Origin of the sequence: Kribbella yunnanensis (assembly GCF_039529655.1) — a bacterium.
In the GTDB taxonomy this organism is placed as follows: domain Bacteria; phylum Actinomycetota; class Actinomycetes; order Propionibacteriales; family Kribbellaceae; genus Kribbella; species Kribbella yunnanensis.
Window position 1 is genome coordinate 213,525 of the sequence record NZ_BAAANF010000008.1, and the last position, 114,706, is coordinate 328,230.

A 114,706-nucleotide genomic window follows, 5' to 3' on the forward strand; every position below is an offset into this window, starting at 1 on the left:
GTGACGCGAATTTACGGCTTCGATCGTAACGACAACAGGCTCTCAAAGTTGACAGCGCAGGCCACCGCGGACGGATCCTGCGGAACAACTGCTTCAGTGACTGCGACGAGAGCCTTTGACACCGCCGATCGCCCAGTTACAGGGGCCGGGGGAACTGGCACCTATGCCTACGATGCGCTGGGTCGCACGACGAAAATCCCGGCGGCCGACGCGCCACGGTCGACGGACGGCGATGTAGCCCTCGCCTACTACAGCAATGATCTGGCACGCTCGATCACTCAGGCTGGAATCATCACAACGTTCGAGCTGGATGCCTTCGACCGTCGGTCCACGGAATCTGTAACCGATGGGGCGGGGAGCAGCCAGACCGTCCGGCACTACACCGACGCCTCAGATGATCCGACTTGGGTATCCTCTGGCGCATCGACCGAGCGCTACGCCAAACTCGTGGGCGGTGACCTGGCTCTGACGATCAATGGTCCCGCTGGAGCGTTGATGATCGCCAATCCGCACGGCGACCTGGTCGCTACAGTCGCTCTCCCGGCCTCATCTGCTGTAGGTACCACCATTGCTGGCTGGAACAACTACGATGAATATGGCATTGGGGTCGGCGTAACTGCGAACACGGGATCCCTCGACTATGGCTGGCTCGGCGCCAAGCAACGCGCTGTCACCGGGGCCGGGCTCACACTGATGGGCGTCAGGCTTTACAATCCGGCAACTGGACTATTCACTTCGATCGACCCGGTACGGGGCGGGAATGCTAACGCATACACCTACCCGAGCGATCCGATCAACAGCTTTGATCTTGATGGCAAGCGGCGCTATTACGAAGAGAGTGAAACGCCAAAGCGCCTTCGATTCAAGAAGTGGTGGTACAGTCCGCGCAGCGCCTTGTATGGAAAGGTATATTTTCCTCACTATCCGTACAAGTATGCGCCGCGCAAGTATTCCCCGAAGAAAGCGCACAAGAGTCGCCGGTACTTCCTGTCGAGGAAACAGTGGAAGAGGTTTGGGCATTGGTCGGCGCGCCGCCTCAAGGGCGGGTTCTTCTACGGGTTACGTGGAGGCGCGGCCGGCGGGTTCTTCGGTGCGCTCGGTGGCGGGATTTTCGGAGGTGGCCCGGGCGCGTTGACCGGTGGCGGGTACGGGCTTTGGTATGGCAGTCTGGCCGGAACCGGCTATGGTCTGATTAGGGGACACAAGTCGTGGTGGTAGCGGCGAGTCGCCAGCAATCCATTTGGAGTAGCGCATGTCAAATAGCTTGATCACACGCATATTTGTCCCTTCTATCTTCGTTCTGGTTATCATTATTCTCCGGATCGTTGATAGAAGTCTCCTCTCTTGGACCACGCTGTGGGCAATTCTCGCCGCTTTGCTGGCAGGATTCCTGTTTGCTGAGATTCAACTAAGGGTGTGGGGTCCTCTGAAAATTAGGAAGTAGCATATTCGGAGTCTGAATCGGGCATTGTCGGCTGAAAGCCCACTGGATCACCTATTCTGATCCAGTGGGCTTTGTAGGAATCTCTTCCGTTGGTGTGGGCGGGTGATCAGTGCGTTGCGTGCTCCCAGCACCGAGTTACGCCAACCACTTCGAGTAGCCAGCGTCGACAAGGATCTCGCTGCCGCGTGCCTGGTAGGTGATGGACGTGCGGTCGCTGTGTCTCGCGCCGGGCCGAACCGGATGCCGTACGCCGTTTCGTTCGGGAACGGCGTCGTGGATTCCCAGCCCTATCGGCCGAACGCGTAGCGTGCCGAGTTGACCTTGACCCGGTCCACGGTGGCAGTGCCTATCTTGCCTGGCGGGCCATCGGCGTACCGGCGATCCTGCTTCGTCTTCGGCCCCCGGCTTGACGTATCTGTTTCAGCCTGGTCTGCGGAGTGCCGGCATGGGTGATCCACGCCTCCAGGAGTTCCCGCCGGGTGCTGATGGTGGTTCCGGGATCGACGCCGCAGCCTTGCGGTGCCGGTGACCGTGCGGCTGACAACGACTAGCTGACTCGGGCATAGTCAATCGACTGCTTGTTGGCCGAGTCCTCCGGATCGATCGCCTTGCCTAGCCGGTCATGCGCGGTCAGCACGTAGTCTTGACGGTTCAGAGCGCATCCGACACAGAAAGAGAGAGTAATGCTCTCGTCGGTGCCGTGACTCCGACGTCCACGAATTACGTTTGGGGCCATAGATTGCTCACTGTGCATCGTCGGTAACAGGTGATCATCCCCCTTTGATCAGGACCTGCGGACCAGCGAACCGCCGCCGGTGATACCGAACGACGCCTTCACGCCGTCGATCGTGAGGTCCACGACGTACGTCGTACCGACCATCCGGGTCTTGTAGGTGACCTGGCCGTTGGCGCGGGTCGGGATGATCAGGGACAGGATCGAGACGGACTTGCCGGAGCGGGCGAAGATGACCGTGGAGGCTGCCTTGCGGGTGGTGATGTGCGGGAAGTGCCAGCCCTGGATCGGATTGGTCTGGCCGGTCTTGACCAGGGTGGAGCCGGCCGGGAGGGCGCCCTTGTAGGGGAGTTGGAGGAGGACGGTGCGGGTGTTCTCGCCCTTCTTGGTGGCTACGGCTGCGGAGCGGCCGGAGACGGTTGCGCGCTGGTCGGAGGGCAGGTGCCAGAGGGTCTGGAACTGCTGCGCGGTCTTCGCGGTGGCGCGGTCCAGGGTGACGACGACGTCCGGCTTGCGCAGGATCAGGACCCCGCGGGTGCGGGTGACTCCGGCGGCGGGGGCGTCGGTCATCTCGTAGAAGTCGGCGTTGTCCCGGACCGAGGAGCGGGTCAGCTTGGTGATCGGGTTCGTGTCGGCGAGCTTCGGTGTCGTCATCACGTTGTGGGCCGACGGGCCGACGATCCAGGCGCGCCAAGCCTTGTTCGAGTAGCCGGCGTAGCCGGTGTCACCGAGGATGTCGCGGCCGCGGGCCTGGTAGGTGATGGCGGTGTGGTCGCTGTGTCCGTGCAGGACCCGCTTCGGGCCGAACCGGATGCTGTACGCCGACTCTGCCGAGAACGGCGTGGTCGCGGAACCCCAGCCGGAGCGGCCGAACACGTAGCCGGCCGAGTAGATCTTGACGCGGTCGGCGGGGGCCTTGCCCGAGACGCCCTTGGTGGCGGCGTACTCGATCGGCGTACCGGGGACGTTCCCGGTCTTCACGTACTCGGTGTCGCCGATCTGCTGCAGCATGCCGAGCGGGCTGGTGGCGTGAGCGATGAAGGTCGCCAGGAGTGCGCGGCGGGTGGCGATCGTGGTGCCCGGGTTGACGCCGCAGTCCTGCATCGCCTTCGCGGCGCGGCCCCAGAGGGAGTAGTTGAACTGCGCGTAGCCGGTGGCCTGCTCGTTGGTCGCGCCCTGGGCGTCGATCGCGGTGGTGATTGCCTTACCCAACCGGTCCTGCGCGGTCTTCATGTAGTCGCTGCGGTTCAGAGTGCACCCGACACCGAAGAGAGCGATGCTCTCGTCCGTGCCGTGGTTGCCTTGGCCACCCCAGTTCGCGGTCATGAACTTGGCGTGGTTCACCAATGCCGTGTCCAGCCAGGCGTACTGGCTCGGCAGCTTGGTGACGTTGAGGTTCTTGAGCACGGCCAGGCGCAGGCAGATCAGCACGTTGGTGCGGTGCATGGTCGCCTCGTGCGCGGCCGGGTTCGCCTTCCAGGAGTACGGGTTGTCCTTGACCCAGTCCCGCGCGATCGCGGTCACGTGGGTGAGCGCGGCCTGGTCGCCGTTGCTCGCCGCGGTGATGCCCTGGCCGATCCAGCGCAGCGAGTGCAGCCACATCCACCAGCTCGGGTTGTTGTACGGGTTGGCCTTCCAGTTGATGTTGCCCTTCCCGTCACCGACCTTCGTGGCCTTGAACTTGCTCCAGATGAAGGTGTCGTTCATCACGGCGCTCAGCGGTACGGCGTCGTCGATGGTGCTGTAGCCAGGGCATGCGTAGTGCCCGTTGGCAGCAAGTGCAGTGCCTGCGGCCGCGGCGGTCGTCGCGGGGACGGACACGATGAGTCCGCCCGCGGTCGCCGTCACGAGGGCAAGCGAAAGTACACGTCTGAGCACTGGAATCCCCTAGGTACGAGCTGCTCCCCAGCAGCTGCAAAGTTCTTGACACCAGAGACGATGCTCAGTTCGCCGGATAAGTTGTGAGTTGCCTTAGGCAACTGGGGAGCGGATCGGGGACTCCGGGAATCAGGCGCTGCGCTCGGCCGCACTCCGCTCGACGCAGAACTCGTTCTGCTCGGGATCGAGCATGGTGACCCAGCCGGGTCCCTCGGGCTTGCGGTGGTCCTCGTGGATGCTCGCGCCGAGGCCGAGCAGCCGCTCGACCTCCTCGTCCCGGGTGCGCTCGGTCGGCACCCAGTCGATGTGCACCCGGTTCTTCACCGTCTTCGACTCCGGCACGCGGATGAACAGCAGCCCCGGCACCGGCGCCGGTGCCTCGACCAGGACCTCGTCGTCCCCGGGCTCGTCGCCCGCGCCCAGCGGCCAGCCGGTCGTGGTGCTCCAGAATTGCGCGAGCTCGTACGGGTTTTCGGCATCGATCGTGATGTGTCGCAGGATCATGCGCAGACCCTAACTCCCAACGGAGGGCGTCCGGCCGGTGACGCGATGGGGTCGGGGGTTCCGGAGGGTCGCGGACTGTCGGTGGCCGGGTCTACTGTGCGGCCAAGGGTGGTTTCACAGGAATCTTTGCAGGGGGAAAGGAAGATCTGATGGCGTCTCGACTCAACCCGTACATCCAGTTCGACGGAAGCGCGCGGGAGGCTCTGGAGTTCTACAAGGACGTGTTCGGCGGCGAGCTGACCACGAGCACGTTCGGCGAGTTCGGCGCCGGTCACGGGCCGGATGACGACAGCAAGCTGATGCACGGTCAGCTGGAGACCCCGAGCGGTTTCACGCTGATGGCCGCGGACACCCCGCAGGGGATGTCCTACAACCCCGGCGAGAACATCTCGGTCAGCCTCAGCGGTGACGACGGCGACGACCTGCGCGGCTACTTCACCCAGCTCTCCGACGGTGGCAAGGTCACCGTCCCGCTGGAGAAGCAGATGTGGGGCGACGAGTTCGGCCAGCTCACGGACCGGTTCGGCATCAACTGGATGCTCAACATCACCGGCAGCTGACCGCAGCTCGCGACAGGACCCGGCCCCTCGGCGACTCAGCCCCCGAGGGGCCGTTCTGTCGGCCTGTAGTGAGCCTGGCCTTTTTCAGGTCGGCAGGTAGGGGAGTGGACTTGGCGGTAGACGGCGTGCGGGTTCCGGACGGGCGCTGGGTCGAGCTCTGGGACGGCGGCGCGCCCGGCGGAACCCCGGTGATCTTCCTGGCCGGGTGCCCGGACACACGGCACGCGGCGTACTCGGGCGTTGAAGCCGCTCGCCGGCGCGATGTGCGGCTGGTGGGTGTCAACCGGCCCGGCTACGGCCGCTCGACGAGTCACGCCTCAACCCACCTGTCGGTGGCCGATGATGTCGTGGCCGTCGCGGATGCCCTGGGCATCGAGCGGTTCGCCGTGGCGGGCATGTCGATCGGCGGCCCGTACGCCGTCGCCTGCGCGGTGCGGCATCCCGACCGCGTGACCGCCTTGGGCGTCCTGGCGGGCCCGGCCAGCGTGCCTGAGCTGGATCCGCCGTACCACCGCGACAACCTCGAACCGGACGCCCAGTCGTTCTTCGAGCGGCTGGCGCAATCCACGCCCGAGGAGGCAGTCGAGCTGATGCGCCCCGACTTCCTGGCGTACGTGGCCCAACTCAACCCCGCCGACCCCGACGACGAGTCGCTGGTACGGCGGTTCCTGGCGGAGCTGGATCCGCACGACGCCGGCGTACTGCGGGGTGCGACCGGCGAGGTCGATGGCCTCCGCTTGGGATCGGACCGGGCGATCGCTGCTGCCGTCCGCGAGGCGTTGGCGAACCCGGACGGCTACCTTCGCGATGCCGCAATCTCCTTCCGTGCTTGGGATTTCCGCCCTGAAGAAGTTCGTTGCCCGACGCACCTTTGGTACGGCGAGCATGACGCGAACGCCTCGGCGCGGAACGGGCAGTGGCTGGCCGACCGCATTCCGGGTGCCGCGCTGGTCGTCCACCCGCAGACGACCCATCTCGCCGTACTGCATGAGCATTGGCCGGCGGTGCTGGCAGCCTTAAGCGGTCACGCGGAGAGCGGTCGCTGAACGGACGAGCGACGCGACCGCCTGGGAGCGGCTGCCCGGCCGCCAGGCGATGAGGGTGGTGACGTCCGGGGCGTCGACGACGGGCACCGCGACGTGTTCGGGCCACTGCCAGGCGCGGCTCGAGGCTGGGATGACGAGCAACGTCTTGCCGAGGGCCACGAGCTGAGCCAGCTGCGACTGTGTGCGGACCTCGGGACCGGGTCCATCCGGGTAGGAGCCGTCGAGCCGCGGCCACCGCGCAATCGGCAGGTCCGCCACGTTGCTGACCTCGGCCAGGGTGAGCTGATCGCGTGCCGCGAGCGGATGCTTCGCGGGCAGGATCGCGACCTGGCCCTCGACGTGGAGCTCCTCGGTGTCGAAGCCGGCGAGGTCGTCGTACGGGTGATGCAGGATCGCCACGTCGGCGCTTCCGTCGCGCAGGAGGCCGGCCTGTTCGGTCACCTCGCAGAGCAGGATCTCCACCGGCGTCGCACCGGGGTCCTCGGCAAGCGCGTCGAGGAGTCGCTGCAGGATCTGGTGGGAGGCGCCGGCCTTCGTCACGAGGACCAGGGATTGCTGCGGGTCCCCAGCACGCCGGGTACGACGAGCCGCGGCGGCGACCGCGTCGAGGGCTGTCCTGGCCTCGGTGAGCAGGACCCGGCCGGCTTCGGTGAGCGCCACACCTCGGCGGTCCCGGGCGAGTAGTTGCACGCCCAGCCGGTGCTCGACCTTCCGGATGGCCCGGGACAGCGGCGGTTGGGCGATCCCGAGCCGATCGGCGGCACGGCCGAAATGCAGCTCCTCCGCGACAGCGACGAAGTACCGGAGCTCGCGGGTCTCGAGATCGTCCACGCCGCCAGCCTACGTGCCGTGATACCGGTGAGGTATCACAGCGGAGCCGATCGGTCTTGGACGCGGAACCTGCGGTCGACCAACGATGGGTGCTGTGAATGACATGAAGACCGCGCTGGTCACCGGCGCGAACAAAGGAATCGGCTTCGCCATCGCCCAGGGTCTCGGGGCGCTCGGCTTCCGGGTCGCTATCGGTGCCCGCGATGACATCAGGCGAAAGGAAGCCGTCGAGCAGTTGCGTGCTGACGGTATCGACGCGTTCGGGGTGGCCCTCGATGTCACGTCCGACGAGAGCGTCGCCGCGGCTGCGGAGACCGTCGAGCAGACCGCGGCGGGGCTGGATGTGCTCGTCAACAACGCTGGTATCGCCGGCCGGATTGACGATGGCGCGCAGGATCCGACCACGCTCGACCTCGACGTGCTCCGCGAGGTGCTCGAGACGAACGTCTTCGGCGTGGTCCGGGTGACCAACGCAATGCTGCCGCTGCTCCGGCGTTCCGCAACACCGCGGATCGTCAACCTGTCGAGCACCATGGGATCGCTGACCCTGCAGACCGGCCCGATCCTGGCCGCCTACGCGCCCTCGAAGTCGATGCTCAACAGCATCACCGCCGTGTATGCCCGCCAGTTCGCCGACACGAACGTCATCGTGAACGCCGCCTGCCCCGGCTATGTCGCGACCGACTTCAATGGTTTCAACGGGCTGCGGACACCTCAGGAGGGTGCGGCGATCGCGATCAGGCTGGCGACCCTGTCGGACGACGGGCCGCGCGGCGGCTTCTTCAACGACGAGGGAACCGTCCCCTGGTAAGCGAAAACCAGGTTCGCCCGGACGGGGTCGCGGGCTAACTTGAGGTCATGGGAGAGAACGACGTACTGCGGGATCCGATCCGGCACAACAACTGGGCGACCAAGAGTCTGATCCGGTTCTGCCGGGATCAGGAACTGACGGCCGAACAGCTCGAGGTCACCGGCGTCGGCACGTACGGCGGGATCGTGGCGACCCTGGATCACATCGTCCGCTGCGACGGAAGCTACCTGCGCCGAATCGCGGACCGCCCACTCGACTTCGTGGACAGCGGAGTGACGCCGAACTTCGACCTCCTGGAACAGTGGAACGACGAAGCCGGTGTGCTGTGGGAGGAGTTCCTCGCCGGCCCGATCGATGTCGAGCGGGTCCTGATCGTCGACGACAACACCCGCGGAACCCGGGCCGGCATCTTCATCGCCCAGGCGATCAATCACGCCAACCACCACCGCGAGCAGGTGTGCGCCATCCTGACGGGTTTCGGCATCGAGCCTCCCGACATCCAGGCATGGGAGTACGCCTGGCAAACCGAACGAATCTGGGATCTCCCCACCCCCTGACCCCCTAGATCAGCCGAAGCCCCTCCCACGCCCCCACCGATCCCCGCCCCACCGATCCCCGTGCCACCGATCCCCGCGCCACCGATCCCCGCGCCACCGATCCCCGCGCCACCGATCCCCGCGCCACCGATCCCCGCGCCACCGATCCCCGCCCCACCGACCCCCGCGCCACCGATCCCCGCGCTTCCTCACTCCGTTTGGTGGGTGCACCCACGAGGTGGGAGGTTCCCCCACCGGATTTTCGGGCGGGAACCCCCCATTTGGTGGGTGAACCCCACCCCGGTCAGTTGGGGTGGTTCGGGCCGCACCACGAGCGGTGCTGTGGGACGGGGCTGGGGAGCGTTACCCCACCAAATCGGCAGGCAGGAGTCCCCGGTCTCGTGGGGACGTGATGGCGGATCCTCCCCGAACCGATTTGGGGAGGGTGGTGGTCGGTGTGGAGCGGTTTGGGGTGGATCGGGGACGTACTTGGGGGGTGGATCCGCCCCAGATCGCCCCGCGCGGAGCGCAGGTGCTCCCCGAACCGGTTTGGGGAGGTGGATCGAGGCGGGTTCGTTGAGACCACCCCGAACCCCACGCTTACCGTCGTAACCCATGCTCCTCACCAATCGCGAACCGACTTACGGCCAGCCGGGCGCGGAGGGGAGAACCTCTCCCGTTTGGCGGGCTCACCCCAATGCCGGCTAGACGAGAATGCCGGCTAGTCGATCCCGGCCAGCGCCGCCGCTGCGGCATCCCGGGGTCCCGCTGCCACAACGTCCGAAGAACCCGCAGCTCGGGTCTCCGGATCGTCGGACGTTACCGGCGGCGGAGGTTGCGTTGGTCGGTAACTTTGGGGCGTTATCCGCGAAAAAATTACCGGCCAACGCATCACCGCACTGCACGCACGACGAGGGGCGCGGCTTTTGGTGACGGCGCGGCGCGGGGTGGTTTGGCGCGGCGCGGGTGGTGAGGCGCGGCGCGGGTGGTGAGGCGCGGGGTGGTTTGGCGCGGCGCGGCGCGGGTGGTGAGGCGCGGCGCGGGTGGTGAGGGCGCGGCGCGGGGTGGTTTGGTGAGGTGCGGCGTGGTTGATGAGGTGGGGCGCGGCGCGGCGCTGGTGCGGCACCGGGGCGGTTTGTTGGCGCGGCGCGAACTGGATTGGTGAGGCGCGGGGTGGTGAGGTGCGGCGCGGTTTGGTGAGGCGCGGGGTGGGTCAACTGCCAGCAGGCCTCTGTCCCGCACGGCGACCACAGCCCGGCAACCTCAGGCGACGTGGAGCCGCGGTCGCCGGGCCTCGCCATCTACCTCAGCCACCGCGGCGCCCGGCCACGCTTTCTTTTGGGTCGGCCGGAAGCGGCGATCAGCCAGAGCGGACGTCGCCGGCCGAGTCCTTTCGGGCCTGTGCCCCGACTCGACCGCCAAAGGCGGCCGACAAAGCAAGAGGGCTGGCCACGCGGGTGGCTGGGCGGGATGGCGAGGTCGGCTACCGCGGCTTGCGCTGTGTGGGGCTGACGGGCTGTGGCTGAGGTGCGTGAGGCTCGAGGTCTTGCGTTAGGCGGAGGATCTTCGGGTCCAGGCGCGCCGAAGATGCTCCGACCAACGCGCCAGACGCCCCCGACGACCCGAGATCGCGGGTCGGCAACCACCTTGAGCGCCGCTCAACCACCGTCAGAGGTTTTGGGACTCTGGTACTGGGGTTAGGGCGGTGCCGTAGGTGAACCAGTTGAGGAGGTTCTCGACTACTAGGTTGCCCATGGCGATTCGGGTGGGGATGGTGGCTGAGCCGACGTGTGGCAGGAGCACTGCGTTCGGGAGGGTGAGTAGGTCGGGGTGGACCTTGGGCTCGTGCTCGTAGACGTCTAGCCCGGCCGCGTAGATCGTGCCGGAGCGGAGGGCGTCGACCAGTGCCTGCTCGTCGACGACTGAGCCGCGGGCGACATTGATCAGGATTCCGTCGGGTCCCAGGGCCTCGAGGACCTCGGCGTTCACCAGGTGACGGGTGGAGTCGCCGCCGGGGATCACCACCATCAAGGTGTCGACGTCGTGTGCCAGCTCGAGCAGGGTCGGGTAGTAGGGATAGTCGACGTCCTTCTGGCTGCGGTTGTGGTAGGCCACCGAGATTCCGAACGGTGTCACCCGGTCGGCGATCGCTTGGCCGATTCGACCCAGGCCGAGGATGCCCAGGCGGCGGCCGTTCATTGTTGCCTTGGTCAACGGATAGGCGCCGTCCTGCTGCCACTTGCCGGCCCTGAGGTAGCGTTCGGCCTGCGGTAGCTCGCGGACCGTCATCAGCAGCAGCCCGAGCGCGGTGTCCGCGACCTCGTCGTCCAGGACACCGGGGGTGTTGGTGACGACGACGCCGCGCGCGGCCGCGGCGGTGGCGTCGATCTGGTCGTAGCCGACGCCGAAGCTCGCCACGATTCGCACCGCAGGTAGTCGATCCAGGAACGCGTCGTCGATGCGGGTGCCACCGGTGGCGACGGCAACGATCTCGTCGCGGCGGTCGGCGAGGACCGCGTCGGGGTCGCTCTCCTCCCAGAGCCGGATCAACTCACAGTGACCGCTCAGCCCTTCGGCGACTGCGGTATGCATCGGTTTCGGCATCAGCACCACTGGTTGTCCCATGCGTCCCATCCTCATCGACCGATCCTGCCCGGACCAGGTACCCGGTTGCCCTTTCCCAGGAACTGGACAGGAACTGAACCGGAACCGGACCGAAGTTCACCTGTTCGCCCCTGTTTCCCGGCCACCCCATCGGCGACGATCGAGACCGGGGTGAGGTTCGGGAGAGGGAGGCAACCATGATCATCGACTGCGCCTACTACCAGGACGGCCGCCGTCAGCACGTCGAGACGATGTCGGTCCGCGAAGCCGCCGCGCAGTGTTCCAAGGGTGGATTCGTCTGGCTGGGGATGTTCGATCCGACCGCCGAGGAGCTCGCGCAGGTCAGCGAGAGTTTCGGCCTGCACGAGCTCGCCGTCGAGGACGCGCAGACCTTCCACCTGCGGCCGAAGGTCGAACCGTACGAGGGCGACATCCGGCTCGTCATCCTGCGCACCGCCCGGTACGACGAGGAGCGGGAGGAGGTCGAGTTCGGCGAGGTCAGCGTGTTCGTCGGGCCGGCGTTCGTGATCACGGTCCGCCAAGGTGTCGCGAGTGATCTGCACGGCGCCCGGATCCGGCTGGAGCAGCGGTCGGAGCTGTTGGAGGCTGGGACGAACTCGGTGCTCTGGGCGATCCTCGACCAGGTGGTCGACGGGTACGGTCCCGTCGTCGCGGAGCTGGAGCGTGACATCGAGGAGGTCGAGCGGACGGTGTTCGCGGGTGCGGTCGCACCGACTGAGCGGATCTACTTCCTGCGCCGCGAGGTGACCGACTTCTACCGCGCTGTGCATCCGCTGATCGCCGTACTGGCCACGATCGAGCGCGGTGCTCGCAACACTGAGCTGCTGCCGTACTTCCGCGATGTCCGCGATCACCTGGTGCTGGTGAACGAGGAGGTGGCCGCTCAACGGGACCTGCTGGCGACGGTGCTCGAGGCGAACATGGCCGTCATCTCGGTCGAGCAGACCAAGGTCGGTGTGCAGCAGAACGCGACCATCGAGCAGTTGACTATCTTGGCGACGATCTTCCTGCCGCTGACCTTCGTGACCGGCTTCTTCGGCCAGAACTTCGGGTGGTTGGTCGACCACATCGGTGCGGAGTGGGACTTCCTTGCACTCGGCATCGGTGGCTTGCTGGTGCCCTGTATCGCCTTGTTCATCTGGTTCCGCCGGCAGCGGGCAGCGCGACGGCCGAATCCGTTGGGGTAGCGGACGGCAGGTGTCCGCCATGGCGGTGATGCTGGGTGCATGAGTGAGCACAACGTCAGCACAGCGACCTTCCATGCGTACTTCGGCTACCGCGACGCGGTCGGCGCACTGCGATGGTTGGAGCGTGCCTTTGGATTCGAGACCACCATGGAGGTTCCGGACGAGCAGGGCGGGATCTCGCACGCGGAGATGCGGTACGGCGGCGTCGCGTTCACGCTGTTCAGTGACAGAGACGGGTATGACCGACCGGTGCGCAAGGGAGACACCGTTGGGCACGGTATGTACCTCGCTTTCGACAGTCGTGAGCAGGTGGATGAGGTGTATCGCTCTGCCCTAGCTGCGGGCGCGGAGTCGATCTGGGAAGCGGCCCTGAGCGAGTGGGGCAACTACCGCTGCCGGGTCGCCGACCCCGAGGGCTACGAGTGGACCTTCGGTACTCACCGACCAGGGAGCTAGCCGAGGTTTAGGTCGGCGACGGTTACTGGTTGGCCGGTGGTGAGGGACTGGTTGGCGGCGATGCCTACTGCTACTGCGTTGATGCCGTCGTTGATGTCGGCGGCGCGGGCGAGTGGGTCGTCGCCGGGGCCTTGGAAGAGGTCTGCGTAGAGGAGGCGGTCGCCGCCGCCGTGGCCGCCGGCGGCTCGGGGGATCTCGACCTGGACTGCGGCGGTCCAGTGCTTCTGGAGGACGAGGCGTTCGCCGTCGGAGCGGATGTCGCCGGTGATCAGGTTTCCGGCCGGGTAGCTCGGGTCGATGCTGGCGTCGATCACTGCGGCGCGTTCGACGACCTCCAGCTCCGCGCGGCCCTCGGTGCCGTTGACGGAGACCTTGTAGCCCTCCCAGGGGGAGTGGGCGTTCAGCGAGTAGCTGAGGCGGGCGCCGTTCGTGTACTCGGCTATGACGGCCAGGTTGTCCTCGATGGTGATGCCTGGTCCGAAGACGTCCTGGTCGCGGAGATAGCCGTCGTACTTCTCGCTCTCGAAGTAGAGGCGGCGGTTGGCTTCGTCGTGGCGGAGGTCGAGCAGCCAGGGGTCGTCGGACCAGTCGTCCACGGTGCCACGCGGTGGGCGGGGGCCTAGGCCGCGGGCTGCGGCGTTCTGGTCGCCGTAGAAGGAGAGTGCGCCGGACGCGAAGACGCGAGCGGGTTTGGAGGCGATCCACCAGTTGACGAGGTCGAAGTGGTGAGAGGCCTTGTGGACCAGCAGTCCGCCGGAGTTCTGCTTCTGGCGGTGCCAGCGGCGGAAGTAGTCCGCTCCGTGCCTGGTGTCGAGCACCCACTGGAACTCGACGCTGGTGACCGTGCCGATGGAGCCGTCTGCGATCAGCTTGCGTAGCGCGCTGTTGCGGGGTGAGTAGCGATAGTTGAAGGTCACGACGACGGACTTGCCGGACTCCGCCATCGCTGCGGCGATCTGACGGGTGCCGTCAGCGTCGATCGTGAGGGGCTTCTCGACGATCACGTCGGCGCCTGCGCGGAGGAGGCGGGAGACCACGGCTGCATGGGTGTAGTCGGGGCTGGTGACGATCACCCGGTCGACGGACTGCTCCTTGACCATGCGCTCCAGGTCGTCGGCGCCGTACTGCGGGAGCTGGTGGCCGCCGAGTCCTTCGACGTACTGCTGGTGGAAGGCGAGGCGACCGGGGTTCGGGTCGAGGAGGGCTACCAGTTCGGCGTCGGTGGGGTGGTCCTGGAAGATCGCCCGGACGTACTCACGGGCCCGGGAGCCGGTTCCGGCGACGGCATAGCGGCGGGCCATGGCGGCGGCCTCTCTACTCGTGGAGGAATCTACTCGTGTAGATCCCGAGGCTATCCCGGGGCTCGACGAGGGGTCAACGGTCGTACGATCGGGCTCATGTCGTCCCCAGTCACGCGTAACGACGTCGCGCGGTACGCCGGAGTCAGTACGGCGGTTGTGAGTTACGTGGTGAACGACGGGCCGCGGGCGGTGTCGCCGGCGGCGCGCGAGCGGGTGCTCGAGGCGATCCGGGTGCTTGGGTATCGGCCGAACGCTACGGCTCGGGCGCTGCGGACGGGGAGCACGCGGACCTTCGGGCTGATCACGCCGGACGGTGGGAACCCGTTGTTCGCCGAGCTGGCCAAGGCGATCGATAAGGCCGCTGACGAGCGTGGGTACGTCGTACTGCAGACGAGTGCTGATGGTGATCCGGAAACCGAGCGCACGAAGGTCGCGCAGCTACTGGCGCGACAGGTGAGCGGGCTGGTGCTCGTGACGCCAACCGAAGCCCCCGACCTGGCCGGCGCCGACGTGCCGGTGGTCGTCGTCAACCGCGTGCTGCCCGGGGTGAGCTCGGTCAGTCCCCGCTACCGCGAGGGTGCACGAGCCGCCGTCGAACACCTGGTCAGCCACGGTCACACCCACATTGCTCTGGTGATCGGAGGAAAGAGACAGTCCGAGCGGGAGCTGGGGTGGCGGGACGGGTTGCGGGGGGCGGGGTTGGCGGATGGGCCGCTAATCAGGGTGGGGTTTAGTCGGGAGGGTGGGTACGACGCGGGGCGGTGGTTGGTGGGGTTGGGGGAGCGGCCTACGGCTGTGTTTGCCAGTTCGGATTTGCAGGCGATTGGGCTGCTGCGGGCTGTGCGGGAGGCGGGGTTGCGGGTGCCGGAGGACTTGGCGGTGGTGGCGTTTGACGGGACGCCGGAGGCGGAGTGGTGTTGGCCGGGGTTGACGGTGGTTCGGCAGCCGGTGGAGCGGATGGCGGCTGAGGTGGTGAGGCAGTTGGTTGAGGGGACCGACGGTGAGGCGACTGCTTGTCCGACGGAGTTGGTGGTTCGGAAGTCTTGCGGGTGTTAGAGGGTTCCTAGGTCTTCGAAGATGAGGGCTGTGCGGGTGCCCAGGACTTCGGGGATGGCCTGGAGCTTCTCCAGGACTACGCGGCGGAGGCCCTCGTTGTCGGCGGCGCGGACCAGGAGGATGGCGTCGAAGTCGCCGCCTACCAGGGCCATGTGCTTGATTTCGGGGATGGCTTGGAGCTGTTCGCGCAGTGTGCGCCAGGAGCTTTGGCGGAGACTCAGCGTGACGTACGCCGAGGTGGCGAGGCCCAGTTTCAGGGGGTCCACGGTGACTGTGAAGCCCGTGATGGTGTCGGTGCTGGTGAGGCGTTCTACGCGGGCGTAGGCGTTCGCGCGGGAGATGTGCACCTGCTCGGCCAGGGCGCGGATCGAGAGCCTTCCGTCGCGTCCCAGGGCCTCGACGATCTGACGGTCGATCTCGTCGAGGGCCGGAGCGATGACCATCCGTCCAGGTCCGGCGTGATGCGGGATCTCGTCCTGGGACATTCGCACTCCAATTCCGACCGGCGATGACCAAATGTCTCGGCATTTTCCCAGGTCTGGATCCGAATGGCCAGAAGTACGACGATGTGGCCACCGTCCGTCTCCTGCGCCTGGAGGGCTCATGACGACCGTCGAGGAGCTCTTGCTCCCCTCCACAGAACCTGTCCGGTTGATCGACCAGGATGGGGTTCTGCACGAAAATTCGTCATACCAGCTGCCTGGTGAGCAGGCGCTGGTCGATGGCTACGTTGAGTTGATCAAGGGTCGTCGGATCAACGATCAAGCCAGTGCACTGGTCCGGCAGGGCCGGCTGGCTGTCTACCCGTCGTCGCACGGGCAGGAGGCCTGTCAGGTCGCCGCCTCGATGGTGTTGGCCGACGGGGACTGGCTGTTCCCGACCTACCGCGACACGGTCACGATCGTGAGCCGTGGTGTCGACCCGATCGAGACGCTGACGCTGCTGCGTGGCGACTGGCACTCGGGCTACGACCCGTACGCGCGCAACGTCGCGCCGCAGTCCACACCGCTGGCGACCCAGCTGACGCACGCGGTTGGGGTTGCGCACGCGGCGCGGTTGAAGGGCGAGGACACCGTGGTGATGGCGCTGTGCGGCGACGGTGCGACCAGTGAAGGTGACTTTCACGAGGCGCTGAACTTCGCGGCGGTCTTCAAGGCGCCGGTCGTCTTCTTCGTGCAGAACAACGAGTACGCGATCTCGGTGCCGCTGTCCAAGCAGACTGTCGCGCCGTCCATCGCTCACAAGGGCATCGGGTACGGCGTCCCGGGAGAACGGGCCGATGGCAACGATCTTGCCGGGCTGCTCGCCGTACTGGGGCAGGCTGTTGCGAAGGCGCGCGCGGGCGAGGGACCGCAGCTGGTCGAGGCGCACACGTATCGGGTGCAGGCGCACACGAACGCTGACGACGCGACGCGCTACCGGCAGGACGACGAAGTGACGCCGTGGCTGGCGAAGGACCCGATCAAGCGGCTCGAGGCCTATCTGAGCAGCGCTGGATTGCTGAGCGACGACATCAAGAAGCGGGCCGAGGACGCGGCGACGCAGGTGGCGCAGCAGTTGCGCGACGGGTTGATGCCGGAACCGAGTGTTGATCCGGAAGACCTGTTCGCCCACCTGTACGCCGTACCGACGCCGCAGTTGGCCGAGCAGGCTGCGTTCCTGCGGGACGAGCTGGCGCGAGAGGAGGCCTGATCATGACGCACCAGAAGATTTCGATGGCGCAGGCCTTGAACCAGGCGCTGCGGGACGCGATGGCCGCCGACGACTCGGTGTTGATGTTCGGTGAGGACGTCGGAGCGCTCGGCGGGGTCTTCCGGATCACCGATGGGCTGACCGCGGAGTTCGGCGAAGATCGTTGCTTCGACACCCCGTTGGCCGAGTCCGGGATCGTCGGGATGGCGATCGGGCTCGCGATGAACGGGATGCGGCCGGTGGTCGAGATGCAGTTCGACGCGTTCGGGTACCCGGCGTTCGAGCAGATCGTCTCGCATGTCGCGAAGATGCGGAACCGTACCCGCGGCCGGGTCGCGCTGCCGATGGTGATCCGGATGCCTTATGCCGGTGGGATCGGCGGGGTTGAGCATCACTGTGATTCTTCGGAGTCGTACTACGCGCATACGCCTGGGCTGACGGTTGTTGCCCCGAGCACCGTTGCGGACGCGTACACGTTGTTGCGTAGGGCAATCGAGTGGCCGGATCCGGTGGTGTTCATGGAGCCGAAGAAGCTCTACTGGGCCAAGGAGGAGGTCGATCTGACTGAATCTGTGCCGGGGATCGGGAAGGCTGTTGTACGGCGGGAAGGCGCGGACGCGACGCTGATTGCGTACGGGCCTTCGGTGCCGGTCGCTCTCGAGGCGGCGGAGGCTGCTGCGGCTGAGGGACGGCAGTTGACGGTCGTGGATCTGCGGTCGGTGGTGCCGTTTGACGACGAGACGGTTTGTGCTGCGGTACGGCGTACTGGGCGGGCTGTGGTTGTTGCCGAGGCGAGTGGTTTCGCGAGTGTGTCATCGGAGATCGTTGCTCGGGTCACCGAACGGTGTTTCCATTCGCTGGCCGCGCCGGTGCGGCGGGTGACCGGGTTCGACATCCCGTATCCGCCGCCGAAGCTGGAGAAGTTCCAGCTGCCGGGGGTCGACCGGATCCTTGACGCTGTTGATGATTTGCAGTGGGAGGACTCGTGAACACGTTCCTGCTCCCGGATCTCGGTGAGGGGTTGACCGAGGGCGAGATCGTGCGGTGGTTGGTGGCTGCTGGTGATGTCGTCGCTGTGGATACGCCGGTTGCTGAGGTCGAGACGGCGAAGTCTGTCGTGGAGCTGCCTTCGCCGTATGCGGGGGTGGTTGAGGAACTGCATGGTGAGGTTGGCACGGTGATCCCGGTGGGGAAGCCGCTGATCACCATCGGGGCTGAGGTCGGTGCGGCCTATCGCGAGGAGGAGCGCGCGGGGTCCGGGAATGTGCTGATCGGTTATGGGACTGGGGAAGCCGCCGGTGCCGGCCGTCGGCGGAAGCCACGTGGAGCTGCCGTTGCTGTTGAGTCGCGGGTTGTGCGGGTGATTTCACCGCTGGTACGACGGTTGGCTCGCGATGCCGGTGTGGATCTCAAGGGGTTGGTGGGGTCTGGGGCGGACGGACTGATTGTTCGGCGGGATGTGGAGCTGGCTATCGCACGCCGTGTCGGACCTGCGGCGGATGAGATTGTGCCTGTTGTCAGTCGAAGCCCGCAGCTTGTGGATGCCGTGACTGGAGTTGACTCTCGGACTGGGCTTGGGGAGTTGAAGCGGGAACAGATGAGTGGGTTCCGGAAGGTTGTGGCTGCGACTTTGAGTCGGAGTCGGCGGGAGATTCCGGAGGCTACTACTTGGGTTGATGTTGATGCGACCGCGTTGCTCGAGTTGCGGGAGTCGTTGCGGTCGGCAACTGATTCGGGGCCGGGGTTGCTGGCTTTGATGGGGCGGTTTGTGGTTGCTGGGTTGGTGAAGTATCCGGAGCTGAACGGGTTTGTGGATACTGAGCGGGACGAGCTTGTTCAGTTCGATGGGGTGAATCTCGGGCTGGCGGCGCAGACTGAGCGTGGGTTGGTGGTGCCGGCGGTTGCCAACGCTCACCAGTTGAGTGCGCGTGGGCTGGACGTGGAGATTCGGCGGTTGATGGAGACGGCCCGTGCTGGGCGGTTGACGCCGGAGGAACTCAACCGTGGGACGTTCACGTTGAACAACTACGGGAGTTTCGGGGTCGATGGCAGTGCGGCGATCATCAATCATCCGCAGGTGGCGATCCTGGGGGTCGGGCGGATCATTGATCGGCCGTGGGTGGTGGACGGTGAGCTGGCGGTGCGGAAGTTGACTCAGTTGTCGCTGGTGTTCGATCACCGGGTGTGTGACGGTGGGACGGCGGCAGGGTTCCTGCGGTTTGTGGCTGATGCGTTCGAGAATCCGGCATCTGCTTTCGCAGACTTGTGATGACTGGGAGCGACGCCACGGTGTAGGGCTCGGACACGATTCGGCTCGATACTTGCGCGTAGCAAGTTCCTGGCTCCAGAATGCGAGCTGAATCCGGCGCTCAGGGGTGAGGCGGAGCGCGAGCAACCTCGCGCCCAGCCTGGGGTTCCGGTCCAGAATCCAGCACCAGAGGAAGAGCCTTGAACACATCGGTGCAGTTGCGGGGAAAGAAGTCACGGCTGGCCACGGTGCTCGGCGGAGCGGGCGCGCTGGCGCTCGCGGCGGGCGGCCTGTCGCTGGCGACCGCTCCGGCGGCGTCGGCCGACGGAATCGTGAAGCCGGGTAATCCGAACTGCGCCGATCTGGTGCCGGGATCGACGGAGATCAAGTTCGACCCGCCGACGCCCGGGCCCAAGTCCGCGGACGGTGTCACGGTCACCTGGAGCAAGCGCGTGCTCCTGGTCGACGACCCGGAGCACGAGGGTGACCAGACCGGTGGCGACTTGGTCGACTTCACCGCCGTCGGCGGCAAGGTGCTGGGCGCCATCATCAAGGGCGGCCCGATGGCGAACTTCTACGACTACCGCCCAGGCGGGACCGTCGCCGGGACCAGCCTGCACACGCCGGTGAACGACAACAACAAGAAGTACTACGGCATCAGCCATGTCACGTTCTGCGTCGCCAAGCTGACGACCACGCCGACCCCGACGCCGACTCCCACGCCGACGCCGACCCCCACGCCGACTCCCACCCCGACGCCGACGCCCACTCCGACGGACACGCCGAGTGACACGCCGACGCCGACGGACACCCCGAGCCAGACCCCGACGCCGACGGACACGCCGAGCGACACCCCGACGCCGACGGACACCCCGAGCGAGACGCCGACCACGACCGCACCGACCACGGCTCCCAGCAGCCCGATCGGCGTACCGACCGAGGTCGACGCCGGTCTGAACGGCGGGACCCGGAACGCGTCCGCCGAGACGTCCGGCCGCAGCATCCTGGGCATCGGACTGCTCGGTCTCGGTGGTGTGCTCGTGTTCGCCGGTGTGCTGAAGGCTCGCCAGCGCAAGGGATACCACTCTGCCTGACCTCCGCGCGCAGCGCCGCCGTCCGGGGCGCGCCCGATCGTCGTGGTTGACGATCGGGGCCCTGGCGGCCGGCGTCGCGCTGGTCGGCGTCGGCGGATACGTCCAGCTGCGCAGCAATGATGCGCAGGGACGGCCCAGCTCGGCGCCGACTCAGGTCAGCCCAGAGGTCGAGGACCCGAAGCCGTCCGGTACGACGAAGCGCCCGCCCGCCGAGGCCCGCAGTACGGCGGCCGCGCGACCGGGGAACCCGACCAGGCTCGCCGTTCCCAGCTTGGGGATTTCCACCCAGGTGCTGGCGATCCGGGCTCAGGGCGGAACACTCGTGCCGCCGTCCAACCCACGTGTCGTCGGCTGGTGGGCGGATGGCGCTCAGCCCGGTGCGGCGAAAGGCTCGGCGGTGATCACCGGTCACACCGTCCATGACGGTGGTGGTGCGTTCGACGACCTGGAGAAGCTCAAGCGTGGCGAGTCGGTCCGCGTCACCACGAAGCAGGGGTCGACGGAATACACCGTCACGTCGGTCACGACGTACCGCAAGAAGGCGCTGGCCAAGAAGGCCGCGCAGTTGTTCGACCAGAGCGTCCCCGGGCGGCTGGTGCTGGTGACCTGCGAGGACTGGGACGGTACGGCGTACCTCAGCAACTCCGTGGTCGTCGCGGTACCGAAGCGGTGAGTGGCCGGCCCCCGTGGGCCGGCCACTCAAGTCACAGCTAGTTGTTGATCTGGGTGGTCAGTGCGCTGTAGTACGACGCGACCTCGGCGTACACGCCCGGGTTGCCGGCGTCGGCGCAGCCGATGCCCCAGGAGACGACGCCGAAGAGGCGGCCGTTCAGGACGAGCGGGCCACCGGAGTCGCCCTGGCAGGAGTCCTTGCCGCCTGCCTTGTAACCGGCGCAGATCTCGCCGTTGGCGACGTAGCCTTCGCTCGCGTACTGCTGCTGGCAGTAGGAGTCACCGAGGACCGGGGTGAGCACCTTCTGGAAGCGGTCCGAGGGGCCGGTGCCCTCGGTGTCGCCCCAGCCGTACACGGTCGATTGCGCGCCGACCGCGTCGGCAGCCCGGCTGGACTCCAGCGGCAGGGTGGCGATACCGGTGAACGGCGTGGTCAGGGTCAGTACGGCGACGTCGTGGCCGGACTGGACGCCGTACAGCGGGTCCTTCCAGATCTTGGAGATCTTCGAGGTCTTACCGACCGTGGTGCGCAGGTCGTCGCGACCCTGGACTGCGGTGTAGGTGCTGATCGGTTGCGTGACGCAGTGCGCCGCGGTGACGATCTTGTTCGCCTTCACGAGAGTGGCGCCGCAGTACTGGTCGTACGGGTCGGACGAGCGGGTGTTGTTCAGCGCGATCGCCCACGGGGTCTGTGCGGTGCTGGCCAGCGTTCCGCCGACGATCGGGGCCGGTGGCTTCGACTTGGCGGCCTGCGCCTGACCCACTGCTCCGGCTGATGCTGCCACCAGGATGACGGCGGCGAACGCGGCACGGGCGAGCTTGAGCTTTCCTGTCATGCCTCACACTCCAGGGTTTGTTTGGGACCGCAGGGCGGCGCGGTCCCATCACCGTGAAGAGTTGTACGACGACAGGGAGTAGCACAAGCGATTGACCGGGCACAGTGGTGACGGGTCATCCCTGTGTCACAAGCGTCAGGAAAGCTGCCGTGGTCGCAGGCCGACCAGAATCACCCGGAGTCCTGCGGAAAACCGTGCTTCCGGACCGGCGCGGTTGGCGCGGTTGAGGTACGCGGCCAGGCTCTCCGCTCCGACGCCGAGCTGGTCGCCGGCCTTGTTTGCCCACTGGCGCTCGGTCAGTCCGCTGCGGCGGACCATCGCGGACCAGGCGGAGTCCGTGACGGCCGAGCCGATCAGGTAGTGGAAGACCGCCGAGACGGCGGAGTCGAGGTGCTCGCCCTTGAAGCGGGCGCCGGCCAGGATCGAGACGAGCTGGTCGGTGAAGGCCTGGTAGTTCGGACCGAGACCGGCGTGGGTCGCGAGCAGCTGCGGCGCCCAGGGGTGTTCCCACAACGCCCGGTACGCCGCTGTGCACGCGAGGGTGAGGTGGTCCCGCCAATCGCCCGGGCCGGCGTCGGCGACCGCCGTACCGAGGATTTCGTCGACTGCCAGCTCCAGCAGGTCGTTCTTGTTGGCGATCCGCCAGTAGAGGGCGGAGGTCGCGGCGGTACCGAGCTCGGCGGCGATCTTGCGCATCGAGAAGCCGTCGAGGCCGTCGCGGTCGAGGAGCTCGATCGCGGTGCTGATGATCTGCTCGCGGGTGAGGGGTGCCCGGGTCGCCTCGGCCTCGGTCCGGAGCCATACCGAACCGAGTGCCGTCCGTTCGTCTGCTGCTCGCACTGAAACAGTGTGTCAGGTTTGAAGACAATGTGTTAGCAACCAAAGTCGCACGACCGGGGACGGAGGGTGGACGACTCGGTCGCGCCGTCGGCGAAGACTCGGGGTATGAGCGAATCGCGGATGGATCGGGCGCAGTTCCTTCGACGTGCGGCCGCTCTCGGGCTGGTCGCGGGGGCCGCGGGAGCTGTCGGTTCTGCACGTCCGGCTTCGGCTGCAGGAGGTGGTACTGCGGCGGGTGGGGCCCTGCCACGACCCGCCGCGGCCGCCGTGGGGAGTGAGACGCAAGCCCGGTCCCTGGGTGGAGGTGGGCGGCGGCTGGTGTTGAAGGGGGTGGCTTATGACGTGGGGACGGGGTTCCTGGGGGATGACAGCCGGGTGCGGTGGAGTCGCGGGTTGATGCGGGGGGAGGTTCGGGCGATTCACGATCGGCTGCACGCCAACTGGGTGAGCGTCTACGGCAGCAACGTCGAGCGGTTGGTGGAGACGGCGACCGAAGTACTGAAGCAGGGGATGGCGGTTTCGGTGCAGCCTCGGGCGTTCGACGAGCCGCAGGCGGATGCGTTGGCGAAGTTGCGCGAGGTGGCGATCGGGGCGGAGCGGTTGCGGCGGCGGTTCGGGGCGGAGGTGATCTTGGTGGTCGGGTGCGAGTTCATGTTGTTCACGCCGGGGATCGTGCCGGGGGCGGACTTCTTCGAGCGGGTCGCGTACCTGGAGAAGGGCGACTACGACATGACCGAGTTGCAGCGGAAGTTCCGGGTGTTCACGGCGCAGATGGTGAAGGTTGCCCGGCGCCACTTTCACGGGCGGATCACGTACGGCGCCGCGCACGACCTGGAGAACGTGGATTGGTCGTTGTTCGACATCGTGGGGCTGGACTTCTACGGAACTGATCCGAAGGAGCTGGCGCCGTTTCGGCGGTGGGGCAAGCCGATCATGGTGCTGGAGTTCGGGTGCTGCACGTTCACCGGGGCGCCGGAGCTGGGCGGGATGGGCTGGGACATCGTCGACACCAACGGCGAGATTCCGCCGCAGTACATCCGTGATGAGCAGACCCAGGCGGATCACCTGGTGAAGATGCTGAAGGTATTCACCGCTGAAGGCTTCCTCGGAGCCTCGATGTACACGTTCATCTCACCGGACGCGCCGCATCGGCCGGACGACCGCCCGCACGATGAGGACATCGCGGCGTACAGCCTGTGCAAGGTACTGCGGAAGGACCCCGACGACCCGGCGTCGCCGTACCGCTGGGAACCGAAGAAGTCCTTCCACGCTGTCGCGAACTACTACGCGAACTGCTAGACCGCGTTGAAGGTGTCCGGATGCGGGCCGGTGCGCTCGTCGCGGTCTAGTGGGGTGATCGTGGCGAGGTCCTCGTCGGACAGTTCGAAGTCGAAGACGTTGAGGTTCTCCTTGATCCGGGCCGGCGTGACGGACTTCGGGATGACGATGTTGCCGAGCTGGAGGTGCCAGCGCAGTACGACCTGCGCGGGAGTGCGCTCGTGCTTCGAAGCGAGCGCCTCGATGACCGGGTCGGTCAGCAGCGAACCGCCCTTGGCCAGCGGGCTCCACGCCTCGGTACGGATGCCGAAGTCGGCGCCGTACGCGCGCACCTCGTCCTGCTGAAGGAACGGGTGCAGCTCGACCTGGTTGACCGCGGGCGTGATGCCGGCGAGTTCGTTGAGCCGATCCAGGTGGTGCGGCTGGAAGTTGGACACGCCGATCGCGCGAACCCGACCGTCGGCCAGCAGTTGCGAGAGCGCGCGCCAGGTGTCGACGTACAGGTCGAGGTCTGGGGCCGGCCAGTGGATCAGGTACAGGTCGAGATAGTCGAGGCCGAGCAGGCCGAGGCTCTGGTCGAAGGCTTGCAAGGCTTTGTCGTAGCCCTGGTCGGCGTTCCACAGCTTGGTCGTGACGAACAGCTCGTCACGGTCGATGCCGGAGGCAACCAGTGCCTTCCCGACACCGGCCTCGTTCTGGTACGCCGTCGCGGTATCGATACTGCGGTAGCCCGCCTCGAGAGCCGCCGTCACGGCCGCGGTGGTCTCGTCGTCCGGGACCTGGAACACGCCGTACCCGAGCTGGGGCATCTCGACGCCGTTGTTGAGCTTCACGGTGGGAATCATCGGTGGATCAAATCCTTCAGACAGTTGTGAGAACAGGTTCGGTGGCGGCGCGGCGGCGGTGGTCCAGTGCCCCGGAGAGCACGGCGACACTCAGGCCGGCGAGGGCGAGTCCGGCGCCGACCCAGTTGGGGGCGGTGTAGCCGAGACCGTGCGAGATGGTCAGGCCGCCGAGGTACGCGCCGATCGCGTTGCCGAGGTTGAAGGCGGCGATGTTGGCCGCGGAGGCGAGTGCCGGAGCGCCGGCCGCCTTGTCCATCACCCGCTTCTGCAGCGGAGCAACGGTCATGAACCCGGCTGCGCCGAAGAGCGCGATGGTGATCGCGGCCGGCAGTTTGGCGTGCGCGGTGAACACGAACACGACCAGTACGGCGGCCATCAGCGCGAGGGCCAGGTACAGACTCGGCATCAATGAGCGGTCCGCCGCCTTGCCGCCGAGCAGGTTGCCGACGACCAGGCCGCCGCCGAAGAGCACGAGCAGCCAGGTGACCGCGCCGGCCGAGAAACCCGCGACCTCGGTCATCATCGGCGCGATGTAGGTGAACGACGCGAACACCCCGGCGAACCCGAGCGCGGTCATCGCGAGAGCCAGCCACACCTGCACGTTCTTGAACACGGCCAGTTCGACCCGCAGCCCGGGACCTTCGGCGGTGTCCTGCCGCGGGACCAAGAAGACGATCCCGAGCAGGCCGATCACGCCGAGCGCGGTCACCGCCCAGAACGTCGACCGCCAGCCGAACTGCTGACCGAGCGCCGTACCGCCGGGGACGCCGAGCACGTTGGCCACGGTCAGCCCGGTGAACATCAGCGCGATCGCGCTGGCCTGCTTGGCCTTCGGGACCAGCGAGGCCGCGACCACCGAGCCGACACCGAAGAACGCGCCGTGCGCCAGGGCGGCGACGATCCGGCCGGTCATCAGTACGCCGTACGTCGGGGCGAGCGCGGCGAGCAGGTTGCCGGCGATGAAGACACCCATCAGCGCGATCAGCACGGTCTTGCGGGACACCTTGGACCCGATCGCGGTCAGCAGCGGGGCGCCGACCACCACGCCGAGCGCATAGCCGGAGATGAGCAGCCCGGCCGACGGGATGCTGACCCCGAAGTCGGTCGCGACCTCGGGCAGCAGGCCCATGATCACGAACTCGGTGGTGCCGATCCCGAACGCACCGATCGCCAGAGCGAGTAACGCCGCAGGCATAGTTTCTGGTCTCCCTCGAATGTAGTCTTGTGACTGTTACCAGCGTCCGCGATAGTTGCAGACGCCGACTATTGCACAAGCGCTATGATGGCGTACGCAATCGTGGATTTCAAGTGGAGGAGTCATGGGACTACCGGACGACGCTGCCGAGGCGCGGGCGCAGGGCTGGCGGACCCTGGCTGCTCTGCACGCCCGGATCGAGGACGAGCTGGAGCGCGCGCTGCAGAAGCAGCACGGTCTGTCCGTGAGTGAGTACGGCGTGCTCGACGTGCTGGCCCGCCAGGACGAGCACCACCTGCGGATGAACCAGCTGTCGAACGCAGTCGTGCTCAGTCAGTCCGCGACCACGCGTCTGGTGAGCCGGCTGGAGGACCGCAAGCTCCTCGAGCGCTACCTCTGCCCGACCGATCGCCGCGGTATCTACACCGAGGTCACGCAGGCCGGTCGCGATCTACTCGACCAGGCTCAGCCGACGCATGACGCCGTACTGACTTCCGCTCTGGAGAAGGCTGCCGAGCTGCCGGAGCTGTCTCCGCTGGTCAACGCTTTGGACAGGCTGACGGTCAGCTGAGGAGGTTGATGAAGGCGGCGGCCAGTGGGTCCGGGCGGCCGCGTGTGTACGCCGTCAGTGCGCGGCTGATCGGGGGATTCGGGCGGAGGATGTGACCGTCGAAGCTCGCCGGGAGGATGTTCTCGGGGACCAGTGCGGGCCCGAGGCCGGCCGCGGCGAGGGCTGGGGCGGCAGCTGTCTGTTCGGTACGGATGGCGATGCGAGGCTCGAAACCTGCTTGTGTACAAGCGATATCGAGTACGTCGGACAGTCCGTGGCTCGGCGTGTAGTGGACCCACGAACGGTCGGCCAGGTCGGCCAGGCTGACGGTGTCGCCGATCGCCGCTGGGTCGTCGGCGGCGACCACGACCATGAAATCCTCGGTGCCGAGTGGTTGCAGCGTTCCCAACCAACCGGTTGGTTGCGGTCCGATTGCGAGGTCGGCCTGACCGGCGTACATGGCCTCGGTGAGCTCGTCGGTGTGCCGGTGCTCGAAGAGGCGGATGCCGACATCGGGGTACGACTGGCGCCAGCGGCGTAGTGCGGCCGGAAGGACGCCCAAGGTGATCGAGTAGAGGGTGGCGATCTGCAGCTCGCCGACTTCGAGACCGGCTGCTTGGCGGGCGGCGCATTGGGCGCGGTAGGCGTCGGCCAGGGCGGCTCGGGCGTGCGGGATCATCGCGCGGCCGGTCGAGGTGAGGCGGACATTGCGCGGCAGTCGCTCGAGCAGCGGGCCGCCGGCCGAGCGTTCGAGGGCGCGGATCTGGTGGGACAGCGCCGGCTGGGTCACGTGCAGCTGCTCGGCCGCCTTCGTGAATGAGCCGGTGTCCACGACGGTGACCAGGTACTCGAGCTGCCGCAACGTCGTCATTACTTCAGCTTATGCGACCGGTGACAACTATGCCTTGGCTTTATCTGCGCAGGTCAGGAAGGCTGTGAGGCATGGAGAACGTGGCGTTGGTGGTCGGTGCACGAGGTGTGATCGGGACGAATCTGGTCGATCACCTGGCCTCGCTGGAGGATTGGCGAGTGATCGGGTTGTCGCGGCGCGGGGGCGTCGACGTACCGGGGAAGGTTCGGCACCTCGCGGTGGATCTGCTCGATCCAAACGACACCCGGGACAAGCTCGCCGGGCTCTCCGAGGTGACGCACGTGTTCTACGTGGCCTATCAGGATCGGCCGACCTGGGCCGAGCTGGTTCCGCCGAACCTGGCGATGCTGGTCAATGTCGTGGATGCGATCGAGCCGGTGGCGAAGGGGTTGCGGCACGTCAGTTTGATGCAGGGATACAAGGTGTACGGCGCTCACCTTGGCCCGTTCAAGACGCCGGCCCGGGAGGACGATCCGCCGCATCTGCCGCCGGAGTTCAACGTCGATCAGCAGCAGTTCCTTGAGGCACGACAGGTCGGCAAGGGGTGGAGCTGGTCGGCGTTGCGGCCGTCGGTGGTTGGTGGTGTTGCCTTGGGCAACCCGATGAACCTCGCGGTCGCGATCGCCGTCTATGCCTCGCTGTCGAAGGAGCTCGGCGTACCGCTGCGGTTCCCGGGTAAGCCGGGCGCGTACGACACGTTGCTGGAGGTGACCGACTCCGGGCTGCTCGCGAAGGCCGCGGTATGGGCGGCGACCGCGCCGGCCGCGGCGAACCAGGCGTTCAACATCGTGAACGGCGATCTGTTCCGGTGGAACGAGTTGTGGCCGAAGATCGCGCGCTGGTTCGAGATGGACGTTGCGCCGCCGCTGCAGATGTCGTTGCAGGACGTGATGGCCGACAAAGCGTCGGCCTGGAAGCAGTTGCAGGCGACCCACGGGCTGGCAGAGACGTCGTACGACGAGGTGTCGTCCTGGCCGTTCGCGGACTTCGTGTTCGGGTGGGACTACGACTTCTTCGCCGACGGGTCGAAGGCGCGGCGGGCGGGCTTCCACGAGTACGTCGCCACCGACGAGATGTTCTTCCGCATCTTCGCGGAGCTTCGGCAGCGGCGGGTGATTCCGTGAATGGCGTACCGACGAACTGTTAGTAGTGGTGGCATGGCATTGATCGCATGCGTGAAGCGTCGCCCGGGCGACCGAATCGGCGACTATTAACAGTCCGTCGGTACACCCTCTAAGCTCCCGGTGTGGCGGCGATGGGTGCGGGACGGGTGCTGGGTGCCAACCTGCGTGCGCGCCGGGACGAGCAGGGGATCTCGCTGTCCGAGCTGGCCCGGCGGTCGGGGATCGCGAAGGGCACGCTGTCACAGCTCGAGTCGGGGAGCGGGAACCCGACCATCGAGACGGTGTTCAGTTTGTCGAACGCTCTCGGCGTACCGGTCTCGGCGCTGCTGAGCGATGCGCCGACGGCCGACCTGGTCCTCGTGCGGGCGGCGGAGGTCGACGTACTGTCCGGTGAGGCGATCGACCTGCGGATGGTACGGCGGCTGGAACCGGCCGGCGGGTTGTTCGAGATCTACACGCAGGACGTGCGGCCGGACGCCGTACAGCACTCGGACGGTCATCCCGGGATCGAACATCATGTGGTGTTGAGCGGGCGACTGCGGGTGACATCGCGCGGCCGGACGGAGGAGCTCGGGCCGGGGGACTACCTGGCGTTCCGGGCCGGTGGGCCGCACGAGTACGCGGCGGTGGACGGGCCGGTGCGGTCGGTGCTGCTGCTGGAGTACCCGCCGGACGCCGCCCCGCCCGGGCCGGGACCGCATCGCAGTTGAGACGTTGACCGCGGGGCAGTGCGCGCCGTACTCTCGAAATCGTTCAGTTTAATGAACGGTCATCGAGGAGGTCGCCGTGCCGCAGCCCGACGTGGTCGTCGTGGGCGCGGGCGTGATCGGCGCGGCCTGCGCCGAGGCGTTGTCGGCGGCCGGGGTCCGCGTGCTGGTGATCGACCGCGACGGACCTGCGTCCGGTACGACGGCGGCCGGCGAGGGGAACGTGCTGGTCTCGGACAAGGAGCCGGGGCCGGAGCTCGAGCTGGCGGTCGCGTCGCGGTTTGAGTGGGAGACGGTGATTGCTCGCCTGCGGGGTGTGGACGTGGAGTGGGAAGCCAAAGGCGGCGTGGTTGTTGCGACTGGTGATCCGGCGCCGTTGAAGGCGTTCGCTGCTAAGCAGCAGGCTGCTGGGGTTGACGCTCGGGTGATCTCGGCGGCTGAGGCCTTTGAGTTGGAGCCGTTGCTGACGCCTCGGGTGACAGTTGCGGTGCACTATCCGGATGACGCGCAGTTGCAACCGGTGCTGGCGGCAACTGCTTTGCTCGCTGCGGTGCGGGATCGCGGTGGTGAGGTTCGGTCGGGGGTGACCGCGCTCGGGGTGCGGCGGTCGGCGTCTGGTCGGGTGATCGGGGTCGAGACGACTGACGGCGTGATCGCGTGTGGCGCCGTACTGAATGCTTGTGGGCCTTGGGCTGGTGGGTTCAGCGCCGAGGCTGGTGCGCCGATTCGGGTGTTGCCGCGGCGGGGCATGATTTTGGTGACGGCGCCGCTGCCGGCCTGTGTCCGGCACAAGGTTTATGACGCTGATTATGTGGGCGCGGTCGGGAGCGGGGACGCGGAGCTGCAGACGTCGACGGTGGTTGAGTCGACGCGGGCTGGGACGGTGTTGATCGGGTCCAGTCGGGAGCGGGTGGGGTTCGACTCGGCTCTGCGCGTCCGAGTGTTGCGGGAGTTGGCGCGGAAGGCCGTTGGGCTATTTCCGTTCCTGGCTGAGGTTGCGGTGATGCGGACGTACGGCGGGTTTCGGCCTTATGCGCCGGACCATCTGCCGGTGATCGGGGCTGATCCGCGGGTGCCGGGGCTGTGGCATGCGACCGGACATGAGGGTGCGGGGATTGGGTTGGCTGCTTCGACTGGGCGGTTGGTGACTGAGCTGTTCTTGGGGTTGACGCCGCATGTTGCGGCCGAGCCGTTTCGGGTGGATCGGGAGGCGGTGATCTCCGGATGACTTCCTTCCTTGGGCCGGTTGGTACGGCGGAGGTCGTACCGGTGACTGTGGACGGGTCGCCGGTCGAGGCGGTTGCTGGGCAGACCGTGGCTGGGTTGTTGCTGGGGCGCGGGCAGGACGCTTGGCGGACTACGCGGGGTGGTGGGCGGCCGCGGGGTGTGTTTTGTGGGATCGGGGCTTGTTTCGACTGCTTGGTCGTGGTGAACGGGGTTCCGGACGTGCGGGCTTGCCAGCGGACTGTCGCGGCGGGGGATGAGATTCGTTCGCAGGCTGGGGCTGTGCTGCCTCGTGGGGGTGTTGGCGGGTCTGCTGGTCAGACGGTTCGGGCTGATGTTGTGGTGGTGGGTGCTGGGCCGGCGGGGATGGCTGCTGCGTTGGCGGCGGCTGATGGTGGGGCGTCGGTGGTGCTGGTTGACGCTGGGCGTGCTTTGGGCGGGCAGTTCCATCGGCAGGCTGCGGCGGAGTTCGGCGTACGGCGGAAGTCGTTTGTGGGTGATCGGGTGCTGTCGCATGAGCTGATCACGTATCTGCCGGAGTCGTCGGTGTGGGCGATCGAGGGGACCCGGCTGTGGGTGCAGAGCGGCGCGGCGGATGCTGCTGAGCGTTCGGTGTTTGCGGTTGATGGTCGGGCTGTGGTGCTGGCGACTGGTGCTTACGATCGGTTTTTGCCCTTCCCTGGTTGGGATCTGCCGGGGGTGTACACCGCCGGTGCTGCGCAGGCGCTCGCGAAGGGCCAGCGGGTCGCGGTCGGTCGGCGAGTGGTGGTTGCGGGGACCGGACCGTTCCTGCTGCCGGTCGCCTCATCGCTGATCGGCGTCGGCGCTGCGGTGGTCGGATTGTTCGAAGCCAATCGCTTGTCCACGGTTGTTCGTGGGTGGGCGCCAGACACTTTAGTTGCTGTTAGCAAGCTTGGTGAGGCCGCCGGGTATGCGCGCACGCTGGCTCGACACCGTGTTCCGCTCCGGCACGGGTGGACTGTCGTCGCAGCCCACGGAACCGACCGGGTCGAGGCAGTAACCATCGCCCGCCTCGACGCAGGCTGGACCCCGATCCCAGGCACCGAACGACGCTTGGAGTGCGACGCAGTCTGCGTAGGCTTCGGCTTCACACCCCAACTCGAACTAGCAGTAGCCGCCGGCTGCAACCTCACCGACGACGCCCTCGCAGTCGTCGTGGACTCCAACCAACAGACAACCACCCCCGGCGTATTCGCCGCCGGAGAACTCACCGGCATCGGCGGCGCCGACCTATCAGCCGCCGAAGGCCAAATCGCCGGCGCAGCCGCAGCACGACACGCGAGCGCGGCGCGACGGGAGAGCGAGCCGGAGACGCCCAAGCCGACAGCGGGTGCAACCGCCGCCGCGACACCCACTGGCACACCCGCCGCGACATCCGCTGGCGCATCTGCGGGCACGCCCGCCACGACGTCCGCCGGCGCATCCGCGGCTACTCCCGGCACGTCCGCGGCTACTCCTGCCGCGACATCCGCCGGCACGCCCGCTACGACATCTGCTGGCGCATCCGCGCCTACTCCCATCAGCACAACCGCCGGCACATCCGCGGCCACATCTTCGATCACAACCACCATCACACCCGCCAACGCCACGACGGCCGGCACGTCCACCACAGCTGCCGACAAACGGCTTGAGCGGTTGCGGCGGTTTGCGGTTGCTTTGGGGCGGGCTTATCCGGTTCGGGGTGGGTGGAAGGGGTGGAGTGGGGACGACACCGTGGTTTGTCGGTGTGAGGAGGTTTGCCGGGGGGACGTTGAGGCGGTTGGTGGGGTTGGGGGGCGGGCGTTTCGGTTGAGTAGTCGGGTGGGGTTGGGGTTGTGTCAAGGGCGGGTTTGTTCGCGGAACGTGGCTGAGCTGGTTGGCGACAGTCCATTGATGAAACGGCCGATCGCCGTACCGGTGCGGTTGGGTGATTTGGCAGAGGCTGAGGAGACGTTGTGACGGAGAAGCTGGATGGCGTGATCGTGGCGACGGCGTTGCCGTATCTGGAGGATGCGGGAGCGCCGGCGGGGTTGCGGCCGGATCTGGATCGGTATGCGGAGCACTGCCGGTGGCTGGTGGACAACGGGTGTCGCGGCGTGGGGCCGAACGGGTCGCTCGGGGAGTACTCGTCGCTGAGCGATGACGAGCGCCGGGCGGTTGCGCGGACGGCTATTGATGCTGTGGGCAACGATGGTGTCGTGGTTGTCGGGGTGCACGGAGTGGGTGCGCATCAGGCGCGGGCCTGGGCGGAGAAGGCGGCGGAGGACGGGGCGGACGGCGTACTGTGCCTGCCGCCGACGATGTACCGGGCGAACCGGGGTGAGGTGCTGCACCACTTCAGTGAGGTCGCCAAGGCCGGGTTGCCGGTGATGGTCTACAACAACCCGATCGACACCAAGGTCGACCTGACGCCGGACTTGCTCGCCGAGATCGCGCAGATCGAGAACGTGGTCGCCGTCAAGGAGTTCTCCGGTGATGTCCGCCGGATCCTGGAGATCCGGGAGCTGGCTCCGGACCTCGCGGTCATCGCCGGGGCGGACGATCTGACGCTCGAGGCGCTGCTGATGGGGGCGACCGGATGGTTCGCCGGGTTCCCGAACGTGTTCCCGGCCGAGTCGGTGCGGTTGTTCGAGCTCGCCGTACAAGGCAAGCTGGAAGAGGCGCGCGCGTTGTACGAACCGCTGGTCGCGGCGTTCCGGTGGGACTCGCGGGTGGAGTTCGTGCAGGCGATCAAGTACGGCATGGACTACGTCGGCCGGTACGGCGGCCCGTGCCGCCCGCCGCGTGGGCCGCTCGTGCCCGAACACGTCGCACAACTGGAGCAGGACATGAAGAAGGCCGTGGAGTCTTTGCGATGAGGTCCGTCCGGACGATCACCGCGATCGACTCACACACCGAGGGGATGCCGACGCGCGTCGTCACGGGCGGGGTCGGCGTCGTGCCTGGTACGACGATGGCCGAGCGGCGCGAGTACTTCATCAAGCACCTCGACGACCTGCGGCTGTTCCTGATGAACGAACCGCGCGGGCACGCCGCGATGAGCGGAGCGATCCTGCAGCCGCCGACTCGGCCCGACGCGGACTGGGGTGTGCTTTACATCGAGGTCTCCGGCCTCCTGCCGATGTGCGGTCACGGCACGATCGGCGTCGCGACCGTGCTCGTCGAATCCGGCATGGTCGAGGTGCAGGAACCGGTGACCGTCGTCCGGCTGGACACCCCGGCCGGCCTGGTCGTCGTAGACGTTGCCGTGCGCAACGGTCGCGCGGAACACGTGACGCTGCGGAACGTCCCGTCGTACAGCCATTCTTTGGATGCCGTGGTCGACGTGCCCGGGCTGGGGCCGGTGACCTACGACCTCGCATACGGCGGGAACTTCTACGCGATCCTGCCGTTGGAGCAGCTCGGGATCCCGTTCGACCGTGCCTACAAGGACCAGATCATGGCGGCCGGCCTGTCGTTGATGGAGGCAATCAACGCGACGGATCGCCCGGTCCATCCGCTCGATCCTGGCATCAACGGGTGCAAGCACGTGCAGTTCACCGCACCAGGACTCGACGGCGCGCACTCGCGCAACGCGATGGCGATCCACCCCGGCTGGTTCGACCGCTCCCCGTGCGGCACCGGTACGTCGGCCCGGATGGCGCAACTCCACGCCCGCGGCGAACTCGCCCTCGGCGAGGACTTCGTCAACGAGTCCTTCATCGGCACCCGCTTCACCGGCCGCCTGATCGAGGAAACCACCGTCGGCCCGCACCCAGCCGTCGTACCAACAGTCACCGGCCGAGCCTGGATCACCGGCACCGCCAACTACCTCCTCGACCCAGACGACCCGTTCCCCACCGGCTTCGTCCTATAGTCCCGCGCATGGAGTTTGCCGAGGTTGTACGTCGGCGGCGCATGGTGCGGGAGTTCGCCGACCGGCCGATCGCACCGGAGTCCGTCGAGCGGATCCTCGCCAGCGGGCAACGGGGTCCGTCGGCGGGATTCGTCCAGGGATTCGCGTTCCTGGTGCTGACCGAGCCGGCGGATCTCGACCGGTTCTGGCCGTTCGCCCCCAACCAAACTCGGTACAAACCACGGGTGATGAACGCACCCCTGGTCGTCGTACCGCTCGCCGACCGCGCGACGTACCTCGAGAGGTATACGGAGGAGGGCTGGCCGGCGCCGTACTGGAGTATCGACACCGGCATGGCGGCGATGCTGATGCTGCTGACCGCGGTCGACGAGGGGCTTGATGCCTTTCTGTTCTGGCTGATGCCGGACGCGGAGACCAAGTCCGCGGACTCGGATGTTCCGCCCCACGTGCAGCAGTTCCGCGAGGAGTTCGGCATCCCCGAGGGGCTCGATCCGATCGGTGCGATTGCGATCGGTCACCGGGCCGACGACCTGTCGGCGCAGCGTCCCGAGATGGACGAGAGGCGGCGTGCACCGGAGACATTCATCCACCGCGGCCGCTGGACTAGTTGAGGTGGTTCTGCCAGTCGGTGGGGACGTTGCCGGCCGGGCCGGGGACTGGTTGGTCGGCTGGGCGGGACTGGGGGTCGGCTAGGGCGGGGCCGTCGTAGTACTGGGACTCGCCGTAGTGCCAGAACCAGTCCTCGCCGGGTTCGAAGCTGCGGACGATCGGATGGCCGGTCTCGGTGAAGTGCGCCGAGGCGTGCTGTGCGGGTGACGAGTCGCAGCACCCGATGTGACCGCACTCCGCACACCGTCGCAGGTGGAACCACCACCCGTCGTTGCTCAAACACTCCGCACACCCGGTGCCACTCGGCGGAACCGCGCTGTCGATCCCAGAACTCTCCGTCATACCGCACATCCTTACCCGCCCAGGTCCCCCGGACAAGCAAGCTCCGGTCGGTAACGACACGTAGTGGTACCGCCGAGGCGGTCCGGCAGGTCATCCCCACGCGTACGCCGCAGTCAGTGCGTCGACTACTACGTGTCCTTGCCGACGGATCCTCCGACGAACAGGAGGTATCCGCCCGACGGCCCTCGGAATGCCGGCGATGAGCGTGGTGCCGGCGGGCGGTGGGTCTATACGTCCTGTCCTTGGGGTGATTACTCGGGCCAGGGGGAATTCTGGATGACCTCTACGAAGTCGGTGGGGTGGAAGTTGGGGTGGAAGTGGCGGAGGACGTCGGATTTGACGTTGCCGAAGGTGGTGGTGGGGCGGTCGACGAGGGCTTCGGTGAAGGCGGCGAGGATTTGGGGCTTGAAGTTGGGGCGGGGGTGGGCGGCGAGGACGGCGTCGCGTTGGCGGGAGGGGAGGAGGTGGTAGTCGACGCCTAGAACGTCGTATTCGACGCCTCGGGTGACGAGGGCGATCTCCGGCGCCATGTGCAGGGGGATCTCGGGGGTGGTGTGGAGGGCGATGGCGGTCCAGACGCGGTCGGCGTGGGGAGTGGGGACGCCGTGGGATTCGAGGAAGCGGCGGGCCTCGTCGGCGCCGTCGAGTTCGAAGCGCTGGTCGGTACGGCGGTAGTGCTCGGTCAGACCGAGGTCGTGGAAGAGGGCGCCGACGTAGAGGAGTTCGGAGTCGAACGCGAGGCCGTCGGCGAGACCGCGGAGGGCGCCGAACAGGTAGATGCGGCGCGAGTGGTGGTAGATGAGGGGTGTCGCGACGTCTTGGACGAGGGCGGTGGCTTCGCGGGCCAGAGGGCTGTCGGGGATCTTGATACCGGCGATCTCTTCGGTCATGGGACCAGGTTGGCCGGTGCGGTTACGCTGCTGCCATGTCCAAATTGCCAGGACAACCACAGATTCGGACACGCCGCGTCGCGTTCATCGTGTATGACGGGGTGACGCTGCTCGACGTGAGTGGTCCACTCGAGGTTCTCCACCAGGCGAATCGGGGGACCGCGCGGTACGAGACGGTCCTGGTCTCGCCGAACGGCGGCACCGTGACGACCGCCGCCGGACTGAGCCTCGCCGGCACCGTCAAACCGAACGATGTTGACGAGCTAGACACCGTGGTGATCGCGGGGGCCGATCAGCTCGCCGAGCAGGTGCCGGACGACGTTCGCCAGACTGCCGCCGTACTGTCGGACGGCGCCGAGCGGGTCGCGTCCGTGTGTACCGGCGCCTTCGTGCTGGCTGCGTTGGGAGCGCTGGACGGCAGGCGGGCGACCACGCATTGGCGGCACGCGGAGACGCTTGCTCGCAAGCATCCGCAGGTGAACGTGGAGCCAGACGCGCTGCACATCACCGACGGCCGCTATGTCACCTCGGCCGGGATCAGCGCCGGGATCGACCTGACCCTCGCGCTGGTCGAGGCCGATCACGGTCCGGAGGTCGCGCGGGAGGTGGCGCGCGAGCTGGTCGTGTTCATGCAGCGCCCGGGCGGCCAGTCGCAGTTCTCGACGGCGATCGCGACACCGCCCGCCAAGAGCGATCCACTCCGCGAAGCGACTGCGGCCGTCGTCGCTGACCCGGCGGCCGATCACAGTCTGCCGGCGTTGGCGGCGTCGGTGGCGGTCAGTCCGCGGCATCTGACCCGGCTGTTCCAGACCGAGCTGCAGACCACGCCTGGGCGGTGGATCGAACGGGTCCGGTTGGATCGCGCTCAGCAGTTGATTCTGGATGGGCACAGCATCACGGCAGCGGCCAGGCGCAGTGGTCTCGGGAGCGACGAGACGCTGCGCCGCGCGTTCGCCCGGCATCTTGGCACCACGCCGACGGAGTACAAGCGGCGCTTCCAGCTGACCGGCTGATACAGGCTGGGTCGAATGGTCTACCCCGGTTGCTGGACCATTTCGGCGGTACCCGTAGATCGTGGTCGACAGAAACGTGGCCGCCCCCGAGAGGACCTCGCCATGCCGTCCGTCCGCCGTCTCGCCATAGCTGCTGTGGTGGCTGCCCTGGCGTTCGCTCCGAATGCACAAGCCAGTACGCCGCCCAAGGCCGTCCAGGCCGCGCCCGGGATCGACTACTGGACCGAACCATCCAGCACGAGTATCTTCAAGGATTCCCTGCCCAGCAGGGAATCCGGCCGCTCGATCGCTCTCGACACCGCGGCGAACGAGGAGGAGAGCGCGCAGATCGTCCTGCGCTCGGCCGCCCCGCTGACCGTCGACGGCGTGACCTTCGGCAACCTCACCAGCGGTTCGCAATCGATCGAAGCCGCCAACCTGTCGTACAACTTCGTCACCTACAAGTTCCTCGACGCGAACACGAAGTTCGGCGACCAGCCGATCTACCCGGTGGTGCGCAAAGCTGAAGCCGACTTCCCCGATCCGTTGTCCAACGCCCGTACGGCGAGTGTCGGCCCGCGGACGGCGTTGTCGATCTGGGTGACCGCCGCCGTACCGAAGGGGACCCGGCCCGGCGTCTACACCGGGAAGGTAGTCGTTGCCACCAGCAACGGTGAGCTCGAAGTGCCGGTGTCGGTCGACGTCCGCGACGTACAACTACCGGATCCGGCGGACCAGACGTTCGAAACCGTCTTGTGGAACACGTTCTTCGGCGAGATCTCGTGGGGCCCGGACGGGCAGACGATCGAGGAGACGTACGACTACCCGCGGTACAGCCCGCAGTACTGGGACCTGCTGGAGAAGGTCGCGGTGCAGATGAAGCGGCACCGGACGAACACGTTGACGCTGCCGCTGGTCAACCTGATGCTGGACGGCAACACGACCGTCACCGACAACAGCAACGGGACCGGTCGTTACACCTTCGACTGGAGCCGGATCGACGAGCTGGTGAAGTTCTTCGTCGATCGCGGTGTGGTCAAGCGGCTCGAGGGATTCTGGGTATCGGCGGACACCTCCGGCTGGCCCGGCCCGAGCAACGAGATCCGTGATGTCGAGATCATCGACGGCACCGGCGGCAAGGGCAGGCGCAACTACGTGGACTGGAACACGAAGAAGGCGAACAACTTCATCGACCAGTTCATCCCGGCGCTGAAGCAGCACGTGCAGGACAAGGGCTGGGACACCGACCTGAAGTATTGGATGCACGTGGGTGACGAGCCGGGGATCGGCGATGACCATGAAGAGGAGGAGCGGGCGTGGCGCGGCATCCTGGACCGGATGCGGCTGACGTGGCCGGACGTTCCGGTCGGCGACGCTGCCTTCCACGAGCCGGTGGCCGCCAGCGTCTCCCAGGAGATGGCGGTCGTCATCCCGAACCTGCTGAACTACGACCAGAACCAGCAGACGTACGACGATTTGCGGGCCGATGGCAAGGATCTGTACTTCTACAACTGCAACATCCCGGTCGGCAACTATCTCAACCGCTTCATCGACCAGCCGCAGTTCAACCAGCGGCTGACCCCTTGGTACGCGTATTCGCGTGGCGCCAACGGCTACTTGCATTACTCCATGAACGGCTGGCTGGCGGAGCTCGGCAAGGAGGAGTCGAAGGGCGACCACTACATCGTCTGGCCGGACAAGGACAACAACACCATCGAGTCGTCGATCCGGTACGAGTCGTTGCGCGACGGTATCGAGGACTACGAGGTGCTGAACATCCTCGGCAAAACGGATCCCAAGCTGGCAAGGGATCTGGCGACGGCACTGACCCAGAGGGCGGACAAGTACAGTCCGGACACGGGCTACCAGGCACGCATCCGCAAGATCGCGCTGGACGCCGCAGCCGGGAAACCGATGGCGGACCTTGCCGCCGGGAAGACAGTGAGCGCGTCGAGCGCGGCCGCCGGGCACGAGGCGGCGAAGGCGGTCGACGGTAGCGACGTGACGAGCTGGCAGCCGGTTGACTCGGGCAACCAATGGTTCCAGGTGGACTTCGGGCGGCAGATCCAGCTCGACGGGATCCGGCTGAACTGGTCCGGTACCCCGGCCGCTGACTACACGGTCAAGGTTTCCTACAACGGCACCCGCTGGAGTACGGCGTACGAGGGTGGTGGCGGTGCGTTCGCCGGGATCAACGGGAAGGCGCGGTTCGTCCGGATCGAGTTCGGCAGTGGGGTGTCGGGGCTGAAGAGTCTGGAGGTTGCCGGGAGCCCGCTGGCGAAGCAGAACCTGTTGGGCGGGCGCAACTACACGCTCAACCCGACTCCGAACAACCTGCCGGACACTGGATTCGAGTCGACCGACGGTGTGCTGGCCGACGCGCATGACGACGGGCGGACGTATGGGTTCGGAGCGGGGCAGGAGACTGCCACCATCCAGTTCGACCTCGGGTCGGCGCAGAAGATCGACGAGGTTCGGCTGCACGCGTACGAGGAATACCCGGCGTACCGGCCGGACCGGTTGACGATCGCGACGAGTACGAACGGGACGACCTGGACGCAGAAGGGCTTCCTGCCGGGTACGCCGAATGACCAGTCGAAGATCTGGTTCCAGTTCGACTTCCCGGAGACCAGTGCGCGCTATGTCCGGGTGACGCTGACGAAGGCGTTCACGGACGACGCCTCGGTGATGCTGGTCGACGAGATCGAGGCCTATGCGAGTAACGGGCCGGCCAACCTCGCCGCAGGCGCGTCGTACGCGAAGAGCACGCCGCCGCACGGCAACTACCCGGACACCGGCGACAAGGAGTCGACCGACGGAGTGATCGCGGGGCACCACGAGGACACCTTCAACTACGGCTACACCTTCCCGGTCGGTACGACGGGTAGGGCGAATGTGACCGTGGATCTGGGCGCGGCGAAGCCGATCGGGCGGATCGAGGTGCACGACAACTTCGACGGGGTGACGAAGTACTCGCCGGACACGGTCCGGATCTCGGCCGGCAACAGTCCGGACGCGCTGACGCCGATCGGCTCCGCGGGAGTCTCGTCGGCGCAGTGGTTCCGGTTCCCGGTGCAGACCACGGCGCGGTACGTGCGGGTCGAGTACGAGAAGTACTCGCAAGGTATCGCCGCCGACTGGATCTTCGTGGACGAGATCGCGATCTACCCGAGCTGAGCCCCAGCGGGATCCCAGCCGGCCGGTCACGACACATACCCAGTGAGAACCCCCGATGGGGGACGATCTGGAGGTGGTGACGTGACGATAGCGCCGGCTGGGATACCCGAGGGATTGCCGAGGACGATGAGCGATGCGGAGCTCTGGCGACGGTCGGTCGAGGGGGAGACGGAGGCGTTCGGGTCCCTGTTCGACCGGCATGCCAAGGCGGTCTACAACTTCGTCTTCCGGCGGATTGCCTCGTGGAGTGACGCCGAGGACCTGACATCACTGGTGTTCCTGCACGCTTGGCGGCGCCGGGCCGAGGTGGTGCTGGTCCACGACTCGGCCCTGCCCTGGCTGCTGCGGACAGCCGACTACGTACTGCGGAACGAGTGGCGCAAACAGCACTTCCGGCGGCTCAACCTCCTGCGCCAGGCGCCAGCCGCCAATGAGCCGGACCACGCGGAGTGGGTCGCGGCGCGGATCGACGACGAGCGAGAGGCCAAGCGGCTGCGCGCGTTGCTGCGCAAACTGCCGCGGCACGAGCGCGAGATCGTCGAACTCTGCTTCTGGTCGGGTCTCGACGCAGCCGCGGCCGCCGTCGCCCTCGACATCCCGCTCGGCACCGTGAAGTCCCGGATGTCGCGCGCCCGCAAACGTCTTCGCGACCTGAGCGTCGCCGTCGGTACTGAAGCTTTGGAGGACCTGTCATGAGAGAGCTGCTCAACCGCCGTCCCGACCAGCCGATGCCGCCCGGGCAGCACGAAAAGCTCCGCGCCGACCTGCTCACCGCGATCGAGACCGAGCAAGCCCGTACGCCGCGCCGCGTGCTCGTCCCGGTCGCCGCAGCGGCCGCCGTACTGATGGTCGCCGCCGGCCTTGCCGTCGCCGTACCGGCACTACGGAACAACGACTCCGGTACGTCGGTCGCCGGGCAAGGTGCGTTGTCGATCCGTGAACTGTCAGCGCAGGAGACCGCGGAGTTGCAGGCTCAGTGCCTGGCGGAGGCCGACCGGATCACGCTCAAGCAGTTGCCGCGACCGTTCCGTGGGTACACCCCGGTGCGGGCATTCCAGTTCACTGATGTGCAGGATCCGCGGGTCGTCAACACCTGGCTGATCACCAAGGGCATCCCTGACAAGTGGCAGGACGATTCGCCGTCGGTCGATGTGCCGGACGAGGAGGGGTACTGGCTGTGCAGCCGGACGAAGGGCGGGGTGATCAGCGAGTCGAGCATCCGGCAGGGCGATCACATGCCGTACCCCCATCCGGTGTGGAGGTCGTCGCGGAACTCCGGTGTCCTGGTCGACCCGGTGGTCCGGGTGACTGTGCAGGAGCAAGGCAAAGCCGAGGCGGATGCCTATCTGGCCAACGGTTTCTGGTTCGCGCCGACCGTCGGGCGAACCAACTGGGGTCCGCACGACGCCGACGACCCGAGCCTGAAGGACTTCGTCGTTCGGGGGTACGACGCGGGGAACCGGATGGTGTACGACAGCGCCGATCTGCCGACCCAGGAGCCGTGCATGCACCGCTGGGTCGACCCGAACGGCAACCCTGTAGGCGGCACGAAGACCCCGACGCTTCCGTACTGCAAGACCTACGACTGGTCGGCTAAGTGGTGAAACGGACGGGCTGGCCGGGGCGGAGCTGGGCGCAGGCCGGCAGGGACGCCGCCGAGACGTAGGCGATCACCGGGTAGCCGCCGGTGACGGGGTGGTCGGCGAGGAAGATGACGGGGAGGCCGGAGGGCGGGATCTGGATCGCGCCGAGGGCCATGCCTTCGCTGGAGAGTTCCCCTTCGCGGGCGCGCTCCAGCGGGGTGCCGTCGAGGCGGACGCCGACCCGGTTGCTGTTGCTGCTGACGTCGTAGGTCTGGCTCAGGAACGACGACCAGCCGCTGTCGGTGAACCAGTCGCGGCGCGGACCCGGAGTCACGCGGACGGCGACTGTCCCGGCGGAAGGGTCCGCGACCGGGGCGAGGTCGACGCCGGGCATCGGTCCGCATGAGCGGCCGACCGGCAACGAGACGCCGGCCTGCAGGGGCTCGGGGCCGAGGCCGGAGAGCAGGTCGGTCGAGCGGGAACCGAGCACAGCCGGTACGTCGATCCCACCGCGGACCGCGACGTACGTGCGCAGCCCGGATCGCGGCGGACCGAATCGCAGTACCGTGCCGGCTCGCACGATCGACGGCGCGTTCAGCGGTACGCCGGTGCACGGGGCGCCGGTGATGGCGATGGTCAGGTCGGTGTCGGCGTGCAGGACGAGGCCGCCGAAGGTGATTTCGAGCGCGGCGGCGCCGGGGTGGTTACCAACCAACCGGTTGGATAGCGCGTACGACGCGGGGTCGCACGCGCCCGAGGCCGGAACGCCGAGGGCGGCCTGGCCGACTCGACCGGCATCCTGAATCGTTGCCAAGGGCCCCGTTTCCAGCACGGTGATCATCCGCGGCCCGCATCGACGAAGCGGACCCGGCGGCCGGGGTGGAACAGCGCAGCGGGATCGCGTTGCTGGTCGAAGATCTTCAAGTCGGTGCGCCCGATCAGCTGCCAGCCACCGGGTGATTCCCGCGGGTACACCCCGCTGAACTCACCGGCGAGGGCGACCGCGCCGACCGGAACCTTGGTGCGGGGTGACGAACGGCGCGGGATGTTCCAGTCCGCCGTACCGGTCAGGTAGCCGAAGCCGGGGGCGAATCCGCAGAAGGCCACCGTCCACTCCTCACCGGTATGGCGCTCGACGACCTCGCCAACCGTGCATCCGAGCAACTCGGCCACGTCCTGCAAATCCTCGCCGTCGTACACGACCGGGACTTCCAGTAGGTCACCTGAGCTCCGGGCTGTGGTCAGCGGCTGCACCTCGAGCAGGTGGCGGTTCAGCGCGCTCAGACTGCCGGTGGTCGTGACGAGCACGGTGCGCGCGGCGGGGACGATATCGACGGCGTTGGGTGGCCGGTCAGCCAGCAGCGCGGCGTAGTAGCCGAGCACCTCGTCGAGGTCGTCGAGTTCGACCAGGAGCGCCCGGTCGCCCGCGGGCAGGATCTGCATCAGCGGCCGAACGGGCTCAGCGTGACGCCGGCGTCCTCCAGGGCCGCGCGCACCCGGCGCGCGATGTCGACCGCGCCGGGGGTGTCGCCGTGCACACAGATCGAGGCAGCTTCGACGGTCAGCGCACCGCCTGTGTGGTCGGTGATCGGCCGGCCGGTGGCCATCGCCGTACAGCGTGCTGCAATCTCATCAGCGTCGTGCAGGACTGATCCGGCCTCGCGGCGGGAGACCAGCGTGCCCTCGGGCGTGTACGCCCGGTCTGCGAAGGCCTCGTGGACCACGGTGAGGCCGGCTTCGGTGGCGAGGCGGAGCCAGGCTGATCCGGGCAGGCCGAGGACTGGGAGCGTGCGGTCGTAGTCGGCGACCGCGCCGACGACGGCCGCGGCCTGAGCCTCGTGATGGCCGATCGTGTTGTAGAGGGCGCCGTGCGGCTTCACGTAGCGGACGCGGTCCCCGGCGATTCGCGCGAATGCGTCCAGTGCGCCGAGCTGATAGACGATCTCGTCGCGCAATGCGGCCGGCTCGATGTCGACGAACCGCCGTCCGAAGCCGGCCTTGTCGGCGTACCCGACGTGGGCGCCGATGGCGACACCGCGCTCGACCGCCTGGCCGGTCACCCGGCGCATGATCGAGGGGTCGCCCGCGTGGAAGCCGCAGGCCACATTGGCGCTGGTGACGACGTCGAGCAGCGCGCTGTCGTCACCCATCGGCCAGGAGCCGAAACCCTCACCCAGATCCGCGTTCAGGTCCATACGCAACCTTAAGAGATTGTTGAACAATCCTGCAAGAGGTTTGTTCTATGATTCGCCCATGAGTACGGGTGCGGCCGACGGAAGCCGGCAGGAATGGTTGCGGACGGTGGCCGCCGATGTGGCGCGGCTCGACCGAAGCAGCTCTGCCGAGCGCGCTGCTGACATCCTCCGTCGCAGTATCACCGAGGGTGCACTCCCGCCCGGTGCCCAGCTGTCCGAGGTCGAGCTGACCGAGGTCCTGGAGGTCAGCCGGAACACGCTGCGCGAGGCGTTCCGGCTGCTCACCCACGAGGGCCTGCTGATCTACAAACTGCACCGCGGCGTCTTCGTCCCCGAGCTGGACGAGGCGGACGTGATCGACCTGTACCGGTTGCGCCGCGTGCTCGAGGTCGACGTCGTACGCGGTCTGGCCGACCGCGATCCCGAATTGCCTGCCGCACGGCTCGAGCCGCTGGCCGATGACGTCGAGGCGGCCGAGGCTGCGGCCCTCGCAGACCGCTGGCCGGCCGTCGGTACGGCGAACATGCGCTTCCATCAGCACCTGATCGGCCTGGCCGACAGCGCGCGGATGGACGCGATGACCGGCCGGCTGCTGGCGGAGTTGCGACTCCTCTTCCACGTGATCGCGGCACCGCGCGAGCTGCACGAGCCCTACATCGCCCGCAACCGCACCCTCTTCGAGCTACTCGAAGCCCGCCGGTACGACGAGGCCGCGGCCACCCTGCACCAGTACCTCCTCGACTCCGAGATCGCGATCCTCGAGGCCTTCCGATCTCGTTGACGATTATGGGGTTGCGCGCCCCCGGTGCGACCTGAGTTGATGAGTGTATGAGCGACGAGCGGACCGATCAGACGCCCAAGTCCTACCGCCCCATCGACGCCAAAGGTTTCCGCGAGTCCATCGCGCGGGGCTGGGGACCGGTGGACCGGTCCGTGACTGTGCCGGAGGGGCTGGCCGAAGCGGCCGCCGAGCATCGGCGCAAGCTGTCCGCGGCATTGCCTGGGCGCCGGATCGCGCTCGGTGCCGGACATGCGCCGGTGCGTTCCAATGACACCGACTACGACTTCCGCGCCGACAGCGACTTCGTCTGGCTGACCGGCTGCCAGGCCCAGGGCGCCGTACTGGTGCTGTCGGCCGATGGTGACGCCACGCTCTATCTTCGCGAGGCGGCCGGGCCGGAGGAGGCCGACTTCTTCGCGAATGCGCGCGACGGTGAGCTGTGGATCGGCCCGGTGCCGGGTCTGAAGGACTGGTCGGACGCGCTGCAGATCGCCTGCCGCCCGATCGAGGAGTTGCCGTCGGCGCTGCGTGGCGCGGTTCCGTTCATGCTCTCGGTGCCCGGGGTCGACCCGATGCTCGACGCGCTCGTGCAGACCTCGCCACATGACGGGAACTCGTTGCGCCAGTCGATCGCCGAGCTGCGCCGGATCAAGGACGACTGGGAGCTGGACCAGCTGCGGGACGCGGTCGCGGCGAGTGTGCTCGCGTTCGAGGACGTGGCGCGCGAGTTGCCGGAGGCCATCCGCGGCGGCGGCGAGCGCTGGCTGCAGGGCACGTTCGACCGGCGAGCGCGGACGGCCGGTAACGGCGTCGGCTACGCGTCGATCGTTGCTGCTGGCAAGCATGCGCCGGTGCTGCACTGGGTCCGCAACGACGGCGCCGTGAACGAAGGTGACGTGATCCTGCTCGACGCCGGGGTCGAGACCCGCACGCTCTACACGGCGGATGTCACCCGCACGTTCCCGGCCACCGGTGAGTACACCGCGGCTCAGCGGCAGGTTCACGACCTGGTGCACAAGGCACAGCTCGCGGCACTCGATGCTGTGAAGGCAGGAGCGCCGTACCGGGCCTTCCAGCACGCCGCGATGGTCGTGCTGGCCGAAGGGCTGCGGGACTGGGGGCTGCTCGACGTGTCGATGGACGAGCTGCTCGGGCCGGACGGCCAGCAGCACCGGCGGTTCATCGTCTGCGGAACCGGCCACTACATCGGTCTCGACGTCCACGACTGCGACGCGGCCCGGCCGGAGACGTACTTCGCCGGTGAGATCGAGGCCGGTATGGCGTTGGCGGTCGAACCGGGCCTGTACTTCCATCCGAACGACGAGACCGTGCCGCCGGAGCTGCGTGGCATCGGAATCCGCATCGAGGACAACGTCGTGGTGCACTCCGACCGCCTCGAGATCCTGACCGAGGCGCTCCCGATCGACACCGACGGGCTCGAGAAGTGGACCCGCAAGCACCTCAACAGAGTGTGACTGAATGGTCACCGAAAATTATTTGGTCACCTGTAGTAACGAAGACCGGCGTCCACACGATGTAGTCGTCGGGGAGGGTCGAACTCGGCCCGGCGCGTGACAGTGGGGGGCCGCGGTCACGCGCCGGCCGAATTCCGACACCGGATCAGGGGAGATCCACGGGGGTGGGGTCATGAATCTGCGAGTGAAAGTCATCCATTACGGCCAGGCGCACTGGTACGCCGACATCGACGATGCGGACGATCCGCAGCCGGACGACCCGTTCTGGTACCTGGACCACTGCCGCACCCAGGCGCAAGCCCTCGAGGCCGCCTGCAGCGAGCTGACGGCCCTGTCGACCCAGGCCCGCCGCGGCGACCATCTCTACCGCGTCCTCGAGATCAGCGGCGTCGCGGTCTGATTCGTTGGTTGGTAGGCGAGACGGGCGCGGATGCAGGGATCGGCGCACCCGCCTCGCCGGTCTAGTGGATCCAGATCGCGCCGCCGTCGTACTCGACGCACTCGATGTGCTCACAACGCCAGTCGTTCGAGGCATCGAGCCATTCGACGGTGGTCGAGCGATCGCGGGCCAGCAGATCGTCGAGTGATACCCAGGAGCTCGTTGCGGGCGGTCGCCCCGGCCAGTGCACGGCGATCCGTCCACTCGACCACAAGGTGCCCTCGGCAACGATGCCGCCGGTGCCGGATCCGGCGCGCCGACGAACGAGCCAGAAGCGGCGAGGTGCGACGCGGTCCGGATCGAGGTCGGCGGTCATGTCAGCTCCTTCCGAGTGACTCATTTTGACTCACCTGACTGAGGGTGCCGTCTGACACGGTGCATGTCAAGCGGTGAATGGTCGGGGTTGACCGCCGTGTGGGCGAGTGCGATGGTGAAGACTGACTCATTTCGAATCAGTGGAGGCGATATGCGACTCATCCATCGTTCGGGCCCTTGCGAGAACGGTCCTTGCCCCAATGTGTTCGACACTGATGAAGGGGAAATGGTCGCCGTCCAGGGTGCTCAGCTCCTCGATCCGGATGCGCTGGCACAGCTCAGTCAGATGCCGGCCCACGAGACCGTCGTGCTGGTGCCGCGGGCGTTGCTGATCGACTACGCGAGGAAGGTCCAGAGCGGAGTCGTGGCGTGAACTTCGACGAGTTCGACTCGTACTTCGATCGGTTCACCCAGGATGTCTTCCGGCTCGAGAACTTGCAGCACTACGCGATCTCTGCGGAGGACGAACGCGTGCGAGCTTTCCGGGAGGGCACGGCGCGCCCGGAACGGTCGGTGCGTACCGAGCCCTGGCTGGCGCGCATCGCTGCCACGACCGTCGCCGGCAAGAGCTGGGCCCGAGTCCATGTCGTCGACCATCCGTTGTCGGAATACCTGCGCTACGAACTTGTCGGGTACGTCGAGTCGCAGGCGGCCGGGGAGCAGATCCGGATCGCGGATCGGGCGACAGATTCGTCGTTGTCCACGCTCGGCGAGGACTTCTGGCTGTTCGACAGCGAGTCGCCGGACGCGTACGCCGTACTGATGCACTATGACGAGGCAGGTCACTTCGTCGGCTTCGAGCACACTGATGATCCGGCCGTTCTGAAGAGGTGCCGCGACGAGCGTGCGGTCGTGTTGCGGCATTCAGTCGGTCTGAACACCTATCTGGCAGCACGGAAGGCAGACGTCGTACCGGAGTGAGTGATCACAACCAGACCCCGCGAACTCCCAGGCAAGGCCTGGGAGTTGAACTGCGACGGCTGCGCACGCTGGCCGGTCTGAGTGGGCGCCAGATTGCTCTCCGTACGGGGCTGAGTCAGTCCAGGGTGAGCCGGATCGAGCGCGGCGATGCGCTCGCCTCAGTTCCTGAGCTGACTCGGTGGCTGGAGCAGGCCGGTGCCATCGACCGACTCGAGCAGATGGTTGCTGCCACCGAGGCGGCACTGAACGAGGCCGACAGTTGGCACGAGTTCATGCGGGCGGACAGCTTCGCGGACATGCAGGAGACAGTCCGCGAACGGGAAGCTGTCGCGAGAACTCAGCGATCCTTCCTGCCGACCTTGGTGCCAGGGCTGCTGCAGACGGCCGAATACGCTCGTCTCGTCTTCATCGCCTCAGATCTCACTGGCGGACAGGACTATGCCGCGGCTGTTCAACGACGGATCGACCGGCAGCAGATTCTGTATGAGCAGGGGCACTCGTTCGAATTCATCCTCACCGAGGCGGCGTTGCGCTGGCGTCCCGGGCCGAAGCAGGTCCTCATCGCCCAACTCGACCGGATCGCCAGCCTTGCCACCCTCAGCAATGTCTCCATCGGCATCATCCCCATGGACGTCGAGACCCAGGCGATTCCGTGGCACGGCTTCACGCTGAACGAAGACGTCGATGACGAGAACCCGTACGTTCAGGTCGAGACGATCCACGCCTACCTGACTGTCAGTCGGCCCGACGACGTCGAGCTGTATCGCAGGCAGTTCGCCGTACTGAAGAAGGCGGCTCGCACCGGACAGCAGTTCTCCGATTTCCTCAACAACCTTCGGAGCGAGCTGCTGTCCGGCGACTGATCCACTACCCAACCGGCGGTACGGCGGCGCACGTCGTACCGGGCTTGGGGATGTTGCGGTTGATCAGGTAGTTGTCGATGGTGTCGGTCATGCACGGGCTCTTGTTGTAGCTGCCGTGGCCCCAGCCTTCGTAGGTCAGCAGGACGCCGTCGCGGCCTAGCTGGCGTTGGACGTTCTGTGCCATCGAGTACGCCGTGGCCGGGTCGTGGCGGGCGTTGGAGAGCAGGATCGGCGTCTTCAGGTGGTCGACGTCGAGGCGGTGTTGCGGGTTGTTCGCCTTGGGTGCGCCCAGGCAGAGCGAGATGGCCATGAACTGACCGGGGTACGGCATGTCCGGGTTGTTGCGAGCGAGCCGCGCCAGCAGGCCGGCGTACTCGGGGTAGGTACCGACGCGCAGGTCCCAGTCTTGGCAGAACGGGACGAGGGTGTTGGCGACGAGTTCCGTGGTCGGCGGGGGCGGGGTGGGGATGACGCCCTTCTGGAGGGTGGTGGCGAGTGCGCTCCACTGCGGGCCGTAGAGCATCCGGAACACCGCGAACGAGGCCATGAACGGGTTGTCCGATTGCTTCCGGAGCTCGGCCCAGCGGGCGCGGACGTCCTGGCCGTGCAGGGCGCACGTCGTCGTGCGGTCGCACCAGTCGACGAATTCGTCGAACGAGTCCTGGACAGACGCGGCCTGCGGATCGAGGAACTGGCGGGGCGTCGCGAGACTGTGGTCGAGCACGCTCTCCAGGACCATCGCACGCACGCGCTGCGGGTAAGTCTCGGCGTACTGCGCTCCGAGCGGGGTGCCGTATGAGCTGCCGTGGAAGGTGATCTGCCGCTCACCGAGTGCCCGGCGAATCGCGTCGACGTCGCGGACGGTCTGCCAGGTGTCGACGTGGTCGTAGAGCGGGCCGGTGTGCTTGCGGCAATCGTCGGCGAGTCGGCGGTTGTAGTCGATCAGCGCGTCGAACTCGGCCTGGTCGCGGACGAGCGGTGACGGCATCGCGGCGTACAGGCTGCTCGTGCACTTGATCGGGTTGCTGCGCGCGATCCCGCGCGGATCGAAGCTGACGATGTCGAAGCGGTCCTGCAGTTCCGGGCTGAACCGGCTGATCCCGGTCTTGATCCGGTCGATGCCGGAGTCACCCGGGCCGCCCGGACCGAACACCAGTACGCCGACGCGCTCGGCCGGCTGTTTCGCCGTCCGGCGGGCGATCTCGAGGTTGAAGGTCGGGCCGCTCGGGTTCCGCCAGTCGACGGGGAGCTTCAAGGTGGCGCACTGCGAGCCTTGCACCACTGCCGGATCGTCCTTGCCTTCCGGCTTGCAGTCGGTCCACTGCGGTGCGGCCGAGGCCGAGGCCGGGGCGGCCGAGGCGGGGAGTGCGGCGAGGCTTGCCGCGGTGACTGTCAGGACCACACCCCACGCGGTGATCCTGAGCAGCGTTCTGGGGTTCTTCATCTCCCCGATCCTTCGGTAACCGCTTGCTCCGCACATCGGGGAGCAGCCCCTAGACCACCCCGGGCCGGGCTTGGGGGACTTGTTAGGGTCGGGCGCGATGACACACTCACGGTGGTTCCGGGCAGTGGCGATCGCCGAGGCGATCTCGTGGACCGGCCTGTTGATCGGCATGCTGTTCAAGTACGTGCTGTCCGACAACGAGATCGGGGTGAAGATCTTCGGCCCGATCCACGGCGGCATCTTCGTCGCGTACGTCGTGACCGTGCTGCTCGTCCGCGGTCCACTGCGCTGGTCGTGGCCGGTCACCCTGGCCGCGCTGGCCGCGAGTGTTCCGCCGCTGTTCACCTGGTTCTTCGAGATCTGGGCAGTGCGGACCGGCCGGATTGACGGCAGCCAGCAGGCCGCCGTACCGTCGCGTCCGGAAGCTAACTCAACAGCCGCATGAACCCGTGCGGGAGAGACCCGGGCTTAGGGCATCTCTCCCAATCCCACACCTACTGCGCTGCACTCGGCACGGCACCTCGCCGCACGGGTGCAAAGGGCAAGATGCGCCGCATCTAGCCCTTCGCCCCCGCGCACCGATGCACCGCACCGAGCACATGCTCGCTACGGCGTGGGATTGGGAGAGATACCCACTGACCCGGGCGCCGTAGGAGCAACTCTCCCCAAGAATCTCTCAGGCACCTTCACCGCACGGGCGAGGCACCTCTGAAGGACAGCAGTCCAACAGAGCGGGGAGGACACCACTCTCGGTCAACGACGACCGGAAGGGACCTCCGCATCATGGCGATCAGTGTCTTCGACCTGTTCAGTATCGGGATCGGCCCGTCGAGCTCACATACCGTGGGACCGATGCGCGCGGCCCGCACGTTCGTGCTCGGCCTGCAGGACGCCGGTCTGTTGACCGCGACGACCCGGGTCGAATCGCAGCTGTTCGGCTCGCTCGGTGCGACCGGGCACGGCCACGGCAGTAACAAGGCGGTGCTGCTCGGCCTCGAGGGTGAAGACCCCGAGACCGTTGCCACGCACTCCGTCGACGCCCGGGTCGAGACGATCCGCGAGCTCGGCCGGCTGCGGCTGGCCGGGACTCATCAGATCGCGTTCGACGAGAACACCGACCTGATCATGCATCGCCGCAAAGCCCTTCCGTACCACCCGAACGGGATGACCTTCCTGGCTCGCGGGGCGGACGGCGCCGTACTGCGGGAGCGCACGTACTACTCGGTCGGCGGCGGTTTCGTGGTCGACGAGAACGCCGCGGCCGGCGACCGGATCGTGCCGGACAGCACGGTGCTGAAGTACCCGTTCCTGACCGGTGCCGAGTTGCTGGACCGTTGCCGCGAGTCCGGGTTGTCGATCGGCGATGTCATGCTCGCGAACGAGCTGGCGTGGCGGACCGAGGACGAGATCCACAGCGGCCTGCTCAAGATCTGGCAGGTCATGCAGGACTGCGTCAAGGAGGGCTGCGAGACCGAGGGTGTCCTGCCCGGCGGGCTGAAGGTCCCGCGCCGCGCGCACGCCCTGCACGACAAGCTCACCCGCGACCCGTGGTCGGTCGACCCGCTGAAGGTGATGGACTGGGTCAATCTCTTCGCCCTCGCCGTCAACGAACAGAACGCCTCCGGCGGCCGCATCGTCACCGCCCCGACAAATGGTGCCGCGGGCATCATTCCCGCCGTACTGCACTACTACCGGCGGTTCATCCCCGGCGCGAACGACGATGGCGCCGTACGGTTCCTGCTGGTCGCTGCGGCGATCGGCGTTCTGTACAAGGAGAACGCGTCGATCTCCGGCGCCGAGGTCGGCTGCCAAGGCGAAGTCGGCTCAGCCTGCTCAATGGCCGCAGCCGGCCTGTGCGAACTCCTCGGCGGCACTCCCGAACAGGTCGAGAACGCAGCCGAGATCGCCATGGAACACAACCTGGGCCTGACCTGCGACCCGGTCGGCGGCCTCGTCCAGATCCCCTGCATCGAACGCAACGCTATGGCCGCGGTGAAGGCGATCAACGCCGCCCGGATGGCCATGCACGGCGATGGCGTCCACGTAGTCACCCTCGACAAGGTCATCAAAACCATGCGCGAAACCGGCGCCGACATGAAGATCAAGTACAAGGAGACCTCCCGTGGCGGCCTAGCCGTCAACGTCATCGAATGCTGAGCATCCTCCTAAGCACAGGACGTATACCGCAATCAGACGTCGCCACCACGCTGGCCGTCAGCAGTCCGGGGGCCCAGCAGACGTATACGTCCTGTCCGACGGAGGATCCACCCAGCCGACGGGGATGCCCGGCTCCTCCGCGAGGGTATTCGGCTGGCTGCGATGAACAGCCGGGTCTGGGACGAGCCACTCGACTGGCCGACCTTCGACCGTGCTGATCTCTGAAACGGCCCGAGCGACAGGACGTAGGTGGGTACGTAGAGTTCTCCGCACGCCTGAGCCGAGCAGAGACGATGCCGATTTGGCGGATACCTCCTGTTGTTGTGGAGATCAGGCCTGGGTGGTTTCCAAGATCGTGTTGGCGACCAAGGTTGGGGCGTCGTTCATGGGGACGTGGCCGCAGTTGAGGAGGGGGATCATCCGGGCTTGGGGGAGTTGGAGGTGGGCTCGGGCGGCCTGGATCGGGAGGAGGATGCGGTCGTGGGTGCCCCAGGCGATGGTGACGGGGACGTCGGGGACGTCGCCTTCGAAGGTGGTGCCGCGGCGGGCGTGGGTGAGGACGCGGTCGAAGGCTACGCAGTCGCGGAGGGCGCGGGATTCGGCTACTACGGCTTCGGGGGCGCGCAGTGCCGGGCGGTGGTAGATGGTGCCGGTGAGGACGCGGCGGCCGGCGGGGGTGCGGGACAGGCGCTGGACGGTGGGTTCCGGCGTACGGCGGGCGATGCGGCGGAGGTTGGTGAGTACGCCGACCGCCCAGCGGTTCTCGCGGGGTGACCAGAAGCCGGCCGGGGAGAGTGCGGTGACCGTGCGGGCCAGGCCGAGTTGGCCGAGGCGCAGGGAGACCAGGCCGCCGAGGGAGTTGCCGACGACGTGCGGCTGGTCGAGGTCGAGGGCCTTGCAGAGGGCGTCGACGGTGTAGGCGAAGCTGTCGAGCTCGTTCGGGACACCCAGCGGTACGTCGGGGGATTCGCCGAAACCGGGGAAGTCGAGGGCGATCACGTCGTGGTGTTCCGCGAGCTGGTCGACGATCGGGTCGAAGGCCTGCCAGTGGTGGCCGATGCCGTGCAGCAGCACCAGCGGGTCGCCCGAGCCCTTGCGGTAGTAGGCGACCTCGACCCCTGGGACCCCGGCCACGGTGACGCTCGCGGTTGCACTCATGACCTCATCGTGACCCCGGTACGGCGTTCTGTCATCGTGACATGGTCGATGTCACATAACCCTAATAAGCCTCGACCTCACTCGTCGACGCGTTCCCGGTGACCGTCGGGCGGAGGTTGATCTTCCACGCCTTGTCCGCACCGAACGCCTGGTCGAACTTCAGGAACGAGCAGCCGATCGCGAACTGACGCCGCGAGGAACTCCAGTCCGCACCACTCTTGTAGTACAGGTGATAAGCCCCGCCGATCCGCGTGATCGCGGCCGACTTCCCGGCCCGGATGTACGTCATCACGTGCGGTTCCCGCGGCGGCTTCCCGTCCGTGACCACCGAGATCACGACATCCTTCGCCGTACCGTTGGTGATCGACAACCGCCCGATTCCGGCGTCCCCACGCCGTACGACGGTCTCGCCGTTCTCCGGCCGGACCACCTTCGGCGCCGGTCCCGGGTCGGGCAGCGAACGCCCGAAGGCGAGCTTGAGCTTGGTCAGCGCCGCCAGCGCCGGCGCGAGGTCGGTCCGCAACTGCCGCTGGACCTTCTGCGACGTGTACGGCCCACCGCCGCACCGCGCGTCTAGCTCGGCCTGCTCCGGATCAGACAGCTTGTACGCCGCCACCCCGATCCGGTCCTGCAACAACTGGTGTACGGCGCTCAGTCGCCCCTCCACCGTCAATGCGGCCAGCTTCCCGGAGGCGGTGTTCAACGCCTTCGACACGTCACCCATCGCCTGAGCCAGCCCCTCGGCCGTCTGGGCACCAGCCAGCGCCCTCAAGCTCGTCGCCAACGACTTGTCAGCCTTGGCCAACTCACCCTGATAGGCCGCCTGACCCAACGGCCCCTGTGGTCCCGAGGGCGCAGCAACAGCCGTCCCACCGCTCGGTGTCGGCTCCGATCCACCATCGACCAATGGCGCCGCACACCCCACCAGCACGCACAGCAGCGCCCCACTTACCGCAACCTGCTTCATCAACCCCGCCCCAGTAGCCCCAACCCCGCGCCCTGCTCCAGGCTACGGGGCCGACCAACTGGAGACGACCCAGCGCAGTGTTAAGAATCTCGCGAAGCAGGGCGGACGAACGGGAAAGCGAGCGTCGAGCGGATGTTCTGCCCGGTCAGCATCATCATCACCCGGTCGACCCCGATCCCCAGCCCACCGGTCGGCGGCATCGCGTACTCGAGCGCACTCAGGAAGTCCTCGTCCAGCGACATCGCCTCGGGATCACCGGCCGCGGCCTTCAGCGACTGCTCGGTGAGCCGCCGCCGCTGCTCGACCGGGTCGACGAGCTCCGAGTACGCCGTACCGATCTCGGCCCCGAAGGCGACCAGGTCCCAGCGCTCGGCGAGCCGGGGCTCGGTCCGGTGCGTCCGGGTCAGCGGTGAGGTCTCGAGCGGGAAGTCGGTGTAGAACGTCGGCAACGTGGTGTGCGGTTCGACGAGCTCGTCGTACAGCTCGAGGACCAGCTCACCCGCGCTCAGCTCGAACGTCGTGTGCACACCATGCTTCACGCACAGCTCCCGCAGCGTCTCCACCGAGGTGCCGGGATCAACCGGTACGCCGGCCGCCCGGCCGACCGCGTCGTGCACACTGACCACCGGCCAGTCGCCCGAGATGTCGATCTCGCCGTCCGGCCGCTGCACCACCGGCTTGCCGAAGACCGCGGTCGCCGCCTCGATCAGCAGCTCCCGGGTCAACTCGCGCATCACGTGATAATCGGCGTACGGCTGGTAGGCCTCGACCGACGTGAACTCCGGGTTGTGCGTTGCGTCCGCACCCTCGTTGCGGAAGTTGCGGTTGAGCTCGAAGATCTTGCCGAGCCCGCCGACGCTGAGCCGCTTCAGGAACAGCTCCGGCGCGATCCGCAGGAACAGATCGGTGTCGTAGGCGTTGATGTGCGTCTGGAACGGCCGCGCGTTCGCGCCACCGTGCACCGCCTGCAGCATCGGCGTCTCGACCTCGATGAACCCACGTGTCTCGAACCCGTTCCGCATCGCCCGTACGGCGGCGCTGCGGTGCCGCATCATCCGCAGCGAGTCCGGGTTCATCACCAGGTCGATGTGCCGCTGCCGGACCCGGGCTTCGGGGTCGGTGAACCCCTTCCGCTTGTCCGGCAACGGGTGCAGGCACTTGGCCGCCATCATCCACTCGGTGGCTGCGATGGACAGCTCACCGCGCTTGCTCGTCACGACCTCGCCGGTGACGCTGACGTGGTCGCCGATGTCCACGAGCCGCCGCCAGTGATCGAGCGCCGCCTCGCTGCACGCATCGGCCGACAACATCACCTGCAGCTGGACCAGCCCGTCCTGCAGTTGGGCGAACGACAGACCGCCGTGATCCCGCATCCGCAGTACGCGGCCGGTCACGGAGACCGTCTCGCCGGTGCGATGGTCGGCGGGCAAGTTCTGGTGCAGCTCGCGGATCCGCTCGATCGTCTCCGTCCGTAACACCGTGACCGGGTACGGATCGATGCCTGCGGCAACAAGCCCGACCAGCTTGGTACGGCGGATCTGCTCCTGCTCGGTGAGTTTGCGCTCCGGAAGCGCCGGCCGCAGCAGGTGTTCCTCCTGCTCGCGAACCGTGGCCGCGAACTGGTCGCCGTCGCCGGCCTGGATCGCGTGTCGCTCGCCACCGGTCACCCGGTCGACGCGCGTCCACGGCCGAGGCGCGGGGAGGAAGCCCTCCGCCGTACCGGCCGCCAGCAGCACCTGGGCCAGCGAGGCGCCACGGGCGTAGCAGATCAATCGTGGTGACCAGCGCGGCAGATACTTCTCGTTGGACTGGTAGAGACTCTCCAGCTGCCAGAAGCGGGAGGCGGCGGTGAGCAGTGCGTTCGTGAGTCGCAGCACCGGGCCTGCGCCGACGCGCTCGGCGTCGCTGAAGATCTCGCGGAACATGGCGAAGTTCAGCGAGATCCGGTGCAGACCGAGGTCCCCGCAAGCCTCCACCAGCGACGTGACCATGAACTCCATCAGACCGTTCACGGACTCCGGATCGCGGCGCATCAGGTCGAGTGAGACACCGCGCACACCCCAGGGCACGAAGGACAACAGACCGCGGACCTTGCCATCGGAGTCCCGCGCGATCACCATCACGCAGCGCGCGTCGGCCGGATCGCCCAGCCGGCCCAGCGCCATCGAGAACCCACGCTCCGTTTGGGCACCGCGCCACTTCTCGGCCAGCTCGACATAGCTCGCCAGAGCCTCGGGGGACAGGTCGCCGTGCCGAACCACCTCGGCGCGGTAACCGGCCCGCTGAGCCCGCGTCACCGCCTGCCGAACCGGACGCATTGTGCGGCCCTCGAGACTGAAGTCGGCGACGTCGATGATCGCCTCGTCGCCCATCGCGAGCGCCCGCAACCCGGCGTCGACGTACGCCCGGGCGGCCTCCTCGCTGGCGGACAGGACCGCTGGCGACCACCCGTACAGGCGGGCCTCCGCGGTCCAGGCCTCGATCGCCCCGGGCCAGGCCGCTGGTTCGCCGAGGGGATCACCGCTGGCCAGGCTGACCCCGTTGACCACCCGATAGGCGATCGCCGAGTCACCGGCCGCGGAGAAGATGACCGCCTTGTCCCGGCGAGTCGCGAAGTACCCGAGGGAATCCCGCTCACCGCTCTCGAGCAGCAACCGCCGTACGCCGAGCTCCTCGGGCTGCGTCAGGTACCGGACCCGGCGTGCGGATCGGAGGAAGATCGCGAAGGCGATCACCAGCGACGCGGCCGAGATCGCGCTGACAACCAGGCCGACCCAGGTGTGTCCCTTGTGCCCGTCGAGCTTGCTGTGCTGCTGGCCGAACGCGGCCACGACCGCCCAGCCGATCTTCTGCCGCTGGCCGGTCAGCGTGTTCGGGAAAACTTGGGTCAGCGAGATGCTGACGGCCACCGAGATCAGCATCCCGGTGATCAGGGCGCCGATGGCGAGCCGCCGGCTACCGGGGGCCAGCCGCGCCGGGAACGCGCCGCGGATCTTCCACAGCAGCACGATCAGCGCGCTCACCACGACAACCTGCAGGATGCCGAACTCGAGCTTCTGGATGGTGATCCGGTCCAGGTCGTCGACCAGGGCGGTCTCGGGGTTGTTCAGCTGCACGCTGCCAAAGGCGACGTACGCGATCAGCCCGAGCAGCCACAGCCCCTCGAACACCCAGAGCACCCAGAGCAGCGCCGCACGTTTCCCGCGCAGCAGTGCGCTGCCGACGACCGCCAGGTAGACGGCCGGGAAGAACGTGTGCCCGGCCGGAATCCCGAAGAAGTCGAACGCCTGGTCGACCCGTCTCACGTACGCCGGGGCGAACAGATGCAACACAATCGCAAGAAACGACCACACCGCGGCGAGCATCACGATCCGCCCGACCCACACCGCAGCGCGGTGCTGCCACGCCGGAATCACCTTCGCTTGTTCAGACACCACCTTGCGATCATCCCACTCCCCAGGACTAACTTTCGGTCGTGCTAGCTCCACCTTCTGGGTATACCTGAGGCGACAGCCAACGCCTTGGCCGGTATGCGAGGCTTACCGCCATGCTCGCCGTACCCAAGGGGTTCCCGTACCGCCTGACCAGGAACCTGATGATCGCCGCGGGAATCCTCTACTGCAGCCTGCTGCTGGAGGCCGCCGCCGGCTATCCGCTGAACATCCACACCTCGTTCCTCAGTGAGCTGGGCGCACGAGATCAGTCGACCAGCCCATATGCGCGGGCGATGGATCTCGGGGCGAGCGTGCTGGTCCTGGTTGCCGCGATCCTGGCTCGGCCGGCGGCGCGGATGCACCGGGACGTCAAGGGCCTGATGATCAGTACGGCGGTCTTCGGGATCGGCACGCTGTTCGACTCGTTCTTCCCGATGGACTGTGCTCCGTCGGCCAGCGAGGCCTGCCGGCTCGCGGAGGAACGCGGGCATGAGGGCGCGGACCTGGTGGTGCACGAGGTCACATCGACGCTGGCGGGGCTCGGGACCATGGCCATCGGCGTCTTCGCCGTCCTGGTGCTGCGCCGGATCGGGTGGGGCGGCGCGTGGGGCCGGGCGGTCGCCGTACTGGCTGGAGCGGTCTTCGTGACGAACACCTGGCTCGGGCTCGAGACCGGGCTGGAGGTGCTCAGCGGTGATGATCTGCACCCGCCGGGCGTCCTGCAGCGGGTCGCGATCTTGCTCGTGTGTGTTCTGCTGGGGGTGTTGCTTCCCGCCTTGAAGCGAGGTTTCCAGCGATGACCACTTGGATCGTGTTGCCGGGGATGGCCGAGACCGCCGAGGAGTTCGACGGGCTCCGCTCGTTGCTTCCGGATGTCGAGCTGCACGTGATCGATCCGTGGCAAACCCCGGTGAACTCCGACCCCGACGTACTGCGGGCTGCGGCCGGGGCCCCTTCCGGTGTCGCGATCGGATTGATCGGGCACTCGATTGGTGGGCTGGCCGCGATGCGCTGGGCCCTGACCCGGCCGCAGGAGGTCGCTCGGCTGGTTCTGGTCGACACCACCCTGCCTTCGGAAGACGGCCGTCGCTGGCTCTACCCCGGAACCGGTGCGGAGCGAGTGGTCCGCGCGGTCCTGAGTTTCTACGGCCTCGTGGGGCTCCCGCGACTCGTCGGCCCACTGGTCCGCCGTTCGATGGTGCGTGTCGGTAGTGTGACTAAACGCGATCCGTTGTCAAAGGCAACAGTGTGTGCGCGGTACGGCGATTCTCGTTCCTGGCAACGCTTCTGGGCCGAGCTCACGTCCAGCTGGACTACCGCTCGGGAGGTCAGCAAGTTGCTTCCGGCAAGCGGCGTACCGACTCGGTTGCTCGTGGCAACCGGTGGTAGCTCGCGGGCCGGGGCTGACACCTGGCTGGCCGGGCAGCGTGAGTTGGCTGCGGCCTTGTCCGGCACGGTCGACGTACTGACCGACTCCGCGCACCTCGTCCATCTCGACCGCCCCGACGCCATCGCCGAGGCGGTTCGCGGCTAGGTCGTGCTCGTCAACGTGGGGGTCGGGAGCTTGCGTTGCCAGACCTCGTCCAGTGCCATCCGCATGGCGCCGGTCACGACCGCGTCCTCGGCCAGGGCGGACAGCTCCAGCTTCGGGTGGTTCAGCGTGAGCAGCCGCAGCTGGTCGGAGATGGCGTCCAGCAGAACCGCACCGGCCCGAGCCACACCGCCACCGATCACCACAGCCGTCGGGTCCAGAACCAGTACGGCGGGCGCCAGCGCGCGGGCGAAGTCTCGCGCGACCTGCTGCACGACCGCCTGAGCCACGGGATCACGCTCGGCCGCGGCGGCGAAGACGTCGGCGGTGTCGAGCTGGTCACCGCCCAGCTCGGCCAGCCGGGAGTCCGGGTTGTCCAGCGCGGCCTGTCGGCCAAGAGTGGCGATCGCCTCGGAGCCCACTGCGCGCTCCAGCGGCCCCCGGCTGTCCTCGGGGTTGATGACATCGTCCGGAGCAGTCGCGATGAAGCCGATCTCACCGGCCGCGCCCGTCCCGCGGTGCAGGCGCCCGTCGATCACGATGCCGGCACCGAGCCGCTCACCCCACTGAACCGCGAGCAGCGTCCCCGTACCACCCCGAGCCGCCGCGATGGCCAAGGCGGCCAGGTTCGCGTCGTTGTCGAGGATGACCGGGCAGTCGAGCAGGCTGCGCACGTGCTTGATCAGGTCGATCGCCGACCAGCCCGGCACACTCGGAACCAGCTGAACCCGGCCGGTGTGCTCATCCACGATGCCCGGACTCGCCGCAACCGCGGCGGCAATGTCATCAGCCGGCACCTCGGCCTCCGCGAGCGCCTCGGTGATCACCTCGCTGATGACCCCGAGCAGCTCCTGAGCAGTCCAGCCCGGACCAGAACGCCGTACCAGCGAAAGCTTTCGACCGGCCAGATCGGAAACACCCACAGTCACCCGGTGCGGACCCACATCCAGCCCGAGCACCGGCGCCGCCCGCCCCCGCAACGACACCCGGATCGCCGGCCGCCCCAGTGACCGGTCCGCCGAATCAGGCCCGTGCTGCTGCAACCACCCCGCATCCAGCAGCTCGTCAACAGCCTGCGCAACGGTCGGCCGCGCCAATCCCGTCCGCTCGACCAGTTCGGCCACCCGCAACGGCGCGGGCGCGGACCGGCGAACCGCGTCCAGCACCGCGGCGACGTTGATCCGCCGCAGCATCGTCGTACCGCCGCCGCCGACCGTTCCCTTGCTCATGTCCGACCCCTTGCCTGCCACTCGCCCACTCTATATACAAAGCGAGCGTTCATAAATTACGTTCCGGGGTCAGTCTTGCAGCACGGTCCGCGCAAAACTGCTCAACGCCTCCCGGTCGGGCTGTTGGGTCTTCGTCATCAGGCTGGCCACATGCTTCTCCACCGTCCGCGGCGAGATGTGCAACCGCGACGCGATCGACTTGTTCCCGATCCGATCCACCAGCAACCGGCACACCTCGTACTCCCGCGTAGTAATCCCCAACCGCCGCAAATCCGCCGGCACCAAATCACTCCCCGACCGCCGCTGCGACACGGTCGCCCCCAGTTGCCGCAACAAACTCCGGCAAGCACTCGACACCGGCTGAATCCCAGCCCCGTGAAAATACTCCTCAGCCTGCCGCAACCACCCGACCGGATCCCCCCACCCATCCGCATGAGCCGACTCAGCCACCAGCCGCATCCCGAGATGCCGTGCCATCGGATACAGCGAGGAGGTTTCGAGTGCCTCCGTCATCTTGGCGCCCGCAGCCTCGACCTGACCATCACGCCCCAGCAGGATCGCGTGAGCCATCTGCACGAACTGCTTGTTCCACCGCATCCCGCTCGCGGCCGTAGCCGTCACAACCTCGAAATGCGGCCAACTGTTCCGCCCGGCCAGTACGCCGAGCAGGAGTGCGAGGCCGTTCCTGCCTGACGTGTGCAGGGTCGTCGGGTTCTGCGCGTCGTACGCGAGTGCTTGAGCCAGGTCGGAGTCCGCGAGTTCGCGGTTCTCTTCCAGCAGCGCGCAGAACGTGCGGGCAAGTCCGTAGGAGTAGGGCAGCTCGTACGACGCGCGTTCGCCTCCCCAGTTCGCAACCTCGGCCAGGGTCTCCTCCATCGCCGCCCGGCGGCCCTGGTGCGCCTCGAGGATCGCCTTGGTGGCCAGGAAGTACGACGCCGAGCGGCCGAGCCGGAGTCGCCGCGTGACCTCCAAGCAGTCGTTGATGATGACCGCGGCCCGGCCGTACTCAGCACGCAGTATCGCCTGCTGGCCGAGAATCCCGTCCACTTCGTACATCAAGGGGATCGCGCCGATGCGCAGGGCCTGCTGCCGGGCCTGCTCCAGTTCTCTGATGCTCCCGCTGGCCAGGCAGATGGACCCTGCCTGATAGATGTGCGAGCAGACCCGCAGGAATGTCATCGCGTGTTCCTCGGCGACGAGCCGGGCGCGATGGAAGTAGTCGATCGACTGGTCGAGGTCGCGCTCGCGGGCCAGGATGCCCAGCAACTGCAGGGCTTCACAAGCCACTGCAGGGAGATTGGCCCGTTCGGCGGCCTCGGCCGCCCGAGTCGCCAGCTCGGTCGCCACCTGCAGCCGGCCCGGGCTCGATCGGGCGAGCTCGAGATGAGCCGCGATTGCGTCGACCGGCGCCAGGTCGGCATCACTCGCGTGGACGCCGAGCAGTGACCGGGCGGTCGCGACGTGCGTCAGTGCCGCGGACCAGCGGCCGGCCATGTGTTCGAGATTCGCCAGTTTGACGTGCAAGGCGGCGATCTTGCGGCTGTCGAGACCGCGGTCGGCCATCTCCTCGATGGTCTCAAGATGCTCCGGGCCGCCTTCGAACTGGCCGGTCTCACTCAGCCCGATCAGCAACGACCCCAGAACCTCTGCCCGGTAGGACGGGTCGGAGTCGTCGGCCAGGAGCATGTTCGCTCGCCGGAGCAGATTCACGGCCGAGGCCATCGATCCTTCGTCGAACGACCGTCGCCCGGACTCGGCGAACAGGCGGCCGGCCCGGCTCGGATCACCACCGGCCTCGGCGAGCTCGGCGACCATCGGGCACCATTCTCCCGGCAGTCCAGGATGTAGCTCTTCGATTGCGTCGGCGCAGCGCAAGGCGAGAGTCGCCCGTTCCGACGGCGTCAGCCCAGCCAGCAGCGCGTCGGCAGTCAGCGGATGCCGGAACGCGTACCAGTCCGGCACTGGCTCGTCCGGGCCGACCAGTTGCGCGGCCAGGCCGGCCCGCAAGGTGGCCAGTAGCAACCGTTCGTCGGTGCCGGTTGCCTGGCGGACCACACTGAGTGGAAAGCGGTGCCCGATCACCGCAGCCAGCACGAGCAGGTCGCGGGCCTCCGGGCCGAGTTGGTTCGTGCGGCTGCTGATGCTACGGACAACTGCTGCCGGAACGTTGGTGTGCAGACCATCGACGACCTGGACGCTGCCGTCCTCCTTGGACATCAGTTGCCCGGTTCTGCTGGCCTCCTGCAACAACTCCTCGACAATGAACGGAATCCCGGCGCTGTCCTGCCACAAACGGTCAACCAGCGTCGCGGGAAGGTTGCCCGCCGGTATCTCGAGACATCCTGCCGCGAGCTCTCCTACCTCGGCGTGGACAAGTGGACCGATGTGGAGCAAGCCCGCGGTCCCGCGCTGTGCCGACAGCTCGACAAGCTCTTGTGCCGCACCCGTCCCTGGACGGACAGTCGCGATCAAGGCGATCGGTTGGTCGTCGAGGTTGTCGAGCAGGTACTCGATGACAGCCAGTGTCTCGGGGTCTGAGCCGTGCAGATCCTCCAGAACCAGCAGGCATCCGCGGTCTTTGCCGGCCAGTGCGAGCAGCCGCAGTACAGCCTCGCCGAGCACAACGGCCGAGATTGCTGCTTCGTGTGCCGTCCCGTCGTCCCAGTCCGGGACGAGGCGACCGAGCACCTTCTGGTAGGGCCCGAGACCGTCAGGCGTCGGCATCTCGCCTCGACGGATAAGTGACAGGAGCGCCTCGCTGAGTGGACGGAAGGGCACCGTGGCGCCGAGCGCGCCGACTCGGCCGCGCAGCGTTGCCATCCCGTCGTCCAGTGCCTGCGCGGTCGCAACCGCGGCCAACCGGCTCTTGCCGATGCCTGCTTCACCGACCAGGAAGACAGCACCACCTCGACCCACACGAGTCGAGCCAAGCAGCCGGTGGAGACCATCGATCTCCCCGTCTCTGCCGACCACCTTGGGCGAACGGGTCTGCATAGGCGCAACTGTAACGACGGATTGCTGAGTGCGCAGCGGATCGGCGCGGCCCGTACTGCGGAAGGCCGCGCCGATCAAGCGTTTGCTGCTTGCCTCACTCGGTGATGATCGTTGGCCACGTGCTGTTGATATCGCTGGTGGCAGCGGCGAGTGCAAAAGCCGTGAGGCCGACCGTTCCTACCAGGGCCATCGCTCGAGCGCCGACCTTGCTACGAGTCGGCAGAGTGATCGGTCCGAGCGGATCGGTGGTGTCCGTCGTCTGCTGAGCGACGGTGTCCTTGCCTTCGTTCTGGGCGGTCATGGTGTTCTCCCCTTGTGCTGTGACGTTCCGCGCGACATGCGCTATCCCCCAGTGGTTGATGCAAGCAACAGCACGGACGGAACGCGCTCTGGGAACGCCAGCCGGAGAAACCCGTATCCGATTCCCGCCAGACCGGTCAGCAGACCTGGAGATGGAACCGCTCGGGGAGTGCCGCACTGTGGTCCGTACTGCTGTACTGCCGCGACCGCCAGCCGGGCCCGGCGGAGCCGGGCTGCCTCAGCGGCTGGAAGGTCGCATTCGGCGAGCCAAGTCAGTGGCTCCACCGCGCCGAGCTCGCCATGGCACAGACTGAGGTCTGCGAGCACCGGACGTTCTGTGGCGGACTTCAGGTATGAGTCCAGGTTCACCTGTACACCGGTAGCGATCCTGGCCAGCGCGGCGCCGGCGGCACCGGAGCACCAGCCGTCGCCGGCCGCCCGGCCGCTTTGGTCCAGATCGGTTGCGGTGCGGGCAGCGTCCAGGTACCTGTCGCCTGTCAGGCCGTAGCGCCCGAGAGCCCAGGCGATGCCCAGGTATCCACGGGCGAACCCGTGATCGGCTGCGCACCGGTCGCCCACTACGCCTTGCTCGACCGCCAGGACCAGTTCGTCGGCGTACCGCTTCGCCAGCCTGGCTGCTTGCGGGAGATTGTCGATCGAGCACATTGCGGCCAGTCCGCCAGCCGCACCCTCGGCGTACGTCGGGAACTCGGTGCTCTCGGAGGCGAGCTGCCCCGTCAGTTCCACCGAGCTCAACAGCCAGCCGGTGAGCTCGGTGTCGCCGAGCAGCATGGTAAGGCGATTGAGGGCATAGCTGATGCCACCGAGGCCGTGTAGTCCGGGACCGACCAACTGTGCGGACCCGAGGTCAGATGCGAGGCCCTCAAGGAGCCGTGGGATCGGGCGGATCGCGTCGCGTGCCAGTTCGAAATACTTGCCTTCCCCAGTCAGTGCACCGATCTGGGCGAGGAAGAGCGCCGTACCGGTGTAGCCGTTGGTCAGGCCGGCTCCCATCGGCCGCACGGCCCAGTGGCTGTCGTCGAGCAGTTCCAGTCCGAGCCAGTTGGCGGCGCCGTCCCGGTCGCTGATCACCTGGGCCACGATCTCGTCGGCGATGTCCGTCGCTACGGCGAGCAGGCGTTCCTGGCTGGCATCGGCCACGCCGAGGCCGGGTCGGCTCGCGGTGCTGACATGCAGGACCGGCTCCGGGCGGGTTGCCAACGAGGCAGAGATCAGCCACCTCTGCCGGTGCGCGTCGACATCGCCGAGCGCGGCGATCTTCTCCTCCACGACCCGCAGGCCTTCAGTCGCGAGCATGCCCGGGATCCGGGTGTCGTCAGCAGCCCACACGTCGGTGCTGTTAGGCCGTACCGTGAACAGCGGTACGTCGCCCGCCCAGAGGTCCCTCAATTCGTGTGGCACCAGGATCTTCAGCGTGTCGTCGGCTTCCCACAACAGATCGAGCAACTGGCTCTGGTCGGAGGCATCGCGCAGCGCGTCCGGATGCGTTGCCTCGTCCAGCAAACGTGTGTACAGGCTGGTGTTCCTCGGCACGAAACGCACCTGGTCCGCGACACATCGCGCCAGCAGGCCCCGCGGTCCGAGCAACTCCTCGCGGTGCCCGCTGATCGCTTCGTACCCGGCGCGAAAGCCGGTCAGCACAGCGATCTCATGGTCGCGCGGTTCGACTGCGACGCCGTCGAACCTCGGCCGATTGTGTGCCTCCCGAGTCGTACCGGCCTGCCGAACCAGATGCATCGTGTCGAACCCGGCGTCAGCCCACTCGATCACATCGGCGGGGGTCGACTTACCCGCGTCGCCACCGAAACCGGACATGTCCGCAACTCCGTGCTTGCCGACTACCAGCAACGGCAGCATCGCTGTGCGGTAGACCGAGCTCAGCAAGGTGCGAAACGCCGGGTCGCGGCTGAGGGCTCCGGGTGGCAACAGACTTGGGTGGAACAGGGTTTCGATGTCTACGAGGACTGGTTGCTCGCCTACTGCGATCAGGTTTTCGTAGTGCATGTCGGTGCCGTCTAGGACGTAGAGCAGGGCTAGTAGGGCGCCTTGGCGGTGGTAGAAGCGGCGGACTGAGGCGGCGTCTGGGCAGGGGGCGCCGGTGATGTACTCCAGCCATCCGTAGCCGGGGCGGTTGAGGAGGTGGACTGTGCGGAGGTCCAGGCCGGTTTTGGTGTTGAGCCAGTCGACTAGCTCGTTGAAGTGGCCGTGGAGGTCCAGGGACCGGGGCTTGTAGACGAGGTGGGTGCCATCGGCGAAGGTGAGGATGGCGGTGCAGCGGCCGCCGGCGTGGGTGTCGCCGGTGGTTTCGATGGAGGTGAGGGGGCCGGGGTCTTGGCCGTTGAAGAGGGCCTTGGTGAGTGACTCTCGGTCCTCGGCGAGTCGTGCCAGCAGTTCGAGGTGGGCCTCGACGCTTTGGCGGCACGACTCGCCCAGGACCCGGGCCAGCACCGGATAGGCGGCCAGGAGTTCCGCCAGCTCGCTCCCTCCGACGAGCCGGTGGGTGAAGTTCTGGAAGCGCAAAGCAGGGGTGGCGCCGACTAGGTCGCCGCGGTCGCGGGCTCGGGCCAGCTCTAGCACCAGCGTGCGCGAGGCCTGTTTGACCAGCTGTAGGCCGAGACGGTTCAGGAACTGCTCGGTCAGTACGCCGGTGTGGCCGGCGGCGGTCAGGTCTTCGCGCGCGACTGTGAGCAGGGGGTGCAGGCAGCGCATCATCGCCTGGCGCCAGTCGCCGTCAGCGGCGGCGGGTGGGGTGCTCGGGTGGGCGGCGGTACCGCGCTCGATGTACTGCGCCCAGGGCGGTGCTGTGATCGAGGACCGTTCGTCCGGCCGCAACGCTGCGGACCACCAGGCGTCGGTGCGCTGGTCGGTCCGGGGCGGGCCGGCGGTCACTGAGTTGAGCACTTGCTCAGGCTGCCATCGGCACCTTGTCCTGGGCATGGGTACGAAGCCCCCATATTTTGCGGTTGGGCGGGCCGGAAAGGGGGGACAACGGTGGGCAACTGCCGCGGGGCGACGACTGGGGGTTGATCACCCCGCGGCAGCAGCGCCCGGCCGGCCTCTGGTGGAAGGCGGGCCGGTTCGGGTGGGGAGCGCTACGGCTCCCAGTTCGTCGTCTGCACCAAAGCTCGGCCTCCTCTGCCGCGAATTTCTGGAAGGAACGCCGGGAACAATGCCTGACGACTCAGGCAGGCGGCAAGGGATCGGGTCCCCCATCTTTCGGGGTGGCGGTTGACAGAAACATGGGGGCAGGACCCCCATGTGGAAACGGCGGGGCGCTGCGACGGTGGGCAGGTGCTATCTCCCGTCACTCCTGGTTTGCCGGTGTCTGCGCACTCGGTGCTGGACACCGTTCCGCAGCTGCCCGGTCAGTCGGCTGCGGCCGCACTCCGGGAGACCGCGGAGGTTGCACAGGCTGCCGACGACCTCGGATACCGCCGGTTCTGGTTGGGGGAGCAGCACGGCGTCCGGGGCGTCGGCAGCGCGGCGCCTGCCGTTCTTGCTGCGGTTCTGGCGGCACGGACCGACCGGATCCGGCTGGGCTCGGCCGGCGTACTGCTGACCAACCACCAGCCACTGGTGATCGCCGAACAGTTCGCTGCGCTCGCTGCGGCTTACCCGAGTCGCATCGACCTCGGTGTGGGCCAGCAGTTCAGTCATGCACCCAGTACGGCGGCCGCGCTCGGCGGTAGCGCCCGAGACACCTTCCCGCGGCGACTGGATGAGTTGTGCGGGTTCCTCCGGGACGGCATGCCCGGTCGCGCACCCGTGGGCGACGTACGGCTGTCACTTGCCGGACTGCCGCCGCCGGTGCTTGTGTGCGCCGACCACCCCGGTGCGGCTGCGGTTGCCGCCGTACGGGGGTTGCCGGTCGTGGTGCAGCACCACAGTGCGACGGCGATGACCAGTGCGGCGGTGGCGGCGTACCGGGAGCACTTCGAGGCCAGTGGGCCGACAGTGAAGCCCTACCTCGCTGTGACGATCGGAGTGGTGGCTGCGGACACGGAGGAAGAGGCGATCATCCGGTTTGCTGAGTACGTGCGAGTGAAGACGCGGCTCAGTGTGGCGTCACCTCGCGCGACCACGGCCGAGCTGATGGCATTGCTGGAGCCACCTCTGACTGGACGCGAGCGTGGTCGCGCCGAGCGCCTCCTAGACGACCCGGGTCATGTAGTCGGCTCCCGGACCTCAGTGGTGTCGGCACTCGGTGGTCTGGTCGCCGGTACGACGGCCGACGAGCTGATGCTGGTTCCGCTCGCCTTCGACGGTCTGGTGCGGTCGTCGATCCTGCGCACGATTGCGGCCGGTCTGACGCGCGCGATCCGGACGGTACCGCGGCACGCTCCGCCGCTCATTGCCACCGCCTGACAGCGACCTATGGTGGGTACATGGACCAGGAGCAGGCTGTTGTCGCGCAGTGTCCGACCGAGCTCTTCATCGGAGGCAAGTGGAGAGCGGGTGAGGGCGGCCGGACGCTGGCCGTCGAGGACCCCTCCACCGGTACGACGCTCTGCGAGGTCGCTGATGCCAGTCCGGCCGACGGCAAGGCCGCGCTCGACGCAGCGGTCGCCGCACAGGCGGACTGGGCTGCTACTCCACCACGTGAGCGTGGCGAGATCCTGCGTCGTACCTATGAGCTGATGACTGAGCGCGCCGACGAGCTGGCGTTGCTGATGACGCTGGAGATGGGCAAGCCGGTCGCCGAGTCCAAGGGCGAGATCGCGTACGCCGCTGAGTTCTTCCGGTGGTTCGCCGAAGAGGCGGTGCGGATCGAGGGCAGCTACCAGGTCGCTCCGAACGGCAAGGGGCGCTTCCTGGTGATGCGGCAGCCGGTCGGCCCGTGCCTGCTGATCACGCCGTGGAACTTCCCGGCCGCGATGGGCGCCCGCAAGATCGGCCCGGCGGTTGCGGCCGGCTGCACGATGGTGATCAAGCCTGCCGCGCAGACGCCGCTGTCGATGCTGAAGCTGGCCGAGCTGATGACCGAGGCCGGGCTGCCGGCCGGTGTCCTGAACGTGCTGACGACCAGCAACTCCGGTGGCGTGATGGAACCGTTGATCCGCGACGGCCGCGCCCGCAAGCTGTCGTTCACCGGGTCCACCCAGGTCGGCCGCAAGCTGATCGAGCAGGCCGCTGAGCAGGTGCTGAAGACCAGCATGGAGCTGGGCGGCAACGCGCCGCTGCTGGTCTTCGCCGACGCCGACCTGGACCAGGCCGTCGAAGGCGCGATGCTGGCGAAGATGCGCAACGGCGGCGAGGCCTGTACGGCGGCCAACCGCATCTACGTGCAGACCGCCGTACTGGATGAGTTCTCGCGGCGCCTCGCCGAGCGGATGGGCGCACTGACTGTCGGTCGCGGGACCGACGAAGGTGTCGACGTCGGGCCGCTGATTGACGCGACCCAACGGGACAAGGTCAAAGAGCTGGTCGACGACGCCGTCGAGCTCGGCGCACGAGTCCTCACCGGCGGGTCGGTTGCTGAAGGCAACGGCTATTTCTACCCGCCGACCGTCCTCGCTGACGTGCCCTGGGAGGCCCGTCTGCAGAAGGAGGAGATCTTCGGTCCGGTCGCCCCGCTGACCGCCTTCGACACCGAGGACGAAGCGGTCGAGATGGCGAACGACACGGAGTACGGGCTGGTCTCCTACCTGTTCACCAACGATCTGACTCGCGCGCTGCGCATCTCCGAACGCCTCGAGACCGGCATGATCGGCCTCAACCAGGGCATCGTCTCCAACCCCGCGGCGCCGTTCGGTGGTGTGAAGCAGTCCGGCCTCGGCCGCGAAGGCGGTTCGGTCGGCATCGACGAGTACCTGGAGACCAAGTACATCGCGATCAACATCTGATTACGACCGGGGTGGTGGGGTGGGAAATGTTTCCTATTCCGCCAGCCATCGTCGTACGGTCTCGGCGTCCGGGCGCGGGCTGGTGCCGATGGCGTGCGGGACGAAGCGAGCGTAGTAGTCGGTGATGGGACCGTCGGACTCGCGCACCATCATGCCGGCGGCCGAGCCGTCGACGATCCAGCTGCCGATGACGGCCTGGTTCCCGTCGTAGGACGGGAGCGGGTACCACTGCTGGTAGACCATGGTGGACATGTCGTACGGACCGTCCTGGGTGTGGTCGTGGTCGACTGTATGGATGACGATGTTGCTGCCCTCGCGGCCGTGCAGCGGTTTGGCGACCCACTCGGTCAGATCGCCCGGGTGACCGAAGTACGCCGGGAGCAGGTTCGGGTGGTCGGGGTAGAGCTCCCACAGCACCGGGAGGATCGCCTTGGTCGAGAGCATCGTCTTCCAGATCGGCTCGATCCACTGCACCGGCTGACGTTCCGTACCGGCCAGGACGAAGCGGCCGAACTCCTCGTCGAGCATGTCCTCCCAGGGGTACAGCTTGAAGGCAGTGCGGATCGGCCGGTTGCCCCAGTCGACGAAACGGCGCTCTGCGGAGTCCCAGCCGACGTCCTCGATCTCATGCCCGTACGTCGCCAGTCCGGCGATGGCCGCGGTGTCGCGCAGGTAGGCGACGGTCATCTCCTCCTCACCGGACGTTTCGGCGGCGGAGTTGAAGAAGTGCGCCTCGTTGCCGGGGAACTGGTGCTGGGACCACCACTGCACCAGGCGGTCGTGGACCGAGTTCCACTGGTCGGCGTCCGGGAAGACATCCTCCAGCCAGTTCCACTGGATCACTGCGGACTCGACCAGGCCGGTCGGGGTATCGCCGTTGATCTCCAGCATCTTCGGGTCGGCGCCGTTCCAGGCCAGGTCGAAGCGGGCGTACATGGACAGGTCGTCGCGCTTGAGCGACTGCTGAACCAGAGCGAGCGTGCCGGAGGCCAGACCGAGCTCTGCGTCTGAGAACCGGTCTGCCATCACCCGGGCTGCCTGACGGCACATCGCGTAGAGCTCCTCGGTGACGCTCTCGAGGTGCAGGACCTCGTCCATGGTCACCTCGTACCAGGCGCTCTCGTTCCAGTACGGGCGCTCAGTGCCATCGGGCATGTCGGTCATCGGGAACACCAGTCCCTGTTCGACGACCTTCTCCCGCCAGCCGAGCCGCGGCTTACTCGCGTGCCGCCACATCAGCCGCCGGACCTCCCATGACTCGAGTGACCGAAGCCACCGCGCGAGATGGTGCTGATGTCGCCGCCACTCTTCGACAGACCGCCACGCTGGATCGTGGGCGAACCGCTACCGCCACCAGTGCGGTCATCGCGCTCCCGAGGCACGGTGTAGGTGCCGTTGCCGGCGTAGTACTTCCCACCGACGGCCGGTACATGCGCGCTGCCGCGAGTGGCCATGTAGAACCAGAAGAAGCCCGCGCCCGAGCCGTGGTACTCCTGCTCGTCCTTGCAGTTGCCGTCGTCGACCCGGGTCTCTGTCTGCGGATCGACGCAGATCGCCGCATAGTCGGCAGTGTCGTCCTCGCTGGAGCACCCGGTGAGCGTGGCGGCGACCAGTGCGGTCAGGCCGAGCGTGATGCCGGCACTCCGCATCCGCCGCTTGTTCACACCAGGACTGACGGGGTGGTCGAGTCAGCGGTTCCCGTTCATGAGCTGAGTCACAGTGACGAGCTGGAAGCCGCGTGTCCGCAGCTCCTTCACGATCGGCGTGATCGCTTCATCCGTGTACGGCGCGTTGTCACCACCGTGCATGTGGAGTACGACGATCGACCCGTTCTGCACGTGGGACAGCACCTGCTTGACGATCGGCTTCGGGGACTTCGCGAACCCGTCCGCGCCCGGTACGTCCAATCCCACGGCTGTCACTCCGGCCGGGGCGAGCTCGTGCAACGCCGTACCGTCGTAGCACCCACCGGGGAACCGGAACCAGCGCGTGGCGTGCGGATCCAGCTTGTCGAGCTGAGTGACCGCCTTCTGTACGTCGGCCAGCATGTCTGACCGCGGAACCGAGCCCAGCGTGTAGCAGTGCTTGGTGAAGGCGCGGTGGTCGTACGTGTGCGTGCCGAGCTCGAACAGCGGGTCAGCAGCCAGCTCCCGGGTGACCTCCGGGTACTCCTCCATCCACATCCCCGTGAGGAACATGGTGGCCGGCACCTGCAGAGTGCGCAGCTCCTTGATCAGAGTGGCGTTGTAGTACGACGTGACCTTCCCACTCAGCAGGCGCTTCCGCATGGCCGCTGTCAGGTCCGCATCGAATGTCAACGCGACCAGCTTCTGGTCCCGCGGGCCATGGTCGACGATCGGCATCAGGTTGCTATTGTGCGACGCCCCGGGGCGGCCGTTCGGCGTACCGACCGGAGTGGGCGTGCTGACCCGCGGAGTGCTCGGGGCGGGGGAGCCGGGCCGGGGAGTGCTCGGCGTCGCGGTGCTAGGCGGCGGGCTCGCCGTGGGCGTCGTGCTGAGGGGGACGACGCCCGTCGACGACTCTTGTTCGCCGCAACCAGCCATCACCAGTGCGGCAACCAGCAGTAGCGCAATCCCCCGTGCCCCAGTCACAGTCGACCAGTATGCGTCACTCCCCGGTCAGCAGGTCATTCGCCGAGCGCAGTACCGGTACGCCGACCTCAGCCGGAGCGCTCGCTCCGGTGACGCGGAAGGTGTGCGTCTCACCCGCGGACAGGGTGATCAGACACGAATCCACCCGAGCGGCCGCGTCCAGGCGGTCCGGGAACAGCGCCAGGTCCTTGGCCAACGCGGTCGCCGTCACAGTCACGTCGTACCCATCGCTGGTCGGGGTGACCTCTGCTGTGTAGGCGTCGGCTGAGAGCTGCAGCTGAGTGTCCTCGACGAAGTACCAGTACGCCGTCGCGCCGTCGTCCGCGCGGACTTCCAGGTACTCGGTGGTGGCGTCGAAGGAGATGAGCGAAACCGGCACCGTGGCGAGTGTCGCGGAGCGGGGCTCTACTTCGAGAGCGATGCTCTCGCGGGCGAACACCTCACCACCGGCACCGGTCGCCCGGCGGGTCAGCGTCAACCGAGTCGACCACGCCTCGTCGGAATCGTTGTGCGCGGCAACGACCAGACCGTCGTCGGTCGGCTGCACGCTGAGCAGGCGATCGGCGTACACCTTCTTCAACGCGAACCACAGCGGCTTGCGGATCCCGTGCCCGTCGACCGCGGCCCAGGACACGACCGGCCAGTTGTCGTTGAGCTGCCAGATGATCGCGCCAGTGTTCAGCGGGAACAGGCTGCGGAAGTGCTCGATGCCGTAGATGATCGCGCGCGCCTGGTTGAGCTGCGTCGTCCAGTGCCAGTCATCCATCGACTTCCAGATCGGCAAGTGATCACCGAGACCGCGCTCCAGCTTAAGGTTGCCCTCGTACGCCTTCTGGTGCACGAGCATCTGGTCGCCGTACGGATCCAGCGGTACGTCGTGCACCACCGAGGTCAGCGTCGACCACGCAGGCGGTCCCTGGAATCCGAACTCCGACACGAACCGCGGCTTGTACTTGCGGTAGGTCGTGTAGTCCACCTGGTTCCACACATCCCAGATGTGCATGGTTCCGTTGCGGTCGTCGTTCGGGTGGATGAAGTGGTCGTACGAGTACGGACTGCCCTCCGAGTACGGCGTCCGCGGGTCGAGCTCGGCGACGATCTTCGGCAGCAGGTCGAAGTAGTAGCCCTCACCCCACTTGCGCCCGGCCAACGGCGCCCGCCAGCCCCATTCGACGTACCCCCAGATGTTCTCGTTGTTGCCGTTCCAGACCGCGAGGCTGGCGTGCTTGCTCAGCCGGGTGACCGCCTGCTGCGCCTCGGCCTCGACCTCGCTCCACAGCGGCTCGTCCTCGGAGTAGGCCGCGCAGGCGAACAGGAAGTCCTGCCAGACCAGCACGCCTTGCTCGTCGCAGATGTCGTAGAAGTCGTCGGTCTCGTAGATGCCGCCACCCCAGACGCGCAGCAGATTCATGCCGGCGTCGAGTGCGTCCTGGATGCTCGTCTCGTACGTCGAGCGGTTCAGCCTGGTGACGAAGGCGTCGTCGGGGATCCAGTTCGCGCCGCGGACGTAGATCGGTTTGCCGTTCACCGACAGGACGAACGGGCCGCCGTCCTTGTCGGGGGCAACGTTCATGGTGATGTCGCGGAACCCGACCCGCCCGGTCCAACGGTCATCGCCGGCCGCGACAGTGACGTCGTACAAGGGCTGCTCGCCGTGACCACGCGGCCACCAGAGCTCGACATCGGCGACCGTGTTGGTCAGTACGACGCTCTCGGTGCCGACGGCAACTGTCGTGGTGGTCGTGGTGCCGCTGACCTCGACGGTCACGGTGGTGTCGCCCGCATCCGCGCTCGTGGCGGTGGTGCTGGCCGCCGCGTTCCCATCCCACGCGAATGCGACGTGCGTCGTGAGTACGCCGTCGGCGCTCGCCAGCGGGCGGACGGAGGCGATCCGGACGCCGGACCAGGACTCGATCCCGATCGGCTTCCAGATCCCGGCGGTGGCGAGGTCCGGACCCCAGTCCCAGCCGTAGTTGCTGGCCATCTTCCGGATCGCGTTGTACGGGTGCTTGTTCGTGTGCGGCCACAGCCCGAGCGTCTCGGCGAACTTCTTCGCCGCCTCGACCGGCGCCGCGAACGCAACCACCAATTCATTGCCCGAGGCAACCAAAAGGCCGGTGACGTCGAAGCGGTAACCCCGGTGCTGGTTCTGAGTCCGCCCGAGCTCGGTCCCGTTCAGCGTCACAGTCGCGACCGTGTCGAGCCCGTCAGTCACCAACTCCTGTACGGCGTGCCCGTCCGCAACCCAGTCGAACGTCGTCCGATAGACCCAGTCGGTCGACCCGATCCACGCCAGCTTGCTCTCGTTGTCCCCATCGAACGGATCAGGAATCAGCCCCGCCGCCAGCAGATCGGTATGCACCTCACCAGGAACAGTCGCTGCAAACGGGTGTCTGTCACTGGACTCGACAGTCCAGCTGGCGCCACCTTCGATGGTCAGATCCTTGCGAGCAGTCACAGCGCGTCTCCAGAGCGTGAACCGGTTTAGTCAGGACAAACTACAGCCCCCGGAGTGAGGTCCGGGAGCTGTAGTTCAGGGTGCGAGAACGTACTGCTGCCACAGGTCGGCAAGCGCCTCGTGGCCGGCGGCAGAAGGGTGTACTCCGTCGTCGGCCAAGGTCGCGGCGCCGACCTCGCCGGCGAGCCGGTTGAGCTCGACATCGGCCGGTACCAGGATCGCGTCGTACTCGAGGGCCAGCTTGCGGACGACCTCGATCTTCGGGTCCAGGTCCTCCCGCCACTCCGCGTGCTCGGGCTTAACCTGCAACAGGAACGGCTCGACCAACACGAGTGGGCATTCCAGCGGCTCAAGCAGCAGACGGTACGACGCCTCGTAGGCCTCGACCGTGGTCGGATCGAACTTGTCGTACCGGCGCCAGGTGTCATTGATCCCGATCAGGATCGACACCAGCGACGGCTCGAACGCCAGCACGTCGGTGGACCACCGCGCGACCAGGTCGACCGCGCGGTTGCCACTGGTTCCGGCGTTGACGATCCGCGGCCGGTTGTCGCCGAGGTCTTCGGCGATGTCCCGGACGTAGGTGTTGCCCAGTCCGGTGGGGTCGGTGCGATGACCGCCGTCGGTGACGGAGTCCCCGGCGAACACAACGGTCCACCGGGGATCCAGTTCAAGTTTGTTCACCGGGTCATCTTTACAGGGTCGCCGCGTGCACGTCCCAGTCCTCCGGAAGGACCGGAGCGACCTCGACCGTGCTCGTCACGTCGACGAACGCGCCGGTGTCGATCGACTGGGTGATGGACGACATCACGTCGACGATGTGGAACGCGAGCGCCCCGTTCGCCCGGTGCGGCCGGTCCGCACGGATCGCGCGGGCCATCTCCAGGACGCCGGTACCGCGCTGCGCCGTCGCCTTGGTGGTCTCCAGCGTCTCCCAGTCCTCAGCACCCCGGCGGCGAATCTTGATCTCGCCGTCGAACGCATTCGGATCCGGTACGGCGAGGGTCGCCTCGGAGCCCGTGATCTCGACGAACCCGGCCCGGGACAGCGGTGAGTCGAAGCTGAAGATGCTCTGCGACGACTGCCCTGACTCGAACCGCGCAATCGCGCTGACGTGCGTCGGAACCGTCACGTCGAAGTCGGTCCCGGCCAGCGGGCCCGATCCGATCGTGCGCTTCTCCTTCGACTTCGACCCGATCCCGGCCACCGCCGCGACCGGTCCGAACAGCTGGACCAGCGTGGTCAGGTAGTACGGGCCGATGTCCCAGAGCGGTCCGGCGCCTTCCTGGAACAGGAACGCCGGGTTCGGATGCCACGACTCCGGGCCGGGGGACTGCATCAGCGTGAGCGCGGTCAACGGCGTACCGATGTCGCCACGGTCGATGATCCGGCGCGACTCCTGCAGGCCCGGGCCGAGGATCGTGTCCGGAGCGCAGCCCAGTCGCAGGCCGGCGTCCTGTGCGGTCGCGAGCAGCTTGCGGCCGCTCTCCTGGTCGAGCGAGAAGGGCTTCTCGCTCCAGACATGCTTGCCTGCGGCAACGGCTGCCAGCGCCACCTCGACGTGCGCGACCGGGATGGTCAGGTTGACCACGATCTCGACATCCGGGTGGTTCAGCACGACCTCGGGGGCCCCGTGGCTCTCGATGCCGAACTGGCTCGCCTTCTCCTTCGCCGCCTCGGGCCGCAGGTCGCCGATCGCGACGACCTTCAGGTCCGGGAAGCTCTGCATGCTCTTGATGTAGGCGTCCGAGATGACCCCGGCGCCGATCACACCTACGCCGACAGCCGTCATGCGGGCGCGCCCTCTCCGGTGAGGAACTTGAAGCTGCCCTCGACGGCGTCGAAGATCTCGCCGCTGAAGTCGTCCAGCTCGACCACGCGCAGCGCCTGCGGGGCCGCGGCCAGGATGTCGGCGACCGCGATGGTGCCGTCACCGACAGCGGTCTGCGCCTTGTTGTCCAGGGTGCCGTCGCCGTCCTTGACGTGCAGCGCGACCACGCGGCTGCCCCACTTCTTCAGCAGGGCCGGTACGTCGGCGCCACCGACGGCCGCCCAGTACGTGTCGAGCTCGAGGACGACGTCGTCGTTCAGGTGGTCGACGAAGATCTCCAGCGCGTGTACGCCGTCGATCTTCGACTCCAGCTCGAAGTGGTGGTTGTGGTAGCCGACCGTGATGCCGTGCTTGGCGGCCTCGACGGACGCCTGGTTGAGCGCCTCGGCGGTCGCCTTCACGTCGTCCGCGGACTGCCAGCGGGCCGGGTCGATGAACGGCTCGATGACCGTGCTGATGCCGAGCTTCTGGGCGGCGGCGTAGATCGGCGCGGCGTCCTCGTCGCGGAGCAGGCCGGCGTGCGTGGTGGGCGCCGACAGTCCGTGCTTGGGCAGCGCTTCGGCCAGTTGGTCCGCGATACCCGGGACGCCGAACGGCTCCACCTTGGTGAAGCCGATCTCCGCGATCCGGGCCAGGGTGGCGTCGAAGTCCTCTTCGAGCTTGTGGCGGACTGTGTACAACTGGAGGGACAGGTTGTCCACTGCGACCATGGTTTCTCCTCGTGACCGGCACTGCGCCCGCTGCCCTGGAGCCGCCGTACCGTCCTGATAGCCGAACCGGTTAAGTAACGCTGGCAACCGTATCCCAAACGCGGGCGCCCCGACTAGGGTCCGCCCAGACCTCGGGCGTTCGCGACCGGAACCGGCGAGTTCCGATATGTGATCAAAAGGATCACTCTCTGCTCCCACTTGGTGACACGGCGTGGAAACGCGCGCACACTAGAGGATTCCGGACCGACCGTCAGCGGTCCGGCCGCCCGTGAGGAGTTAGTTGTGCCCCGAGTCACCATCAAGGAGATCGCGCGCCGCGCCGGCGTCTCCAAAGGCGCGGTGTCGTACGCGCTGAACAATCAGCCCGGAGTGTCCGCGGCTACCCGTGCGCGGGTTCTGAGAGTTGCCGAGGAAATGGAGTGGGTACCGAATCGCGCCGCCCGTCAGCTGTCCGCCGCGCGCAGTGAGACCTTCGGCCTGGTGCTTGCGCGGACCGCGCAGACGCTGACCGAGGAACCGTTCTACATGGGCTTCGTGGGAGGTGTGGAGTCCGTGCTCGCCGAGCGCTCGTACGCGTTGGCCCTTCAGGTGGTGACCAACTTGGACGAGGAGCTGGCGACGTACCGCAAGTGGGCCGCCGAGCGCCGCGTCGACGGCGTGATCGTGGTCGACCTGCGGGTCACCGATCCGCGGATCCCGCTACTGCGCAAGCTCGGCCTGCCCGCCGTCCTGGTCGGCCACCCCGAGCTCGCCGACGGCCTGCCGTGCGTCTGGTCCGACGCGACCGCCGCCATGCACACCGCCCTCGGCCACGTCGCGACACTCGGCCACCGCCGGGTAGCCCGCGTCGCCGGACCGCCGGAGTACGGCGATGTGTGGATCCGCGACCGCGCGTTCGTCGAGGCGAGCAGCCGCTACGGCCTGGAGACCAAGGTCATCCACACCGACTACTCCGCCGACGAAGGCGCCGCCGCCACCCGCGACCTACTCGCCGCCGACCCGCGCCCGACCGCGATCATCTACGACAACGACCTGATGGCCGTAGCCGGCCTCTCCGTCGCCCAAGGCCTGGGCGCCGTAGTCCCCCGAGACCTCACTCTCGTCGCCTGGGACGACTCCACCCTCTGCCGCATAACGCACCCCCGCCTAACCGCCATGTCCAACAACGTCGTCGGCTTCGGCGCCGAAGTAACCCACGTCCTCCTCAACCTCCTCAACAACGCCCGCCCCCAACCCCACCCCTACACCACCCCCCTCCTCATCATCCGAGACTCCTCAGCCCACCCCCCGCCCTAACCCCAACCCCAACCCCCCCCATCTCAAGGGGCAACCCCCCATCTCGATGGATATCCCCTCAGATGGGGCCTTGCCCCCCGAAAATCTGAGTGGGCAACCCCCCATTGCGACGGGCAACCCCCGTCTCCGCCAGGCAACCCCTCAACTCGGTGGATATCCCCGGAGTTGGGGGGTTGCCCATCGGAAATCTCAAGGGGCAACCCCTCGGCTAGGTGGGCATCCCCCGAGGTGGGGGGTTGCCACTCGAGGTGGGGGGGTTGTGCGGGTACGGCGGGGGTGGGGTTAGGGGGTGGGGGTGATGGTTACGGGGGTGCCGTTGACGGCGGCGGTGCCGGAGATGGGGTCGGTCAGGGAGGAGTCTGTTAGGTCGTTGAGGGAGATGCCGGGGAGTTGGGTGGCTACGGTCAGGTGGACGCCGGGGCGGGTGTGGCCGAAGCCGTGCGGGAGGGAGACCACGCCGGGCATCATGTCGTTGCTGGAGGCAACTTCTACGGCGAGGGAGCCGGCGGCGGAGGTGATGGTGACGAGCTGACCGGTGGTCAGGGAGCGGTCGGCCAGGTCGGTGGGGTGCATCAGCAGGTGGTGGCGGGGTTTGCCCTTCACCAGGCGGGCCGAGTTGTGCATCCAGGAGTTGTTGCTGCGCAGGTGCCGGCGGCCGATCAGGAGCAGTTCGCCGTCGGCCGTCGCCTGCAGTTCGGAGAGCCGGTCGAGGTCGGCCAGGATCATCGGCTGGTCGAGGTTGATCCGTTTGTTCTTGTGGAACAGGGCTCCGGGCAAGGCCGGTTGCAGCGGTCCGAGGTCGATCCCGCCCGGCGACTTCCGCAGTTTGCGTAGTGACAGCTTGTACGGGCCGATCCGCAGCCCCACGTCGACCACGCGGCGCGGCGCCAACCGCAGTCGCGCCTCGGTGACAAGACGTTTCCGGCTCAGCGGCGTACGTCGTACCAGCGCGGTGCCGAGGTCGCGGAAGATCTCCCAGTCGTGCCGGGCCGACGCGGGTTTGTCCAGTACGGCGTCGTTCCAGCGAGCTGTGTTCCGTACGGCGAGGTTGTGGAAGATCACGTCGTAGTGATCGCGCTCGAGCGGCGGAGCCGGCGGGAGGATCACATCGGCGTGCCGCGTGGTCTCGTTGATGTAGGGATCGACCGCGACCATGAATTCGAGCGACTCGAACGCCTCGTCGAGCTTCCGCCCGTCGGGTGTCGACAGCACCGGGTTGCCGGCGATCGTCACCATCGCCCGGATCTGCCCGTCACCCGGCGTCAGGATCTCCTCCGCCATCACCGACACCGGCAGCTCACCGCCGAACTCCGGCAGCCCGCGGATCCGGCTCGACCACACACCGAGGTGCCCACGCCCGAGCCCGATCAGCGCATTCACCGCAGGCCGAGGGAACATCGTCCCGCCCGGCCGATCGAGGTTGCCGGTGATGATGTTCAGCACCTGGATCGCCCACTGACACAGCGCCCCGAACTGCTGCGTCGACACTCCGACCCGCCCGTAGACCGCAGCGCGCCCAGCAGTCGCATACTCACCAGCGATCCGCCGGATCACCTCAGCGTCGATCCCAGTCAGCGCGGCCGCGCGCTCCGGCGTCCACTCCTCGACCGCGGCCTCGACGGCCGCCAGCCCATCGACGTACGGCGCCGGTCGCGCATTCCCGTCAGCGATCACCTGGTGAATCAGCGCGAGCAGGAACGCCGCATCGGTCCCCGGTCGGACGAAATGATGCTCGTCGGCGACCGCTGCGGTCTCGGTACGGCGCGGGTCGATCACGACGACCTTGCCGCCGCGCTTCCGCACCTCCTTGATCCGCCGGCCGAATCCAGGCGCGGTCATCATGCTGCCGTTCGACGCGAGCGGGTTCGCACCGAGCATCAGGAGGTACGACGTCCGATCGATATCGGGGACCGCGATCATCAGCTGATGTCCGTACAGCAGATACGACGACAGCATCTGCGGCAACTGGTCGATCGACGTGGCACTGAACTTGTTCCGCGTCCGGAGCTGCCGGACCATCGTCGGCATATGCGTCAGCGCGCCGAGGCTGTGCACGTTCGGGTTCCCGAGATAGACGCCGACCGAGTTCCGCCCGTGCTCGCGCTGGATCGCGGTGAGCTTGTCGACGATCAACGAGTACGCCGCGTCCCACCCGATCTCCTGCCAGCCATCGGCAGTACGACGTACTGGCGTGGTCAGCCGGTCCGGATCCTCCTGCAGGTCGCGCAGCGCGACCGCCTTCGGGCAAATGTGACCGCGGGACAGTGGATCCGACTCGTCGCCCCGGATATCGGTGACGTGCCCGTCCTCGATCGTCACCAGGACGCCGCAGATCGCTTCACACAGGTTGCAGGAGGTCCGCCGTACCGTGGTCGCCATCCAGCCAAACTACCCCTGGGTAGCCAAGCTCGCCATCACACGAAGCGTGCCTCGTCGAGCCGGCCGAGGATCGCGTCGACGGTTTCGCCGGCCGACAGGTCGGAGTTGTCCAGCCACAGGCCGCGCCGCGGGCTGAATGCGTGCAGCTCGTAGTCGAGCTCGTCGACCAGATGATGCGATCCGCCGAGCCGCCCGGAGATCACATCGGGACGCGGCGTCAGTACGACGAGGTAGCGCGGCCGGGTGCGGATCCCGTCCAGGAACTCGCGGAGCAGCTCGCCGATCACGACATCCTGCAGTACGACGGTGAAACCGGCCTCGGCGTAGGAGTCGGCGGCCTGGCAGGCGAGGCGGAATCCGAGCTGCATCTGCCGTTGCGCCTCGGCCGGATCGTCGGTCATCGAGGCATGCCCGCTGACGATCATCCGGCGGAACAGATTGCCCGGAATGTTGACGCCGTACTGGAACCGCTCGGCCAGCAACTGGGCGACCGCGGACTTCCCGGCCGCCATGATTCCGCTGACGACGATCACCCCAGCGGACTCCATGCTGGTGATGGTGCCACGGTACGCAATGTTTTAGTCAGGTTTGTGGCGAACTTGTCGTTCCGCGGACGCGAAATCCTTGGTTTGTAAGGGGTTTTGCTGCACCAGGGAGTCGATATGAAGGCGGAGCAGCCGGCGGACCCGGGTCGGCGTGCTCCGCCGGGGCTGGATGACCGCGTGCAGGGCAAGGCCGTCGAGCAAGGCATGCAAACGCTCTATTTCCAGACGCAGGTCCAGATCGTCGCGGAGTGCGCCCGCGTCGGACAGCGCGTTGAGCAGCTCTGCGCACAGGTCGCGCAGGCCGTCGTTCGCGGTCTCGACGTTGTTGTGCAGGGTGTCGGCGCCGGTCTCGGCCTGGGCCTGGACCATGAAGGCGAGCCAGACATCGAACTCGGCCATCCGCTCGGCGTCGAGCGGAAGCACCTCTTCGAGGTACCGCAGGGCCACGGTCGTGGCGCTACCCTTCGTGCCGCCGCGCGCGGTCAGTGCCGCGAAGCGCTCGCCGACCCGGCGGACCACCAGGTCCATCGCGAACTTGAGCAGGCCGTCCTGGTCGGGGAAGTAGTAGCGCACGGCTCCGGCCGACCAGCCGGCTTCGGCGGCGATGGTGCGGACCGAGGCGGCGCGGATGCCGTCGCGGCGGACGACGCGCCACAGGGCCTGGGCGATCTCCTCGCGGCGGGCGTCGTGGTCGACGATCTTCGGCATGTGCCCTTTTTAGCACACCTGTGTTATCGTCGTTTCACAACACAGTCGTACTAAAACAACGGGAAGGGTGAATCCCTGTGCTGCTCGCTGTGATCGCCGCGTGTGAGATCGGCTTCTGGGTCCTGCTCGCCGCCGGGATGGCGACGCGCTATCTGCTCCGGAAGCCCAAGGCCGGGATGATCCTGCTGCTGATGGTTCCGCTGGTCGACGTGGTCATGCTGGTGGCGAGCGTGCTCGACATCCACCGCGGTGGCGAGCCGTCGTTCAAGCACTCGCTGGCCGCGATCTTCATCGGCGTGAGCGTCGGATTCGGTCACCAGACGCTCAAGTGGGCCGACGGTTGGGCGGCGCACAAGTTCGCCGGTGCACCGCGGCCGGTGAAGCCGCCGAAGGGCGGCCGGGCGCGGGCGCAGCGGGAGCGCGCCGGCTGGTTCCGGCACCTGCTCGCGTACGTCGTCGGTGTCGGCATCATGATCGCCCTCGGCCTGCTGTCCGGGAAGGGATGGGACGCCGCCACCGGCCCGGCCTGGGGCTGGACCGTGGCGCTGGTGATCGACGGGTTCGTCTCGTTCAGCTACACCTTCGACGAGGCCAAGGACGACGAGCCCGCGCCGCGCGAGTCGCAGTCGGTCTGACCTCCCGGTTCTCCCCGCCCGGTCGTCGTAGATTGCGGTCATGACGATGATCGGGCGGGTCTGGTCCTGGGTCACCGCGGCAGCTGTCCTGGCCGGCATCGTGATCCAGTTGTTCGTGACGGCGTCCGGGAGTGACGGCTTCTTCCCGGACAACCCGGACCGCGTCCTCAACGTCTTTGCCTACTTCACGATTCAATCGAATCTGATCCTCGGTGTGACCGTGCTGACGCTGGATCGCCGGAGCACCCTGTTCAAAACCCTGCGGCTGAACGGCGTTCTCTGTATCGCCGTCACCGGGATCGTCTATCACCTGGTGCTCGCCGGTCTGGACTCGTTGACCGGCTGGGCCGCAGTGGCGAACTTCTTACTGCACACGGCCACCCCGGTGCTCGGCGTACTGGGATGGGCATTGTTCGGACCTCGCGGTACGACGGACTTGCGGATCGCCGCCTGGTCTGTCGTGTTCCCGCTGCTGTGGCTCGCGTTCACGCTGATCCGCGGCGCGTTCGTCGGCTTCTATCCCTACCCGTTCGTGGACGTGAACCAGCACGGGTATGGACAGGTTCTCCTGAACTGTCTGCTCGTCGCGGTACTGTTCCTGGCTCTGGCGGCCGGGGCCACAGCCCTTGATCGTCGCCTCAGCAAAACCGTCGAAGGGTAAGTGCCTTGCTGGTGACCTCTCGCTCGTACGCCGAGTACGAAGCGATGTTCGATCTGACCGAACTGCCTGACTCCGTGCTGGACTGTTCGGCCGGTGGATCGAGTTTCACCGCCGAAGCCGCCGCGCGTGGGGTGGACGTGGTGGCCGTGGATCCGGCGTACGAGTTGACGATGCCTGAGCTCGTCGACACGGTCCGGCGGAGTCTGCCGGCCACGACCGAGATCATCGAGGATCACGAGGCGCGGTTCGTCTGGAAGTGGTACGGGACGCCCGAGCGGCGGGATGAGATGCGGCTCGAGGCGGCCGACCGGTTCCTGCAGGACATCGGTGCGGAGCCGGACCGGTATGTCGCGGCCGCGCTGCCGGAGCTCCCGTTCGAGGACGGGCGGTTCGAGCTGGCGTTGTGCTCACACCTGCTGTTCACCTGGGCCGATACCTTCGGCCGGGACTGGCATCTGGCCGCGTTGCGGGAGCTGATCCGGGTGACGAGCGGCGAGGTTCGCGTGTTCCCGCTGGTGCTGCAGGGCACGGGCGAGCCGGTGCCGTTCCTGCCGGAGGTGCTGGACGAGCTCGCCGACGTCGCCTGGGAGATCCGCAAGGTTCCCTACGAGTTCCAGGCGGGCGCCGACGAGATGCTCGTCCTCACGCACTCCTGAGGATCAGGGCTGTCAGGGCAGGAAGCGACCGCAGACCGGCCACGGCGAGTTGCCGCGCTGCGCGTAGAGCTTCTTCGCGCGCATCAGCTGCTCGGCCGGCGAGGCCTGGGCCGGGCTGCCGCTACCGCCGACGCTGCGCCAGGTCTGCTTGTCGAACTGGAACAGGCCGAAGTACTTGCCGTTCGGGCTGACTGCGCGCGGGTTGCCGCTGGACTCGCAGTTGGCGACCTTGCGCCACGCGGCGCTCATGCTGACGTTGCCGCTGTTGTTCGACGGGCGCTCGGCGGAGCGGTTGGTCCGCGGCTTGCGCACGGTCTGCTTCGAGACGGTCTTCTTCTTGGTGACGACCTTCGACTTCGGAGTGACCCGCTGCTTCGGGGCGGTGGCCTTCTTCACACCGTCCAGCGTCAGGGTCTGACCGATCAGGATCAGGTCGGGGTCCTTCAGGTTGTTGATCTTCGCCAGGTGGTGCCAGTCGGCACCGTTCGCCTGGGCGATCTCGGAGAGGGTGTCTCCGGCCTTCACTTTGTAGTCGGTCGCGAACGCCGCGCCGGTGGCTGCGACGGTGATCCCGGCGCCGAGACCGGCGACGGAGAGGGTCCGGACCACCCGGCGAGTAGATCGCCGGGGGCGCGCATGTCGGGCTTTGGACATCGGTAAGGCGCTCCTCGTGAGCTTGGGCATGGTGGAGGACACCAGCCCCCCAGGCAGGGGAGGGGGCACCCGGACAGGTAACGAAAGGGAGTCCGGATGATCACGTCCAGGTCACGACGCGATGTGAGTCATCCTGTGGGACGCGTCGCCGGAGCGCAAGGCCAGATCGGAATCTGCCCCGATTTTTTCGGTCCCTTGACGTACCGAAAGCCCAACAACAGAACGGTTTCCGAGCTGCAAACAGATCGGTTTCAGCGCCTGAAATAGCGCGCCGGAACGAGGTCGACGGTGAGTTTCCGGATGACTTCCCGGTCAGTCTCCGGCCAACTGGTCCAGACCTGTTCGGCCCAGGCCAGCATCGCCTGCTCGACCTCGTCAACACCGCCGGCGGACAGTACGTCGTACGCCGTCAATCGCCCGACGGACTCGGGTGGCATGAGTTCGGGCCAGTCGCCGAACGAGTTCGCCATGATGCCGTGGGCCGTGCGGACGTCGATGTTCCCGGAACCGCGTTCGAGGAACATGTAGAGACCGTTCAGCGCGAACACCGGTCCGATTCGCGGAGCGCCGACTCTCACATGTTGCGCGCCGTACGCGTCGATCCGCAGTTGGTGCAGGTAACCGAGCCTCAGTTGGTGCTCGATCTCGAACCCGAGCAGGTCGCCGGCGACCTGCAGACACTCCGGCGACGCGTTGTACTTCGGCGTTTCCGGCCACTGCGAGATCGGCAGCTCGACCCGGCAGCCGGGGCAGCGGCTGGATTCGTGCGTGCCATCTCCGGAGTTCACTCGTTGATGGAAACACGGGCACCGCCGTCCGGCAGCTGGTTTTCGCCGTTGCGGGGGCGGTAGGCCGGCAGATGAGGCGACGGACGTGATGGGGGCATGCGGTGATCCGAGTGGCTCTCGGCCACCGCGGCACGATGGTGCGAGGTGCACTGGCCGCGGTGCTGGCAGGCGAGACGGACATGGAGGTCGTGGCTGAGCTGGACCGCTCGGAGGACGTCCTCCAGGTGGCCGGCCGACGGCCGCATGTCGTGCTGCTCGATCCACAGCTGCCCGGGCGGATCCGGATCGAGGAGCTGTGCCGCAAACTCGCCGGTCGCGGGGTGCTGGTGCTGATCGACCACGAGGCGATCGCCGCGACCAGTCTCGCGCTGGTGAAGCAAGCGCCGCGGATCGGGCTGATCGCGACCGATGCCACCACAGACCAGCTGGTCCAGGCGGTCCGCGACGTGGCGAAGGGGCTGCCGGTGGTCGACGTGCGGCTCGCGGTCGCGGCGTTGAAGGCCGGTGACAACCCGCTCACCGATCGCGAGTGCGAGGTGCTGCGGCAGGTCACCACGGGTGCGACTGCGCAGGAGGTTGCCCGGACGCTGAGTCTGAGTGCCGGCACCGTGCGGAACTACCTGTCGAGGATCCTGGCGAAGACCGGTTCGCGCAGCCGCATCGAAGCCATTCGGAAGGCTCAAGACGCCGGCTGGATCTGATTGATGATCGGGTCCCAGTTGCCGTGCAGATCGCGGTACAAGCTGGAGCTGCGCATCAGAGCCTGATGCGTACCGATCGCGGCCTTGTTGCCATCCAGCACGAGGATCCGGCGAGCTCGCAGCGCGGAACTGATCCGGTGCGCGATCACCACCAGCGTGCCGCCGCGTTGCGCGAAGGCCACCTCGGCTTGCCGCTCGGCCTCCGGATCGAGGAAGCAGGTCGCCTCATCCAGTACGACGAGTGGTGCGGGCGACAGGTAGGCCCGGACCAGCGCGATCAGTTGCCGCTCACCGGCGGAGAGCTCGGTTGGCTTGACCACCGCGCCGAGACCGCCGATGCGCTGGATGAGGGCGGTCGCGCCGATGGCGTCGACGGCTGCACTTAGCTCGTCGGTCGTCGCGTCGGGGAGTAGATAGGACAGGTTCTCCTCGACGGTCCCGCTGAAGACATAGGCCTCCTGTGGGATCAGTACGCGCGTCTCGGCCAGCCGCTCGGTGGTCAGTTCAGTCGGCGGTACGCCACCCAGCAGCAACCGGCCGCCGCTCGGCGTCAGCATCCCGCAGATCAGCGCGGCCAAGGTCGACTTCCCGATCCCGCTCGGACCGACCACGGCCAGGTGGTCACCCTCCGGGATGGTCAGGTCGAGACGATCAAGCACCGGCTCGGCCGCCGGCCCATACGCGAACGTCAGCCGCTGAGCATGGACCTGATGCCCTTGTACGGCGTCGATCACGCGAACCGGCTCATCCGGCTGACTGGTGTCGAGGATCCTGCCGAGGGTGATCACATACCGCAGGCCGCTGTCGCCCAGCGCGGCCATCACCTGCCCGAGCGCTGGTTGCAGGCCGATCAGCACATACGTGAGACCGCCGAGCAGCGTGCCCGTGCTCACGCCGCGCCCGACCAGCCACGGGCCAGTGGCGAGCAGGATCAGCAGCGGCAGCCAGCCACCGACCGCGAAACACAAGGTGCGAAGCGCCGCGACCTTGGCCAGCGCCCGCTCCGCCGATGCCTGCGCCTCGATCGGTTCGCCGACCAGGAACTCGGCGTACTCCTCGGTGCCGGTCGCGGTGATGTCGCGCACGCCACCGAAGACCATCCCGGCCGAGGCGGCCAGGTCCTCATCGGCCTGCAGCGAGGCTCGCACCCGGTCGGCGGCCATCCCCAAAACGCCTAGCGACAAGGCGAATCCGATCAGGAACGGCGGTACGACGAACGCAGCCACCATGGGCGCGAGCGACAGCAGACCGGCCAGCACCCCGAAGAGCGTGACCGCGAAACTCCGGAGCACCATGACCAGTCCGGCGTACGTGTCCCGGACGATCTCGACCTGCCGGTTCAGGCGGGCCACCGCGCTGTCGTCGCCGGTGCGCAGCGCGCCGGCGACAACCCGCCGTACCAGGTCGTCGCGGACTGGTTCGACCAGATCGCCGAGCCGCGTGTACACCTGCCGCGCTCCGGCGGCACCCAATCCGGCGGTCGCGACCAACCCACCAAGCCACGCGATCCCTTGCCAGACATGTCCAGCCAGGAAGCTGTCCGTGGCGCGCGCGACCGCAACTCCGTAGATCGCGGTCGGCAGGATCTCCGGCACCGACCAAGCCATCAGCTTGACCGTCGCCCGCTTGCGCAGGGACAGAGCGCCGTACTCGAGTTCCCGCTTCATCCCGCCCACGTCCTTCGGCCCCACCGCGGTGCGCGGAGGGGCCCGTCGGCGAGAGCGGGCCGGATCACCCGAAGACCTCGCGGTACGACGTGTTGTTCCAAAGGTCGGCGTGGGGTGCCACTGCTCGGACCTGGCCGTGGTCGAGCCAGACCACGAGATCCGCGCGAGCGGCGGTGGCCGGGCGGTGAGTGACGATCAAGCGGGTCCGGTGGTGGCGGTCCTCGGTGAGAGTCCGGCCGATCTGCCGCTCGGTCGCGGTGTCGAGACTCGAGGTCGCGTCGTCCAGCACGAGTAGCCGGTTGGCCGGCCAGGCGCGGGCTAGTCCGAGTCGCTGCCGCTCACCACCCGACATAGGGGCCCTGCGCAACGAAGTGAAGTAGCCGTTGGGTAGTCGGCTGACGAAGTCGTGGGCGTGCGTGGCCCGGGCCGCGGCCAGTGTGCGCACCGGGTTGATCGCGTCGGGAGCGATCGACTCACCGATCGTCCGGCCGACCAGCTGCGGCCGCTCGAAGGCGCAGCCGACCGCGCGACGCAGCGCATGCCGGCTGACGGCCTGCAGCGGTACGCCGTCCAGCGAGACATGCCCGGTCGACGGATCACGCAACCGCGCTGCGACCGCGGCGAGCACGGACTTGCCGGCGCCACTCGGGCCGACGACCGCGACCGTCATACCGCCTGGCAGATCCAGGCTCACGTCGTTCAGCAGCACGTTGCCGTCTGCGACGACGCTCACGTGGTCGAAGGTGAGGTGTCCGGAACCGGCCGGCAATTTGAGTGAACCGTGCGGAACCTCGGCGATCGCGCCCACCTCGGCAGCCCGCTGAACACCGGCCTTCGCGCGCGCGATCTCCCCGATCACACCGGTGAGATTGCCGAGGCCGGCACCGAGGACGGCGTACTGCGAGGCGGCGAACAGCTCACCGGCAGTGATGTGCCCAGCGACCAACTGGATGCCGCCTACTGCCAGCACGGCGACCAGCACGAGCGGTCCGACCACCGCGGCCTGCGCGCCGGAGCGGGCCAGAATGCGCCACGTAACGACACCTTGTTTGTGGAGCTCGGGCAGCAGACCGAGGATGCGTCGCTCCTCGCGGTCTGTCGTCCCGGCGGCCGCGATGGTGCGGATACCGGTCAGCGACTCGGACAGCCGGGCGGCGATCCGGCCCTGCGTCTCTTGGTAGGCGAGACTCACATCGGCGGTCCGCCGCGCGAACGCCAGCAGCACCAGGATCACTAGCAGCACACCACCGAAGAACGCCGCCGCGAGCCAGGGATCGATCAGAGCGAGCAGCACCAGACTGCCGACCGGAGGAGCGATCGCCGCGATCGCGGTCACCGCAGCCGGTCCGGCCTGCGCGGCGTCGGTCGCGTTCGCGGAGACTCGCGTGACCAAGTCGCCGGTCTCGAACCCGCGGCTCCCCTCGGGCCCGCCGCGGACGACCTGCCGCACCAGGCGATGCCGCAGCCAGGCGGTCGTTTCGGCGACACAAGCGGCACCCGCGAAGGCGTCGATCAGACTGGCCACGATGCCGAGCCCGATGGCGGCCGCTGCGGCGATCAACCATTGCGTGTAGCCCGTGCCGGCGACGATCGAGTCCACCGAGCGACCGAGGATCGACGGCAGGGCCAAGGTGACCGCGCTGCCGATCAGTGCGTTCAGCCCGATCAGTGGCAACCAGCCGCGGCCGCGTTTCGCCACCGATCCGAAGGTGATCATGATGAAAGCCTGAGGCCGGTGCGTTCCGCGAGGAACGCGAGCATGTCCGCAGCCAACCCGATGCCTTGACTCGCCGATCCGCTGCCATGGCCGGCATTCGGATCCAACCGCAACAGGACAGAGCCTTCACTCGCGGTCGCATGCTGCAGCGCCGCGCACATCTTGCGAGAGTGCAGTGGATCAACGCGAGTGTCGTTGCCGAACACCGTGAACAGCACGGCCGGATACTTCACGCCCTCGTTGACCCGGTGGTACGGCGAGTAGGACAAGAGGTTCTCGAACTGCGCCGGGTCCTTCGCGGATCCGAATTCCGGCACCCAACGCTCGCCCAGACCAGACAGCTCGTAACGCAACATGTCGGTGAGCGGCGCCGAGCAGACCGCTGCCGCGAACAACTCCGGCCGCTGAGTCAAGGCCGCCGCAACAAGCAAGCCCCCATTGGATTCGCCGCACAGCGACAACTGCTCGGCGGTCGTCCAACCGGTCGCGATCAAGTGCTCGGCCGCCGCGATGAAGTCGTCGAAGACACCCTGTTTGCGATCCAGCATCCCGGCCCGATGCGATTCGATACCACCACGGGTGTTGGCTGTGACGAAGACGCCACCGGCCTCGACCCACGCCAGCGCGAAGGCCGAGTACGTCGGAGTGAGCGTCTGCCCGAAACCGCCGTACCCGTAGAGGAGTGTCGGTCGTGGTCCGTGGTTGCCGGGTTTGGCGATCACCAGGAGTCGGGTCTCGTGGCCGTCCGGGCTCGTGGTGACGAGCTGCTGCGACTCCGCCTCGGCAGTCACGCCGGGGGCTTGCGACCAGAGCGTCGCCTGGCCGGTGGTGTGGTCGTAGCAGTAGACGGCAGACGGGGTGACGCTGTCGGTGTAGCTGAACCAGGCTTGCGGTCCGCCGTCTGGCAGCGTGGTCAGCGAACCGACCGAACCGACGCCAGGTAAGGCGATATCGCTGACATGCGCACCGGTCTGCAGGTTGTGCACGGCGATTCCGCTCGGGCTGGCCAGCAGCAGTGCGCCGTCCAGGATCGCCAGGCCGGTGAGCGGCACATCCGGGGTGACGAGGTCCTGCCAGATCAGCGGATTGTGTGGATCACCGACGCAGATCTTGCCGGTCGGCGCATCCTTGGTGGTGACGACGTAGAGACGACCGTCGGGGCCGACCGACATCACGGTCAGCGCGTCGATGCTCTGCTGGATCGGGCGCGGCGAATCAGCGCTCTCAAGATCCTGCAGCCACAGATCGTTCGCCCCGCCACGGGCGGCGGAGATGGTCAGCCAGCGTCCGTCGGCGCTGAGCTCCAGTCCGTACGACGCCTCGGTCGACAGCACGACGGTGTCGTCGGCGACGTCCAGGTGGCGGCAGCGGACCTGGCGGAATCGCACGTAGTAGAAGGACTTCCCGTCCGGTAGCCAGGCGACCGGCGAATACCGGCAGCCGTCGATGGGCTCGCCGATGAGCTCACCGCTGTCCACGTCGAGCAGGTACAGGACGGACTGTTCGGTGCCGCCGCGGGAGGTCTGGAACGCGACCAGCGATCCATCGGGTGATGGCTGCCACGCGTCCAAAGTCGTGAGACCGGATGGGTCGATCGCCATCGGGTCGAGGGTTGCGCGCCGGCCGTCGTACAGGACCGGGTGCAGCTGACCGGGGTCGCTGCGCAGCGTGAAACAGCGCCCGCCGTGCCACGAAGGTGTGGAGACGGTGCCGACGTTCGAAAGGGCCTTCACCCGGTGACGGAACTGGTACCGGCCGGACAGCGTGACTGCATGGTTCAGCCAGAGCTCGTCCTGGGCCGCGAGCCAGCGCTTGGTCTCGGAGGACTCGGCGTCCTCCAGCCAGCGGTAGGGATCCGCGATGGTGTGGCCGTGCACCTGCTCCACGAGCGGTAGCCGCTCGGCGCATGGATAGGACTGCACGGAATTGGGCAAAAGAGCTCCTTCCGTCGGGTGAAGCGACGGATCCCGCAGACAGGTTCGGCCCTGGGTGGGTATGCCGCCCACCCAGGGCCTCCGGAACCTGACGATCCAGGATCCGATCAGTGGCAGAGCAGAAGGCTCAGGTTGCTCGGGCGACCCGACGCGCAACCAAGCACGGTCAGCGTGGAGCCGCCGCCGTGGTGGCCGCCGCCGTAACCCGGGGTCTCGAGGCCCTGAAGGTCGAGAAGTGCCATGTTCTACACCTCCTTCGATTCATGTTGTAGGGATGGAGACTCGGACCACTGGGGAGGTCCGAGGAACGGGAGGGATGCGGGCACCGAGTGCAGTGCCGATCCAAGAGCCAGCAGGACGCCGGCCGATCCGGTGGCCAGGTCCATCGACAGGCGAAGGAGCTGGTTGCCGGGGAACGCGAGGCCACCTGCGTAAGGCATCGCGTGCCAGCCGAGTCCGTACACCAGGTCGTCGACCGTCGTCTGCTGCGCACCGAGTGAGGCTGCGGTGAGAAGCAGACCGGCGCGACCCATGAACAGGCCGGGCTGGACGTAGAAGGAGCAGTGCGCCACCCGCTCGAGCTGCGCGAGCACCGCGGTCAGCTCGTCACTTGGGCGGTGCTTCAGGTAGCGCGCGAGGGCGAGTGCGATCCCGGCCGAACCTTCTTCGAGGTACGGCAGGGTCCGCCAACCCTGGTTGACCTGGAGCATGTCGCCGTCGGGTGAGGCCGAACACCGCCGCAGATCCTGCCGGATCGCGATCTCGGCCAAGTCGAGCAGACCGGTGTCACCTAGCTGCTCGAACGCTTCGATGAAGAGCAGCGCCGGACCGGACGAGCCGTACATGAGGCCGGCGTGCGGATACTGCCCGCCACTGATCTCCGGTACGTCGGTCACGTCGCCGAGGCGGTCTGCGACCAGATCGAGCACCCGGACCGCCTTGGCGCGCAAGGCGGGTTCGGTGTCGAAGTGCAGGAGGCTCAGACCGATCCCGGCCAGTCCGGAGTGCAGCCCGAGCTCGCGGGTGCTCCAGTCGTCGGCCAAAGTGCGGTCGACCAGGTCAAGTGCGTGCTGGCGATGACCGAGCACATCGAAGACATGGGCCACCCCGTGCAGGCCGTCGTACAGGCCCGGGCCGGCTGCGGTGGTGAGGCTCCGCTCGCGTAGCCACTCCTCGTATTGCTCGAAGCGGCCGGCGCCGGTCTTGGCCATGGCGTAGAGGACACCGGCTGCGCCGCTGGCGAGGTCGATGCCGCCGCCACCGCGGAACTGCGCGATGTCGCCGGGGAACAGCCGGTCGGTGCGCTCGGGCGTTGCCGAGGCCACGATCGCCTTGGTCAGCGCGGCCCGGACGTCGGTCCACTCGGCCTTGCCGGGCAGTGCGAGCTCGGCCATCTCCGGATCGCTGGTGGCGTCGGAGCCGACCACAGTCCGGACCGCCTCGTCGATCGTTGCCCTCGGCACCGGGAAGGTCTCGGTGATCATCTCGGCGAGCTGGAACGCCTTGCCCCGATGGAGATTCAGCAGGATCGTCGTCTGCGGCGCATAGACACCGAGCCCGATACAGGCCAGCGCGTAGCGGTCGACGTCGACACCCTCGCGGTCCGGCGGTGCGGCGTACCCGGGGTGGGCCAGCGTGGAGCGGGCCTTGTCCGCGGCGTTCGTCGCCACCTCGAAGTCGATCAGCACCATCCGGCCGTCGACGTCGAGCAACACGTTGTCCGGGTGCAGGTCGCAGAACACCACGCCCCGCTCGTGCAGCAAGGCGACTGCCCGGCCGACCTGCTCGACAGCGGCCGTCGCCCACTCGGCGAAGGCCGCCTTGTCGGCTTCGGTCGCATCCGGCTTGCTCAGCGGGTAGCGCCCGACCAGGTCGCGTTGCAGCGAGATCGAGTCGATGTGCTCCTGCACCATGAAGTGGTGCTCGCCGAGCTCGAAGCGCTCGTAGGTCTTCGGGACGACGTCCAGTCCTTCGAGACGCTGCAGAATCTCGTATTCGTGGGCGATCCGGGCGACTGCGTCCCGGCCGGCCAGGTCGAGACCGGCGTGCGGGCGGCCTTCCTTGAGGACGACGCGGTCGCCGGACTCCTTGTGGTGGCCGAGGTACACGCCGCCGCCGTTGGAGAACTGGATGACGCTCTCGATCGTGTACGCGAGCTCGTTGGTGGAGACCGCGTTGCGGGCCTCGAGATGCGGCTGCAGGAAGTCCGGCAGCGGCACCCACGGCGGGATGCTGAACGTCGGACCGCGATGATCCGGAACCAGCTGGCCGTGCTCGTTCTCGAGGGCGAGCACGCGCTCACCGCTCGGCGACAGGCAGAAGCGGCTGACAAAGGCGCCGTACCGGACGAAGAGTGCACCGGTGCCGTAGCGCAGGTCGCTCAGGATGTACGGGCCCTGGACACCGTCGAGGATGTCGTCGAGCTCCTTGAGGACCAGCTCCAGCTGCGCCTCGTCGGCCGGGTAGATCGTGACCAGCTTGCCGCTCGAACCGCGCGGGGCGGCCTTCGAGTTCGCCATCACCAGCACGGCTTCGTTGCGGAGGAACTTGAACGCGATGCCGCGAGGGACGCAGTACTCCCAGACGGCCTCGAGCGTCTTGATCACATCGTCGAGCCGGGCCGAGACATGGATCTTCCAGCCCTGCTGCGGCAACTGCAGACCCTCGGGTGCGTAGTGCATCCAGGTCTCGCCGGGGACGTGCTGCCAGCCCTCGGGCACCGGCCTGGTGGCCGGCTCGAAGTCCGGATGCTCCACCCCACGCTGGGTGGGTGTGTCGTAGAACGTCCGGTCTGCCAAGCAGTAGAACTCGTAGCTTTCTTGCGCTCCGTCACGCATAACCGATCACCCCCCTCTCGTGGTGCTCCGCCATCTTGGGCGGCGTGAGAGGGGGTGGCGTAGTGCACGATGTCATCACTCTGATGTGAAGAATCCACACACTACGAGTGGGTAAGTAAACACTCTTTGTTACCAGTCCGTGCGTTCTGAGCGTGAATCGGCCTGTTACAAGATGTCAATTCGTGGCAGTGAGGTCACGAGGCGTAACTTCCCTCGGCATCCTTCGTGTCCCCTGGTTCATGCGTTCGTGTCAGGTCTCAGTTCCAGTTGTCCTGCTGGGGAGTGTCGGCCGGCGACGACCACCAGTGGTGCCTCGGCAGACCGCCGCCGGGGGCGAACGCATGGAGTTCGGCGTCGAACCGGAGCCCGTCCGGATCGCCGGTCGGCGCGACCTGCGTGCCCGGCGTGACAGCGGTCAGATCCTTCAGTACGGCGGCGCCGGTGCTCGGCACGCGGATCCGCAGCAGGTGCTGGTCGGAGGAGCGCCGTACGAAGATCACCGGGTTGCCTGCGGCATCCGCGAAGCCGGACGGTCCGCCAGTGGCGATTGCACCGGTTTCGGTGGTCAAGTCGCGAGTGGTCGGCCGGTCACCGTCGAGGTCGAGAGTCCACAGCCGGATCCGGCCATCAGGGTCCACGATGACCAGGTTCTGCCGGGCCGTCAGGACCGCGCGGCCCTGGGTGTCCTTGCGGGTGCCCGAGGTGGTCCAGCCGCCGATCTTGGTGTTCGCAGCGACAGGAATCCCGAGATCGGCGCGCTGGACGTTCTTCGCGTCGGTCGGTTGCCACCACCAGCGTTGCAGGTTGCCATTGGCACCGCGGGCGTAGACGACCTGCGTCCGCCCCCAAGCGAAGGCGACCGGCGGACCGGTGATCTTGCCCCAACGGTCGCCGTGGATCTTGGCGTCGCCCGGCGAGTACCAGAGGTGGCTGAGGTTGCCATCGGTGTCGGCTCCGAACACGTGCCGCTCGGCGCCGTAGGGGAAGCCGGCCAGGTCGCCGCCGAAGTTGAAGGTGCCAAAGCCGTTGCCTGCTGCTGCGGCGGACCAGTCCGCCGTCTTCCAGCCGCTGCCGCTCACGTACGACGTCTCGCGGACAGTGCCCGTGGTTGTGCGAGTGAATGCGCTCAGGCGATTGTCCGGGTTGGCGTACGCGAGTGGGCGGCCGGTGATCGAATTGGCCGGCAGCAGGTCCTCACCGACCTGCCCTTGCGCGGCAGACCAGAAGGAATGCCGCAGAGCGCCGGTAGGCGAGGTGGTGAAGAGTTGCTGCGACTGCTGGTACCGGACTGCCGGCCCACTGGGGTTGGCGCCGAGCCCGACATCGCCGAACCGAGGCGTGTCGAGGATGCCGGGTGCACGCCCCGCCGCGTTGATGGCCGGCAGCGCATCGACGTACTTGGTGGCCACGGGTGTGGTGCCCCAGGCCTTCTGGGCGAGCGGTCGCAGTCTGGGGCTCAGGTCGCGTTCCAGCCGACCGGCGTCGTACACCGCACCTGCGGTCCAGACGCAGAACTGCAGACCGGCCAGGTGTGGGTCAGCTGCGCCACCTGGCAGCTTGAGGCCGCCATGGAAGGTTCCGGCGTCGAAGTCGTTCCAGGTCCGCTCCGGCGGATTGTCGTCGGTGGCGAGGTCGAAGTACAGGTAGCTGAGGTTGGAGTTGATCAGTGAGTTGCCGTTGGCGGCCAGCTGCGTCGGGGTGAGGCCGTAGTTGATCCAGTGCATCAGCACGAGGTTGCTGTCCAGCCGGACCTTGGTGGCCGGTGTGATGTCGTCCGTCCACATGCGGGTCGTCTTGCCGAGACTGCGGACCACACCGTTCGTCTTGTTCATGTACGCCCGGAATGCGTCCTGGACGGCACCGGTCTCGTTGTAGGTCGCCATGGCCCGCCGGTAGAGATCGGGGTAGTCGTTCACCGTCACCTTGTCGGCCCGCAGGTTGAACCGCGGCCACTCGTCACCGCCGATGTTGAACGCGTCGGACGGGAAACGGCGGGCGAGGCGCTCCACCTCCGCGTTCGCCCACGACACTCCGGCCGCATTCGTCACGTCGAGGTTGATCTTGTCGGTCTCGCCGGCCGCGTCGACCAGCCGGTAGTGCGGCGGGATGTAGCCGGTGCCGAACTTCGGAGCGTTCACCCAGCCGATCAGCTTGACGTGTCGCCGCTGGGCGAGCTGGTTGACCGCACTGATGTCGGCGTCGGTCATGTTGAAGCTGTTCAGCGTCAGCTCGTTCAGCTTCAGATAGCTCATGTCGCGAAGGATGTTGTCCAGCCACGACACCGGCATCCGCGCCACACTCAGCAGCACACCACGGGAGGGGTACCGCGGCGAGTCGGTGATCACACCGGCCGGCAGGGTCGGCTTCTGCTTGAGGAGCTGCAGCACAGTCCGAGTGCCCCAGTAGACCCCGACCGCGGTCTTGGCGGTGACAGTCGCCGTCTCCCCGAGATCGACGCGGTACGCCTCATCCCCGGTAGCGTTCGGGTCGAGTCGCAGTACGACGTCGCCCGCAGCGCTCGGACCGTCCGCCACCACAGGCGCCGTACCGAATAAGTAGGACAGGTCATCGGCGAACGTGTCGGCATCGGCTCGCAGCTCGGCGCTCGCCACCACCAGACGCGACTCTGGACGCCACTGGAACTCGCCACTTGCTGCCGGTTGCCAGGACTCCACAGCCGGCAGTACTGAGGGCAGGGGTGCGGCTGCGGTTGCCGGCGTACTGCCAGGTGCGACCAGTGCGGTCAGGAGAATGAGGAGTGCTACGACGCTGCGCAGAGACGCGGACATGCTGCAGTATCCGGCCGCTGCCGACCCGCCCGCAGCCCCTTCGACCTCCGTCGAATACGGCGGTAGCTGGGAGTCAGTGGATGATGGCGTCGCTGCAGCCGTGCCAGAGGACGGCCTGGTTGTTGCCGACGGCACCGATGGTCCCCACCGCATCGGGCTCCGGTCCGGTGACCGGGCTGCGGTCCGGCAGCGTGGCGATCCGCGTGCGCTGCGGGAACTTCCACCGCGTCGTACCGTTCACCGCAACCACCACCTGACTACCGTCCTGCTCGTCGATCGTGACAGCGTCACCACTGTCGTTGATCGACTCCGGCGTGGTCGGAAGCGGATAGAACTTGCCGTGCAGGTCGTCCCACACCAGGCCGGCGAACGTCCCGGTGTCGACGAAGATCTCCGACCCACCACTGAAGTTGCCCCGGATCTCCGAGACGACGCCCCGGTTCTTGTTCCGGGCGTACACGTACTCACCGGGCTGGTCCCAGGCCTTCCAGCGCAAGCTGATCTCGCGCTCCCGACCGCCTTCCTCGATCAGACTCCAACCGACCACCACTCCGTCGTCGTTGATATCCGTCGCACTGGACAGCTGCCCCTCCGGCGTCAACAGCACCCGCGGCTTCCCACCACCCGGCCACACCAACGACGCCAGATCCTCAGTGAAGTTGCTCATCCCCGACCCCACGATGTCGCCCCGGTTGTTGATCGCCGCCACCCCGGTCGTGCCGTTCATGTAGTCCGGAACCTCCAGCACCCGGTACGTCCCGTCCGCGAACACCCACGGCAACGTCGTACCGTCCTTCGCCGTACTGGACCCGATCACCACCCCGCTGCTGTTCACGTCGACCACGCCAGGCCCAACCCCCGGCGCATCATCCAGCACCCGCGGTACGCCGTCCGTCCACAACACCGGCCGCATGTCGTCCCCCGACCACACCCGGCCCACCACAAACCGCCCCGAATCATCGGCCTTGGTCACATCACTCTGAGCCCCCACCGGCGTACCCGCCGGCAGTGCCAACACCGACGCCGTACAAACCGGCACCCCCGCCGCCGAGGCCACCCCCACCGGCCCCATCAAGACCCCAACTGCAACCAGTCCCACCAACGCAGTCCTCCGCACAGCCCCTCCCGATCAACTAGTCAGACCCCTAGCCGACCGCTTTCCGGCCTACACCGCAATCCCTTCGACCACCACGCAAAGGAAGGATCTTGTGACTGATGACCAGAATGCTATTATGGTCATCAGTCATCAGGGGGTGGATCGATGGGGGCGGACCAGGCCGAGCGGGCCGACCGGATCCTCGACGCGGCGAAGGAGTTGCTGCTGCGGTGGGGGTACCGCCGGGTGACCGTCGACGAGATCGCCCGGCATGCCGGCGTCGGCAAGGGCACTGTCTATCTCCATTGGCGCAGCCGCGAGCAGGTGTTCTTCGCGGTCGGCGCGCGGGAGGCGGCCGCGATGGTCGCCGCCGTGGCCACCGCGATGCGCGAGGATCCGCAGGAGATCGCCCTGCACCGGTACCTGCGGAGGTTCTTCCTGGAGGCGATGTCGCGGCCGGTGCTCCGCGCGATCTTCACCCGGGATGCCGAGGTGCTGGACCGGTTCCTGTCCAGCCCGGCCCGCCGTCCGCTGCAGAGCGCCAAGCTGGTGGCCTCCCGTGACTACCTGAGCGTTCTCGCCGAGCACGGCCTGCTGCGTTCGGGTCTGCGGCCCGAGGATCTCGACTACGCCCTGCCCGCGGTCGTGTACGGGTTCTTCGGGATCGAGGTCTTTCTTCCCGCCGAGGACGCGCTGAGCCTGCCCGGCAAGGCCGATCAGTTGGCCGACACCCTGCGCCATGCGTTCGAACCAGGCAGGCCACCGTCGTCGGCGCGCCTGGCTGCCGCTGCACCGGCGGTGATTGCTGTCTTCGATCAGCACGCCAACGACTACCGCCGTGCCGCCTACGGCGGAGAACAGGAGTGATCGCGGTGGAGAACGACATCACCGGCCTGCACCACGTAGGCCTGGTCGCGGCCGATATGAGTTCGGCGGTCGAGACCTACCGGCGGCTCGGATTCACCGTGTCTGCACCGACCTATCCGGTATTGCCCTCCGCTCCGGGGGCGCCTCCCCGGCCGGTCGGCGCGGCGAACGCTCACATCTACCTGCGGCGCAACTTCGTCGAGCTGGTAACGATCGTCAGAGCTGACGAGTCGCTTCCGGCCGAGGCCGAACTGCTGCCGCTCAGCGTGCCCGACGACAAACTGCCCGGCCTGCTGACCGCCGTTCGCACTACTGCGGCGAACCTGAGCGACTGCCTGGACCGGTTCCCGGGGATGCACATCCTCATCTTCGACTCGCCGGACATCGACCGGGCCACAACCCGGCTGCGAGCCGCAGATGTCGACCATGGCGGCGTGCATTCCATTCAACGCCCGGTACACACCGCCGAAGGCACCCGCATGGCTGCCACCCGCTTCCTCGAAGTCAACAGCGACGAGCCGGGTGCGGCACCCGGCCGGCTACCGGAAGGCAGGCTCGGCATCGCCCAGAACTCCGCCGTCGACCCCCACCGGGTAATGCACGCCAACAGTGCGATCGACCTGATCGGAGGCGTGCTGTGTGTGCCGGACGACACCTGGGGTGCGACCGTCAAGCGCTACGAGATCTATCTCGGTCGCGCTGCCGACCGCACCGGCCGCACGGCGACCTTCGACCTCGGCGACGCATCGGTCACTGTGGTTGCGGACTCCGCCGTGTCCGATCTGATTCCCGGGCTGCGACCGCCGGCCTTGCCTGCCTTCGTCGCGTACCAGATCGCCGTCCAGGACATCACCCGAACAGCCGACCACCTGAAGGCCGCAGGTGTGTCGTATCACCGGACCCGCACCGGAAAGCTCGTCGTACCAGCCGACGAGGCCCTCGGCGCTGCCATCATCTTCAGCTGAGGCCTTCAGCACCGAGTGGAGGTCAGCGTCAGTCTCGTGGTGAACACCATCCGATAGGACCGTTCACCCACGGCGTAGTCCACCCGCACACCCCGCAACCCCGTTTCCTCCGCCAGTTCGTCGTCCCTGACCAGGTGGAGCACCAGGTTGTGCGCCTTGCCGTCGGCAGCCACCGCGTACCCGACAGCCGGCTGTCCCCGCGGCGCCCATCCACGCTTCAGCCCGACCAGCGAGTCGCCAAGGCCGACCGGAACGATCAACGCATCCACCACCCGCAACCCCACCGCATCAACCACCGAAACCCCGGTAACGGTCGCCTCTTCATGCCCCCTGTTCCGCAACACATCAGGTCCGAACGTCACGTCGGGCTGCCCCTTGGTCAGCGGCATACACATCGACACCCCACCGTCCCCCTGCCCCAACGGCCCCTCGCCCACCCCCGAACACCCAGCCACCAGCCCCACCACAACAACCGCCACCCCAAGACGCTTCACCCCGGTATCCACCCATGCGCAAACGCCGACGAGCAAGCAACTTGCAGCTTGTGGCAACGCCCCGATCCTCCGAAGAACAGGACGTATATGCCCAACCACGGTCATCGGGTCCACGGTTGAGCGGACTGGGCGGTATGCGCAGACGGATACGTCCTGTCGGTCGGGGGATGCCGCACGTGCGGGAGCCTTCCCCGGCTACGAGACCTGGAGCGGGGGGATCACACCGGGTAGGTGGTTACTTCGGTGGCTTTTAGGGTGGCGTGTAGGGGGTGGCCGGGGGTGGGGTGGAGGTCGGCGAGGGCGGCGGGGGTTATGTCGGCCAGGAGGGTTGGGGGGCCGGTGGGGGTGGCGTCGAGGGTTATGCGGACTGTGTGGGCGTGTTGTTCCAGGGAGGTGACTGTGGCCGGCCAGGTGTTGCGGGGGCTGCCGGTGGGGGGTGTGGGGTAGAGGCTTACGGCGGTGGGTGGGAAGGCTACGTGGACTGGGCCTTGGGCTGGTTCGGCGAGGGTGATGGTGCCGCCGGTTGGGAGGGTGACTGTGGTGCCGTTGGCGGTGCCTCGGTAGAGGTTCAGGCCTACTAGTTGGGCTACGTAGTCGGTGCGGGGGTGGCGGGCTATGTCGGTGGGGGTGCCGGACTGGACTACTCGGCCGTTCTCGATGATGACTAGGCGGTCTGCGAGGACCATGGCGTCGAGGGGGTCGTGGGTGACCAGGAGGGTGCGGCCGGGGAAGCGGGTCAGGTGCTGGCCGAGTTCGGCGCGGACGTGGAGGGTTGTGCCGGCGTCCAAAGCAGCAAGCGGCTCGTCCAGGAGTAGTACGTCGGGGCTGGTGGCCAGGGCTCGTGCTAGGGCTACTCGTTGGGCTTGGCCGCCGGAGAGTGCGCGGGGGCGGGTGCGGGCGTAGGAGGTGAGGCCGACGGTCTCCAGCCAACGGGCGGCTTCGGTTCGGGCTGTGTGTTTGTCTACGCCGCGGGCGCGGAGGCCGAAGGCTACGTTCTCCAGGCAGGAGAGGTGGTTGAAGAGGAGGTAGTCCTGGAAGACGACGCCGATGGGACGGTGCTCCGGTGCGAGGAACGTGCGGGGTGGTACGTCCCAGGTCTCGTCGTCCAGGGCGATGCGTCCGGTGTCTAGCGGGAGCAGTCCGGCGATGGTGCGCAGTGCGGTGCTCTTGCCGGCGCCGTTCGGGCCGAGCAGTGCAACGACTTCGCCGGGAGCGATCGCGAGGTCCACTTCGAGGTCGAAGGAACCGCGGGCCACGCGGAGGTCGGCGTACAGGGTCATCGCAGCCCGCTGATCCAGCGCTCGCGAAGAGACGCCAGGACGACAACGGACACCAGCAACAAGACCAGGCTCAGTACGACGGCCGCATCCGGATCAGTCTCCAAAGCCAAATAGACAGCCAGCGGCATAGTCGTCGTACGGCCCGGGAAGTTGCCGGCAAAGGTGATGGTGGCTCCGAACTCGCCTAACGCGCGGGCCCAGCACAGTACGGTTCCGGCCACGACTCCCGGCGCAATGGAAGGCAGTGTGACCCGGCGGAACGTCAGCCAGCGACCTGCGCCGAGTGTGGCGGCCGCCTCTTCGTAGCGCGGGTCTGCGGCCCGCAGTGCGCCCTCGACCGAGATCACCAGGAACGGCATGGCGACAAAGGCCTCCGCAACGATCACTCCGGCCGTTGTGAACGGCAAGGAGAACCCGAACCAGGTATCGAGGTGCTCACCGACCAGTCCGCGTCGGCCGAGGACCAGCAGCAACGCAACGCCACCAACGACCGGCGGCAACACCAGCGGGACGGTGACCAGCGCCCTGATGAGACCGCGGCCAGGGAGGTCACCTCGGGCCAGCAGCCAAGCCAGTGGGATCCCCTGCAACAAACACAGCACGGTAGCCGCGGTCGCACAGACTAAAGAGAGCCGTAGTGCCATCCACACGTCTTCACTGAACAATCGACTCGGCAACGTCGACCATGGCGCTCGGGCGAGCAATCCGATCAGTGGGATCAGCAGAAACGCCAGACCGATCAGCGCAGGCAGCAAGAGCACAAGAGGCAGTCGCCCACTCGTGCTCCTGCTGCGGCGACTCACGGTGCGCCGAAACCTGCGGCCGAGAGGACAGCCTTGCCCTTGTCGGACAGGACGTAGTCCACGAACGCCTTGGCGCCGACCGCGTTCGGTGCCTTGCGCAAGGTGGCGATCGGGTACTCGTTGATCGCCTTGCTCGCCTCAGGGAACTCGATACCGTCCACCTTGTCCTTGGCCGCGAGCACATCCGTCTTGTAGACGAGTGCCGCGTCGACCTCACCCAGGCTGACCTTGGTCAGTGCGGCCTTCACGTCCTGCTCCAGGCTGTCCGGCTGCGGTGTCAGTCCTACCGCCTTGAACACCTTGTCCGCGACCGCACCGCACGGCACCTGTGCGGCGCACAGCGCGATCTTCTTGTTCTTGTCGGTGAAGTCTTTCAGTCCGGTGATCTTGCCCGGGTTGCCCTTCGGTACGGCGATCTCCAACGCATTCGTCACGAATGTCGTCGCTGTGCCCTTGTCGGTCACCTGGTCCATGTTCTTCGGCGCTGCGGACGCGAAAACGTCAGCCGGTGCGCCCTGGTTGATCTGCTGGGCCAGAGCCGAACTGCCGGCGAAGTTGAAAACCACCTTGACGCCCGGGTGCGCAGCCTCGAAATCCTTGCCCAGCTGGGTGAACGTCCCGGTCAACGACGCCGCCGCGAATACGGCGACGGTCCCGGAGACTGCCGCCGTACCAGGGCTGGACGGCGATGAGGCGGCCGGCTGGTCGGTGCCGCAGCTGACCAAAGTCAGGGCGGCGACGGCGGTCAGCGCGGCGAAGGTGGTACGGCGGAACATCAGACCTCCGGGATCTCGACGACGACGTGGGTGGACTTGATCGAGGCGACGGCGACCACACCTGGTTCCAGGCCGAGCTCGTCGGCGGCCTCGCGGCTCATCAGCGACACGACGCGGAACGGGCCTGCCTGCATCTCGACCTGAGCCATCACACCGTCCTTGACGACGCGGGTGACGATCCCGCGCATGCGATTGCGAGCCGAGGCCGCGGTGGTGTTGCCCGGCTCCGGGGTATCGGCCAATTCCTGGGCGAACGCAGCCAGCGCCCGCCCGTCGACGGCCATCCGGCCGCCGTCCTGAACCGAGGGCAATCGGCCCTGATCGATCCAGCGGCGAACGGTGTCGTCACTCACACCGAGCAGCGCTGCTGCCTCACTGATCCGCAAATTCGGCACGGTAGACAGCATACTGCCGCAACTGCGCCCCGAAGCTTCGATCTCAGAGTTGTCCACAAGTCGTAATTGGTCACCGAAAGTGGGCACGAATCCGCATATGTTGTTGGTATGAGGACATCGGGGATGCGGGACTACCTGGACGGGCCGCACAAGGCGGCCCGCGACGTCGTGCGCGCCGGCCTGGCGGCGAACGCGGAGCTGTTCGAGTTCGCCGTGCGGCAGCCGCGCGACGAGTATCGCGAGACCGTGCTGGAGATGCTGCAGACGATCACTGCGCAGGGCCATCCGGCCCGCGGCTTCCCCAAGGAGTACGGCGGCGAGGGCGATCTCGGCGGGTATATCGCCGGCTTCGAGACCCTCGCGTTCGGGGATCTGTCGCTGATGGTGAAGGCCGGTGTGCAGTTCGGTCTGTTCGCGGGCGCGATCCTGCATCTCGGCACTGAGCGGCACCACGAGGCCTATCTCGCCGACGCAATCGGCGGCCGCCTGCTCGGTTGCTTCGCGATGACCGAGACCGGGCACGGCTCGAATGTCCAGGCGCTCGGCACCACGGCGACGTACGACGCTGCGACCGGCGAGTTCGTCATCAACACACCGTCGGCGGCCGCTCGCAAGGACTACATCGGCAACGCGGCTCGGCACGGGCGGATGGCGGCCGTGTTCGCTCAACTCGTGGTCGGTGGCGAGACCCATGGCGTGCACTGTCTGCTGGTGCCCATCCGCGATGAAGACGGTACGGCGCTGCCTGGCGTGACGCTGTCGGACTGCGGACCGAAGCTGGGGCTGAACGGTGTCGACAACGGGCGGATCGTCTTCGACAACGTCCGGGTCCCACGCGCGGCGCTGCTGGACCGCTATGCCCAGGTCGATGCCGATGGCAACTACCACAGTGAGATCGAGAATCCGGACCGCCGGTTCTTCACGATGCTCGGCACGTTGGTCCAAGGCCGGGTGTCGGTCGGCGGTGCCGCGATCACCGCGAGCAAGGTCGCGCTCGAGATCGCCGTACGGTATGCCGCACAGCGGCGGCAGTTCGGGGCGCCGGGGAGCAATGAGGAGACGCTGCTGCTCGACTACCGCATGCATCAGCGCCGGCTGCTGCCGTTGCTCGCGAGGACGTATGCGCTGCACTTCGCCCAGGGTGAGTTGGTTGACGAGTTCGTCCGGGTGTTCGGTGACGGGAGTAGTGAGCACGATCGTCGGGCGCTGGAGGCGCAGGCCGCCGGGACGAAGGCGCTCGGGACGTGGCACGCGACCGAGACGATCCAGATGTGTCGGGAGGCATGCGGTGGTGCGGGCTACCTCGCGGAGAACCGGCTGGCGACGCTGAAGGCGGACACCGATGTGTTCACCACCTTCGAGGGGGACAACACCGTCCTGCTGCAGTTGGTCGCGAAGGGCCTGCTGACCGACTACCGGGAGTCGTTCGGGAAGCTCGATCCGCTCGGGACCGCGCGCTTCATCGCGGCTCAGGCGGTCGAGATAGCGGTCGAGAAGGCCGCGCTGCGACCACTCATCGATCGGCTGCGCGACGTCGTACCGAACCGGAACGATCCGAGTGATCCGGACGCCGGGCTGCGCGACGACGCGTACCACTCGGGGCTGCTGCGGTTCCGGGAGCAGCACATGCTGTCCGGGGTTGCGCGCCGGTTGAAGGCTGGGATCGACGCCGGGGACGAGGCGTTCGACGTGTTCAACCGCTGCCAGGACCACGTCATCGCGGCCGGCCGGGCGCATGTGGACCGGGTCGTGCTGGAGGCCTTCCAGGCGGCGGTGCAGGGAGCGCCGGAGGAGATCCAGGAGGTATTGAAGGACGTCTACGACCTGCATGCCTTGTCAACCATCGAGGCCGAGCGTGCGTGGTACCTCGAGCACGGACGGTTGTCACCGGCTCGTTCCAAGGCGATCACCGCCCTGGTGAACGAGTTGTGCGGCGTCGTCCGGCCGGTCGCGGTCGAGCTCGTGGAGGCGTTCGGCGTACCGGGCGCGGCGGTCGAGGTGCCGATGGTTGTACCGTCACAGCATGAGTGAGTCGATCGAACCCGCGTCGGCTGCCGAGGCCGCCCGCGAACTCGCCCGGGTGCTGCTGGAGCAGGCCGATGCCCTCGACCTGCACGACCTGCGGGCCACCACAGCGATCGAGAACGTACGCGTTCAGGCCAGGGTGCTGGCCGAGGCCGTCAACGAACGCGGTTGGGGTGACATCTTCCTCGGGATCGACTCCTACGACCCCGACGAGCTGGACGACCTGCCGCTCGGACCGGACGACTTCGACGACCCCGACGACTATCGGGAGATCGTCGCGGGCGACGACCTGGACGAGCTCGAGGAGGTGCTGTTGCCGGAGGACGGCGTCCGGCTCAGCTACCAGGCCCGCTACGACTTCGTGGTGACGGACCCGGAGGCGTTCGTGCGCTATGTCCGCGACCGCGCGGACAGCGAAGCCCAGAACGACGAGGTCGCGGACGACATCGAGGACGCCCAGTCGGCCTTCGAGCTGCTCTGCTACCTCGACGGACTCGGCTCCAAGGACTACGACCAGGCCGGTCTCACCCCGGCCGGCGGCGAGGAGTCGCACAAGATCGTCGAGTTCTCCCTCTGGGACCTCGACCCGACCCGGCGCGACGACACCTACCCGTACTGACCCCGACTCAGCGCGTCTTGTTGTTGCGGAAGGCAACATATAGACGGAGCGTAGTTGGAAAAACACTCAGCGTTGCCTTGTTCAAAGGCAATGCAAATGTTTGAACCGAGCAGTAGCCGGTTCTTGTGGCCCCATGACAACGTTCTGTTGTCAGCGACGGACGGGTCGCCGACACAGGCTCCAGGCGGAAAGCCGATGTACTCCCGTCCGCGACCGGAAATGTACCTCCCCTGCCGGTTACGGAATGAGACGACGGCTCCGCCCTCCTTCGGGCCGACTGCCCTCTCGGGGCAACAGCAGGACGCCGGTCGCGCCATCAGCGGTGCCGGTCGCCAGTGAGGTGGCGACCGACACCCGGCGCGACCGGCGTTTCTTATTCGGTGTTCGTTCACCGTGATAGGTCTGGCGTGAACATCTGCCGGGGCGGTTGACTTGGTTCGTCAATCGTTGACGGTGGAGGTCTTGTGCGTGCCTTGTCGGTGGTGGGGGTTGTGCTGGCGGCCGGTCTGGTTGGGCCGGGGGTGGTGGCGAGTGCTCGGCCTGTTGAGCAGGCGGCTGTTGGTGGGGTGCAGACGTATGAGCGGAGTCGGCCGGTTGCGCCTGGGGTGACGGCTGGGGCGCTGGAGACGTTTGACGCGCGCGGGTGGCAGCAGGGCAACACCTTGACTGTCGATCTGACCAAGGGGGCTCGGATCGACTATCTGTCGGCGGGGAAGGTCAGTTCGACCAAGCCGATCGATCAGCAGGCCAATGAGATGGGCGCGGTCGCGGCGGTTAACGCGGACTTCTTTGACATCAACAACTCGGGTGCCCCGCTGGGGCCGGTGGTTGCTGATGGCAAGTTGGTGAAGTCGCAGTCGGAGGATCCGTATCGTGCGGTCGCGTTTGATCCGCGTGGGGTTGGGCGGGTTCTTGAGGTGCTGTTTGAGGGTACGGCGGGGCCGTTCCGGCTCGATCGGCTGAACAGCCCGGTTATTGGCAAGGACGAGATCGGTGCGTTCACCGCGTTGTGGGGGAGCTACTCGCGGGCTCAGGCGGGCGCGACCAAGGTGGTTGAGGTGGTGATCACGGGTGACACCGTGAGTGCGATCAACCCGGTCGCGGGTGCTGGTGAGATTCCCGCTGGTACGACGATTCTGGTCGGTCGCGAGGCTGGTGCGGACGAGCTTGGTGCGCTGAAGGTTGGCGACAAGGTGCCGGTGTCCTTTACGCCGCGCGCGTCTGACGGCAGTACGGTCTGGACCGCCGTCGGCGCGCATGCTCTGCTGGTCGACCAGGGGAAGCCTCAGCCTGTCGACGACACCGTGTACGCCGGTCGTACCGGGCTCGGGTTCTCGGCTGACGGGAAGAAGATGGTCGTCGTCACCATCGACAGCAACCGGGTTACCCACAGTCGGGGCGCGACGTTGGCCGAGATGGGCAGGATCCTTGCGGCTCGCGGCGCGTACGTCGGTGTTGAGCTGGATGGCGGTGGTTCGTCGACGCTGGTGTCGCGGCGGCCGGGGGATGCGCGGGTTCAGGTGGACAACGTGCCTGGGGACGGGTCGATCCGTCCGGTTCCGAATGGGCTTGCGGTGATGGGGCCGAAGGGGAGCGGGCGGGTACACGGCGCCTGGGTCGAGACCGCGGCCGACGGTCGCACGGCTCCCGGTGATGCCCCCGTACCAGGCGGTCGGCCGGACCGCGTGTTCGTCGGAACCACGCGGACGCTGACGGCGACGCCGTACGACGAGGTTTTCGGCCCGGTGAAGCAAAAGCCGCACGTGGTCTGGTCGGGCTCGCACGGGACGGTTCGGGACGGGGTATTCACCGCACGCGCGCCTGGCCGGGCGGTGATCCGCGCCACCGCGATCGGAGTGGGGACGGGGGTGGGCGTCGCGGCCGCGTCCGACAACCAGGCGGCGGTTGGTGTGGGCCGGGCGGAGTTGGAGGTTTTGGGGCCTCTCGTTCGGCTTGCGGCTACTAGTGGGACGTTGAATCTGACGGGGAGCGGCAGCTTTGGGCTGGTTGGGTTCGATGCTCTTGGCAACTCGGCTCCGGTGGAACCGCGGGATGTTGAGCTGAAGTACGACGCGAGTTTGCTGGCGATCACTCCTACTGCGGATGGGCGGTTCGGGGTTACGCCGAAGAAGGAGTCTGGGGCGGGCGTGGTGTCGGCGCGGATCGGGTCGGCGGAGGCTGCGATTGCGGTGTCGGTGGGGGTGGAGAAGCGGATCATCGAGACGTTCGATGCCGCCGAGAAGTGGACTTCGGGGTCGGCGCGGGCGACGGTGTCGGTGAGCAAGACGCCTGGGGGGCAGGACGGGGCGGGGCTCAAGTTGAGTTATGACTTTGGGCAGTCCGCGCTGACTCGGAATGCGTACGCGATCTCGCCGACGCCGCTTGGTGGTACTGAGCAAGCGCGTGCTTTCGGGGTGTCGATGTTCGGGCATGGGAAGGGGGAGTGGACCGCGTTCGGTCTCGTCGACGCGACTGGGAAGCTGACCGCGGTCTACGGGCCGTATGTCACCTGGAACGGGTGGCAGACGGTCGAACTCCCTGTGCCAGAAGGGCTTCCGCAGCCGGTGCGATTGCGCCGGATCTACACGCTGGAGACGAAGGCGACCGCGCAGTACCAAGGTGAGGTCGTGATCGACAACGCCTATGTGAAGGCGGCCCCGGCGGTGACCGCGCCCACCCCGGCGAAGGTGGTCGATCCGCTGATCCAGACCGCGCGAGCGGTCGACGGGCGGGACTGGCGGTTCGCGGTGATGTCGGATGCGCAGTTCGTGGCGCGCGATCCGGATTCACCGCTGGTGCAGGCAGCCCGCCGTACTCTGCGCGAGATCAAAGCCGCCAAACCGGACTTCTTCGTGATCGCCGGTGACTTCGTGGACGAGGCGACCGAGGCGGACTTCCAGCTGGCCAAGCGGGTGCTGGACGAGGAGATCGGTACGTCGGTCCCGTACTACTACGTGCCCGGGAATCACGAAGTGATGGGTGCGGCGATCACGAACTTCGAGAAGTACTTCGGCGCGACGCATCGCGTCTTCGATCATCGCGGGACGCGGTTCATCACGCTCGACTCGTCGTCGGGGACGTTGCGCGGTGGTGGATTCGACCAGATCGCCATGCTGCGTGGGGCTTTGGACGACGCGGCGCGGGATCGAAAGATCGGTTCGGTGGTGGTGATCGAGCATCATCCGCCGCGGGATCCGACGCCGGCGCGGAACAGTCAGCTGGGTGATCGGCACGAGGCTGCGCTGCTGGAGAAGTGGTTGGCCGACTTCCAGCACTCGACCGGGAAGGGCGCGGCGTTCGTCGGCGGTCATGTCGGGACGTTCAGCGCGGCTCACGTGGATGGCGTGCCATACCTGATCAACGGGAACTCGGGGAAGGCGCCGGCCACCGATCCGGGGGACGGCGGGTTCACCGGCTGGACGATGTTCGGGGTGGATCGGCGCGGGAAGGATTGGCTGTCCGCGCAGATTCGTCCGCATGTGGACGAGTTGACACTGGACGTGCCGAGCACGATCCGGCGAGGCGAGTCCGTGCCGGTGAAAGCCACGCTGACTCAGGCCGGACGCGCCGTACCGGTTGGGTATCCGGTCAGCGTCGACTGGTCGACCAGTCGGAACCTGCGGTACCGCGACGGCACCGTCACCGCACTCAACCAAGGTGCGGCAACGGTGACCGTCGAGGTCAACGGCATCCGCCGAACGGCCACGCTCACCATCACCCGCTAGCGTCCGAAAGGAACGGCGTACGTGGCCCAGACGTTAGGCGAGTTCTAGGAGGGTGTTGGAGCGGACGGGGACTTCGCCGTACGTCGTGGTGCGCTGCCGGGCGGGTCGTCCGGCAGCCGTCGCCATCGCGGTGAGTTCTTCGATGGACTTGCGGGAGCCGTGCTTGGAGCCGGCCATGCGGCTGATGGTCTCCTCCATCAAGGTCCCGCCGATGTCGTTGACACCACCGTTGAGTACGGCGACGCAGCCGTCGACACCGAGTTTGACCCAGGAGCACTGGATGTTGTCGATCCGGCCGTGCAGCATGATCCGCGACATCGCGTGGACGGCGCGGTTCTCGTCGTACGTCGGGCCCGGGCGGGCGACGCCGGCCAGGTAGATCGGCGAGTTCTGGTGGATGAACGGGAGCAGTACGAACTCGGTGAATCCGCCGGTCTGGTCCTGGACCTCGGCGATCGTGCGCAGGTGCTGGACCCAGTGCCGGGGTTCGTCGACGTGGCCGTACATCATCGTCGAGCTCGACGGCAGGCCGACCTTGTGGGCGGTGCTGATGACCTCGATCCAGCTTGCCGTCGGCAACTTCCCCTTGGTCAGGATCCAGCGGACGTCGTCGTCGAGGATCTCGGCGGCGGTGCCGGGGATGCTGTCCAGGCCGGCATCCTTGACCGAGATCAGGAACTCCTCGATCGACAAGCCGGTGCGGACCGATCCGTTGACGATCTCCATCGGCGAGTACGCGTGGACGTGCATCTGCGGGACGCGGTCCTTGATGGCTCGGACGAGATCCGCGTACGCCGTACCGGGCAGGTCGGGGTGGATGCCGCCCTGCATGCAGACCTCGCTGGCGCCGATCACCCAGGCTTCTTCGGCGCGCTGGGCCACTTCGTCCATCGAGAGTGAGTACGCGTCGGCGTCGGTACGGCGCTGGGCGAACGCGCAGAACCGGCAGCCGGTGTAGCAGACGTTGGTGAAGTTGATGTTCCGGTTCACGACGTAGGTGACGTCGTCCCCGACAACCTCCTTGCGCAGATCGTCCGCAATCTTCGCAAGGTGGTCGAGGGCAGGCCCGGTGACGGTCATCAGCGTGAGGGCTTGAGCGTCGGACAGCCCGGCGGGGTTGTCCGCAGCCGCGGCAAGAGCCGCCTTGACATCCGCGTCGATGCGGATCGGAGCAGAACTGTGGTGAGGGGGAGGGGAGGCGTCGCCCGAGCCCGACTCGGTGGCTGAGGCTGCGGCGTCGCGGCCTGCGGTGAGCGGGAGGGAGGTCCCTGCAGCTCGGCGGGCGGCGACATCTTCGCGGATTACGTCCCAGTCGCCGTAGGCGGCGTCGAAGTCGGAGCGGGTTTCGGTACGGCGGCCTTCGGTGTCGATGGCGGTGTGCAGGTCGGTGCGGCCGACGCTGTCCCAGCCGCCGTCGGGTTCTTGCCAAGGGAGGCCGACCGGCTTGGCGTCCTCGTTGGCGAGCCCGGTTTCGGGGTCGATCAGGGCCTCGACGTGGGAGATGAGGCGCGGGTCGAGCCAGGGCTCGCGGAGGTATTCGGGGTGCGCGGTCAGACGCTCACGCAGTACGAAGCCGGCGTCGGCGGTGACCTTGGCGAGGTCGTCGATCTGGGGCCAGGGGCGCTCGGGGTTCACGTGGTCGGGGGTCAGCGGGGAGACGCCGCCGAAGTCGTCGACACCTGCATCCAGGAGCGCGCGGCACTCGGCGAGGTCGACCAGGTTCGGCGGGGCTTGGACGCGCACCCGCGGGCCGAGCACGATCCGCGTGGCCGCGATCGCGGCCAGCCACTCGTCCAGCGGTACGTCGGCGTCGTTGCGCATCGCGGTGTCCGGCTTCACGCGGAACCCCTGGATGATCACTTCCTGGATGCCGTTGTACTGCCGCGCGATCTTCCGCAGCGCGAAGATCGATTCTGATCGTTCGGTCAGATTCTCGCCGATACCGATCAGCAGACCGGTCGTGAACGGAACATTCGATCGCCCCGCATCCTCGAGCACCCGCAGCCGGATCGCCGGGTCCTTGTCGGGCGAACCGTAGTGCGGCTGACCCTTCTCCTCGAACAACCGGCGCGACGTGGTCTCGAGCATCATGCCCATGCTCGGCGCGACCGGCTTCAGTCGCTGCAGGTCCTGCCAGGACATCACGCCCGGGTTCAGGTGCGGCAGCAGACCGGTCTCCTCGAGTACCCGGATCGACATCGCCCGGACATAGTCCAGCGTGCTGTCGTACCCGGCCTCCTCCAGCCACACCCGCGCCGCGTCCCACCGCTTCTCCGGCGCATCGCCGAGCGTGAACAGCGCCTCCTTGCACCCCAACGCCGCACCCTGGCGCGCGATCTCCAGCACCTCGTCAGGGGACAGGTACGGCGCATGCACCCGACCGGGCGTGGTCGCGAACGTGCAGTAGTGGCAGCGGTCCTGACACAACCGCGTCAGCGGGATGAAGACCTTCTTCGAGTACGTGATGATCCCGGGCCGGCCGGCGTCGGCCAGCCCCTGGTCGCGGACTCGGGCCGCGGTCGCCATCAGGGCGGTCAGCGCGGTCCCCGAGGCGGTCAGCAGCACCTCCACCTCGGCCGGGTCGAGGGTCTTGCCGTCATCGGCCCGCTTCAGCGCTCGGCGCATCGCCGTACTCAGCTCGTTGGTTGTCACGTCACCAAAGCCTAGGGGCGGAAATGCGCCCGATCCCATGATTCCGGCGGCCAAAAACAATCCGTACAGGTGTCCTGATAGTTTGCCGACTATGACTCCCGACGGCCGCCGCAAGCGCGGTGAGCTGCGGCGGAACGAGCTTCTGCAGGCCGTCGTCGAGGTGATCCGATGCGACGGAGTCGCAGGTGTGAGTCATCGTGCGGTCGCCGCGAAGGCCGATGTCTCGGTCGCGTCGATCACCTATCACTTCGCGACCCTCGACGATCTGCTCGTCGCGGCACTGACCTGGGCGGCCGACGACCTGGCCACCGAACTGCACGGCTGGGGCAGTGAACTCGGCCCACGGCCGACTGACGAGCTCGCCCGGCTCATCGAACACAACCTGGTACGGCGACGCGGCCGCACGCTCGCGCTCTACGAGCTCTACCTGTACGCCGCTCGTCGCCCGGAACTGCGGTCTGCCGCAGCCGCCTGGCTGGAGCCGATGACCGATATCGCCCGGACCTTCACGGCGGATCCGCGGAGGGCGCAGCTCCTGGTCGCCGCTCTCGACGGTCTCCTGATGCAGTGCCTGATCGGGGCGCGCGAGGTCGACCGCGCTGACATTGCGGCACTGCTCGACGTACTGCGGTAGCGCGTGAGCTACCCCGACTGGGTTGCGCGGGCCAGAGCGATCAAACCCGTGCCCCTGTTGGGTTGAGGGCATGCTTAGGTTGTCGGTTGGTGCTGTGCGGGACAGGTGGCAGTTGTTCGCCGGAGCGGTCGTTGCGGTGGCTCTCGGCGTCGGACTGGTCCAGTCAGGTCTCCAGATGCTGGCCGCCACCGGCCGACCCGCGCTGCCGGCCGGACTGTCGGCGTACGAGCGCGCCCAGATCCGTGAGGGGTATGTGGGCGCCGGAACGCTACTGGGGATGTCGGTGATGCTTGCGGTGTTTCTGACGGTGTTCATCGTCAGTACGACGTTTGGGTTCACCGTGGTGCAGCGGCGGCGCGAACTCGGCCTCCTGCGACTGGTCGGCGCGCAGCGGGGCTATCTGTGCCTGATGCTGGTCTGTGAGGCCGCATTCCTCGGTCTGCTTGGGTCGGCGATCGGTGTGCCGGTCGGACTGCTTGCTACGTGGGCTCAGTCGGCGTTGATGATCAAGCTCGGCATGCTGCCGGAGTGGTTCGCTGCGCCGTGGAGTCAAGGTGCCATGTGGTCTGCGGTGATCGTTGGCGTCGGTACGGCGCTCACCGGCGTACTCGCGGCTGCGTGGCGGGCGTCTCGGGTCAATGCACTGGAGGCCCTGGCCGAGAGCCGTTCTTCGCAACGGGTGATGACCGGCTGGCGGTGGTTCTGGGGACTGTCGGCTGCCGCGGTAACCGTTGCCATGGTGATCACCGCTCAGGCCGCCCGGGATCTGGTGGCCGGTCTGCTGATCGGACTGATGGTGCTGGTCAGCGGTTCGGTCGCGCTCAGCCAGCTCAGCCCGATCGTCGTACCGTGGGCCGGTCGGCTGCCGGCCGCGGTCCTCCGCGGTCACCTGATCGCGGACCTTGCTCGGGCTGGCGTTCTCCACGCCGTACGGCGGAGTGCGGCGACTGCGGCACCGCTGATCGTCCTGGTCGGGCTGGTCGTCGGTCTGTGGGGAACGTTCGGTTCGCAGGCCAAGGCGGTCGGGGTTGAGCAGCAGCGGTTGATCACTGCCGACTTGGTCGTCGACCGCGCGGTACCGGCCGGCCCCGGGATCGCGGTCGTCTCGCGACAGACCGCCGTACCGGTGGTGGTTTC

At 67.3% G+C, this 114,706-nt stretch carries 101 protein-coding genes and 1 riboswitch (2 of these 102 only partly in view); of the genes, 51 read left to right on the forward strand and 50 right to left on the reverse strand.

The annotated features are described in order from the left end of the window. Positions 1-1,218, forward strand: the end of a protein-coding gene (locus ABD231_RS12490) for a DNRLRE domain-containing protein (protein WP_344149701.1). It extends 5,349 nt beyond the left edge of the window; only the last 1,218 of its 6,567 coding nucleotides appear in the window; the start codon falls outside the window, past its left edge; it ends in the stop codon at positions 1,216-1,218. Between the two features lie 328 nt (positions 1,219-1,546). Then, positions 1,547-1,750 (forward strand): hypothetical protein, encoded by a 204-nt coding sequence (locus ABD231_RS12495; RefSeq protein ID WP_344149703.1) that lies wholly within the window; start codon positions 1,547-1,549, stop codon positions 1,748-1,750. A 478-nt stretch (positions 1,751-2,228) separates the two neighbouring features. On the opposite strand, the gene ABD231_RS12500 is transcribed toward ABD231_RS12495, so the two are convergent. After that, a complete protein-coding gene (locus ABD231_RS12500; protein WP_344149705.1) occupies positions 2,229-4,025 on the reverse strand; it encodes a heparinase II/III domain-containing protein in 1,797 nt (598 codons plus the stop codon). 159 nt (positions 4,026-4,184) lie between these two features. Then, positions 4,185-4,559, reverse strand: a complete 375-nt coding sequence (locus tag ABD231_RS12505) for a VOC family protein (RefSeq protein WP_344149707.1) — start codon at positions 4,557-4,559, stop codon at positions 4,185-4,187. Positions 4,560-4,708: 149 nt separating this feature from the next. On the opposite strand from ABD231_RS12505, the gene ABD231_RS12510 reads away from it, so the two are divergent. Beyond that, complete coding sequence (locus ABD231_RS12510; protein ID WP_344149709.1) at positions 4,709-5,119, forward strand: VOC family protein; 411 nt, start codon at positions 4,709-4,711, stop codon at positions 5,117-5,119. Positions 5,120-5,223: 104 nt separating this feature from the next. Beyond that, positions 5,224-6,165: an alpha/beta fold hydrolase gene (locus ABD231_RS12515; RefSeq protein ID WP_344149711.1), complete on the forward strand. Its 942-nt coding sequence runs from the start codon at positions 5,224-5,226 to the stop codon at positions 6,163-6,165. Here ABD231_RS12515 and ABD231_RS12520 read toward each other — a convergent pair. Continuing rightward, positions 6,136-6,996 carry a LysR family transcriptional regulator gene (locus ABD231_RS12520; protein ID WP_344149713.1) on the reverse strand — a complete coding sequence of 287 codons (861 nt, stop codon included), beginning with the start codon at positions 6,994-6,996 and terminating at the stop codon, positions 6,136-6,138. The genes ABD231_RS12515 and ABD231_RS12520 overlap by 30 nt on opposite strands. A gap of 103 nt (positions 6,997-7,099) precedes the next feature. Here ABD231_RS12520 and ABD231_RS12525 point away from each other — a divergent pair, with 103 nt between their 5' ends. Both ABD231_RS12525 and ABD231_RS12530 read left to right on the forward strand, forming a co-directional pair. Then, complete coding sequence (locus ABD231_RS12525) at positions 7,100-7,807, forward strand: SDR family oxidoreductase (protein ID WP_344150115.1); 708 nt, start codon at positions 7,100-7,102, stop codon at positions 7,805-7,807. A gap of 47 nt (positions 7,808-7,854) precedes the next feature. Beyond that, complete coding sequence (locus ABD231_RS12530; RefSeq protein ID WP_344149715.1) at positions 7,855-8,364, forward strand: DinB family protein; 510 nt, start codon at positions 7,855-7,857, stop codon at positions 8,362-8,364. A gap of 1,647 nt (positions 8,365-10,011) precedes the next feature. Here the strand turns inward: ABD231_RS12530 and ABD231_RS12535 are convergent. Then, positions 10,012-10,968 carry a 2-hydroxyacid dehydrogenase gene (locus tag ABD231_RS12535; RefSeq protein WP_344149717.1) on the reverse strand — a complete coding sequence of 319 codons (957 nt, stop codon included), beginning with the start codon at positions 10,966-10,968 and terminating at the stop codon, positions 10,012-10,014. Positions 10,969-11,144: 176 nt separating this feature from the next. Here ABD231_RS12535 and ABD231_RS12540 point away from each other — a divergent pair, with 176 nt between their 5' ends. Then, positions 11,145-12,155: a magnesium and cobalt transport protein CorA gene (locus ABD231_RS12540; RefSeq protein WP_344149719.1), complete on the forward strand. Its 1,011-nt coding sequence runs from the start codon at positions 11,145-11,147 to the stop codon at positions 12,153-12,155. Positions 12,156-12,194: 39 nt separating this feature from the next. Beyond that, positions 12,195-12,611 carry a VOC family protein gene (locus tag ABD231_RS12545; protein ID WP_344149721.1) on the forward strand — a complete coding sequence of 139 codons (417 nt, stop codon included), beginning with the start codon at positions 12,195-12,197 and terminating at the stop codon, positions 12,609-12,611. Here the strand turns inward: ABD231_RS12545 and ABD231_RS12550 are convergent. After that, positions 12,608-13,912, reverse strand: coding sequence for a Gfo/Idh/MocA family protein (locus ABD231_RS12550; RefSeq protein WP_344149723.1), 1,305 nt, complete (start codon positions 13,910-13,912; stop codon positions 12,608-12,610). The genes ABD231_RS12545 and ABD231_RS12550 overlap by 4 nt on opposite strands. 96 nt (positions 13,913-14,008) lie before the next feature. Between ABD231_RS12550 and ABD231_RS12555 the strand changes: the two genes are divergently transcribed. After that, entirely contained in the window at positions 14,009-14,968 is a 960-nt protein-coding gene (locus ABD231_RS12555; RefSeq protein ID WP_344149725.1) for a LacI family DNA-binding transcriptional regulator, read from the forward strand. Here the strand turns inward: ABD231_RS12555 and ABD231_RS12560 are convergent. Continuing rightward, positions 14,965-15,453 (reverse strand): Lrp/AsnC family transcriptional regulator, encoded by a 489-nt coding sequence (locus ABD231_RS12560; RefSeq protein ID WP_344149727.1) that lies wholly within the window; start codon positions 15,451-15,453, stop codon positions 14,965-14,967. The two genes, ABD231_RS12555 and ABD231_RS12560, sit on opposite strands and share 4 nt — an antisense overlap. Positions 15,454-15,571: 118 nt before the next feature. Between ABD231_RS12560 and ABD231_RS12565 the strand changes: the two genes are divergently transcribed. From ABD231_RS12565 to ABD231_RS12585, 5 genes are all read left to right on the forward strand, one after another. Then, positions 15,572-16,660, forward strand: coding sequence for a thiamine pyrophosphate-dependent dehydrogenase E1 component subunit alpha (locus ABD231_RS12565; protein WP_344149729.1), 1,089 nt, complete (start codon positions 15,572-15,574; stop codon positions 16,658-16,660). Between the two features lie 2 nt (positions 16,661-16,662). Then, positions 16,663-17,649 (forward strand): alpha-ketoacid dehydrogenase subunit beta, encoded by a 987-nt coding sequence (locus ABD231_RS12570; protein ID WP_344149731.1) that lies wholly within the window; start codon positions 16,663-16,665, stop codon positions 17,647-17,649. Continuing rightward, positions 17,646-18,929: a dihydrolipoamide acetyltransferase family protein gene (locus ABD231_RS12575; protein WP_344149733.1), complete on the forward strand. Its 1,284-nt coding sequence runs from the start codon at positions 17,646-17,648 to the stop codon at positions 18,927-18,929. The genes ABD231_RS12570 and ABD231_RS12575 overlap by 4 nt, the downstream gene beginning before the upstream one ends. Positions 18,930-19,108: 179 nt before the next feature. After that, complete coding sequence (locus ABD231_RS12580; RefSeq protein WP_344149735.1) at positions 19,109-20,002, forward strand: hypothetical protein; 894 nt, start codon at positions 19,109-19,111, stop codon at positions 20,000-20,002. A gap of 46 nt (positions 20,003-20,048) precedes the next feature. After that, positions 20,049-20,675, forward strand: a complete 627-nt coding sequence (locus ABD231_RS12585) for a class F sortase (RefSeq protein WP_344149737.1) — start codon at positions 20,049-20,051, stop codon at positions 20,673-20,675. Between the two features lie 37 nt (positions 20,676-20,712). On the opposite strand, the gene ABD231_RS12590 is transcribed toward ABD231_RS12585, so the two are convergent. Together ABD231_RS12590 and ABD231_RS12595 are read right to left on the reverse strand one after the other, a co-directional pair. Then, positions 20,713-21,510, reverse strand: a complete 798-nt coding sequence (locus ABD231_RS12590; protein WP_344149739.1) for a S1 family peptidase — start codon at positions 21,508-21,510, stop codon at positions 20,713-20,715. A 135-nt stretch (positions 21,511-21,645) separates the two neighbouring features. Beyond that, positions 21,646-22,350 (reverse strand): TetR/AcrR family transcriptional regulator C-terminal domain-containing protein, encoded by a 705-nt coding sequence (locus ABD231_RS12595; RefSeq protein WP_344149741.1) that lies wholly within the window; start codon positions 22,348-22,350, stop codon positions 21,646-21,648. A 396-nt stretch (positions 22,351-22,746) separates the two neighbouring features. Between ABD231_RS12595 and ABD231_RS12600 the strand changes: the two genes are divergently transcribed. Further along, positions 22,747-23,649: a glycoside hydrolase family 113 protein gene (locus ABD231_RS12600; protein WP_344149743.1), complete on the forward strand. Its 903-nt coding sequence runs from the start codon at positions 22,747-22,749 to the stop codon at positions 23,647-23,649. Here the strand turns inward: ABD231_RS12600 and ABD231_RS12605 are convergent. Together ABD231_RS12605 and ABD231_RS12610 are read right to left on the reverse strand one after the other, a co-directional pair. After that, complete coding sequence (locus ABD231_RS12605) at positions 23,646-24,473, reverse strand: aldo/keto reductase (RefSeq protein ID WP_344149745.1); 828 nt, start codon at positions 24,471-24,473, stop codon at positions 23,646-23,648. The genes ABD231_RS12600 and ABD231_RS12605 overlap by 4 nt on opposite strands. A 16-nt stretch (positions 24,474-24,489) precedes the next feature. Next, complete coding sequence (locus ABD231_RS12610; protein ID WP_344149747.1) at positions 24,490-25,668, reverse strand: MFS transporter; 1,179 nt, start codon at positions 25,666-25,668, stop codon at positions 24,490-24,492. Between the two features lie 124 nt (positions 25,669-25,792). On the opposite strand from ABD231_RS12610, the gene ABD231_RS12615 reads away from it, so the two are divergent. Then, positions 25,793-26,239: a MarR family winged helix-turn-helix transcriptional regulator gene (locus ABD231_RS12615; protein WP_344149749.1), complete on the forward strand. Its 447-nt coding sequence runs from the start codon at positions 25,793-25,795 to the stop codon at positions 26,237-26,239. Here ABD231_RS12615 and ABD231_RS12620 read toward each other — a convergent pair. Then, positions 26,232-27,089, reverse strand: coding sequence for a LysR family transcriptional regulator (locus tag ABD231_RS12620; RefSeq protein WP_344149751.1), 858 nt, complete (start codon positions 27,087-27,089; stop codon positions 26,232-26,234). The genes ABD231_RS12615 and ABD231_RS12620 overlap by 8 nt on opposite strands. Positions 27,090-27,160: 71 nt before the next feature. On the opposite strand from ABD231_RS12620, the gene ABD231_RS12625 reads away from it, so the two are divergent. The 7 genes from ABD231_RS12625 to ABD231_RS12655 all read left to right on the forward strand — a co-directional run bounded on the left by ABD231_RS12625 (position 27,161) and on the right by ABD231_RS12655 (position 34,611). After that, a complete protein-coding gene (locus ABD231_RS12625) occupies positions 27,161-28,213 on the forward strand; it encodes an SDR family oxidoreductase (protein WP_344149753.1) in 1,053 nt (350 codons plus the stop codon). 131 nt (positions 28,214-28,344) lie between these two features. Continuing rightward, positions 28,345-28,923 (forward strand): helix-turn-helix domain-containing protein, encoded by a 579-nt coding sequence (locus ABD231_RS12630; RefSeq protein ID WP_344150117.1) that lies wholly within the window; start codon positions 28,345-28,347, stop codon positions 28,921-28,923. 76 nt (positions 28,924-28,999) lie between these two features. Then, the gene (locus ABD231_RS12635; RefSeq protein WP_344149755.1) at positions 29,000-30,148 is read left to right on the forward strand and encodes an NAD(P)/FAD-dependent oxidoreductase; all 1,149 of its coding nucleotides are present in this window, start codon (positions 29,000-29,002) and stop codon (positions 30,146-30,148) included. Beyond that, entirely contained in the window at positions 30,145-32,103 is a 1,959-nt protein-coding gene (locus ABD231_RS12640; protein ID WP_344149757.1) for an FAD-dependent oxidoreductase, read from the forward strand. The genes ABD231_RS12635 and ABD231_RS12640 overlap by 4 nt, the downstream gene beginning before the upstream one ends. After that, a complete protein-coding gene (locus tag ABD231_RS12645; RefSeq protein ID WP_344149759.1) occupies positions 32,100-33,002 on the forward strand; it encodes a dihydrodipicolinate synthase family protein in 903 nt (300 codons plus the stop codon). The genes ABD231_RS12640 and ABD231_RS12645 overlap by 4 nt, the downstream gene beginning before the upstream one ends. After that, positions 32,999-34,000, forward strand: a complete 1,002-nt coding sequence (locus tag ABD231_RS12650) for a proline racemase family protein (protein ID WP_344149761.1) — start codon at positions 32,999-33,001, stop codon at positions 33,998-34,000. Before ABD231_RS12645 ends, ABD231_RS12650 begins: the two co-directional genes overlap by 4 nt. Before the next feature lie 8 nt (positions 34,001-34,008). Beyond that, positions 34,009-34,611 (forward strand): nitroreductase family protein, encoded by a 603-nt coding sequence (locus tag ABD231_RS12655; RefSeq protein WP_344149763.1) that lies wholly within the window; start codon positions 34,009-34,011, stop codon positions 34,609-34,611. On the opposite strand, the gene ABD231_RS12660 is transcribed toward ABD231_RS12655, so the two are convergent. Beyond that, positions 34,604-34,951, reverse strand: coding sequence for a UBP-type zinc finger domain-containing protein (locus ABD231_RS12660; RefSeq protein WP_344149765.1), 348 nt, complete (start codon positions 34,949-34,951; stop codon positions 34,604-34,606). The genes ABD231_RS12655 and ABD231_RS12660 overlap by 8 nt on opposite strands. A gap of 251 nt (positions 34,952-35,202) precedes the next feature. After that, positions 35,203-35,841: an HD domain-containing protein gene (locus ABD231_RS12665; RefSeq protein ID WP_344149767.1), complete on the reverse strand. Its 639-nt coding sequence runs from the start codon at positions 35,839-35,841 to the stop codon at positions 35,203-35,205. Between the two features lie 35 nt (positions 35,842-35,876). Between ABD231_RS12665 and ABD231_RS12670 the strand changes: the two genes are divergently transcribed. The 4 genes from ABD231_RS12670 (at position 35,877) to ABD231_RS12685 (ending at position 41,614) form a co-directional block, all read left to right on the forward strand. After that, on the forward strand, positions 35,877-36,854 hold the full coding sequence (locus ABD231_RS12670; protein ID WP_344149769.1) for a GlxA family transcriptional regulator: 978 nt from the start codon (positions 35,877-35,879) through the stop codon (positions 36,852-36,854). Positions 36,855-36,956: 102 nt separating this feature from the next. Further along, positions 36,957-40,010 (forward strand): glycoside hydrolase domain-containing protein, encoded by a 3,054-nt coding sequence (locus ABD231_RS12675; protein WP_344149771.1) that lies wholly within the window; start codon positions 36,957-36,959, stop codon positions 40,008-40,010. Between the two features lie 126 nt (positions 40,011-40,136). Next, positions 40,137-40,706, forward strand: coding sequence for an RNA polymerase sigma factor (locus tag ABD231_RS12680; RefSeq protein WP_344149773.1), 570 nt, complete (start codon positions 40,137-40,139; stop codon positions 40,704-40,706). Next, a complete protein-coding gene (locus ABD231_RS12685; protein WP_344149775.1) occupies positions 40,703-41,614 on the forward strand; it encodes a hypothetical protein in 912 nt (303 codons plus the stop codon). The genes ABD231_RS12680 and ABD231_RS12685 overlap by 4 nt, the downstream gene beginning before the upstream one ends. Here ABD231_RS12685 and ABD231_RS12690 read toward each other — a convergent pair. The 3 genes from ABD231_RS12690 to ABD231_RS12700 are packed head-to-tail and all read right to left on the reverse strand — an operon-like array spanning position 41,604 to position 43,788. Continuing rightward, a complete protein-coding gene (locus ABD231_RS12690; RefSeq protein ID WP_344149777.1) occupies positions 41,604-42,434 on the reverse strand; it encodes a 5-oxoprolinase subunit C family protein in 831 nt (276 codons plus the stop codon). The two genes, ABD231_RS12685 and ABD231_RS12690, sit on opposite strands and share 11 nt — an antisense overlap. After that, the gene (locus ABD231_RS12695; protein WP_344149779.1) at positions 42,431-43,036 is read right to left on the reverse strand and encodes a 5-oxoprolinase subunit B family protein; all 606 of its coding nucleotides are present in this window, start codon (positions 43,034-43,036) and stop codon (positions 42,431-42,433) included. The genes ABD231_RS12690 and ABD231_RS12695 overlap by 4 nt, the downstream gene beginning before the upstream one ends. Further along, positions 43,036-43,788, reverse strand: a complete 753-nt coding sequence (locus ABD231_RS12700; RefSeq protein ID WP_344149781.1) for a LamB/YcsF family protein — start codon at positions 43,786-43,788, stop codon at positions 43,036-43,038. Before ABD231_RS12700 ends, ABD231_RS12695 begins: the two co-directional genes overlap by 1 nt. A 58-nt stretch (positions 43,789-43,846) precedes the next feature. Between ABD231_RS12700 and ABD231_RS12705 the strand changes: the two genes are divergently transcribed. The 3 genes from ABD231_RS12705 (at position 43,847) to ABD231_RS12715 (ending at position 46,444) form a co-directional block, all read left to right on the forward strand. Beyond that, positions 43,847-44,569 (forward strand): GntR family transcriptional regulator, encoded by a 723-nt coding sequence (locus ABD231_RS12705; protein WP_344149783.1) that lies wholly within the window; start codon positions 43,847-43,849, stop codon positions 44,567-44,569. Between the two features lie 47 nt (positions 44,570-44,616). After that, the gene (locus ABD231_RS12710; protein WP_344149785.1) at positions 44,617-46,044 is read left to right on the forward strand and encodes an aminopeptidase P family protein; all 1,428 of its coding nucleotides are present in this window, start codon (positions 44,617-44,619) and stop codon (positions 46,042-46,044) included. 172 nt (positions 46,045-46,216) lie between these two features. Next, complete coding sequence (locus ABD231_RS12715; protein ID WP_344149787.1) at positions 46,217-46,444, forward strand: hypothetical protein; 228 nt, start codon at positions 46,217-46,219, stop codon at positions 46,442-46,444. Positions 46,445-46,505: 61 nt separating this feature from the next. Here ABD231_RS12715 and ABD231_RS12720 read toward each other — a convergent pair whose 3' ends face one another. Then, positions 46,506-46,799, reverse strand: coding sequence for a hypothetical protein (locus tag ABD231_RS12720; RefSeq protein ID WP_344149789.1), 294 nt, complete (start codon positions 46,797-46,799; stop codon positions 46,506-46,508). Between the two features lie 225 nt (positions 46,800-47,024). Between ABD231_RS12720 and ABD231_RS12725 the strand changes: the two genes are divergently transcribed. From ABD231_RS12725 to ABD231_RS12735, 3 genes are read left to right on the forward strand one after another with little or no spacing between them, the layout of a single operon-like run. Continuing rightward, the gene (locus ABD231_RS12725; protein WP_344149790.1) at positions 47,025-47,171 is read left to right on the forward strand and encodes a hypothetical protein; all 147 of its coding nucleotides are present in this window, start codon (positions 47,025-47,027) and stop codon (positions 47,169-47,171) included. Then, on the forward strand, positions 47,168-47,719 hold the full coding sequence (locus ABD231_RS12730; RefSeq protein WP_344149792.1) for a DUF6879 family protein: 552 nt from the start codon (positions 47,168-47,170) through the stop codon (positions 47,717-47,719). The genes ABD231_RS12725 and ABD231_RS12730 overlap by 4 nt, the downstream gene beginning before the upstream one ends. Beyond that, a complete protein-coding gene (locus ABD231_RS12735) occupies positions 47,716-48,582 on the forward strand; it encodes a helix-turn-helix domain-containing protein (RefSeq protein ID WP_344149794.1) in 867 nt (288 codons plus the stop codon). Before ABD231_RS12730 ends, ABD231_RS12735 begins: the two co-directional genes overlap by 4 nt. A gap of 4 nt (positions 48,583-48,586) precedes the next feature. Here the strand turns inward: ABD231_RS12735 and ABD231_RS12740 are convergent, their stop codons facing one another. After that, complete coding sequence (locus ABD231_RS12740) at positions 48,587-50,026, reverse strand: alpha/beta fold hydrolase (protein ID WP_344149796.1); 1,440 nt, start codon at positions 50,024-50,026, stop codon at positions 48,587-48,589. Positions 50,027-50,123: 97 nt separating this feature from the next. On the opposite strand from ABD231_RS12740, the gene ABD231_RS12745 reads away from it, so the two are divergent. Beyond that, positions 50,124-50,471 carry a DUF3817 domain-containing protein gene (locus tag ABD231_RS12745; RefSeq protein ID WP_344149798.1) on the forward strand — a complete coding sequence of 116 codons (348 nt, stop codon included), beginning with the start codon at positions 50,124-50,126 and terminating at the stop codon, positions 50,469-50,471. Between the two features lie 165 nt (positions 50,472-50,636). Further along, a riboswitch (glycine riboswitch) is annotated at positions 50,637-50,728 on the forward strand. Positions 50,729-50,809: 81 nt separating this feature from the next. After that, complete coding sequence (locus ABD231_RS12750) at positions 50,810-52,183, forward strand: L-serine ammonia-lyase (RefSeq protein WP_344149800.1); 1,374 nt, start codon at positions 50,810-50,812, stop codon at positions 52,181-52,183. A 330-nt stretch (positions 52,184-52,513) separates the two neighbouring features. Here ABD231_RS12750 and ABD231_RS12755 read toward each other — a convergent pair whose 3' ends face one another. The 3 genes from ABD231_RS12755 to lysX form a co-directional block, all read right to left on the reverse strand. Continuing rightward, a complete protein-coding gene (locus tag ABD231_RS12755; protein WP_344149802.1) occupies positions 52,514-53,341 on the reverse strand; it encodes an alpha/beta fold hydrolase in 828 nt (275 codons plus the stop codon). Positions 53,342-53,402: 61 nt separating this feature from the next. Beyond that, positions 53,403-54,308 carry a hypothetical protein gene (locus tag ABD231_RS12760; RefSeq protein ID WP_344149804.1) on the reverse strand — a complete coding sequence of 302 codons (906 nt, stop codon included), beginning with the start codon at positions 54,306-54,308 and terminating at the stop codon, positions 53,403-53,405. 80 nt (positions 54,309-54,388) lie between these two features. Next, a complete protein-coding gene (lysX, locus tag ABD231_RS12765; RefSeq protein ID WP_344149806.1) occupies positions 54,389-57,742 on the reverse strand; it encodes a bifunctional lysylphosphatidylglycerol synthetase/lysine--tRNA ligase LysX in 3,354 nt (1,117 codons plus the stop codon). 113 nt (positions 57,743-57,855) lie between these two features. Here lysX and ABD231_RS12770 point away from each other — a divergent pair, with 113 nt between their 5' ends. Both ABD231_RS12770 and ABD231_RS12775 read left to right on the forward strand, forming a co-directional pair. Then, entirely contained in the window at positions 57,856-58,542 is a 687-nt protein-coding gene (locus ABD231_RS12770; protein WP_344149808.1) for a DUF998 domain-containing protein, read from the forward strand. Continuing rightward, entirely contained in the window at positions 58,539-59,276 is a 738-nt protein-coding gene (locus ABD231_RS12775; RefSeq protein ID WP_344149810.1) for an alpha/beta hydrolase, read from the forward strand. Before ABD231_RS12770 ends, ABD231_RS12775 begins: the two co-directional genes overlap by 4 nt. Here the strand turns inward: ABD231_RS12775 and ABD231_RS12780 are convergent. The 4 genes from ABD231_RS12780 to ABD231_RS12795 form a co-directional block, all read right to left on the reverse strand. Next, positions 59,273-60,502 (reverse strand): ROK family transcriptional regulator, encoded by a 1,230-nt coding sequence (locus tag ABD231_RS12780; RefSeq protein ID WP_238176458.1) that lies wholly within the window; start codon positions 60,500-60,502, stop codon positions 59,273-59,275. The two genes, ABD231_RS12775 and ABD231_RS12780, sit on opposite strands and share 4 nt — an antisense overlap. A 69-nt stretch (positions 60,503-60,571) precedes the next feature. Then, positions 60,572-63,496 carry an AAA family ATPase gene (locus ABD231_RS12785; protein ID WP_344149814.1) on the reverse strand — a complete coding sequence of 975 codons (2,925 nt, stop codon included), beginning with the start codon at positions 63,494-63,496 and terminating at the stop codon, positions 60,572-60,574. Positions 63,497-63,590: 94 nt separating this feature from the next. Continuing rightward, positions 63,591-63,797, reverse strand: a complete 207-nt coding sequence (locus ABD231_RS12790; RefSeq protein ID WP_344149816.1) for a hypothetical protein — start codon at positions 63,795-63,797, stop codon at positions 63,591-63,593. A 41-nt stretch (positions 63,798-63,838) separates the two neighbouring features. Beyond that, complete coding sequence (locus ABD231_RS12795; protein ID WP_344149818.1) at positions 63,839-66,718, reverse strand: type 2 lanthipeptide synthetase LanM family protein; 2,880 nt, start codon at positions 66,716-66,718, stop codon at positions 63,839-63,841. 420 nt (positions 66,719-67,138) lie between these two features. Here ABD231_RS12795 and ABD231_RS12800 point away from each other — a divergent pair, with 420 nt between their 5' ends. Next, entirely contained in the window at positions 67,139-68,182 is a 1,044-nt protein-coding gene (locus ABD231_RS12800; protein WP_344149820.1) for an MsnO8 family LLM class oxidoreductase, read from the forward strand. Between the two features lie 20 nt (positions 68,183-68,202). Further along, complete coding sequence (locus ABD231_RS12805) at positions 68,203-69,660, forward strand: NAD-dependent succinate-semialdehyde dehydrogenase (protein ID WP_344149822.1); 1,458 nt, start codon at positions 68,203-68,205, stop codon at positions 69,658-69,660. A 33-nt stretch (positions 69,661-69,693) separates the two neighbouring features. Here the strand turns inward: ABD231_RS12805 and ABD231_RS12810 are convergent, their stop codons facing one another. The 7 genes from ABD231_RS12810 to ABD231_RS12840 all read right to left on the reverse strand — a co-directional run bounded on the left by ABD231_RS12810 (position 69,694) and on the right by ABD231_RS12840 (position 77,271). Then, positions 69,694-70,896, reverse strand: coding sequence for a glutathionylspermidine synthase family protein (locus ABD231_RS12810; protein ID WP_344149824.1), 1,203 nt, complete (start codon positions 70,894-70,896; stop codon positions 69,694-69,696). Beyond that, positions 70,896-71,324 carry a hypothetical protein gene (locus ABD231_RS12815; protein WP_344149826.1) on the reverse strand — a complete coding sequence of 143 codons (429 nt, stop codon included), beginning with the start codon at positions 71,322-71,324 and terminating at the stop codon, positions 70,896-70,898. The genes ABD231_RS12810 and ABD231_RS12815 overlap by 1 nt, the downstream gene beginning before the upstream one ends. A gap of 24 nt (positions 71,325-71,348) precedes the next feature. Beyond that, positions 71,349-72,272, reverse strand: coding sequence for a polysaccharide deacetylase family protein (locus tag ABD231_RS12820; RefSeq protein ID WP_344149828.1), 924 nt, complete (start codon positions 72,270-72,272; stop codon positions 71,349-71,351). Between the two features lie 16 nt (positions 72,273-72,288). Next, the gene (locus ABD231_RS12825; protein WP_344149830.1) at positions 72,289-74,730 is read right to left on the reverse strand and encodes a glycoside hydrolase family 2 protein; all 2,442 of its coding nucleotides are present in this window, start codon (positions 74,728-74,730) and stop codon (positions 72,289-72,291) included. A gap of 75 nt (positions 74,731-74,805) precedes the next feature. Next, positions 74,806-75,414, reverse strand: a complete 609-nt coding sequence (locus ABD231_RS12830) for an SGNH/GDSL hydrolase family protein (protein ID WP_344149832.1) — start codon at positions 75,412-75,414, stop codon at positions 74,806-74,808. A 10-nt stretch (positions 75,415-75,424) separates the two neighbouring features. Next, positions 75,425-76,522 (reverse strand): Gfo/Idh/MocA family protein, encoded by a 1,098-nt coding sequence (locus ABD231_RS12835; RefSeq protein ID WP_344149834.1) that lies wholly within the window; start codon positions 76,520-76,522, stop codon positions 75,425-75,427. Beyond that, positions 76,519-77,271: a sugar phosphate isomerase/epimerase family protein gene (locus ABD231_RS12840; RefSeq protein ID WP_344149836.1), complete on the reverse strand. Its 753-nt coding sequence runs from the start codon at positions 77,269-77,271 to the stop codon at positions 76,519-76,521. Before ABD231_RS12840 ends, ABD231_RS12835 begins: the two co-directional genes overlap by 4 nt. Before the next feature lie 282 nt (positions 77,272-77,553). Here ABD231_RS12840 and ABD231_RS12845 point away from each other — a divergent pair, with 282 nt between their 5' ends. Further along, positions 77,554-78,567: a LacI family DNA-binding transcriptional regulator gene (locus tag ABD231_RS12845; RefSeq protein WP_344149838.1), complete on the forward strand. Its 1,014-nt coding sequence runs from the start codon at positions 77,554-77,556 to the stop codon at positions 78,565-78,567. Positions 78,568-78,849: 282 nt separating this feature from the next. Here the strand turns inward: ABD231_RS12845 and ABD231_RS12850 are convergent, their stop codons facing one another. From ABD231_RS12850 to ABD231_RS12860, 3 genes are read right to left on the reverse strand one after another with little or no spacing between them, the layout of a single operon-like run. Next, positions 78,850-80,946, reverse strand: coding sequence for a molybdopterin-dependent oxidoreductase (locus ABD231_RS12850; RefSeq protein WP_344149840.1), 2,097 nt, complete (start codon positions 80,944-80,946; stop codon positions 78,850-78,852). A gap of 35 nt (positions 80,947-80,981) precedes the next feature. Continuing rightward, entirely contained in the window at positions 80,982-81,494 is a 513-nt protein-coding gene (locus tag ABD231_RS12855) for a nucleoside/nucleotide kinase family protein (protein ID WP_344149842.1), read from the reverse strand. Positions 81,495-81,524: 30 nt separating this feature from the next. After that, positions 81,525-82,199, reverse strand: a complete 675-nt coding sequence (locus ABD231_RS12860) for a TetR/AcrR family transcriptional regulator (RefSeq protein ID WP_344149844.1) — start codon at positions 82,197-82,199, stop codon at positions 81,525-81,527. Between the two features lie 77 nt (positions 82,200-82,276). Here ABD231_RS12860 and ABD231_RS12865 point away from each other — a divergent pair, with 77 nt between their 5' ends. Genes ABD231_RS12865 through ABD231_RS12875 form a run of 3 tightly spaced genes read left to right on the forward strand, consistent with a single transcriptional unit; the run spans position 82,277 to position 84,151 of the window. Further along, positions 82,277-82,834 carry a 2TM domain-containing protein gene (locus ABD231_RS12865; protein WP_344149846.1) on the forward strand — a complete coding sequence of 186 codons (558 nt, stop codon included), beginning with the start codon at positions 82,277-82,279 and terminating at the stop codon, positions 82,832-82,834. 40 nt (positions 82,835-82,874) lie between these two features. Further along, a complete protein-coding gene (locus tag ABD231_RS12870) occupies positions 82,875-83,495 on the forward strand; it encodes a Pr6Pr family membrane protein (protein WP_344149848.1) in 621 nt (206 codons plus the stop codon). Between the two features lie 11 nt (positions 83,496-83,506). Then, positions 83,507-84,151, forward strand: a complete 645-nt coding sequence (locus ABD231_RS12875; RefSeq protein ID WP_344149850.1) for a class I SAM-dependent methyltransferase — start codon at positions 83,507-83,509, stop codon at positions 84,149-84,151. A gap of 12 nt (positions 84,152-84,163) precedes the next feature. On the opposite strand, the gene ABD231_RS12880 is transcribed toward ABD231_RS12875, so the two are convergent. Further along, on the reverse strand, positions 84,164-84,760 hold the full coding sequence (locus ABD231_RS12880; protein ID WP_344149852.1) for a transglycosylase family protein: 597 nt from the start codon (positions 84,758-84,760) through the stop codon (positions 84,164-84,166). 296 nt (positions 84,761-85,056) lie between these two features. Continuing rightward, positions 85,057-85,593 (reverse strand): DUF5946 family protein, encoded by a 537-nt coding sequence (locus ABD231_RS12885; RefSeq protein WP_344149854.1) that lies wholly within the window; start codon positions 85,591-85,593, stop codon positions 85,057-85,059. 101 nt (positions 85,594-85,694) lie between these two features. On the opposite strand from ABD231_RS12885, the gene ABD231_RS12890 reads away from it, so the two are divergent. After that, entirely contained in the window at positions 85,695-86,294 is a 600-nt protein-coding gene (locus ABD231_RS12890) for a response regulator transcription factor (protein ID WP_344149856.1), read from the forward strand. Here the strand turns inward: ABD231_RS12890 and ABD231_RS12895 are convergent. The 7 genes from ABD231_RS12895 to ABD231_RS12925 form a co-directional block, all read right to left on the reverse strand. Next, a complete protein-coding gene (locus ABD231_RS12895) occupies positions 86,273-87,961 on the reverse strand; it encodes an ATP-binding cassette domain-containing protein (RefSeq protein WP_344149858.1) in 1,689 nt (562 codons plus the stop codon). The two genes, ABD231_RS12890 and ABD231_RS12895, sit on opposite strands and share 22 nt — an antisense overlap. A gap of 64 nt (positions 87,962-88,025) precedes the next feature. Continuing rightward, a complete protein-coding gene (locus ABD231_RS12900; protein ID WP_344149860.1) occupies positions 88,026-89,678 on the reverse strand; it encodes an ABC transporter ATP-binding protein in 1,653 nt (550 codons plus the stop codon). Further along, the gene (locus ABD231_RS12905) at positions 89,675-91,612 is read right to left on the reverse strand and encodes a prolyl oligopeptidase family serine peptidase (protein WP_344149862.1); all 1,938 of its coding nucleotides are present in this window, start codon (positions 91,610-91,612) and stop codon (positions 89,675-89,677) included. The genes ABD231_RS12900 and ABD231_RS12905 overlap by 4 nt, the downstream gene beginning before the upstream one ends. A 107-nt stretch (positions 91,613-91,719) precedes the next feature. Beyond that, the gene (locus ABD231_RS12910; protein ID WP_344149864.1) at positions 91,720-91,854 is read right to left on the reverse strand and encodes a SapB/AmfS family lanthipeptide; all 135 of its coding nucleotides are present in this window, start codon (positions 91,852-91,854) and stop codon (positions 91,720-91,722) included. 3 nt (positions 91,855-91,857) lie between these two features. Continuing rightward, positions 91,858-94,449 carry a class III lanthionine synthetase LanKC gene (lanKC, locus tag ABD231_RS12915; protein WP_344149866.1) on the reverse strand — a complete coding sequence of 864 codons (2,592 nt, stop codon included), beginning with the start codon at positions 94,447-94,449 and terminating at the stop codon, positions 91,858-91,860. Positions 94,450-94,706: 257 nt separating this feature from the next. Beyond that, on the reverse strand, positions 94,707-97,238 hold the full coding sequence (locus ABD231_RS12920; RefSeq protein ID WP_344149868.1) for a glycoside hydrolase family 20 zincin-like fold domain-containing protein: 2,532 nt from the start codon (positions 97,236-97,238) through the stop codon (positions 94,707-94,709). 73 nt (positions 97,239-97,311) lie between these two features. Continuing rightward, a complete protein-coding gene (locus tag ABD231_RS12925; protein WP_344149870.1) occupies positions 97,312-98,337 on the reverse strand; it encodes a hypothetical protein in 1,026 nt (341 codons plus the stop codon). 162 nt (positions 98,338-98,499) lie between these two features. On the opposite strand from ABD231_RS12925, the gene ABD231_RS12930 reads away from it, so the two are divergent. Beyond that, positions 98,500-99,201: a TetR/AcrR family transcriptional regulator gene (locus ABD231_RS12930; protein WP_344149872.1), complete on the forward strand. Its 702-nt coding sequence runs from the start codon at positions 98,500-98,502 to the stop codon at positions 99,199-99,201. Between the two features lie 5 nt (positions 99,202-99,206). Then, positions 99,207-100,166: a VOC family protein gene (locus ABD231_RS12935; protein ID WP_344149874.1), complete on the forward strand. Its 960-nt coding sequence runs from the start codon at positions 99,207-99,209 to the stop codon at positions 100,164-100,166. 5 nt (positions 100,167-100,171) lie between these two features. Here ABD231_RS12935 and ABD231_RS12940 read toward each other — a convergent pair whose 3' ends face one another. The 5 genes from ABD231_RS12940 to ABD231_RS12960 all read right to left on the reverse strand — a co-directional run bounded on the left by ABD231_RS12940 (position 100,172) and on the right by ABD231_RS12960 (position 103,914). Then, positions 100,172-100,660: a hypothetical protein gene (locus ABD231_RS12940; RefSeq protein WP_344149876.1), complete on the reverse strand. Its 489-nt coding sequence runs from the start codon at positions 100,658-100,660 to the stop codon at positions 100,172-100,174. A 218-nt stretch (positions 100,661-100,878) separates the two neighbouring features. Beyond that, positions 100,879-101,940 (reverse strand): ABC transporter ATP-binding protein, encoded by a 1,062-nt coding sequence (locus tag ABD231_RS12945; RefSeq protein ID WP_344149877.1) that lies wholly within the window; start codon positions 101,938-101,940, stop codon positions 100,879-100,881. Next, complete coding sequence (gene modB, locus ABD231_RS12950; RefSeq protein WP_425554174.1) at positions 101,937-102,701, reverse strand: molybdate ABC transporter permease subunit; 765 nt, start codon at positions 102,699-102,701, stop codon at positions 101,937-101,939. The genes ABD231_RS12945 and modB overlap by 4 nt, the downstream gene beginning before the upstream one ends. Before the next feature lie 38 nt (positions 102,702-102,739). Continuing rightward, positions 102,740-103,519 carry a molybdate ABC transporter substrate-binding protein gene (gene modA / locus ABD231_RS12955; protein WP_344149878.1) on the reverse strand — a complete coding sequence of 260 codons (780 nt, stop codon included), beginning with the start codon at positions 103,517-103,519 and terminating at the stop codon, positions 102,740-102,742. Beyond that, entirely contained in the window at positions 103,519-103,914 is a 396-nt protein-coding gene (locus ABD231_RS12960; protein ID WP_344149880.1) for a TOBE domain-containing protein, read from the reverse strand. The genes modA and ABD231_RS12960 overlap by 1 nt, the downstream gene beginning before the upstream one ends. A 108-nt stretch (positions 103,915-104,022) precedes the next feature. Here ABD231_RS12960 and ABD231_RS12965 point away from each other — a divergent pair, with 108 nt between their 5' ends. The 3 genes from ABD231_RS12965 (at position 104,023) to ABD231_RS12975 (ending at position 110,283) form a co-directional block, all read left to right on the forward strand. Then, positions 104,023-105,945, forward strand: coding sequence for an acyl-CoA dehydrogenase family protein (locus ABD231_RS12965; protein WP_344149882.1), 1,923 nt, complete (start codon positions 104,023-104,025; stop codon positions 105,943-105,945). Continuing rightward, positions 105,938-106,558 carry a hypothetical protein gene (locus ABD231_RS12970; protein WP_344149884.1) on the forward strand — a complete coding sequence of 207 codons (621 nt, stop codon included), beginning with the start codon at positions 105,938-105,940 and terminating at the stop codon, positions 106,556-106,558. The genes ABD231_RS12965 and ABD231_RS12970 overlap by 8 nt, the downstream gene beginning before the upstream one ends. A gap of 464 nt (positions 106,559-107,022) precedes the next feature. Next, positions 107,023-110,283: a phosphodiester glycosidase family protein gene (locus tag ABD231_RS12975; RefSeq protein ID WP_344149886.1), complete on the forward strand. Its 3,261-nt coding sequence runs from the start codon at positions 107,023-107,025 to the stop codon at positions 110,281-110,283. Positions 110,284-110,316: 33 nt separating this feature from the next. Here the strand turns inward: ABD231_RS12975 and ABD231_RS12980 are convergent, their stop codons facing one another. Beyond that, positions 110,317-112,974 carry a bifunctional FO biosynthesis protein CofGH gene (locus ABD231_RS12980; RefSeq protein WP_425554176.1) on the reverse strand — a complete coding sequence of 886 codons (2,658 nt, stop codon included), beginning with the start codon at positions 112,972-112,974 and terminating at the stop codon, positions 110,317-110,319. A gap of 52 nt (positions 112,975-113,026) precedes the next feature. On the opposite strand from ABD231_RS12980, the gene ABD231_RS12985 reads away from it, so the two are divergent. Continuing rightward, positions 113,027-113,569 (forward strand): TetR/AcrR family transcriptional regulator, encoded by a 543-nt coding sequence (locus tag ABD231_RS12985; RefSeq protein WP_344149890.1) that lies wholly within the window; start codon positions 113,027-113,029, stop codon positions 113,567-113,569. A gap of 70 nt (positions 113,570-113,639) precedes the next feature. After that, positions 113,640-114,706, forward strand: the 5' portion of a protein-coding gene (locus tag ABD231_RS12990) for an FtsX-like permease family protein (protein ID WP_344149891.1). 802 nt of this gene lie beyond the right edge of the window; 1,067 of the gene's 1,869 nt are visible here — the first part of the coding sequence; its start codon is at positions 113,640-113,642; the stop codon falls past the right edge of the window.

Excerpts from the sequence above, each read along its gene's own strand:
- ABD231_RS12705 (WP_344149783.1), top strand. The coding sequence starts at position 43,847 with ATGAGTACGGGTGCGGCCGACGGAAGCCGGCAGGAATGGTTGCGGACG.
- ABD231_RS12725 (WP_344149790.1), top strand. The coding sequence starts at position 47,025 with ATGGTCGCCGTCCAGGGTGCTCAGCTCCTCGATCCGGATGCGCTGGCA.
- ABD231_RS12565 (WP_344149729.1), top strand. The coding sequence starts at position 15,572 with ATGACGACCGTCGAGGAGCTCTTGCTCCCCTCCACAGAACCTGTCCGG.
- ABD231_RS12790 (WP_344149816.1), bottom strand. The coding sequence starts at position 63,797 with ATGACCGCCCAGAACGAAGGCAAGGACACCGTCGCTCAGCAGACGACG.
- ABD231_RS12535 (WP_344149717.1), bottom strand. The coding sequence starts at position 10,968 with ATGGGACAACCAGTGGTGCTGATGCCGAAACCGATGCATACCGCAGTC.
- ABD231_RS12600 (WP_344149743.1), top strand. The coding sequence starts at position 22,747 with ATGCGGGGGGAGGTTCGGGCGATTCACGATCGGCTGCACGCCAACTGG.
- ABD231_RS12780 (WP_238176458.1), bottom strand. The coding sequence starts at position 60,502 with ATGAGCAAGGGAACGGTCGGCGGCGGCGGTACGACGATGCTGCGGCGG.
- ABD231_RS12755 (WP_344149802.1), bottom strand. The coding sequence starts at position 53,341 with ATGAGTGCAACCGCGAGCGTCACCGTGGCCGGGGTCCCAGGGGTCGAG.
- ABD231_RS12665 (WP_344149767.1), bottom strand. The coding sequence starts at position 35,841 with ATGACCGAAGAGATCGCCGGTATCAAGATCCCCGACAGCCCTCTGGCC.
- ABD231_RS12910 (WP_344149864.1), bottom strand. The coding sequence starts at position 91,854 with ATGGCACTTCTCGACCTTCAGGGCCTCGAGACCCCGGGTTACGGCGGC.
- ABD231_RS12690 (WP_344149777.1), bottom strand. The coding sequence starts at position 42,434 with ATGATCACCGTGCTGGAAACGGGGCCCTTGGCAACGATTCAGGATGCC.
- ABD231_RS12695 (WP_344149779.1), bottom strand. The coding sequence starts at position 43,036 with ATGCAGATCCTGCCCGCGGGCGACCGGGCGCTCCTGGTCGAACTCGAC.
- ABD231_RS12550 (WP_344149723.1), bottom strand. The coding sequence starts at position 13,912 with ATGGCCCGCCGCTATGCCGTCGCCGGAACCGGCTCCCGGGCCCGTGAG.
- ABD231_RS12900 (WP_344149860.1), bottom strand. The coding sequence starts at position 89,678 with ATGATCACCTTCGGATCGGTGGCGAAACGCGGCCGCGGCTGGTTGCCA.
- ABD231_RS12625 (WP_344149753.1), top strand. The coding sequence starts at position 27,161 with ATGGAGAACGTGGCGTTGGTGGTCGGTGCACGAGGTGTGATCGGGACG.
- ABD231_RS12680 (WP_344149773.1), top strand. The coding sequence starts at position 40,137 with ATGAGCGATGCGGAGCTCTGGCGACGGTCGGTCGAGGGGGAGACGGAG.
- ABD231_RS12510 (WP_344149709.1), top strand. The coding sequence starts at position 4,709 with ATGGCGTCTCGACTCAACCCGTACATCCAGTTCGACGGAAGCGCGCGG.
- ABD231_RS12675 (WP_344149771.1), top strand. The coding sequence starts at position 36,957 with ATGCCGTCCGTCCGCCGTCTCGCCATAGCTGCTGTGGTGGCTGCCCTG.
- ABD231_RS12840 (WP_344149836.1), bottom strand. The coding sequence starts at position 77,271 with ATGGTCGCAGTGGACAACCTGTCCCTCCAGTTGTACACAGTCCGCCAC.
- ABD231_RS12775 (WP_344149810.1), top strand. The coding sequence starts at position 58,539 with ATGACCACTTGGATCGTGTTGCCGGGGATGGCCGAGACCGCCGAGGAG.
- lanKC (WP_344149866.1), bottom strand. The coding sequence starts at position 94,449 with ATGCGTGACGGAGCGCAAGAAAGCTACGAGTTCTACTGCTTGGCAGAC.
- ABD231_RS12700 (WP_344149781.1), bottom strand. The coding sequence starts at position 43,788 with ATGGACCTGAACGCGGATCTGGGTGAGGGTTTCGGCTCCTGGCCGATG.
- ABD231_RS12920 (WP_344149868.1), bottom strand. The coding sequence starts at position 97,238 with ATGTCCGCGTCTCTGCGCAGCGTCGTAGCACTCCTCATTCTCCTGACC.
- ABD231_RS12685 (WP_344149775.1), top strand. The coding sequence starts at position 40,703 with ATGAGAGAGCTGCTCAACCGCCGTCCCGACCAGCCGATGCCGCCCGGG.
- ABD231_RS12570 (WP_344149731.1), top strand. The coding sequence starts at position 16,663 with ATGACGCACCAGAAGATTTCGATGGCGCAGGCCTTGAACCAGGCGCTG.
- modA (WP_344149878.1), bottom strand. The coding sequence starts at position 103,519 with ATGTTCCGCCGTACCACCTTCGCCGCGCTGACCGCCGTCGCCGCCCTG.
- ABD231_RS12745 (WP_344149798.1), top strand. The coding sequence starts at position 50,124 with ATGACACACTCACGGTGGTTCCGGGCAGTGGCGATCGCCGAGGCGATC.
- ABD231_RS12610 (WP_344149747.1), bottom strand. The coding sequence starts at position 25,668 with ATGCCTGCGGCGTTACTCGCTCTGGCGATCGGTGCGTTCGGGATCGGC.
- ABD231_RS12740 (WP_344149796.1), bottom strand. The coding sequence starts at position 50,026 with ATGAAGAACCCCAGAACGCTGCTCAGGATCACCGCGTGGGGTGTGGTC.
- ABD231_RS12530 (WP_344149715.1), top strand. The coding sequence starts at position 7,855 with ATGGGAGAGAACGACGTACTGCGGGATCCGATCCGGCACAACAACTGG.
- ABD231_RS12590 (WP_344149739.1), bottom strand. The coding sequence starts at position 21,510 with ATGACAGGAAAGCTCAAGCTCGCCCGTGCCGCGTTCGCCGCCGTCATC.
- ABD231_RS12670 (WP_344149769.1), top strand. The coding sequence starts at position 35,877 with ATGTCCAAATTGCCAGGACAACCACAGATTCGGACACGCCGCGTCGCG.
- ABD231_RS12760 (WP_344149804.1), bottom strand. The coding sequence starts at position 54,308 with ATGAAGCAGGTTGCGGTAAGTGGGGCGCTGCTGTGCGTGCTGGTGGGG.
- ABD231_RS12605 (WP_344149745.1), bottom strand. The coding sequence starts at position 24,473 with ATGATTCCCACCGTGAAGCTCAACAACGGCGTCGAGATGCCCCAGCTC.
- ABD231_RS12720 (WP_344149789.1), bottom strand. The coding sequence starts at position 46,799 with ATGACCGCCGACCTCGATCCGGACCGCGTCGCACCTCGCCGCTTCTGG.
- ABD231_RS12650 (WP_344149761.1), top strand. The coding sequence starts at position 32,999 with ATGAGGTCCGTCCGGACGATCACCGCGATCGACTCACACACCGAGGGG.
- ABD231_RS12985 (WP_344149890.1), top strand. The coding sequence starts at position 113,027 with ATGACTCCCGACGGCCGCCGCAAGCGCGGTGAGCTGCGGCGGAACGAG.
- ABD231_RS12810 (WP_344149824.1), bottom strand. The coding sequence starts at position 70,896 with ATGTGGCGGCACGCGAGTAAGCCGCGGCTCGGCTGGCGGGAGAAGGTC.
- ABD231_RS12980 (WP_425554176.1), bottom strand. The coding sequence starts at position 112,974 with ATGGGATCGGGCGCATTTCCGCCCCTAGGCTTTGGTGACGTGACAACC.
- ABD231_RS12620 (WP_344149751.1), bottom strand. The coding sequence starts at position 27,089 with ATGACGACGTTGCGGCAGCTCGAGTACCTGGTCACCGTCGTGGACACC.
- ABD231_RS12710 (WP_344149785.1), top strand. The coding sequence starts at position 44,617 with ATGAGCGACGAGCGGACCGATCAGACGCCCAAGTCCTACCGCCCCATC.
- ABD231_RS12540 (WP_344149719.1), top strand. The coding sequence starts at position 11,145 with ATGATCATCGACTGCGCCTACTACCAGGACGGCCGCCGTCAGCACGTC.
- ABD231_RS12615 (WP_344149749.1), top strand. The coding sequence starts at position 25,793 with ATGGGACTACCGGACGACGCTGCCGAGGCGCGGGCGCAGGGCTGGCGG.
- ABD231_RS12965 (WP_344149882.1), top strand. The coding sequence starts at position 104,023 with ATGAGGACATCGGGGATGCGGGACTACCTGGACGGGCCGCACAAGGCG.
- ABD231_RS12630 (WP_344150117.1), top strand. The coding sequence starts at position 28,345 with ATGGGTGCGGGACGGGTGCTGGGTGCCAACCTGCGTGCGCGCCGGGAC.
- ABD231_RS12945 (WP_344149877.1), bottom strand. The coding sequence starts at position 101,940 with ATGACCCTGTACGCCGACCTCCGCGTGGCCCGCGGTTCCTTCGACCTC.
- ABD231_RS12525 (WP_344150115.1), top strand. The coding sequence starts at position 7,100 with ATGAAGACCGCGCTGGTCACCGGCGCGAACAAAGGAATCGGCTTCGCC.
- ABD231_RS12655 (WP_344149763.1), top strand. The coding sequence starts at position 34,009 with ATGGAGTTTGCCGAGGTTGTACGTCGGCGGCGCATGGTGCGGGAGTTC.
- ABD231_RS12870 (WP_344149848.1), top strand. The coding sequence starts at position 82,875 with ATGACGATGATCGGGCGGGTCTGGTCCTGGGTCACCGCGGCAGCTGTC.
- ABD231_RS12970 (WP_344149884.1), top strand. The coding sequence starts at position 105,938 with ATGAGTGAGTCGATCGAACCCGCGTCGGCTGCCGAGGCCGCCCGCGAA.
- ABD231_RS12505 (WP_344149707.1), bottom strand. The coding sequence starts at position 4,559 with ATGATCCTGCGACACATCACGATCGATGCCGAAAACCCGTACGAGCTC.
- ABD231_RS12715 (WP_344149787.1), top strand. The coding sequence starts at position 46,217 with ATGAATCTGCGAGTGAAAGTCATCCATTACGGCCAGGCGCACTGGTAC.
- ABD231_RS12835 (WP_344149834.1), bottom strand. The coding sequence starts at position 76,522 with ATGACGGCTGTCGGCGTAGGTGTGATCGGCGCCGGGGTCATCTCGGAC.
- ABD231_RS12750 (WP_344149800.1), top strand. The coding sequence starts at position 50,810 with ATGGCGATCAGTGTCTTCGACCTGTTCAGTATCGGGATCGGCCCGTCG.
- ABD231_RS12855 (WP_344149842.1), bottom strand. The coding sequence starts at position 81,494 with ATGGAGTCCGCTGGGGTGATCGTCGTCAGCGGAATCATGGCGGCCGGG.
- ABD231_RS12640 (WP_344149757.1), top strand. The coding sequence starts at position 30,145 with ATGACTTCCTTCCTTGGGCCGGTTGGTACGGCGGAGGTCGTACCGGTG.
- ABD231_RS12545 (WP_344149721.1), top strand. The coding sequence starts at position 12,195 with ATGAGTGAGCACAACGTCAGCACAGCGACCTTCCATGCGTACTTCGGC.
- ABD231_RS12555 (WP_344149725.1), top strand. The coding sequence starts at position 14,009 with ATGTCGTCCCCAGTCACGCGTAACGACGTCGCGCGGTACGCCGGAGTC.
- ABD231_RS12895 (WP_344149858.1), bottom strand. The coding sequence starts at position 87,961 with ATGAAGCGGGAACTCGAGTACGGCGCTCTGTCCCTGCGCAAGCGGGCG.
- ABD231_RS12770 (WP_344149808.1), top strand. The coding sequence starts at position 57,856 with ATGCTCGCCGTACCCAAGGGGTTCCCGTACCGCCTGACCAGGAACCTG.
- ABD231_RS12560 (WP_344149727.1), bottom strand. The coding sequence starts at position 15,453 with ATGTCCCAGGACGAGATCCCGCATCACGCCGGACCTGGACGGATGGTC.
- ABD231_RS12860 (WP_344149844.1), bottom strand. The coding sequence starts at position 82,199 with ATGCCGAAGATCGTCGACCACGACGCCCGCCGCGAGGAGATCGCCCAG.
- ABD231_RS12850 (WP_344149840.1), bottom strand. The coding sequence starts at position 80,946 with ATGGCGACCACGGTACGGCGGACCTCCTGCAACCTGTGTGAAGCGATC.
- ABD231_RS12930 (WP_344149872.1), top strand. The coding sequence starts at position 98,500 with ATGGGGGCGGACCAGGCCGAGCGGGCCGACCGGATCCTCGACGCGGCG.
- ABD231_RS12785 (WP_344149814.1), bottom strand. The coding sequence starts at position 63,496 with ATGCAGACCCGTTCGCCCAAGGTGGTCGGCAGAGACGGGGAGATCGAT.
- ABD231_RS12660 (WP_344149765.1), bottom strand. The coding sequence starts at position 34,951 with ATGACGGAGAGTTCTGGGATCGACAGCGCGGTTCCGCCGAGTGGCACC.
- ABD231_RS12805 (WP_344149822.1), top strand. The coding sequence starts at position 68,203 with ATGGACCAGGAGCAGGCTGTTGTCGCGCAGTGTCCGACCGAGCTCTTC.